101 protein-coding genes, 1 tRNA gene and 1 pseudogene (2 of these 103 only partly in view) are annotated in these 112,652 nt (G+C 66.8%); 67 read left to right on the top strand and 36 right to left on the bottom strand.

Features of this window, described 5'->3' with window-relative positions:
• From sdhA to gltA, 4 genes are all read left to right on the top strand, one after another.
• On the top strand, positions 1 to 984 hold the 3' portion of the coding sequence (gene sdhA, locus ACPTTF_RS27685) for a succinate dehydrogenase flavoprotein subunit (RefSeq protein ID WP_423369027.1). It extends 792 nt beyond the left edge of the window; only the last 984 of its 1,776 coding nucleotides appear in the window; the start codon falls outside the window, past its left edge; the stop codon is at positions 982 to 984.
• 21 nt (positions 985 to 1,005) lie between these two features.
• Positions 1,006 to 1,707 (top strand): succinate dehydrogenase iron-sulfur subunit, encoded by a 702-nt coding sequence (locus ACPTTF_RS27680; protein WP_006479352.1) that lies wholly within the window; start codon positions 1,006 to 1,008, stop codon positions 1,705 to 1,707.
• 7 nt (positions 1,708 to 1,714) lie between these two features.
• Positions 1,715 to 1,987 (top strand): succinate dehydrogenase assembly factor 2, encoded by a 273-nt coding sequence (locus tag ACPTTF_RS27675; protein ID WP_011355742.1) that lies wholly within the window; start codon positions 1,715 to 1,717, stop codon positions 1,985 to 1,987.
• Positions 1,988 to 2,053: 66 nt separating this feature from the next.
• The gene (gene gltA / locus ACPTTF_RS27670) at positions 2,054 to 3,355 is read left to right on the top strand and encodes a citrate synthase (protein WP_069251133.1); all 1,302 of its coding nucleotides are present in this window, start codon (positions 2,054 to 2,056) and stop codon (positions 3,353 to 3,355) included.
• 269 nt (positions 3,356 to 3,624) lie between these two features.
• On the opposite strand, the gene ACPTTF_RS27665 is transcribed toward gltA, so the two are convergent.
• Together ACPTTF_RS27665 and ACPTTF_RS27660 are read right to left on the bottom strand one after the other, a co-directional pair.
• Positions 3,625 to 5,043, bottom strand: coding sequence for an NAD(P)-binding protein (locus ACPTTF_RS27665; RefSeq protein WP_423369026.1), 1,419 nt, complete (start codon positions 5,041 to 5,043; stop codon positions 3,625 to 3,627).
• 23 nt (positions 5,044 to 5,066) lie between these two features.
• Positions 5,067 to 5,486, bottom strand: a complete 420-nt coding sequence (locus tag ACPTTF_RS27660; RefSeq protein ID WP_423391185.1) for a hypothetical protein — start codon at positions 5,484 to 5,486, stop codon at positions 5,067 to 5,069.
• 396 nt (positions 5,487 to 5,882) lie between these two features.
• Between ACPTTF_RS27660 and ACPTTF_RS27655 the strand changes: the two genes are divergently transcribed.
• From ACPTTF_RS27655 to ACPTTF_RS27645, 3 genes are all read left to right on the top strand, one after another.
• Positions 5,883 to 6,641: a dimethylarginine dimethylaminohydrolase family protein gene (locus ACPTTF_RS27655; protein WP_423369024.1), complete on the top strand. Its 759-nt coding sequence runs from the start codon at positions 5,883 to 5,885 to the stop codon at positions 6,639 to 6,641.
• A gap of 98 nt (positions 6,642 to 6,739) precedes the next feature.
• Positions 6,740 to 7,204, top strand: a complete 465-nt coding sequence (locus ACPTTF_RS27650; RefSeq protein ID WP_011355736.1) for an Lrp/AsnC family transcriptional regulator — start codon at positions 6,740 to 6,742, stop codon at positions 7,202 to 7,204.
• A 102-nt stretch (positions 7,205 to 7,306) separates the two neighbouring features.
• On the top strand, positions 7,307 to 8,839 hold the full coding sequence (locus ACPTTF_RS27645) for an amino acid permease (protein WP_423369023.1): 1,533 nt from the start codon (positions 7,307 to 7,309) through the stop codon (positions 8,837 to 8,839).
• A 104-nt stretch (positions 8,840 to 8,943) separates the two neighbouring features.
• Here the strand turns inward: ACPTTF_RS27645 and ACPTTF_RS27640 are convergent, their stop codons facing one another.
• A complete protein-coding gene (locus tag ACPTTF_RS27640) occupies positions 8,944 to 9,858 on the bottom strand; it encodes a LysR family transcriptional regulator (RefSeq protein WP_423369022.1) in 915 nt (304 codons plus the stop codon).
• A 193-nt stretch (positions 9,859 to 10,051) separates the two neighbouring features.
• On the opposite strand from ACPTTF_RS27640, the gene ACPTTF_RS27635 reads away from it, so the two are divergent.
• Positions 10,052 to 11,437 (top strand): MFS transporter, encoded by a 1,386-nt coding sequence (locus ACPTTF_RS27635; protein WP_423369021.1) that lies wholly within the window; start codon positions 10,052 to 10,054, stop codon positions 11,435 to 11,437.
• A 15-nt stretch (positions 11,438 to 11,452) separates the two neighbouring features.
• Positions 11,453 to 11,851 carry a DUF4440 domain-containing protein gene (locus tag ACPTTF_RS27630; protein ID WP_423369020.1) on the top strand — a complete coding sequence of 133 codons (399 nt, stop codon included), beginning with the start codon at positions 11,453 to 11,455 and terminating at the stop codon, positions 11,849 to 11,851.
• Positions 11,852 to 11,901: 50 nt separating this feature from the next.
• Here ACPTTF_RS27630 and ACPTTF_RS27625 read toward each other — a convergent pair whose 3' ends face one another.
• Together ACPTTF_RS27625 and ACPTTF_RS27620 are read right to left on the bottom strand one after the other, a co-directional pair.
• Complete coding sequence (locus tag ACPTTF_RS27625) at positions 11,902 to 12,627, bottom strand: glutathione S-transferase (protein WP_423369019.1); 726 nt, start codon at positions 12,625 to 12,627, stop codon at positions 11,902 to 11,904.
• Positions 12,628 to 12,755: 128 nt separating this feature from the next.
• Positions 12,756 to 13,079, bottom strand: a complete 324-nt coding sequence (locus ACPTTF_RS27620; protein ID WP_423369018.1) for a cupin domain-containing protein — start codon at positions 13,077 to 13,079, stop codon at positions 12,756 to 12,758.
• Between the two features lie 365 nt (positions 13,080 to 13,444).
• Between ACPTTF_RS27620 and ACPTTF_RS27615 the strand changes: the two genes are divergently transcribed.
• From ACPTTF_RS27615 to asd, 7 genes are all read left to right on the top strand, one after another.
• Positions 13,445 to 14,266, top strand: coding sequence for a hypothetical protein (locus ACPTTF_RS27615; RefSeq protein WP_166953685.1), 822 nt, complete (start codon positions 13,445 to 13,447; stop codon positions 14,264 to 14,266).
• Between the two features lie 32 nt (positions 14,267 to 14,298).
• Positions 14,299 to 15,057, top strand: coding sequence for a Tat pathway signal protein (locus ACPTTF_RS27610; RefSeq protein WP_423369017.1), 759 nt, complete (start codon positions 14,299 to 14,301; stop codon positions 15,055 to 15,057).
• Positions 15,058 to 15,291: 234 nt separating this feature from the next.
• The gene (gene leuC, locus ACPTTF_RS27605; RefSeq protein ID WP_166953683.1) at positions 15,292 to 16,701 is read left to right on the top strand and encodes a 3-isopropylmalate dehydratase large subunit; all 1,410 of its coding nucleotides are present in this window, start codon (positions 15,292 to 15,294) and stop codon (positions 16,699 to 16,701) included.
• Positions 16,702 to 16,704: 3 nt separating this feature from the next.
• Entirely contained in the window at positions 16,705 to 16,851 is a 147-nt protein-coding gene (locus tag ACPTTF_RS27600; protein WP_166953681.1) for an entericidin A/B family lipoprotein, read from the top strand.
• A gap of 68 nt (positions 16,852 to 16,919) precedes the next feature.
• Positions 16,920 to 17,570, top strand: a complete 651-nt coding sequence (gene leuD / locus ACPTTF_RS27595) for a 3-isopropylmalate dehydratase small subunit (protein ID WP_166953679.1) — start codon at positions 16,920 to 16,922, stop codon at positions 17,568 to 17,570.
• A 79-nt stretch (positions 17,571 to 17,649) separates the two neighbouring features.
• Positions 17,650 to 18,717, top strand: a complete 1,068-nt coding sequence (gene leuB / locus ACPTTF_RS27590; RefSeq protein ID WP_166953663.1) for a 3-isopropylmalate dehydrogenase — start codon at positions 17,650 to 17,652, stop codon at positions 18,715 to 18,717.
• 298 nt (positions 18,718 to 19,015) lie between these two features.
• Positions 19,016 to 20,137 carry an aspartate-semialdehyde dehydrogenase gene (asd, locus tag ACPTTF_RS27585; protein ID WP_226116299.1) on the top strand — a complete coding sequence of 374 codons (1,122 nt, stop codon included), beginning with the start codon at positions 19,016 to 19,018 and terminating at the stop codon, positions 20,135 to 20,137.
• 105 nt (positions 20,138 to 20,242) lie between these two features.
• Here the strand turns inward: asd and flgE are convergent, their stop codons facing one another.
• Complete coding sequence (gene flgE / locus ACPTTF_RS27580; protein ID WP_423369016.1) at positions 20,243 to 21,487, bottom strand: flagellar hook protein FlgE; 1,245 nt, start codon at positions 21,485 to 21,487, stop codon at positions 20,243 to 20,245.
• Between the two features lie 26 nt (positions 21,488 to 21,513).
• On the opposite strand from flgE, the gene ACPTTF_RS27575 reads away from it, so the two are divergent.
• The 13 genes from ACPTTF_RS27575 to ACPTTF_RS27515 all read left to right on the top strand — a co-directional run bounded on the left by ACPTTF_RS27575 (position 21,514) and on the right by ACPTTF_RS27515 (position 35,732).
• Positions 21,514 to 21,711, top strand: a complete 198-nt coding sequence (locus ACPTTF_RS27575) for a hypothetical protein (protein ID WP_423369015.1) — start codon at positions 21,514 to 21,516, stop codon at positions 21,709 to 21,711.
• Between the two features lie 625 nt (positions 21,712 to 22,336).
• Entirely contained in the window at positions 22,337 to 24,511 is a 2,175-nt protein-coding gene (locus ACPTTF_RS27570) for a FimV/HubP family polar landmark protein (RefSeq protein ID WP_423369014.1), read from the top strand.
• The gene (gene truA, locus ACPTTF_RS27565; protein WP_423369013.1) at positions 24,511 to 25,323 is read left to right on the top strand and encodes a tRNA pseudouridine(38-40) synthase TruA; all 813 of its coding nucleotides are present in this window, start codon (positions 24,511 to 24,513) and stop codon (positions 25,321 to 25,323) included. Before ACPTTF_RS27570 ends, truA begins: the two co-directional genes overlap by 1 nt.
• Positions 25,320 to 26,021 (top strand): phosphoribosylanthranilate isomerase, encoded by a 702-nt coding sequence (locus tag ACPTTF_RS27560; RefSeq protein ID WP_423369892.1) that lies wholly within the window; start codon positions 25,320 to 25,322, stop codon positions 26,019 to 26,021. Before truA ends, ACPTTF_RS27560 begins: the two co-directional genes overlap by 4 nt.
• A 55-nt stretch (positions 26,022 to 26,076) precedes the next feature.
• The gene (trpB, locus tag ACPTTF_RS27555; RefSeq protein WP_166953653.1) at positions 26,077 to 27,270 is read left to right on the top strand and encodes a tryptophan synthase subunit beta; all 1,194 of its coding nucleotides are present in this window, start codon (positions 26,077 to 26,079) and stop codon (positions 27,268 to 27,270) included.
• Positions 27,271 to 27,279: 9 nt separating this feature from the next.
• Positions 27,280 to 28,131: a DNA-methyltransferase gene (locus tag ACPTTF_RS27550; protein ID WP_423369012.1), complete on the top strand. Its 852-nt coding sequence runs from the start codon at positions 27,280 to 27,282 to the stop codon at positions 28,129 to 28,131.
• 40 nt (positions 28,132 to 28,171) lie between these two features.
• On the top strand, positions 28,172 to 28,987 hold the full coding sequence (gene trpA / locus ACPTTF_RS27545; protein WP_423369011.1) for a tryptophan synthase subunit alpha: 816 nt from the start codon (positions 28,172 to 28,174) through the stop codon (positions 28,985 to 28,987).
• A 64-nt stretch (positions 28,988 to 29,051) separates the two neighbouring features.
• The gene (gene accD / locus ACPTTF_RS27540; protein WP_166953647.1) at positions 29,052 to 29,924 is read left to right on the top strand and encodes an acetyl-CoA carboxylase, carboxyltransferase subunit beta; all 873 of its coding nucleotides are present in this window, start codon (positions 29,052 to 29,054) and stop codon (positions 29,922 to 29,924) included.
• Positions 29,925 to 30,024: 100 nt separating this feature from the next.
• Positions 30,025 to 31,335 carry a bifunctional tetrahydrofolate synthase/dihydrofolate synthase gene (gene folC / locus ACPTTF_RS27535; protein ID WP_423369010.1) on the top strand — a complete coding sequence of 437 codons (1,311 nt, stop codon included), beginning with the start codon at positions 30,025 to 30,027 and terminating at the stop codon, positions 31,333 to 31,335.
• Between the two features lie 29 nt (positions 31,336 to 31,364).
• Positions 31,365 to 32,210: an SPOR domain-containing protein gene (locus tag ACPTTF_RS27530; protein WP_166953642.1), complete on the top strand. Its 846-nt coding sequence runs from the start codon at positions 31,365 to 31,367 to the stop codon at positions 32,208 to 32,210.
• Between the two features lie 6 nt (positions 32,211 to 32,216).
• Positions 32,217 to 32,711, top strand: coding sequence for a CvpA family protein (locus ACPTTF_RS27525; RefSeq protein WP_027782633.1), 495 nt, complete (start codon positions 32,217 to 32,219; stop codon positions 32,709 to 32,711).
• A gap of 51 nt (positions 32,712 to 32,762) precedes the next feature.
• Complete coding sequence (gene purF / locus ACPTTF_RS27520; RefSeq protein ID WP_166953638.1) at positions 32,763 to 34,295, top strand: amidophosphoribosyltransferase; 1,533 nt, start codon at positions 32,763 to 32,765, stop codon at positions 34,293 to 34,295.
• 246 nt (positions 34,296 to 34,541) lie between these two features.
• On the top strand, positions 34,542 to 35,732 hold the full coding sequence (locus ACPTTF_RS27515) for an O-succinylhomoserine sulfhydrylase (RefSeq protein WP_175829188.1): 1,191 nt from the start codon (positions 34,542 to 34,544) through the stop codon (positions 35,730 to 35,732).
• 108 nt (positions 35,733 to 35,840) lie between these two features.
• Here the strand turns inward: ACPTTF_RS27515 and ACPTTF_RS27510 are convergent, their stop codons facing one another.
• From ACPTTF_RS27510 to ACPTTF_RS27500, 3 genes are read right to left on the bottom strand one after another with little or no spacing between them, the layout of a single operon-like run.
• Positions 35,841 to 36,812: an NAD-dependent epimerase/dehydratase family protein gene (locus ACPTTF_RS27510; RefSeq protein ID WP_423369009.1), complete on the bottom strand. Its 972-nt coding sequence runs from the start codon at positions 36,810 to 36,812 to the stop codon at positions 35,841 to 35,843.
• Positions 36,799 to 37,845 carry a GDP-mannose 4,6-dehydratase gene (gmd, locus tag ACPTTF_RS27505; RefSeq protein WP_423369008.1) on the bottom strand — a complete coding sequence of 349 codons (1,047 nt, stop codon included), beginning with the start codon at positions 37,843 to 37,845 and terminating at the stop codon, positions 36,799 to 36,801. Before gmd ends, ACPTTF_RS27510 begins: the two co-directional genes overlap by 14 nt.
• A gap of 35 nt (positions 37,846 to 37,880) precedes the next feature.
• Positions 37,881 to 38,945: an acyltransferase family protein gene (locus tag ACPTTF_RS27500; RefSeq protein ID WP_423369007.1), complete on the bottom strand. Its 1,065-nt coding sequence runs from the start codon at positions 38,943 to 38,945 to the stop codon at positions 37,881 to 37,883.
• Positions 38,946 to 39,443: 498 nt separating this feature from the next.
• Between ACPTTF_RS27500 and ACPTTF_RS27495 the strand changes: the two genes are divergently transcribed.
• From ACPTTF_RS27495 to ACPTTF_RS27485, 3 genes are read left to right on the top strand one after another with little or no spacing between them, the layout of a single operon-like run.
• Complete coding sequence (locus ACPTTF_RS27495) at positions 39,444 to 41,636, top strand: hypothetical protein (RefSeq protein WP_423369891.1); 2,193 nt, start codon at positions 39,444 to 39,446, stop codon at positions 41,634 to 41,636.
• Between the two features lie 40 nt (positions 41,637 to 41,676).
• Positions 41,677 to 43,143, top strand: coding sequence for a flippase (locus tag ACPTTF_RS27490; RefSeq protein ID WP_423369006.1), 1,467 nt, complete (start codon positions 41,677 to 41,679; stop codon positions 43,141 to 43,143).
• Positions 43,140 to 45,602 (top strand): glycosyltransferase family 4 protein, encoded by a 2,463-nt coding sequence (locus ACPTTF_RS27485; RefSeq protein ID WP_423369005.1) that lies wholly within the window; start codon positions 43,140 to 43,142, stop codon positions 45,600 to 45,602. The genes ACPTTF_RS27490 and ACPTTF_RS27485 overlap by 4 nt, the downstream gene beginning before the upstream one ends.
• Positions 45,603 to 46,248: 646 nt before the next feature.
• Here the strand turns inward: ACPTTF_RS27485 and ACPTTF_RS27480 are convergent.
• Positions 46,249 to 47,424 (bottom strand): acyltransferase family protein, encoded by a 1,176-nt coding sequence (locus tag ACPTTF_RS27480; RefSeq protein WP_423369004.1) that lies wholly within the window; start codon positions 47,422 to 47,424, stop codon positions 46,249 to 46,251.
• A gap of 217 nt (positions 47,425 to 47,641) precedes the next feature.
• On the opposite strand from ACPTTF_RS27480, the gene ACPTTF_RS27475 reads away from it, so the two are divergent.
• The gene (locus ACPTTF_RS27475; protein WP_006479318.1) at positions 47,642 to 47,785 is read left to right on the top strand and encodes a hypothetical protein; all 144 of its coding nucleotides are present in this window, start codon (positions 47,642 to 47,644) and stop codon (positions 47,783 to 47,785) included.
• 230 nt (positions 47,786 to 48,015) lie between these two features.
• Positions 48,016 to 48,903 carry a UTP--glucose-1-phosphate uridylyltransferase GalU gene (galU, locus tag ACPTTF_RS27470; RefSeq protein ID WP_166953621.1) on the top strand — a complete coding sequence of 296 codons (888 nt, stop codon included), beginning with the start codon at positions 48,016 to 48,018 and terminating at the stop codon, positions 48,901 to 48,903.
• Between the two features lie 394 nt (positions 48,904 to 49,297).
• Here galU and ACPTTF_RS27465 read toward each other — a convergent pair whose 3' ends face one another.
• Entirely contained in the window at positions 49,298 to 50,416 is a 1,119-nt protein-coding gene (locus tag ACPTTF_RS27465; RefSeq protein ID WP_423369003.1) for an acyltransferase family protein, read from the bottom strand.
• 257 nt (positions 50,417 to 50,673) lie between these two features.
• On the opposite strand from ACPTTF_RS27465, the gene ACPTTF_RS27460 reads away from it, so the two are divergent.
• The 3 genes from ACPTTF_RS27460 to ACPTTF_RS27450 are packed head-to-tail and all read left to right on the top strand — an operon-like array spanning position 50,674 to position 52,310.
• Entirely contained in the window at positions 50,674 to 51,123 is a 450-nt protein-coding gene (locus tag ACPTTF_RS27460; protein ID WP_122949246.1) for an HU family DNA-binding protein, read from the top strand.
• Positions 51,124 to 51,147: 24 nt separating this feature from the next.
• Positions 51,148 to 51,522, top strand: a complete 375-nt coding sequence (locus ACPTTF_RS27455; RefSeq protein ID WP_423369002.1) for a hypothetical protein — start codon at positions 51,148 to 51,150, stop codon at positions 51,520 to 51,522.
• Complete coding sequence (locus ACPTTF_RS27450) at positions 51,519 to 52,310, top strand: AadA family aminoglycoside 3''-O-nucleotidyltransferase (protein ID WP_423369001.1); 792 nt, start codon at positions 51,519 to 51,521, stop codon at positions 52,308 to 52,310. The genes ACPTTF_RS27455 and ACPTTF_RS27450 overlap by 4 nt, the downstream gene beginning before the upstream one ends.
• Positions 52,311 to 52,487: 177 nt before the next feature.
• Here the strand turns inward: ACPTTF_RS27450 and ACPTTF_RS27445 are convergent, their stop codons facing one another.
• The 3 genes from ACPTTF_RS27445 to ACPTTF_RS27435 form a co-directional block, all read right to left on the bottom strand.
• The gene (locus tag ACPTTF_RS27445) at positions 52,488 to 52,961 is read right to left on the bottom strand and encodes a VOC family protein (protein ID WP_423369000.1); all 474 of its coding nucleotides are present in this window, start codon (positions 52,959 to 52,961) and stop codon (positions 52,488 to 52,490) included.
• Between the two features lie 391 nt (positions 52,962 to 53,352).
• The gene (locus ACPTTF_RS27440; RefSeq protein WP_166953611.1) at positions 53,353 to 54,516 is read right to left on the bottom strand and encodes a porin; all 1,164 of its coding nucleotides are present in this window, start codon (positions 54,514 to 54,516) and stop codon (positions 53,353 to 53,355) included.
• A gap of 403 nt (positions 54,517 to 54,919) precedes the next feature.
• Positions 54,920 to 55,852 carry a YihY/virulence factor BrkB family protein gene (locus ACPTTF_RS27435; protein WP_423368999.1) on the bottom strand — a complete coding sequence of 311 codons (933 nt, stop codon included), beginning with the start codon at positions 55,850 to 55,852 and terminating at the stop codon, positions 54,920 to 54,922.
• Between the two features lie 143 nt (positions 55,853 to 55,995).
• Here ACPTTF_RS27435 and fdnG point away from each other — a divergent pair, with 143 nt between their 5' ends.
• From fdnG to ACPTTF_RS27400, 7 genes are all read left to right on the top strand, one after another.
• Entirely contained in the window at positions 55,996 to 59,067 is a 3,072-nt protein-coding gene (fdnG, locus tag ACPTTF_RS27430) for a formate dehydrogenase-N subunit alpha (RefSeq protein ID WP_423368998.1), read from the top strand.
• A gap of 10 nt (positions 59,068 to 59,077) precedes the next feature.
• Positions 59,078 to 59,992, top strand: a complete 915-nt coding sequence (gene fdxH, locus ACPTTF_RS27425) for a formate dehydrogenase subunit beta (RefSeq protein ID WP_166953605.1) — start codon at positions 59,078 to 59,080, stop codon at positions 59,990 to 59,992.
• Positions 59,989 to 60,615, top strand: a complete 627-nt coding sequence (locus tag ACPTTF_RS27420) for a formate dehydrogenase subunit gamma (RefSeq protein WP_011355693.1) — start codon at positions 59,989 to 59,991, stop codon at positions 60,613 to 60,615. The genes fdxH and ACPTTF_RS27420 overlap by 4 nt, the downstream gene beginning before the upstream one ends.
• A 109-nt stretch (positions 60,616 to 60,724) precedes the next feature.
• Positions 60,725 to 61,660, top strand: a complete 936-nt coding sequence (gene fdhE / locus ACPTTF_RS27415) for a formate dehydrogenase accessory protein FdhE (protein WP_423368997.1) — start codon at positions 60,725 to 60,727, stop codon at positions 61,658 to 61,660.
• A 75-nt stretch (positions 61,661 to 61,735) separates the two neighbouring features.
• Positions 61,736 to 63,175, top strand: coding sequence for an L-seryl-tRNA(Sec) selenium transferase (selA, locus tag ACPTTF_RS27410; protein WP_166953601.1), 1,440 nt, complete (start codon positions 61,736 to 61,738; stop codon positions 63,173 to 63,175).
• A complete protein-coding gene (selB, locus tag ACPTTF_RS27405) occupies positions 63,172 to 65,097 on the top strand; it encodes a selenocysteine-specific translation elongation factor (protein ID WP_423368996.1) in 1,926 nt (641 codons plus the stop codon). The genes selA and selB overlap by 4 nt, the downstream gene beginning before the upstream one ends.
• A gap of 32 nt (positions 65,098 to 65,129) precedes the next feature.
• Positions 65,130 to 65,225: transfer RNA gene (locus ACPTTF_RS27400), tRNA-Sec, on the top strand.
• A gap of 29 nt (positions 65,226 to 65,254) precedes the next feature.
• On the opposite strand, the gene ACPTTF_RS27395 is transcribed toward ACPTTF_RS27400, so the two are convergent.
• The 6 genes from ACPTTF_RS27395 to ACPTTF_RS27370 all read right to left on the bottom strand — a co-directional run bounded on the left by ACPTTF_RS27395 (position 65,255) and on the right by ACPTTF_RS27370 (position 70,745).
• Positions 65,255 to 66,103, bottom strand: coding sequence for an ABC transporter permease (locus ACPTTF_RS27395; RefSeq protein ID WP_423368995.1), 849 nt, complete (start codon positions 66,101 to 66,103; stop codon positions 65,255 to 65,257).
• The gene (locus tag ACPTTF_RS27390; RefSeq protein ID WP_423368994.1) at positions 66,075 to 67,265 is read right to left on the bottom strand and encodes an ABC transporter substrate-binding protein; all 1,191 of its coding nucleotides are present in this window, start codon (positions 67,263 to 67,265) and stop codon (positions 66,075 to 66,077) included. The genes ACPTTF_RS27395 and ACPTTF_RS27390 overlap by 29 nt, the downstream gene beginning before the upstream one ends.
• A gap of 28 nt (positions 67,266 to 67,293) precedes the next feature.
• On the bottom strand, positions 67,294 to 68,058 hold the full coding sequence (locus ACPTTF_RS27385) for an ABC transporter ATP-binding protein (protein ID WP_423368993.1): 765 nt from the start codon (positions 68,056 to 68,058) through the stop codon (positions 67,294 to 67,296).
• Entirely contained in the window at positions 68,055 to 69,134 is a 1,080-nt protein-coding gene (locus ACPTTF_RS27380; protein ID WP_423368992.1) for an acyl-CoA dehydrogenase family protein, read from the bottom strand. Before ACPTTF_RS27380 ends, ACPTTF_RS27385 begins: the two co-directional genes overlap by 4 nt.
• Complete coding sequence (locus ACPTTF_RS27375) at positions 69,131 to 69,697, bottom strand: carboxymuconolactone decarboxylase family protein (RefSeq protein WP_423368991.1); 567 nt, start codon at positions 69,695 to 69,697, stop codon at positions 69,131 to 69,133. The genes ACPTTF_RS27380 and ACPTTF_RS27375 overlap by 4 nt, the downstream gene beginning before the upstream one ends.
• Before the next feature lie 91 nt (positions 69,698 to 69,788).
• Positions 69,789 to 70,745 (bottom strand): AraC family transcriptional regulator, encoded by a 957-nt coding sequence (locus tag ACPTTF_RS27370; protein ID WP_423391184.1) that lies wholly within the window; start codon positions 70,743 to 70,745, stop codon positions 69,789 to 69,791.
• Positions 70,746 to 71,163: 418 nt separating this feature from the next.
• Between ACPTTF_RS27370 and ACPTTF_RS27365 the strand changes: the two genes are divergently transcribed.
• Complete coding sequence (locus ACPTTF_RS27365; protein WP_423369890.1) at positions 71,164 to 71,376, top strand: hypothetical protein; 213 nt, start codon at positions 71,164 to 71,166, stop codon at positions 71,374 to 71,376.
• Between the two features lie 69 nt (positions 71,377 to 71,445).
• On the opposite strand, the gene ACPTTF_RS27360 is transcribed toward ACPTTF_RS27365, so the two are convergent.
• The gene (locus ACPTTF_RS27360) at positions 71,446 to 71,850 is read right to left on the bottom strand and encodes an NUDIX hydrolase (RefSeq protein WP_423368989.1); all 405 of its coding nucleotides are present in this window, start codon (positions 71,848 to 71,850) and stop codon (positions 71,446 to 71,448) included.
• Positions 71,851 to 72,159: 309 nt separating this feature from the next.
• Here ACPTTF_RS27360 and ACPTTF_RS27355 point away from each other — a divergent pair, with 309 nt between their 5' ends.
• Positions 72,160 to 72,399 carry a hypothetical protein gene (locus tag ACPTTF_RS27355; RefSeq protein WP_423368988.1) on the top strand — a complete coding sequence of 80 codons (240 nt, stop codon included), beginning with the start codon at positions 72,160 to 72,162 and terminating at the stop codon, positions 72,397 to 72,399.
• 91 nt (positions 72,400 to 72,490) lie between these two features.
• Here ACPTTF_RS27355 and ACPTTF_RS27350 read toward each other — a convergent pair whose 3' ends face one another.
• The 3 genes from ACPTTF_RS27350 to ACPTTF_RS27340 form a co-directional block, all read right to left on the bottom strand.
• Positions 72,491 to 72,808 (bottom strand): hypothetical protein, encoded by a 318-nt coding sequence (locus tag ACPTTF_RS27350; RefSeq protein WP_423368987.1) that lies wholly within the window; start codon positions 72,806 to 72,808, stop codon positions 72,491 to 72,493.
• 518 nt (positions 72,809 to 73,326) lie between these two features.
• Complete coding sequence (locus ACPTTF_RS27345) at positions 73,327 to 74,712, bottom strand: nucleobase:cation symporter-2 family protein (RefSeq protein ID WP_423368986.1); 1,386 nt, start codon at positions 74,710 to 74,712, stop codon at positions 73,327 to 73,329.
• Positions 74,713 to 74,863: 151 nt separating this feature from the next.
• Positions 74,864 to 75,820, bottom strand: a complete 957-nt coding sequence (locus tag ACPTTF_RS27340; protein WP_423368985.1) for a LysR substrate-binding domain-containing protein — start codon at positions 75,818 to 75,820, stop codon at positions 74,864 to 74,866.
• Positions 75,821 to 75,923: 103 nt separating this feature from the next.
• Between ACPTTF_RS27340 and ACPTTF_RS27335 the strand changes: the two genes are divergently transcribed.
• On the top strand, positions 75,924 to 76,661 hold the full coding sequence (locus tag ACPTTF_RS27335) for an SDR family oxidoreductase (protein ID WP_423368984.1): 738 nt from the start codon (positions 75,924 to 75,926) through the stop codon (positions 76,659 to 76,661).
• 8 nt (positions 76,662 to 76,669) lie between these two features.
• Here ACPTTF_RS27335 and ACPTTF_RS27330 read toward each other — a convergent pair whose 3' ends face one another.
• Positions 76,670 to 77,656, bottom strand: coding sequence for a LysR family transcriptional regulator (locus ACPTTF_RS27330; RefSeq protein WP_423369889.1), 987 nt, complete (start codon positions 77,654 to 77,656; stop codon positions 76,670 to 76,672).
• Between the two features lie 133 nt (positions 77,657 to 77,789).
• Here ACPTTF_RS27330 and ACPTTF_RS27325 point away from each other — a divergent pair, with 133 nt between their 5' ends.
• The 8 genes from ACPTTF_RS27325 (at position 77,790) to ACPTTF_RS27290 (ending at position 87,103) form a co-directional block, all read left to right on the top strand.
• Positions 77,790 to 78,506 carry an SDR family oxidoreductase gene (locus tag ACPTTF_RS27325; protein WP_423368983.1) on the top strand — a complete coding sequence of 239 codons (717 nt, stop codon included), beginning with the start codon at positions 77,790 to 77,792 and terminating at the stop codon, positions 78,504 to 78,506.
• A gap of 239 nt (positions 78,507 to 78,745) precedes the next feature.
• Positions 78,746 to 80,209, top strand: a complete 1,464-nt coding sequence (locus tag ACPTTF_RS27320; protein ID WP_423368982.1) for an MFS transporter — start codon at positions 78,746 to 78,748, stop codon at positions 80,207 to 80,209.
• On the top strand, positions 80,206 to 81,747 hold the full coding sequence (locus ACPTTF_RS27315; RefSeq protein ID WP_423368981.1) for an FGGY family carbohydrate kinase: 1,542 nt from the start codon (positions 80,206 to 80,208) through the stop codon (positions 81,745 to 81,747). Before ACPTTF_RS27320 ends, ACPTTF_RS27315 begins: the two co-directional genes overlap by 4 nt.
• Positions 81,748 to 81,765: 18 nt before the next feature.
• Positions 81,766 to 83,445 (top strand): FAD-dependent oxidoreductase, encoded by a 1,680-nt coding sequence (locus ACPTTF_RS27310; RefSeq protein ID WP_423368980.1) that lies wholly within the window; start codon positions 81,766 to 81,768, stop codon positions 83,443 to 83,445.
• Positions 83,442 to 85,004, top strand: coding sequence for an FAD-binding oxidoreductase (locus tag ACPTTF_RS27305; RefSeq protein WP_423368979.1), 1,563 nt, complete (start codon positions 83,442 to 83,444; stop codon positions 85,002 to 85,004). Before ACPTTF_RS27310 ends, ACPTTF_RS27305 begins: the two co-directional genes overlap by 4 nt.
• Before the next feature lie 5 nt (positions 85,005 to 85,009).
• Positions 85,010 to 85,585, top strand: a complete 576-nt coding sequence (locus tag ACPTTF_RS27300; protein ID WP_423368978.1) for a glycerol-3-phosphate responsive antiterminator — start codon at positions 85,010 to 85,012, stop codon at positions 85,583 to 85,585.
• Positions 85,586 to 85,613: 28 nt separating this feature from the next.
• On the top strand, positions 85,614 to 85,949 hold the full coding sequence (locus ACPTTF_RS27295) for a putative quinol monooxygenase (protein ID WP_423368977.1): 336 nt from the start codon (positions 85,614 to 85,616) through the stop codon (positions 85,947 to 85,949).
• Entirely contained in the window at positions 85,946 to 87,103 is a 1,158-nt protein-coding gene (locus ACPTTF_RS27290) for an iron-containing alcohol dehydrogenase (protein WP_423368976.1), read from the top strand. Before ACPTTF_RS27295 ends, ACPTTF_RS27290 begins: the two co-directional genes overlap by 4 nt.
• A gap of 37 nt (positions 87,104 to 87,140) precedes the next feature.
• Here ACPTTF_RS27290 and ACPTTF_RS27285 read toward each other — a convergent pair.
• Both ACPTTF_RS27285 and ACPTTF_RS27280 read right to left on the bottom strand, forming a co-directional pair.
• Positions 87,141 to 87,464 (bottom strand): annotated as a pseudogene (locus ACPTTF_RS27285) (MFS transporter); the annotation flags it as partial.
• A 50-nt stretch (positions 87,465 to 87,514) separates the two neighbouring features.
• Positions 87,515 to 89,695 (bottom strand): ornithine decarboxylase, encoded by a 2,181-nt coding sequence (locus ACPTTF_RS27280; protein WP_423368975.1) that lies wholly within the window; start codon positions 89,693 to 89,695, stop codon positions 87,515 to 87,517.
• A gap of 511 nt (positions 89,696 to 90,206) precedes the next feature.
• Here ACPTTF_RS27280 and ACPTTF_RS27275 point away from each other — a divergent pair.
• Positions 90,207 to 92,507, top strand: a complete 2,301-nt coding sequence (locus ACPTTF_RS27275; protein ID WP_423368974.1) for an Orn/Lys/Arg decarboxylase N-terminal domain-containing protein — start codon at positions 90,207 to 90,209, stop codon at positions 92,505 to 92,507.
• Between the two features lie 78 nt (positions 92,508 to 92,585).
• Complete coding sequence (gene potE / locus ACPTTF_RS27270; protein ID WP_166953553.1) at positions 92,586 to 93,971, top strand: putrescine-ornithine antiporter; 1,386 nt, start codon at positions 92,586 to 92,588, stop codon at positions 93,969 to 93,971.
• A gap of 15 nt (positions 93,972 to 93,986) precedes the next feature.
• On the opposite strand, the gene ACPTTF_RS27265 is transcribed toward potE, so the two are convergent.
• On the bottom strand, positions 93,987 to 94,895 hold the full coding sequence (locus ACPTTF_RS27265) for a LysR family transcriptional regulator (RefSeq protein WP_423368973.1): 909 nt from the start codon (positions 94,893 to 94,895) through the stop codon (positions 93,987 to 93,989).
• A gap of 171 nt (positions 94,896 to 95,066) precedes the next feature.
• Here ACPTTF_RS27265 and ACPTTF_RS27260 point away from each other — a divergent pair, with 171 nt between their 5' ends.
• A complete protein-coding gene (locus ACPTTF_RS27260) occupies positions 95,067 to 95,651 on the top strand; it encodes a putative glycolipid-binding domain-containing protein (RefSeq protein WP_423368972.1) in 585 nt (194 codons plus the stop codon).
• A 36-nt stretch (positions 95,652 to 95,687) separates the two neighbouring features.
• Here ACPTTF_RS27260 and ACPTTF_RS27255 read toward each other — a convergent pair whose 3' ends face one another.
• Together ACPTTF_RS27255 and ACPTTF_RS27250 are read right to left on the bottom strand one after the other, a co-directional pair.
• On the bottom strand, positions 95,688 to 96,680 hold the full coding sequence (locus ACPTTF_RS27255) for a sulfonate ABC transporter substrate-binding protein (protein WP_423368971.1): 993 nt from the start codon (positions 96,678 to 96,680) through the stop codon (positions 95,688 to 95,690).
• A gap of 428 nt (positions 96,681 to 97,108) precedes the next feature.
• On the bottom strand, positions 97,109 to 97,516 hold the full coding sequence (locus ACPTTF_RS27250; protein WP_423368970.1) for a DUF427 domain-containing protein: 408 nt from the start codon (positions 97,514 to 97,516) through the stop codon (positions 97,109 to 97,111).
• Positions 97,517 to 97,785: 269 nt separating this feature from the next.
• Here ACPTTF_RS27250 and ACPTTF_RS27245 point away from each other — a divergent pair, with 269 nt between their 5' ends.
• On the top strand, positions 97,786 to 99,447 hold the full coding sequence (locus ACPTTF_RS27245) for an ABC transporter substrate-binding protein (protein ID WP_423368969.1): 1,662 nt from the start codon (positions 97,786 to 97,788) through the stop codon (positions 99,445 to 99,447).
• Positions 99,448 to 99,539: 92 nt separating this feature from the next.
• On the opposite strand, the gene ACPTTF_RS27240 is transcribed toward ACPTTF_RS27245, so the two are convergent.
• From ACPTTF_RS27240 to ACPTTF_RS27215, 6 genes are all read right to left on the bottom strand, one after another.
• Positions 99,540 to 100,487, bottom strand: a complete 948-nt coding sequence (locus ACPTTF_RS27240) for a TauD/TfdA dioxygenase family protein (protein WP_423368968.1) — start codon at positions 100,485 to 100,487, stop codon at positions 99,540 to 99,542.
• Positions 100,488 to 100,653: 166 nt separating this feature from the next.
• Entirely contained in the window at positions 100,654 to 101,607 is a 954-nt protein-coding gene (locus tag ACPTTF_RS27235) for a TauD/TfdA dioxygenase family protein (protein WP_166953539.1), read from the bottom strand.
• Between the two features lie 148 nt (positions 101,608 to 101,755).
• Complete coding sequence (locus ACPTTF_RS27230) at positions 101,756 to 102,601, bottom strand: ABC transporter ATP-binding protein (protein WP_423368967.1); 846 nt, start codon at positions 102,599 to 102,601, stop codon at positions 101,756 to 101,758.
• Between the two features lie 38 nt (positions 102,602 to 102,639).
• Positions 102,640 to 103,458: an ABC transporter permease gene (locus ACPTTF_RS27225; RefSeq protein WP_423368966.1), complete on the bottom strand. Its 819-nt coding sequence runs from the start codon at positions 103,456 to 103,458 to the stop codon at positions 102,640 to 102,642.
• 39 nt (positions 103,459 to 103,497) lie between these two features.
• The gene (locus tag ACPTTF_RS27220; RefSeq protein WP_423368965.1) at positions 103,498 to 104,349 is read right to left on the bottom strand and encodes an ABC transporter permease; all 852 of its coding nucleotides are present in this window, start codon (positions 104,347 to 104,349) and stop codon (positions 103,498 to 103,500) included.
• Positions 104,350 to 104,364: 15 nt separating this feature from the next.
• Complete coding sequence (locus tag ACPTTF_RS27215) at positions 104,365 to 105,432, bottom strand: ABC transporter substrate-binding protein (protein ID WP_423368964.1); 1,068 nt, start codon at positions 105,430 to 105,432, stop codon at positions 104,365 to 104,367.
• A gap of 864 nt (positions 105,433 to 106,296) precedes the next feature.
• Between ACPTTF_RS27215 and ACPTTF_RS27210 the strand changes: the two genes are divergently transcribed.
• The 8 genes from ACPTTF_RS27210 to ACPTTF_RS27175 form a co-directional block, all read left to right on the top strand.
• On the top strand, positions 106,297 to 106,479 hold the full coding sequence (locus tag ACPTTF_RS27210) for a Flp family type IVb pilin (RefSeq protein WP_166953529.1): 183 nt from the start codon (positions 106,297 to 106,299) through the stop codon (positions 106,477 to 106,479).
• A gap of 88 nt (positions 106,480 to 106,567) precedes the next feature.
• Positions 106,568 to 107,041 carry an A24 family peptidase gene (locus ACPTTF_RS27205; RefSeq protein WP_423368963.1) on the top strand — a complete coding sequence of 158 codons (474 nt, stop codon included), beginning with the start codon at positions 106,568 to 106,570 and terminating at the stop codon, positions 107,039 to 107,041.
• A gap of 20 nt (positions 107,042 to 107,061) precedes the next feature.
• The gene (gene cpaB, locus ACPTTF_RS27200; protein WP_423368962.1) at positions 107,062 to 108,093 is read left to right on the top strand and encodes a Flp pilus assembly protein CpaB; all 1,032 of its coding nucleotides are present in this window, start codon (positions 107,062 to 107,064) and stop codon (positions 108,091 to 108,093) included.
• Positions 108,094 to 108,147: 54 nt separating this feature from the next.
• A complete protein-coding gene (locus ACPTTF_RS27195; RefSeq protein WP_423368961.1) occupies positions 108,148 to 109,530 on the top strand; it encodes a type II and III secretion system protein family protein in 1,383 nt (460 codons plus the stop codon).
• Positions 109,531 to 109,545: 15 nt separating this feature from the next.
• Positions 109,546 to 109,926, top strand: coding sequence for a CpaD family pilus assembly lipoprotein (locus ACPTTF_RS27190; RefSeq protein WP_423368960.1), 381 nt, complete (start codon positions 109,546 to 109,548; stop codon positions 109,924 to 109,926).
• Between the two features lie 21 nt (positions 109,927 to 109,947).
• Positions 109,948 to 111,171 carry an AAA family ATPase gene (locus ACPTTF_RS27185; protein ID WP_423368959.1) on the top strand — a complete coding sequence of 408 codons (1,224 nt, stop codon included), beginning with the start codon at positions 109,948 to 109,950 and terminating at the stop codon, positions 111,169 to 111,171.
• Positions 111,168 to 112,613, top strand: coding sequence for a CpaF family protein (locus tag ACPTTF_RS27180; protein WP_423368958.1), 1,446 nt, complete (start codon positions 111,168 to 111,170; stop codon positions 112,611 to 112,613). Before ACPTTF_RS27185 ends, ACPTTF_RS27180 begins: the two co-directional genes overlap by 4 nt.
• Positions 112,610 to 112,652 carry the start of a type II secretion system F family protein gene (locus tag ACPTTF_RS27175; protein ID WP_166953515.1) on the top strand. Its footprint extends 935 nt past the window's final position, so only the first 43 of its 978 coding nucleotides appear in the window; its start codon is at positions 112,610 to 112,612; the stop codon falls past the right edge of the window. Before ACPTTF_RS27180 ends, ACPTTF_RS27175 begins: the two co-directional genes overlap by 4 nt.

The following is a 112,652-nucleotide window of genomic DNA, read 5'->3' as shown; positions in this document are numbered from 1 at the left end:
GAAGGCGGTATCCTGCGCAACGCGAACGGCGAGCGCTTCATGGAACGCTATGCACCGACGCTGAAGGATCTGGCGCCGCGTGACTTCGTGTCGCGTTCGATGGACCAGGAAATCAAGGAAGGCCGTGGCGTGGGTCCGAACAAGGATCACGTGCTGCTCGACCTGTCGCACATCGGCGCCGAGACGATCATGAAGCGTCTGCCGTCGATCCGCGAAATCGCGCTGAAGTTCGCGAACGTCGACGCGATCAAGGAACCGATCCCGGTCGTCCCGACGATCCACTACCAGATGGGCGGCATCCCGACCAACATCCACGGTCAGGTCGTCGGCACGTCGCGCGGTCACAAGGATCCGGTCAACGGCTTCTACGCAGTGGGCGAATGCTCGTGCGTGTCCGTGCACGGCGCGAACCGCCTCGGCACGAACTCGCTGCTGGACCTCGTGGTGTTCGGCCGTGCGGCCGGCAACCACATCGTCGAGCACGTGAAGAACCAGAAGGAACACAAGCCGCTGCCGGCCGATGCAGGCGAATTCTCGCTGGCACGCCTGGCGAAGCTCGACAAGTCGACCTCGGGCGAATACACGCAGGACATCGCGAACGACATCCGCTCGACGATGCAGAAGCACGCAGGCGTGTTCCGCACATCCGAACTGCTGAAGGAAGGCGTCGACCAGATGGCCGGCCTGGCAGCACGCGTGGAAAACATCCACCTGAAGGACAAGTCGAAGGTGTTCAACACCGCGCGCGTCGAAGCGCTCGAGCTGGAGAACCTGATCGAAGTCGCTCGCGCCACGATGGTGTCGGCGGAAGCGCGCAAGGAAAGCCGTGGCGCGCACGCACACAGCGACTACGAACACCGCGACGACGAGAACTGGCTGCGCCACACGCTGTGGTACAGCGAAGGCGATCGCCTCGACTACAAGCCGGTTCAAATGAAGCCGCTGACGGTCGAATCCGTGCCGCCGAAGCCGCGCACGTTCTAAGCCGAGTCAAAGGAATCCGAAATGGCAAAACGCATTTTTGAAGTCTACCGCTACGATCCGGACAAGGACGCAGCGCCGCGCATGCAGACGTACGAGCTCGAGATCCAGCATGAGCGCATGCTGCTCGACGCACTGGTGAAGCTGAAGGCACTGGACGAGACGTTGTCGTTCCGCCGTTCGTGCCGTGAAGGCGTGTGCGGTTCGGACGCGATGAACATCAACGGCAAGAACGGTCTCGCGTGCCTGACGAACCTGAACGACCTGCCGCAGAAGATCGTGCTGCGTCCGCTGCCGGGCCTGCCCGTCGTGCGCGACCTGATCGTCGACATGACGCACTTCTTCAACCAGTACCACTCGATCAAGCCGTACCTGATCAACGACGCGCCGCCGCCGGAGAAGGAACGTCTCCAGTCGCCGGAAGAGCGCGACGAGCTCGACGGCGTGTACGAGTGCATTCTGTGCGCGAGCTGCTCGACGTCGTGCCCGAGCTTCTGGTGGAACCCGGACAAGTTCGTCGGCCCGGCCGGCCTGCTGCAGGCTTACCGCTTCATCGCGGACAGCCGCGACACGGCCACCGGCGAGCGTCTCGACAACCTGGAAGACCCGTACCGTCTGTTCCGTTGCCACACGATCATGAACTGCGTCGACGTTTGCCCGAAGGGCCTGAACCCGACGAAGGCGATCGGCAAGATCAAGGAACTGATGGTTCGCCGCGCGGTTTAAGGTTGAAATGAGCGACGATTCGCATCAATCCGACCCGCACCGCCGCGCGCGCCTTCGCTGGCGCGCGCGGCGGGGTCTGCTGGAAAACGACATCATCTTCGAGCGTTTCTTCAGCAGATACGAGCATGACCTCACCGATGCAGACGTAGGCGCGTTGTCGCGCCTGCTCGATCTGAGCGACAACGACCTGATGGACTTGCTCCTCGCGCGCAAGGAACCAGAAGGCGACCTAGACAGCCCGGATATTCACCGGCTGTTGGAGATGCTGCGCAACGTGTAACGCCAATGTGTAACGCGTTGTGCCCGTTATCGAATCCCGTTTCTTTATTTCGATTGAGGATGTGCCATGACTCCGTCTGATGTTAAAGCCACGCTATCGTTCAGCGACAACTCGCCGAGCGTCGAACTGCCGATTTACAAGGGCACGATGGGCCCGGACGTAATCGACATCCGCAAGCTGTACGGCCAGACCGGCAAGTTCACGTACGACCCGGGCTTCATGTCGACGGCAGCTTGTAATTCGGCGATCACGTACATCGACGGCGACAAGGGCGAGCTGCTGTACCGCGGCTACCCGATCGACAACCTCGCGCAAAACGCCGACTTCCTCGAAAGCTGCTACCTGCTGCTGAAGGGTGAACTGCCGAACGCAGCGCAGAAGAAGGAATTTGTCGACACCGTCACGAAGCACACGATGGTGCACGAGCAGATGCACTTCTTCTTCCGTGGCTTCCGCCGCGACGCGCACCCGATGGCGATCCTGGTCGCCGCAGTCGGCGCGCTGTCGGCGTTCTACCACGACTCGCTCGACATCAACGATCCGCGTCACCGTGATGTGTCGGCGATCCGCATGATCGCGAAGCTGCCGACGCTCGTCGCGATGGCCTACAAGTACAGCATCGGCCAGCCGTTCGTGTATCCGAAGAACTCGCTGTCGTACAGCGCGAACTTCATGCACATGATGTTCTCGAACCCGTGCGAAGAGTACAAGGTCAACGACGTGCTCGTCCGCGCGCTCGACCGTATCCTGATCCTGCACGCCGACCACGAGCAGAACGCATCGACCTCGACCGTCCGCCTGGCCGGCTCGTCGGGCGCGAACCCGTTCGCATGTATCGCCGCTGGTATCGCGTGTCTGTGGGGCCCGGCGCACGGTGGTGCGAACGAAGCCGCGCTGAACATGCTCGAGCAGATCGGTTCGCCGGACAACATCCCCGAATTCATCAAGCAGGTGAAGGACAAGAATTCGGGCGTGAAGCTGATGGGCTTCGGTCACCGCGTGTACAAGAACTACGACCCGCGTGCGAAGCTGATGCGCGAAACGTGCTACGAAGTGCTGAACGAACTGGGCCTGCACGACGACCCGCTGTTCAAGCTCGCGATGCAGCTCGAGAAGATCGCGCTGGAAGACGAATACTTCGTGTCGCGCAAGCTGTACCCGAACGTCGACTTCTACTCGGGCATCGTCCAGCGCGCGCTGGGCATCCCGACGTCGATGTTCACGTGTATCTTCGCGATGGCACGTACGGTCGGCTGGATCGCACAGTGGAACGAAATGATCGGCGATCCGGAGCAGAAGATCGGCCGTCCGCGTCAGCTGTTCATCGGCGATACGCCGCGCGAAGCGAAGCCGCTCAACGCACGTTAAGTCGTGTGCGGCGCGAACGGCCGGCAGGCCGCTCGCGTCGGGCAAAACGCAACGCCACGACACCCCGACGGGTCATCCCGTCGGGGTGTTTTCATTTGCGCGCCGGATCGGCGCGGTGCTCCAGTGAAGGGGGGCGTGTCGAGTGCGGACGTGTCGTCGTCGGGCGCGTGGCCGTGCTTCCGATACGCACCTGACATCGGCCGGGCGCAGATGGAGTTCGGGCTATGACGGGGCGAACGACTGCTTGAAATGTACCGTGCCCTTGTCTCTTATATCCGGTCGTAGAAAAGCGGCAAGGGCAACTGACTCAACGTCGTGCGCGTGGCCAATGCGGCATTCGAAAGTCCGAGCATCTGCTTGACGGCAGTTGTATCCTGGTTGACCCCGTGTCTGACTGAAATCTTGTGGAAGGAACGGCAAATGATCATTTTGCCGGGATTTTCGATGCCGATCTCGTACATGCCTGCCGACTCGGCTGCGTGTTTCACCGTATGTTCGAAATTGACGGAGAACCGCATACGTCCTGCAAACTCGTCCGAGCTGTTTTGGAGCGAGCAGCAAATCAAATGGACAAGGAACCGGTTCAAGAGATAAGCCTTGGTGAAGTGCTTTTCCCGGCAGTACAACTGGACGCTACCGGTGCCCTCCCGCAAGCCTGCCGCAACTGCACGACGTATCGCATATTGCCGGGATAGCGTTTCGGCAACGTGACGGCAGCGAAGATCCAGTCTGGCAAGATAGTCGCCATCGTGTGTCCAGGCGGCCATCATTCTGTTCTGGTGCTCCACCAGCATTAAATACTCGTGTTGCGAAGTGAAGGCCGCGTGCACCACCGGATCGGCATGGAGTGCATCGATAAACTGCAGCGGATGGTCGTAGCGTGTCAATGCCCGGAGAAAATCCTGAAGTGCCCCGTCACCGGCGCCAAAAACCCCGACTTGTTCATCGGCAGTAGTGGTGGCCTTGAGTTGGTCGTCCTTCCAGAACGGCAGGCCTTTCACATCGCCTTCGAGGACGGTTCGTTCGGTTCCCATGCCGGCTGCCAGAATGACGAAGTCGGGGAGGAAGTCCTGTACCGTATGTGCATCGTCAGTCGGCCATGCGTTTCCGGGCAGTGTGAGCGGAAGGGGGCCGCGGTGCGATACGAATTTTTTGACCCAGGTCCGAATCCGGTTTTTATCGACCTTCGTGAGAAAGACCGGGCTGACGAAATGCGCCGTGGGACGCGGGGTGTCCAGCCATTCCTCAAGCCAGCGAGTCAGCCTGTCGGCAAGATCACTGGATTTCAACGGTTCGGCACTTTCCCAACCGATGCTGGTACCGAAAGCCGCCCATGGCAACGCGCGTGCGGGCCAGTCTTTGGGTGGAAAGTCCTGAGGGCGGCAGATATTCGCGGGCCATTCGTACATGTATGGACCGACGTAGCGATGCGAGGTCGCGTGCTGTAGCTCGAAGGGGCGCGGGTTAGTGTCGACGCAGACAACTTCGATACCGACAAGGGCGGCTTCCACTGCTGCGCAGACGCCTGCAATGCCGGCGCCCACGACGAGGATTCTCCGCGGGGAGAGGCCCGAACCGTGCAGATCGCGAATGAGCAGTTTTGCACGCACGATCTGATCGCGAATGCTGACATGGCCCAGTCCGGATGACAGGTCGAAGGTGTTGTGCGCGCACTTGAGCGACAACATGGACAGCGAGTTGTTTATCCGGGTCATTGGAATCTCTCAAGTGCGTTGTCGAGTGCCTGATCGAAGTCATCATCGGAATAGGCGAACAGGATCGGATGGGCCAGCACTTGCCCCAGTCCGTTGCCATCGCCATCGCCATCGCCATCGCCGCCGGCATTGTTGCCGGGCGGCGGCGGGTTCCCGTTTCCCCCCCCAACGCGACCGTCCGGAGAGGGGGCGGCCAGAAGCAGGGAGGAGCCTTCCTCGTCCCGGACGACGATGCCCAGTCCGACAAGTTCGTCGATCATCGTGCGGAGGCGGCGCTTGCGATTCGCGAGAATACGCGCTGACGGCTCGAGCCCGTTTCGCGATCGCACGGGCAGATTCGAATAGGCGAGACTGGCCAGTGTGTCGAACTCGATGGCGGGCGGTGTGTGATAGCGCAATATGCGTAACACGATCATGGTCAGTGTGTCGTGAGTCACAGTAGGTCTCTTTCCCGAAGCGCTGCGGTGATTGGATATTGTGATCGGTATTCTGAATACGAAACGCCGATCGGGCAATCGTACGTTGGAGCGTCGACCGGGCTGGGCGGTGCGGGTGCGTCAGATGGCCGGGCGCGCGATGCAGCGGCTAGACGCGCTGTCGAATCGCGTGTGCGGAGCCCAATCGCAGACCTGGCGCGTGTGCCTGGATGCCTCTTGCCGAATCGGCTGCGGTTTTCGCGCAATTCGACGCAATCGGCTGTCGCCGGAGTCGAAATCGACACGAATTGCGCAATTTGGCTTCCGATAATGGTCCGGACACAACGCCGCTGGCCTTTGCTCCGCAAGGGTGCGGCGCAGACCATGGAGGAGTCGATGCAATTCACGCAAGCGATCGTTCGCCGCCCCGCGCCGTCTTGTAGCGCGGGCCTGACCACCGCCGAACTCGGCGCGCCCGACTACGACAAGACGCTCACCCAGTTCCATGCATACTGCGACGCGCTGCGCACGCTCGGCGTCGAGCTGACCGAACTGCCGCCGCTGGACGCGTTCCCCGATTCGCATTTCGTCGAGGACGTCGCGGTCGTGACGCCCGAGTTCGCGGTGATCACGCGCCCTGGTGCGCCCGCACGGCGCGGCGAGACGGTGCACATCGAAGCGGCGCTCGCCGCGCATCGCGACCTGCTGCCGATGCAGGACGGCCGTCTCGATGGTGGCGACGTGATGCTGGTCGGCAAGCGCTTCTTCATCGGCCTGACGGGCCGCACCGATGCCGAAGGCATTGCCGCGTTCGAATCGCTGGTGTCGCGCTTCGGCTACTCGGTCGTCGCGGTGCCGGTCGGTGCCGGCCTGCACCTGAAGTCGGTCGTCAACGCGCTCGGCGACGACACGCTGCTCGTAACCGAAGCGCTGGCCGCGCATCCGGCGTTCGCCGACTATCGCCGGATCGCGATCTCGGCCGCCGACGAATACGCGGGCAACACGCTGCGTGTGAACGGCACGCTGATCACGCCGGCCGGCTACCCGCGCGTGCACGACGCGATCGCGTCGCTCGGCATGCCGCTGCACGTGATCGATACGAGCGAGTTCCGCAAGATGGACGGCGGCCTGACCTGCCTGTCGCTGCGGTTCTAGCCGATTGGCGCGCGGCCGCTTCGGCCGGATAATGTGGCCCCCGCGCGGACAAGGAGACGTTCCGCGCACCAGCCACGATCCGACCGGAGCGAACGCGGATGACCGACAAGAAGATGCAGCTCGACAAGATCGATCTCCGGATCCTCGATATCCTGCGTACCGACGGGCGGATTTCCTACCGGAAGCTGTCCGAGCTCGTGAACCTCACGCCGCGGCCCTGCCAGGCGCGCGTGGAGCGGCTCGAGGCGCTCGGCGTGATCGAAGGCTACCGCGCGGTGATCAAGGCGCCGCGCGCGACCAAGCCGATCGTCGTGATCGCGCAGATCACGCTGGCCGACCACGGTCGTTCGCAGGCGCCGTTCGAGGACGAGATGCGTGCGAATCCGGCCGTGCTCGATTGCTGGCTCGTCAGCGGCACGTTCGATTTTCTCGTGCGGCTCGCGTGCGAGGATCTCGACGAGTACCGGCGGATCGCGAACGTGTGGCTGGAAAGCCCGCGGTTCCGGATCGAGAAGATCGTGACAACAGCCGAACTGCAGGCGATCAAGCGCAGCGTCGTGTGATGCGGCCGGCCGGGAAGGGCCGGTTTAGAGGCGAATGACCGGGCCGGACAATTTGTATTCCGAATCAAATTGTCCGGCCCGAATCCAATCAGGGTGAACACTATGGATGCTTTGCAAGCGGCAGCGGAGACGGCCGAGCCGTCGGGAACGACGCTGAAGCGCCGTCTGCAGGGCCGCCACATCGCGATGATCGCGATTGGCGGCTCGATCGGCACGGGGCTGTTCGTCGCGTCGGGTGCGTCGGTCGCGCAGGCGGGGCCGGGCGGTGCGATCGCCGCGTATATCGCGATCGGGCTGATGGTGTACTTCGTCGTCACGGGCCTCGGCGAGATGGCCGCACTGATGCCGGTATCGGGTTCGTTTGCGATCTACGGCGAGAAGTACGTGGACGAAGGCTTCGGCGTCGCGCTCGGCTGGACCTACTGGTACAGCTGGGCCGTGACGATCGCGATCGAGCTGGTCGCCGCGCAGATCGTGATGCGCTACTGGTTTCCGACCATACCCGGCATCTGGTGGGGCGCGGGCTTCCTCGTGCTGATCTTCCTGCTGAACACGCTGTCGGTGCGCGGCTTCGGTGAATCGGAATACTGGTTCTCGCTGATCAAGGTCGTCACGGTGGTCGCGTTCATCGCGGCCGGGCTGCTGATCGCCGCCGGCCTGATCGGGAACGGGCATCCGGTCGGCTTGCGCAACTTCACGACGGGCGACGCGCCGTTCGTCGGCGGCGTGCACGCGATGATGAGCGTCGCGCTGATCGCGGGATTCTCGTTTCTCGGTACCGAGCTGGTCGGGATCACGGCCGGCGAATCGGAGAACCCGCGCAAGACGATCCCGCGCGCGGTGAAGCAGATCTTCTGGCGGATCATGCTGTTCTACGTGTTCGCGATCTTCGTGATCGGCCTGCTGGTGCCGTACACCGACCCGAACCTGCTGAAGAGCGACGTGACCGACATTGGCGTAAGCCCGTTCACGCTGGTGTTCAGCCATGCGGGTTTCCGGCTCGCGGCCGGTGCAATGAATCTCGTGATCCTGACGGCCGTGCTGTCGGCCGGTAATTCCGGCACCTACGCGGCGACGCGGATGCTGTACAACCTTGCGGCGGAAGGGCGCGCGCCGGCGATGTTCGCGACGCTGTCGCCGGGCGGCGTGCCGCGCAACGCGCTGTACGCGACGATGGCCGTCGGCGGCCTGTGTTTCCTCACGTCGCTGACCAACAACCAGGGCATCTATCTGTGGCTGCTGAACACGGTCGGCATTACGGGCTTCATCGCGTGGCTCGGCATCGCGGTGTGCCATTACCGGTTCCGCAAGGGGTTCCTGAAGCAGGGCTACCGGCTCGACCAACTGCCGTACCGCGCGAAATGGTTCCCGTTCGGGCCGCTGTTCGCGATCGCGATCTGCATCGTGATCTCGCTCGGGCAGGATTACCAGGCGTTCTTCGCGGCCCATATCGACTGGATGGAAGTGCTGTCGATCTACGTGTGGATTCCGCTGTTCGTCGCGATCTGGTGGGCGTACCGCCGTGCGCGCAAGAGCCGGCTCGTGCGCTACGAGGAGATGGACATCGGGCCGTGGCTGACGCGTTCGGTCGAGGCCGTCGATGCGACGGCCTCGCAGCACGGGCACCCGCACTGATTGCGCGGTGCTGCAAGCGCGGCAACGGAAGCCGGTCGTTTCGTACGACCGTACGGCCGGCTCTGCTGCTGCGGCCTGCGCGCGGCGACACACGCAAACCGCGCTCAGTGCACGTGCTGCAATTGCTCCTTCATGAAGTCCACCCACGCGCGCACTTTCTGCGGCACGTGCCGCGTCGCGACGTACAGCGCGTAGACGCTCTGCTGCGGAAACCGGTAGGCGGGCAGCGCATCGACCAGTGCGCCGCTGTCGAGATCGTCGCGCACGAGCCATTCGGGCAGCAACGCAACGCCGCTGCCCTGGCGCGCGAGTTCACTCAACACCGATGCGTTGTCGACGACGACGCGAGGCTTCGTGGCCGGTCGAAACGCATGTTCGTTGCCCGCGCGATCGGTGAGCGTCCATTCGGCGATCCGCTCGAGCCGGCTGTGGCCGAGCTGCGGCATGCGGGCGAGGTCGTCGGGCGACGCCGGCTGCGGGCGCCCGGCCTTCGCCGGCAGGTCGGGCGCCATCACGGCGAGCACGTCGTAGGTGGCAAGGCAGACGCCGCGATAGGGCAGGTCGCGAAAGTGCTCGTGGCGTCCGAGCCGGATCGCGACGTCGAAGCGGTCGCGCACGAGATCGGCCTGCGACGTATGCGTTTCGAGCCGCACGCGTAACGCGGGATGCTGCGCGGTGAACGCATGCAGCATCGGTGCGAGGACGCGCGCCGCATACTCGACCGTCGACGTCACGCGCAGGATGCCCTGCATCCCGCCGTGCTCGCCGCGCACCTCGTCGATCGCACCTTCGGCTTCTTCGAGCACGCGCAGGCAGCGCTGGTAGAAACGCTCGCCTGCGTCGGTCAGCTCGACACGCCGGGTCGTCCGCGTGAGCAGCGTGACGCCGAGCTCGGTTTCGAGCTGCTTCACGTTGAAACTGACGGCCGCCCGCGCCTGGTTCAGCGCGGTTGCGGCGGCCGTGAACGAACCGGCTTCGACCACGGCACGGAATACGGCGAAACGATCGAGGCTCACCATGGTTGGGGCGTGGGTCCTGTCTATGCGTTGGATCGCTCGAAGGGTACCCGAATGTGCGGCGCGTGCGGCGTCGTAGCGTCGTGGCAGCGCGATCCGATTGTCAAAAAAATTCGACGAGACTCGTCGAATCCGGCCGCTTACCGATGTGCGCGCCCGCTTCTACACTGCGGCGTTTCGTGATGTTCCCGCCGCCATGCCAGACCGTTCCAGAATTGCCGCCGTCTACCTGCTCGGCTTCGCGATCGACCTCGCGAACATGTTCATGCTGAACGCCGCGTATCCGGCGCTGCAGCGCGAACTGCACGCGTCGGTCGCGCAGCTTGCGTGGGTCGGGAACATGTATGTGCTCGGCCTGACCGTCGTGATTCCGTTCGGCACGTGGCTCGCGCGCCGCTGCGGCGAGCGGCGCGTGTTCGCCGTATCGTTGCTGCTGTTCGGGATCGGCAGTGCCGGCGTCGGCGCGTCGCCGTCGATCGAGGCGCTGCTCGCGTGGCGGCTGGTCCAGGGGCTCGGCGGCGGGCTGCTGATTCCGGTCGGGCAGACGATGGCCTATCGCGCGTATCCGCCGCAAGCGCGGGCGCGGCTCACGTCGGTCGTGATGATGGTCGCGCTGCTCGTGCCCGCGGTTTCACCTGCGATCGGCGGGGCAATCGTCGATCGCGGGTCGTGGCGCGCGATCTTCTTCGCGATGTTGCCGATCGCGGCCGCGACCTGCGCGCTCGCGTTCGCCTGGCTGCCGCGCGACGGCGCGCGCGACCGGCCGCCGCGGCTCGACTGGCCGGGGCTCGGCCTGAGTGCGGCAACACTCGTCGCGCTGTTGCTCGGGCTGACCGCCGCGGGGCAGCCCGGCGGCGCGGGTTTCCCGCTCGCGATGCTGGCCGTCGCGGTCGCGGCAGGCGCCGGCTATGTGGCGCATGCGCGTCGTGCGATGTCGCCGGTCGTCGACCTGCGCCTGCTCGCCCAGCCGCTGCTGCGGACCGGTGTGGTGGTCTATCTGTGCGTGCCGGGCATCTTTACGGGCGTTAACCTCGTCGCGTCGCTCTATCTGCAGAACGCGCTCGGATTGAGCGCGGCGCATGTCGGCGCGCTGATGCTGCCGTGGGCGATCGCGGCGTTCTTCGCGATCGCGACCACGCGCCGCTGCTTTCCGCGCCACGGCGCGAAGCCTTTGTTCGCGTGCGGCATCGCGATCGATTGCGTCGGCATCGCACTGCTCGCGACGCCGTGGGCCGGCGTCGAGGCTGTGCGCATCGCGGCATTCGCGGCGATGGGGTTCGGTGCGAGCCTGTGCACGAGCACGTCGCAAAGCGCGGCGTTCGTCGATGTGCCGGCCGACCGGATGGGCGACGCGAGCGCGCTGTGGAACATCAACCGCCAGTTGAGTTTTTGCGTCGGCGTGGCCGTGCTCGGCAGCGCGCTCAATGCGTTGCTGGCGTTCGACGCCGGCGGCCCGTCGCTCGCGCCGTACCGTTGGTGCTTCGGGCTGGCGGTCGTGCTGACCTTGCTGCTGCTCGGCCTGATCGCACGGCTTCCCGCACACCATGCGCCGGTCGCGCAACCCGTTTCATCCCACTCGTGAGAACCTGAGAGCCTTATGAATGTACCGAATCCGTATTTCAAGGAAGTCGTCGATACCGTTGCCGACATCGCGTGCTGGTTGTCCGGTCGTGCCGGCCCCGAGCGGCTCGCGACGCTGATGGCGCGTTTCTCGCCGGGATTTTCGATGATCACGATGTCGGGCACGGTGCTCGATTACGCGGGCGTCGATGCGCTGTTTTCAGACGGGCACGGCGCGCGTCCCGGGCTGGTGATCGACATCGACGAGTTGCGCGGGCTTGCGGTGTGGGCCGACGGCGCGACGATCGGCTATCGCGAGACGCAGACCGACGCGCAAGGGCGGCGCACGGTGCGGCGCTCGACGGTCGTGTTCCGGCGCGAGGCGGATGGGCTGATCGTGTGGCGTCATTTGCACGAGACGCCGGTCGCCGCGTGAGCGGGGGCATCCGTCGTCGTGCATGAAGCGGCGCGGATGCCGTGCCGGCATTACTTGTCCAGCTCCGGATAGTGCCGGAAGATGCCCATGTCGTTGAACGGGATGCGGCGTTCCGACGCGAGATAGCGCGCGACCGGCGGATGCTCTGCGACGCGGTCGTGCAGCGCGACCAGCGCAGGGATTTTCCGTTCCGCGCGCTTCATTGCTTTCGGAAACGCGTAACGCAGCCCCTCGATCAACTGGAACATCGACAGGTCCGCATAGCTGAGTGCGTTGCCGGCAAGGTAGCCGCTCTTGTGCGGATTCTGGTCGAGTACGCGCTCGAAGTAGCCGAGGAATTTCGGCAGCCGGTTTTCGAGGAAGTCGGCCGCGCGCTCGGCGGCTTCCGCCTGCTGGTCCTCGTAGTAGAGGCCGCTTGCGATCGGATGGTGCGTGTCGTGGATCTCGACGACGAAATCGGCCACGGTCAACTGAAGCTGGTGCACCCACAGCCGGCCGGCTTCGTCGTCCGGCGCGAGCTCGAGCCGCGCGCCGAGGAACAGCAGGATGTTCGCGGTCTGCCCGACCACCAGGTCGCCGGCTTTCAGGAACGGCGGCGCAAACGGCACGCATTCCGCCTTCGTGCCGTCCATCATGCGCATCATCGCCGGCACACCCATGCCGCGCCCCGATTCGCGCGCGACGTCGACATAGTCGGCTTCCGCCGCTTCGAGCGCGAGCCGCACATACTCGCCTCGGCCCTGGATCTCGGGCCAGTAATAGAGTTCGTATCGCATGCTGTTTTCCCGTTCGTTGAACCGGCTGCCACCGGCATCGTGACGACCGGGCGGCCGCGCGTCGCGTGCCGCCCGCTGCGAATAGACAGTCTAGGCGATCGCACGAAAAGTGCCGCGCGCATCGCCCGCTACGCGCTGCGCTCGCCGCCTTCGGGGCCGTAGAAGAACACCCAGGTCGAGAAGTCGTCGGAGAAGCCGATGAAGCGGTGTTCGGCGTGTGCCGGGACGAACAGCACGTCACTGGCCGCGACCTCGCATTCGCGTCCGTCGACGACGAAGCGCGACGTGCCGGTGGCGATCACGTAGACCTCGTCGCGTGTGTGCGGCTTCTGCGTGTCCTCGATGCGTGGCCGGTACAGCTCGATGTCGAGCGTGCCGTGCCGAAACAATGTCGTGAACAGCGTGCCTTCGTCGTCGAGACGGGCGAGCGATGCGTTCAGGCCGAGTTTCATCGTGGTGGGCTCCGAGTCTGGATCGTGGGGGCGTGTATTGCGCCATCGTAGCGCGGGTGTCGATACGTCGAAACCCCGTACCTGTCGCGAGCGCGCCACCGGCGAAACAAGCATGCGATTCGCTCACCGCATGTGAAACAAAATCGTCCGTCGGCGAAACGGCGCGGCGATCGAGCGGATTCGGCCGGTGTTTTCACCGCAATTTAACCAACGCCGCCTAGGATCGCGCTTCGTCGATCGGTGGTGCGCCGCGATTCCGGTTCGCGCGAACTCGCCCGATTGCCTTTCCCCTTGACCCTGCGAATTCCATTGACCCTGCCTGTCGCCAGGTGCGGTCGTCATTCGCATCATTGCGTATCGTGCTCATGAGTCAGCATTCCCCGGCTTCGTCCCGAAGAAAATTCCTCGCCGCCGCGCCAGCCGTCGCGGCGTCTTCACTGCTGAGCGCATGCGGTGGCGACGACGTCACGTCGGCACCGATCACCGACAGCGCGCTCGCCGCGCAGATGTCCGCGAAACTGAACGCGCAGCTCGGAGATGCGGCGGTCGTCAACGCGATCGTCCCGGCGATGACCGACGTCGGCTTCACGTGGGACCTGCCGACAGTGCCGGCCGCGCAGATCGGCGCGATCGTCGCGTACAGCTTCGGCAACCGTCCGAATGCGGCGAGCGGCAACACGTCGAGCACCGGCGGCAACCAGTCGGCGCTGCCCGATCCGGGGCCCGTGAACGAAGCGCTCGCGGACGCCGTGTACCGCATCCGTCAGCTGAAGCCCGTCAAGGTCTATGCGCAGTGGGAAATCGCGCGTTTCCTCGTGTCGAAATATGGAATGGGCGCCGACGTGCTGTCGTCGGTCGAACCGGTGATCGCGAACGACGGCTCGATCGTGTATCTGAGCACCGCAGGCGTCGCGGCCGTGGCCGTGTCGCGTGCGGGTGGGGCGGCGGCGATGGGCACCGTCGCGGTGGTTGGCCACCGAGATCACGCGAAGCGCTGCATCCAGACGTCACAGCAGGCGGGCATGAAGGCGGCTGCCGTCGCCGAGGTCGCGTTGCCGACGACATACGACCCGCAGTCGGGCCAGCCGTGGACGCGCAACCGCAGCCTCTACCTCGTGCACGACATGTATGCGCAGATGCTGACGCGCGCGGTGACCGCGACGATGCAGGCGTTCCCGAAGGGCTGACGCCTTCCGCTTCCCATACGACTCTCATGACCATGAATACCCGTCGCCATTTCCTGGCTTCCACCTCCGTCCTCGCGGCATCGTGCGCGGCCGCCACGCCCGTGTTCGCGAGCGACGCGCCTGCCGACGATGCAGAACTGCAGCGCCAGATGCTCGGCAAGCTGACGAACGAACTGAACGATCGCGCGACCGCCACCGACGAAACCGGCTATCTGCTCGACACGTTTTTCTCGTGGACGCCGCCGACCGTCGCCGCGGCTTCCATCAATACGATCGCCGCGTTCAGTTTCGGCAACCGCGCCGGGGCATCGGCCGCTGCACCCGTACCGGGCCCCGTCAACGAGGCGATTGCCGACGCCGTGTTCCAGCTTCGGCAGAAGGTCACGGCGCCGATCTTCGCGCAGCAGGACATCGCCAGCGTGCTCGCGTCGAAATACGGCCTGACGGCCGGCGTGACGTCGATTGCGACACCTGCCCTGGCGGCCGGCAGCCCGATACCGACCCCCGATGGCGTCGCCGCCGCAATCGTCAAGCAGGCCGGCTCGGCCGCAGCGCTCGGCAAGGTCGGTGTCGTCACGCATCTGGATCAGGCGTCGCTCGCTGTGCGCGTGTCGAATGTGGCGGGGATGCAGGCGGCGGTGCCGGCCGGCTTCACGCTGCCGTCGCTCTACGACACGTCCGCGCAGATGGCGGCCATGCGGCGGCGCGACCTCTACCTGCTGAACAACGCCGGCATGCAGCTCGCGATGCTGCGGCTCGACCTGATCAACCGCGAGTACCCGAACGGCTGACACCGTCGGCCGCGGGGCACGGCGTGAGATCCGGGCGACGCGTCTGCGCGATCGTCATCCGCCGGATCGTGCGTGCCCCGTTTTGCCGGGTAATGCCGATACAGGTATTGGCACTACCAGCCAAACCACTGTTTTTAATGGGTTTTTTCGCATCCGGCCTGCGCCGTGATGCGTTCTGCGTGGCATAATCGACCGCATCCGCAAGGCTTGTAGTCACAACGACCCCGCATACCCATGGCACAGACTCTCTACGACAAACTGTGGAACACCCACGTGGTCCACACCGAGGAAGACGGCACGACTCTGCTCTACATCGACCGTCAGCTGCTGCATGAAGTCACGAGCCCGCAGGCATTCGAAGGGCTGAAGATCGCGCAGCGTCCGGTGTGGCGCATCAGCGCGAACCTGGCCGTGTCGGACCACAACGTGCCGACCACCGATCGCAGCCACGGCATCGCCGATCCCGTCTCGAAGCTGCAGGTCGACACGCTCGACGCGAACTGCGATGCGTTCGGCATCACGCAGTTCAAGATGAACGACGTGCGCCAGGGCATCGTCCACATCATCGGGCCGGAGCAGGGCGCGACGCTGCCGGGCATGACGATCGTGTGCGGCGATTCGCATACGTCGACGCACGGTGCGTTCGGCGCGCTCGCGCACGGCATCGGCACGTCGGAAGTCGAGCACGTGCTCGCCACGCAAACCCTGCTGCAGAAAAAGAGCAAGAACATGCTCGTGAAGGTCGAGGGCACGCTGCCGCGCGGCTGTACCGCGAAGGACATCGTGCTCGCGATCATCGGCAAGATCGGCACGGCCGGCGGCACGGGCTACGCGATCGAATTCGGCGGCTCGACCATTCGCGCGCTGACGATGGAAGGCCGCATGACCGTCTGCAACATGGCGATCGAAGCCGGCGCGCGCGCGGGCATGGTCGCGGTGGACGACACGACGATCGATTACCTGAAGGGCCGTCCGTTCGTGCCGACCGGCGCGGAATGGGATCAGGCCGTCGAATACTGGCGCCAGTTCAAGTCGGACGAAGGCGCGCAGTTCGATCGCGTGGTCGAGCTGAACGCAGCCGAGATCGTGCCGCAGGTCACGTGGGGTACGTCGCCGGAAATGGTCACGTCGATCGACGGTCGCGTACCCGATCCCGAGCGCGAGAAGGATCCGGTCAAGCGTGACGCGATGGAGCGTGCGCTGGCCTACATGGCGCTCGAGCCGAACACGCCGATCGAATCGATCAAGGTCGACAAGATCTTCATCGGTTCGTGCACGAACGCGCGAATCGAGGACATCCGCGCAGCCGCGTACGTCGTGAAGAAGCTGAACCGTCGTGTCGCGTCGAACGTGCGGCTCGCGATGGTCGTGCCGGGCTCGGGCCTCGTGAAGGCGCAGGCCGAGCGCGAAGGGCTCGACAAGGTGTTCACGGATGCCGGCTTCGAATGGCGCGAGCCGGGCTGCTCGATGTGCCTCGCGATGAATGCCGACCGGCTGGATCCGGGCGAGCGCTGCGCGTCGACGTCGAACCGCAACTTCGAAGGCCGGCAGGGCGCGGGCGGTCGCACGCACCTCGTGAGCCCCGCGATGGCGGCAGCCGCGGCCATCGAAGGTCACTTCGTCGACATTCGCCAGCTGGGGTAACGCGTGACGGCATCGAAGGTCATTGCGCGGCTGGTTGCCGCGCTGGCGCTGGCGGGGCTGGGTTTCGGCCTCGCGGGCTGCAACACCGTCCAGGGCTTCGGGCAGGACGTCAACGCCGCCGGCAGCGCGATCAAGCGCGCCGCGGAATGACGCGGCCCGACGAGGATTTGTCGATGTGCGCCGGCTGAACGCCGGCCCTTCAACCGGATAGACGGATCATGGAAAAATTCACTGTGCATACCGGCGTCGTGGCGCCGCTCGATCGCGAGAACGTCGACACTGACGCGATCATCCCGAAGCAGTTCCTGAAGTCGATCAAGCGCACGGGCTTCGGTCCGAACGCGTTCGACGAATGGCGTTACCTCGATCACGGCGAGCCGGGCCAGGACAACTCGAATCGTCCGCTGAATCCCGACTTCGTGCTGAACCAGCCGCGCTACCAGGGCGCATCCGTGCTGCTCGCGCGCAAGAACTTCGGCTGCGGCAGCTCGCGCGAGCACGCACCGTGGGCGCTGCAGCAGTACGGCTTCCGCGCGATCATCGCGCCGAGCTTCGCGGACATCTTCTTCAACAACTGCTACAAGAACGGCCTGCTGCCGATCGTGCTGACCGAGCAGCAGGTCGATCACCTGTTCAACGAGACGGTTGCGTTCAACGGTTTTCAACTGACGATCGACCTCGACGCGCAGGTCGTGCGCGCGGGCGACGGCCGCGAGTATCCGTTCGAGATCACCGCGTTCCGCAAGTACTGCCTGCTGAACGGCTTCGACGACATCGGCCTCACGCTGCGCCATGCGGACAAGATTCGCCAGTTCGAAGCGGAGCGCCTCGTGAAGCAGCCGTGGCTCAACACCAAGCTGGTCGGCTGATCGTGCCTTTCGGGCGGGCGCGCCGGCGGCGCGTTCGCCGGCCTGCCTCCATAAAAACCTACCCAGTCAGGAATTTCGCATGAAGATTGCAGTGCTGCCCGGCGACGGCATCGGTCCGGAAATCGTCAATGAAGCCGTGAAGGTGCTGAACGCACTCGGCGAGACGTTCGAACTCGAACAGGCGCCGGTTGGCGGCGCGGGCTACGAGGCAAGCGGTCATCCGCTGCCGGACGCGACGCTTGCGCTCGCGAAGGAAGCCGACGCGATCCTGTTCGGCGCCGTGGGCGACTGGAAGTACGACTCGCTCGAGCGCGCGCTGCGCCCCGAGCAGGCGATCCTCGGGCTGCGCAAGCATCTCGAGCTGTTCGCGAACTTCCGCCCGGCGATCTGCTATCCGCAGCTCGTCGATGCATCGCCGCTGAAGCCCGAGCTGGTCGCGGGCCTCGACATCCTGATCGTGCGCGAACTGAACGGCGACATCTACTTCGGCCAGCCGCGCGGTGTGCGCGCTGCACCGGACGGCCCGTTCGCGGGCGAACGCGAAGGCTTCGACACGATGCGCTATTCGGAACCGGAAGTGCGCCGCATCGCGCACGTCGCGTTCCAGGCTGCGCAAAAGCGCGCGAAGAAGCTGCTGTCGGTCGACAAGGCGAACGTGCTCGAAACGTCGCAGTTCTGGCGCGACGTCATGATCGACGTGTCGAAGGAGTACGCGGACGTCGAGCTGTCGCACATGTACGTCGACAACGCGGCGATGCAGCTCGCGAAGGCGCCGAAGCAGTTCGACGTCGTCGTCACCGGCAACATGTTCGGCGACATCCTGTCGGATGAAGCGTCGATGCTGACGGGCTCGATCGGCATGCTGCCGTCGGCGTCGCTCGACAAGAACAACAAGGGCCTGTACGAACCGTCGCACGGTTCGGCGCCGGACATCGCGGGCAAGGGTATCGCGAACCCGCTCGCGACGATCCTGTCGGCCGCGATGATGCTGCGTTACTCGCTGAATCGTGCGGAGCAGGCCGATCGCATCGAGCGCGCGGTGAAAACGGTGCTCGAACAGGGCTACCGTACGGGCGACATCGCGACGCCGGGTTGCCAGCGCGTCGGCACGACGGCGATGGGCGACGCGGTGGTCGCGGCGCTGTAACGCAATCATGTAGAAAGGGCGCGAACGGGCCGCGAATTCGGCCGGTTCGCGTGTGGTTGGCCGTTGTGCGGGCAACCGGCTTTGTGTAGACTCGAACGATGGCGCTTATTTCCCTGATCTCCCCGGTCTTGAAACTCCACGGCAACACAGCCCGTGTGGGTGCGCGCGCCATCGTCATCACGAAAACCATTACCACGAAAACGATCATTAAACGCTGATCGTCCGTCGTGCCCGCCTATTTCCCCGCGCGGTCACACCGGGGACGGAATGGCGGGGAAGCTCCATCAAAGGGTTAGTCATGAACGTAGGTCTCGTAGGTTGGCGCGGCATGGTCGGCAGCGTCCTGATGCAGCGCATGCAGGAAGAGGGCGATTTCGACCTGATCGAACCGGTGTTTTTCAGCACCAGCAACACGGGCGGCAAAGCGCCGTCGTTCGCGAAAAACGAGACTACGCTCAAGGACGCCACCAACGTCGACGAGCTGAAGAAGTGCGACGTGATCATCACGTGCCAGGGCGGCGACTACACGAACGACGTGTTCCCGAAGCTGCGCGCGGCCGGCTGGAACGGCTACTGGATCGACGCGGCATCGTCGCTGCGGATGAAGGACGATGCGGTCATCATCCTCGATCCGGTCAACCTCGACGTGATCAAGGACGCGCTCGTCAAGGGCACGAAGAACTTCATCGGCGGTAACTGCACGGTCAGCCTGATGCTGATGGCACTCGGCGGCCTGTTCCGCGAGAACCTCGTCGACTGGATGACGGCGATGACCTACCAGGCCGCATCGGGTGCGGGCGCGCAGAACATGCGCGAACTGCTCGCGCAGATGGGCACGCTGAACGGTGCGGTTCAGGCGCAGCTCGCCGATCCGGCTTCCGCGATCCTCGACATCGACCGCCGCGTGCTGGCCGCGATGAACAGCGACGCGATGCCGACCAGCAACTTCGGCGTGCCGCTCGCCGGCTCGTTGATCCCGTGGATCGACAAGGATCTCGGCAACGGGATGTCGAAGGAAGAGTGGAAGGGCGGCGCGGAAACCAACAAGATCCTTGGCAAGCCGGCCATGGGCGAGCCGGGTTCGATCCCGGTCGACGGCCTGTGCGTGCGGATCGGCGCAATGCGCTGCCACTCGCAGGCGCTGACGATCAAGCTGAACAAGGACGTGCCGCTCGACGAGATCAACGGCATCCTCGCATCGGCGAACGACTGGGTGAAGGTTGTGCCGAACGAGCGTGAAGCGTCGATGCGCGACCTGTCGCCGGCGAACGTCACCGGCACGCTGACGGTGCCGGTTGGCCGCCTGCGCAAGCTCGCGATGGGTGGCGAATACCTGTCGGCATTCACGGTCGGCGACCAGCTGCTGTGGGGTGCGGCCGAGCCGCTGCGCCGCATGCTGCGCATCCTGCTCGACAAGTAAGCTTGGGTGTCCGGCCCGCGATACGCGGGCCGCGTTGCACAAGATGGCGCGCCGCGTCGGCCTTGACGATATCAAGGCTGGCGCGGCGCGTTTTTCATGGCTGGATCAGCGCAGGTTCAGCAGCGTCTGGTCGACGGTCTGCTGGGTCTTGATCGTCTGCGCGTTGGCCTGGTAATTGCGCTGCGCGGTGATCAGGTTCACGAGCTCGGTCGTCAGGTTGACGTTCGAGTTCTCCAGCGCGCTACCTTGCAGCGTACCGTGGTTCGTACTGCCCGGCGCGGAGATCTGCGGCACGCCCGACGCGGCGGACTCCGCATACTGGTTGCCGCCGATGTTCACGAGCCCGTTCGGGTTGTTGAAGTTCGCGAGTGCGATCAGGCCGAGCACCGCGCTCTGGCCGTTCGAGTAGTTGCCGGACAGCTTGCCGTCGGCGCCGATCGAGAATGTCGTCAGCGTGCCGCTCGCGAAGCCGTCCTGCGCGAGGTTGGTCACGCCGTCCTTCCCGCCGAACTGCGTCGTGCCGCCCAGGTCGAGCGTCAGGTTCTGCGGATTGGCGCCGCCCGTCGTGTTGGGGATCGAGAACGCGAACTGACCGAGGCTCGGCGTCGGCTGGCCGGTTGCGGCCGACGTCGTCGAGCTGATCCGGCCCGATGTGTCGAACGTGACGGTGCCGAGATTCGTCGGCGTCTGGCCCTGCACGCCCGCGTAGGCTTGCCACGTGCCGGCTGCGCTCTTCGCGAAATACATCGTGACCTGTTGCGAGCCACCGAGCGTGTCGTAGACCTGGACCGACGAATTGTAGTTGTACGTCGTGTTGTCGCTCGCATTGAACGGCGTCTTGGCCGGAACCTTGTCCTGCGAGTTCAGGTTGAACTGGCCGGTGATCTTGTTCGTGGCCCGCGGCGCGAAGTTGTTGGTCGGCGCCTGCAGCGGCACGGTCGACGCGGTGTTGATCGCGCCGTCTGCGCCTGCCGCATAACCCATCAGGTTGCGGCCTTGCGAGTCGATGATGGCGCCGTTCTTGTCGCGGTGGAACGTGCCGTCACGCGAGTATGTCGTCACGCCGTTACTCGACATCTGGAAGAAGCCGTTGCCATTGATCGCGACGTCGAGCGACGACTTCGTCGTATTGATGCCCCCCTGGCTGAAATTCTGCTGCACCGACGCGAGCCGCGTGCCGATGCCGATCTGTGTATTGACCGACGTCGCGACCGAATTCGCGTACATGTCGGCGAAGTTCGCGCGACCCTCCTTGAACCCGGTCGTGTTTGCGTTCGCGATGTTGTTACCGATCACGTCGAGATTGTTCGACGCGCCGGCCAACCCGCTCAAACCCTGTTGATAGCCCATGTTCGATCCCCGTAACGAGCTGGTGAGTGAATGCAGTCGTGCGACTGCGCGATGCCTCCCTGGCACCTCGCGACGTCAGCCCGGCCGACCGCGTGCCCGCCTTTCCGGCAGGTGCGAGCGCGATGGTCGAATTGCGCCGATTCTTGTTTGAAGACGATCGTAGCGACAGCAGTTATTCGATCTGTGTAATTTTGTGTAATGTAATTGAATTACTGGCGAAATGATTGATTTCGTATGAGCAATGAGGCGGGGTTGAGGGCGTAGAGCCTTGTGTGGCGGGGGTTTCGGGGTGTAAATGTTCAATTCGACGATAAGAGAGGGGGATTGGCCTCTTATCGATCAATTGAAATTTATTTGAATGGGATTGGTGGCGGGCGGGATTTATTTTGATTGGCGGTTGCTAATCCATTAACGGCAGGCAGCGCGAATTATTAAGCAAATGTGCCCGATTCTCCGGTCGTGACGCGGCATCGAGCCCCGGCTTGTGCAGACCGCCTGGCGAGCGGGCAAAGGCCGCGTCGCTCGTTCGGGATGCGATGCGGCCGGGCGGTTTTTTCAGCTGAGGGCGGTGTGCTTCCGATCGATCGGGAGCGCTGGTCGCACCGTGTACGCCCGGGCATCGGCGCGGCCCGGGTGCCGGCCGCGCCGACGCGCGAACGCGACCGGTTGCACCCATCGGCGACGAATTCGGCCCGAACCTGATCGCGTGAAGTAAACTACGCGGTTACGACGCACAGACCCGCCGAAAGCGTCGCGTTCCACGCGACGCTTTTGCATTTCTGCGGCAATTTTATTGACGCTTTCAACCGCGAATCCGAGCCGCGCCCGCGCGCGGCGATAGAGCCAACGATGTCCCGAATTTCCTTGTTTCCGCGTCAGTCCCGTCTGTCGCGCGCCGTGCGTGGCGCGCTGGCGATCCTGGCGCTCGGCGCAACCGCATCGGCCTGGGCGGCCGGCACCGGCGAACTGCCGGCGTCCGCTGCCGGCGGCGCAGTGCCGCTTACCGTGACGGTCCAGCCCGGCCAGTCGCTGAACGACATCGCGAAAGCGGCCACGCAGTCGCGCGATCCCGGTGTGCTCGCGCGCGCCGGCCGCGCGCTGTTCGACGCCAATCCGCAGGCGTTCATGAAGCACGACGCGAGCCGCCTGAAAGTCGGCGCGACGCTGAACGTGCCGGCGCTCGACGCGACAGGCGCGGCACTCGTGCCGGCCGGCGCATCGGGCGCATCGGGTGCGGCGGCAGCGTCCGCGCCCGCCGCGGCGTCCAGCGGCACGCCGGTCGCGCAGCATGGTGCGTCCGCGCCGCATCCGGGGTCGACTCCCGGGGCAACCGTGCCATCCGCGCCGGTGGCGCCGGCCGTGCATGCGGCTCCGGTGAGCGGCGCGAGCGTCGCGACAGCCACCGGCGCATCGGCATCGATCGGCGCTTCGGCTGCGCACGGTGCATCGGCTGTCGACAGCACGCAGACGGCAGCGCCCGTTGCCGGTGCAAGCGGTCCCCACGTGTGGAGCGGCACGATCCAGTCAGTGCCGTCGTCAGCGAGCGGTGTCGCGCTCCCGCCTGCAGCAGGCAGCCAGGTTTCGGGCATGAACGAACCGGCCGGGGCGGCGCCTGTCACGGGCGCGTCGCAGCCGCAGCCGCGGCCGTCGAGCCTGCAGCAACTGCTGGCGTTGAAGAACCGTGTGCTGATGGAATTGCAGAAGCACGGCATCGGCAAGCCGGCCACGACGAACGCGGTCGCGCCGGCTCCGGCGCCCGTCGCGCTGCGTCCGGCCGCGAACGATGCGGCCGCGTCCTCTGCCGCGCCGACGGCAGGCGAAACCGCGTCCGGCGTCGCCGCCAGCGCGGTGCAGCCGGCATCGGTATCGGCGCCCACACAACCGGCCGCGCCGGTGGCGGTTCCTGCACGCCGTACCGAGCAGATGGACTGGCGTCCGGTCGCGGTGGCCGGTGCGGCCGTGATTGTCCTTGCGGCAGGTTTCGCGTGGCGCAAGCGCCGGAACGGCCGACGCAAGGAAGAAACGGGTGATGCGGGTACGGGCGCGACGGCTGCCGCGGGTACGGATGCGACGGCTGCTGCGGCCGCAGCGGGCGGTACCGCGGCTGCGACGACAGAAGTCGAAGCCGCGCCGTCTTTCGAACCGGAACTGCCGATCCGGCCCGAGATGCCGGTTGCACGCGACGCGGCTTCCGACTTGAGCCTTGCCGCGGCGACTGCTGCAGCGGCGGAGACGGTCGATACGGTCGAGACGCCGGATACGGATGAGACGCCGGCACCGGAAGAGGCGAAGCTGCATGACGAGCAACCCGAATTGCCGGTCGCGCATGCCGTAGTGCCGCCCGCGAGCGAGGTGGCTCCGGTTCCGGTTCAGCACGATGCCGAGCCGGTAGAGGCGGTCGCTGCCGAAAAGCCGGGGGAAAAGCTTGCCGAGGCGCCGATCGCACCCGCGGCCGCCGACGTGCAGCACGCGGCGCTGATGCAGAACGCGATCAGCGCGCTCAACAGCCTCGACATGCCGCTGCCGCCGCGCATGCCGGACGAGTCGTCGCTGACGGCGGACGAGTCGGCCGCGCGGGCAGGGCAGTCCGACACCGAGATAACTGCAACTAACGGTCAAGTCGATCCGCGCCAGCCGATTGGCGCGATCGATCCTGCCGTGCACCACCCGGCCGACCAGGACGACGAGTTCGATTGGGAGCCGGACATGGCGACGCCTGCCGGCCAGGCGGGCGGCCCGTTCGCGACGTCGTCGCTGCCGCCGCTCGGCGGCGCGCAGTTCGGCGCGCTGAAGCTCGACTTCGATCTCGACTTGCCGCCCACGCCGGGAGCCGCTTTACCGGCGCTGACGCCGGACGAGCTCGCCCGCATCGCGCGCAACAAGCTCGACCTCGCGGCCGAATACGTGGAGCTGGGTGACCTGTCCGGCGCGCGGACGCTGCTGCAGGAAGTGGTCGACGCGAACGACACCGCGACGCGCGACGACGCACGTGCGCTGCTCGCGAAGCTGGCGGACGAGGCGTGATGCGGATCGCGCTCGGCGTTCAGTATGACGGCACGGCGTTCTGCGGCTGGCAGGCGCAGCCGCACGGCAAGACCGTGCAGGATCGGCTCGAGCGTGCGCTGGCCGAGTTCGCGCGCGTGCCGCTGCATACGACGGTGGCTGGGCGGACCGATACAGGCGTGCACGGGCTCGGGCAGGTCGTGCACTTCGATACCGACCTGGATCGCGAGGTTTTCTCGTGGGTGCGCGGCACCAACGCGTTCCTGCCGCCGACCGTGGCGGTGCAGTGGGCGAAGCCGATGCCGGAGACGTTCCACGCGCGTTTCTCGGCGTTCGAGCGCACCTATTACTACGCGCTGTACGTGCATCCCGTGCGCTCGCCGATGCTGGCGGGGCGCGCGGGCTGGATCCATACGCCGCTCGACGACGACGCGATGCGCGCCGCCGCCGCGCACCTGATCGGCGAGCACGACTTCTCGTCGTTCCGGTCGTCGGAATGCCAGTCGAAGACGCCGGTCAAACACCTGTACCAGATCGACGTGCGGCGCGTGGGCCATTTCATTCATTTCCGGTTCCGCGCCAACGCGTTCCTGCACCACATGGTGCGCAACCTGATGGGCTGCCTCGTCGCGGTCGGTCGCGGCCGCTATCCGGCCGACTGGCTTGCCGGCGTGCTGGCCGGGCGCGACCGCAACCTTGCGGCCCCCACGTTCATGGCCGACGGGCTGTATCTCGCCCACGTCGGCTACCCGGCGGAATTCGCCGTCCCGCCCGCGCAGCTCGGCAGCGTGCCGTGGAGCAGCGTCTGGGCCGATCTGGACCCTCAATCATGATGGATCACGCCGTGTCTCCTTCGACCCCCGCCGCGGCCGGCCTGCCGCCGCGCACGCGCATCAAGCTATGCGGGCTGTCGCGTCCCGAGGACGTGCTGCACGCGGCGGCGCTCGGCGCCGATGCGATCGGCCTCGTGTTCTATCCGAAGAGCCCGCGCGCGGTGACGATCGCGCAGGCGGCGGAGCTGGCGCGCCTCGCGCCGCCGTTCGTGTCGGTGGTCGGGCTGTTCGTGAATGCGACCGAAGCCGAGATCGAGGCCGTCGTGCGCGACGTACCGCTCACGCTGCTGCAGTTCCATGGCGACGAGACGCCCGAGCAGTGTGACGCACTCGGCCGCGCGGCACGCCTGCCGTGGTTGCGCGCGGTGCGCGTCGGCCCCTCGACGCAATCGGCCGATTTGGTAGAATCGGGTCTTCATTATTCGAAAGCGCGCGGCCTCCTGTTCGACACCCTGGTGCCGGATTACGGCGGTAGCGGCAAGGTCTTCGATTGGTCTCTTATTCCCGCAGAGCTCGCGCATCGGGCCGTTTTGAGTGGTGGCTTGAGCGCGCAAAACGTCGGTGATGCGATTCGCCAGTTGCGCCCGTTTGCTGTCGATGTCTCGAGTGGCATCGAAGTGGAGGGCGCGAAGGGCGTGAAGGATCACGCCCGGATGGCGGCGTTCGTACGCGCGGTGCGCGAAGCGGACGCCGGGTGATGCAAGCCGGTGCGGCCCCGAAAGCGGGGCGCACCGACCGATCGAGAGAGACACCATGTACAACCTTCCTGATGATCGCGGCCACTTCGGCCCGTATGGCGGCGTGTTCGTCGCCGAGACGCTGATTCACGCGCTGGACGAACTGCGCGCGGCGTATGAAAAATTCCAGAACGAGCCCGGTTTCGTCGCCGAATTCGAGCGCGAGCTGAAGCATTTCGTCGGCCGCCCGTCGCCGATCTATCACGCGCAGCGCTGGAGCGAGACGCTCGGCGGCGCGCAGATCTACCTGAAGCGCGAAGACCTGAACCACACGGGTGCGCACAAGATCAACAACGTGATCGGCCAGGCGCTGCTCGCGAAGCGCATGGGCAAGAAGCGCGTGATCGCCGAGACGGGCGCCGGCCAGCACGGCGTCGCGACCGCGACGATCTGCGCCCGCTTCGGGATGGAGTGCGTCGTCTACATGGGTTCGGAAGACGTGCGCCGTCAGGCTGCGAACGTCTACCGGATGAAGCTGCTTGGCGCGACCGTCGTGCCGGTCGAATCGGGTTCGCGTACGCTGAAGGACGCGCTGAACGAAGCGATGCGCGACTGGGTCACGAACATCGAGAACACGTTCTACATCATCGGCACGGTCGCGGGCCCGCACCCGTACCCGATGATGGTGCGCGACTTCCAGCGCGTGATCGGTGACGAGTGCAAGGTGCAGATGCCCGAACTCGCGGGCCGGCAGCCGGACGCGGTAATCGCCTGCGTCGGCGGCGGCTCGAACGCGATGGGCATCTTCTATCCGTACATCGACGACACCTCGGTGCAGCTGATCGGCGTCGAAGCGGCCGGCGACGGCCTCGACACGGGCCATCACGCGGCGTCGCTGATCGCCGGTAGCCCGGGCGTGCTGCACGGCAACCGCACCTACCTGCTGCAGGACGACGACGGCCAGATCATCGAGACGCATTCGGTGTCGGCGGGCCTCGACTATCCGGGCGTCGGCCCCGAGCACGCGTGGCTGAAGGACAGCGGCCGGGCGCAGTACGTCGGCATTACCGACGAGGAAGCGCTGAAGGCGTTCCACGACTGCTGCCGGATCGAGGGGATCATTCCCGCGCTCGAGTCGAGCCACGCGATCGCGTATGGCGTGAAGCTCGCGCCGACGTTGCCGAAGGACAAGATCCTGCTCGTCAACCTGTCGGGCCGCGGCGACAAGGACATGCATACGGTCGCCGAGCGATCGGGCATCGAGCTCTGACCCCGACCGATGCGTGACCTGATCGAAGAACCGGGCGGCGGTGCCGCGAGCGAGGCGGGGGCGGTTCAGCCCGCCGCTGCCGTGCCGCGCGCGCTGCCGTCCGGGATTGAACTGCATAACCGCGATTTCCTGACCGATGCCGCGCACCTGCCGGACGCGTCGATCGACCTGATCGTCGCCGATCCGCCGTACGGGCTCGGCAAGGACTACGGCAACGACTCGGACAAGCGCTCGGGCGACGATTTTCTCGCGTGGACACGCGAGTGGCTCGAGATCGCGATTCCGAAGCTGAAGCCGAGCGGCTCGATGTACATCTTCTGCACGTGGCAGTACGCGCCGGAAATCTTCAGTTTCCTGAAGACGCAACTCACGATGGTCAACGAGATCATCTGGGACCGGCGCGTGCCGAGCATGGGCGGCACGACGCGCCGTTTCACGTCGGTGCACGACAACATCGGCTTTTTCGCGGTTTCCAAGGCGTATTACTTCGATCTCGATCCGGTCCGCATCCCGTACGACGCCGACACGAAGAAGGCCCGCTCGCGCAAGCTGTTCGAAGGCAGCAAGTGGCTGGAGATGGGCTACAACCCGAAGGACGTCTGGTCGGTCTCGCGCCTGCACCGGCAGCACGCGGAGCGCGTCGATCACCCGACCCAGAAGCCGCTGGAAATCATCGAGCGGATGGTGCTCGCAAGCTGCCCGCCGGGCGGCCGCGTGCTCGATCCGTTCATGGGCAGCGGCACGACCGCGGTGGCCTGCGCACGGCAGGGGCGCGACTTCGTCGGCTACGAGATCAACGAAAGCTATTGTGCGATCGCGCACGAGCGCGTGAACGCGCTCGCTGCGCCGGCGTGCGCGTGAATCGCGCAGCCGCGTCGCCGAAGCATTGAGGAAAATTGCCATGTCCCGTATTCAGCAAACCTTCGCCGCACTCGCCGAACAAGGCCGTAAGGGCCTGATCCCGTTCATCACGGCCGGCGACCCGGATCCCGCCAAAACCGTCGAATTCATGCACGCGCTCGCCGAAGGCGGCGCGGACGTGATCGAACTCGGCGTGCCGTTCTCGGACCCGATGGCCGACGGCCCCGTGATCCAGCGCTCGTCGGAACGCGCGCTCGCGCGCGGCGTCACGCTCAAGAGCGTGCTCGCCGACGTGAAGCGCTTTCGCGAAATCGACCCCAAAACGCCCGTGGTGCTGATGGGCTATGCGAACCCGATCGAGCGGATGGGCGTCGACACGTTCGCTGCCGAAGCGCAGGCGGCCGGTGTCGACGGCGTGCTCGTTGTCGACTATCCGCCGGAAGAGGCGGGCGTGTTCGCCGAGAAAATGCGCGCCGCGCAGATCGATCCGATCTTCCTGCTCGCGCCCACGTCGACCGACGAACGTATCGCCGACGTCGGCAAGATCGCGAGCGGCTACGTGTATTACGTGTCGCTCAAGGGCGTGACCGGCGCAGGAAATCTGGATGTTTCGAGCATTGCGGGTAAAATCCCGGCCATCAAGTCGCGTGTGCCGGTTCCGGTCGGCGTCGGCTTCGGTATCCGCGACGCCGAAACGGCGCGCGCGGTGGCCGAAGTGTCGGACGCGGTCGTGATCGGCAGCCGCCTCGTGCAGCTGCTCGAAAGCGCTGCGCCGGAGGGTGCCGCCGCCGCGCTGAAGACTTTCATTGCCGAGCTGCGCGCCGCCCTGGACGGCGCGGGCAAGACGGCGCGATAAACACAACACAGGAAGCGGGAACGGGCCATGCGGCCCGGCCCGCCACGGAACAGGAAACCATACGATGAGCTGGCTCGACAAACTGTTGCCGCCGAAGATCAAGCAGACCGACCCGAAAAGCCGCAAGGGTATTCCGGAAGGCCTGTGGGTCAAGTGCCCGTCCTGCGAGGCCGTGCTGTACCGCAACGACGTGGACGCGAACCTGCACGTGTGCCCGAAGTGCGATCACCACATGCGCATCGGCGCGCGTGAGCGCCTCGACGGGCTGCTCGATCCGGAAGGCCGCTACGAGATCGGCCAGGAAATCGTGCCGGTCGATACGCTGAAGTTCAAGGACAGCCGCAAGTACCCCGATCGTCTGAAGGAAGCGATGGACGACACGGGCGAAACCGACGCGATGGTCGTGATGGGCGGTGCGATCCACACGCTGCCGGTGGTCGCGGCCTGCTTCGAGTTCTCGTTCATGGGCGGCTCGATGGGCTCGGTGGTCGGCGAGCGCTTCGCACGCGGCGCGCAGAACGCGCTCGAACAGCAGGTGCCGTTCATCTGCTTCACCGCTTCGGGCGGTGCACGGATGCAGGAAAGCCTGCTGTCGCTGATGCAGATGGCGAAAACCACCGCGATGCTGACCAAGCTGGCCGAAGCGAAGCTGCCGTTCATCTCGGTGCTGACCGACCCGACGATGGGTGGCGTGTCGGCGAGCTTTGCATTCCTCGGCGACGTCGTGATCGCCGAACCGAAGGCGCTGATCGGCTTCGCCGGCCCGCGCGTGATCGAGCAGACGGTCCGCGAGAAGCTGCCGGAAGGCTTCCAGCGCGCTGAATTCCTGCTGACGACGGGCGCGATCGACATGATCGTCGACCGCCGCAAGATGCGCGACGAGATCGCGCAGTTGCTCGCGCTGCTGCAGCGACAGCCGGCCGACGCGCTGGCTTGACCGGCGCAAGGTTGTGAACTCTGCGCGTCGCCTGGCTTCAGCGTCAGGCGGCGCGCTTCGTTTTTTGGCGTAGTGGCGGTACCGATCCAGATTTGATCCGATGAGCACTTTTCCCACTCTCGACGCGTGGCTTTCGCATCTCGAACGCGCGCACCCGGTCGGCATCGACATGGGCCTGACCCGTATCGGGCAGGTCAAGGCGGCGCTGCAGCTCGAATTCGCGTGCCCCGTCATCACCGTTGGCGGCACGAACGGCAAGGGCTCGACCTGCGCGTTCCTCGAGACGATCCTCGTGCGCGCGGGCTACAAGGTCGGCTGCCACACGTCGCCGCACCTGCTCGACTTCAACGAGCGCGCGCGCGTGAACGGGCAGAACGTTACCGATGACGAACTGCTGCCGCACTTCGAGGCCGTCGAAGCCGCGCGTACGTCGCTGCCCGAGCCCGTGTCGCTCACGTACTTCGAATTCACGACGCTCGCGATCCTGCACCTGTTCGCGTCGCGCGGGCTCGACGCGGTGATCCTCGAAGTCGGCCTCGGCGGGCGGCTCGATGCGGTGAACATCATCGATACCGATTGCGCGATCGTGACGAGCATCGACATCGACCACACCGAATACCTCGGCGACACGCGCGAGAAGATCGCGTTCGAGAAGGCCGGGATCTTCCGTGCCGGCAAGCCGGCGATCTGCGGCGATCCGGCCGCGCCGCAAACGCTGATCGACCACGCCGAAGCGATCGGCGCCGACCTGTGGCTCGTCGGCCGCGATTTCCGCTACGAGGCGCAGGCAGGCGCGGAGCGCCAGCAGTGGAGCTACCTCGGCCGCGAGAAGCGCTATCCGTCGCTGGCGTATCCGGCGCTGCGCGGCGCGAATCAGCTGATCAATGCATCGGCCGCGCTCGCCGCGCTCGAAGCGCTGCGCCCGGTGCTGCCGGTGTCGGCGCAGGACATCCGGCTCGGCCTCGCGAACGTCGAGCTGCCGGGGCGCTTCCAGGTGCTGCCCGGCAAGCCCGCGATCGTGCTCGACGTCGCGCACAACCCGCATGCATCGGCCGTGCTCGAGCAGAACCTCGGCAACATGGGTTTCTTCCCGTACACGTACGCGGTGTTCGGCGCGATGCACGACAAGGACATCGACGGCGTGCTGCAGCACCTGAAGGGCGAGATCGACCACTGGTGCGTGACCGACCTGCCGCTGCCGCGCGCGGCTTCCGCGGAGCAGCTCGAAGCCGCGCTGCGCAAGGCCGGCGTGGAGGAGGGGCCCGATTCGAGCGTCACGCGTTACACGTCGCCCGCCGAAGCGTTTCGCGATGCACTAAAAAGAGCATCCGAGAATGATAGAATCGTGGTTTTCGGCAGTTTCCATACGGTTGCCGGCGTGCTGGCCTACCGTAAATCGCAGCAACACTGACTGACGGGCAGTTTCGGACTCAGCCATTCATGGGAATTTTCTCGTTCGGTAAAAAAGACGACGACGCGCCCCCGCGGCGCGGCGGTCGCACCGGGGCCTCCCGGAACGTGCGCACGGAGCGCACCACTGAACGCGTCGAGCGTCGCTCGCGCCGCACCGAGCGTCCGGAATCGGACGCGCTGCTCCTCGATCCGACCCTTCCAGAAAAGCAACGCGCACGCCGTCGCCTCGTCGGTGCGATCGCGCTCGTCGTGGCAGCCGTGATCGTGCTGCCGATGGTGCTCGATTCGCACCCGAAGCCGGTGACGGACGACATCGCAATCGACATTCCGAACCGGCCTGCGCACCAGGCGGTCGCGCCGCGCGACGATGACGCATCCGATGTGCAAGCGGGCGTCGCGCACGACGAACCGCCGGCATCCGATGTCGCCGTTGCGGCGGCGCCGGCCCCCGTGCCGAAGGACGCCGACAAGCCGGCCGCGAAACCCGATAACACGACCACGGCGAGCGTGACGCCGCCGAAGCCTGCGCCGAAACCGGCTGCCCCGGTGGCGAAGCCGGCTGCGCCGAAGCCCGCACCCGCGCCTGCGGCCGTCGCGAATGCCGACGCCGCGAGCCCGGACAGCGGCGACGCGTCGTCGCCGGCATCGCCGGCCGGTGCGCGCTTCGCGGTGCAGCTCGGCTCGTTCAAGGACGACGCGACGGCCCGTTCGTGGGCCACCAAGTTGAAATCGGCGGGCGTGCCCGCATATGTCGAGCATCGCAAGCAGTCGGACGGCAGCACGGCTACACTGTTGCGTGCCGGCCCGTTCGCGGATCGCGCGGCGGCTTCCGCCGCGATCGCGAAGGTGCGCGAAGCCGGCCTGACGCAGTAACGCACGATGCTGACGGCTTTCGACTACGCTGTATTGGCGGTGATCGTGTTGTCGGCGCTGCGCGGTGCGTGGCGCGGCTTCGTGTCGGAGATATTCGGGCTGATCGGCTGGATTGCGGCGATCGTGATCGCGGGCCGCTACGTCGGGCTGGTCGTGCCATACATCCCGGCGAACTGGCCGGGCGGCGCGCTGACGCAGTGGGTGATCGCTTTCGCGTTGCTCGTGATCGGCGTGGTGCTGGTCGCCGGCGTCGCCAACGCGCTGCTGTCGCGGATCGCGCAGGCAAGTGGCCTGGGCGGCGTCGACCGCTCGCTGGGCATGATGTTCGGGCTCGTCCGCGGCTGTGTGCTGGTGGTGCTGCTGGTCGCGGCGGCCGGGCTGACCGAACTGCCCAAACAGGATTTCTGGCGCAATGCGCTATTGCGTCCTTTCGCCGAACAGGGCGTGCACGAGCTGAAGCAGCTCCTGCCCGACGGCATGGCCCAGTACGTACGCGTGTGACGACGCGGCCGGGCAGGACGGAACCGATTTTGTCATTCTGAAGGACATGCCATGTGCGGCATCGTAGGCGTTATCTCCCAATCCCCGGTCAATCAGCTGATCTATGACAGCCTGCTGCTGTTGCAGCATCGCGGTCAGGACGCGGCGGGCATCGCGACGGTGGACGGCAGCAATTTCCACATGTACAAGGCGAACGGCATGGTGCGCGACGTGTTCCGCACGCGCAACATGCGCAGCCTGCCCGGCACCTACGGCATCGGCCAGGTGCGCTACCCGACGGCCGGTTCGGCGTCGAGCGAGGCCGAAGCGCAGCCGTTCTACGTGAACGCGCCGTTCGGGATCATCCTCGCGCACAACGGCAACCTGACGAACTGGCAGCAACTGAAGGACGAGATGTTCCGGATCGATCGCCGGCACATCAACACCAATTCCGACAGCGAAGTGCTGCTCAACGTGTTCGCGCACGAGCTGCAACTGTCGACCACGGGCCTCGAGCTCGATCCGGCGTCGGTGTTCAAGGCGGTCTCGGGCGTGCATCGTCGCCTGCAGGGTTCGTATGCGATCGTGTCGCTGATCGCCGGCTACGGCCTGCTCGCATTCCGCGACCCGTTCGGCATCCGTCCGCTGTGCATCGGCAAGCTCGAGACCGAGCACGGCACCGAATGGATGGTCGCGTCGGAGTCGGTGGCCGTCGAAGGCATCGGTTTCGAGTTCGTGCGCGACGTGCAGCCGGGCGAGGCGATCTTCATCGATCCGGCCGGCAACTTCCACAGCCAGCAGTGCGCGGAGCAGCCGACGCTGAATCCGTGCATGTTCGAATACGTGTACCTCGCGCGTCCGGATTCGTGCCTCGACGGCGTGCCGGTCTACAACGTGCGCCTGCGCATGGGCGACTATCTCGCCGAGAAGATCAAGCGCGAACTGCCGAACGTGCCGATCGACGTCGTGATGCCGATTCCCGATTCGTCGCGCCCGGCCGCGATGCAGGTTGCCGCGAAGCTCGGCGTCGAGTATCGCGAAGGCTTCTTCAAGAACCGCTACGTCGGCCGTACGTTCATCATGCCGGGGCAGGCCGTGCGCAAGAAGTCGGTGCGCCAGAAGCTCAACGCGATGAGCATCGAGTTCAAGGACAAGAACGTACTGATCGTCGACGATTCGATCGTGCGCGGCACGACCTCGCATGAAATCGTGCAGATGGCGCGCGATGCGGGCGCGAAGTCGGTGATCTTCGCGTCGGCGGCGCCGCCCGTGAAGTTCCCGAACGTGTACGGCATCGACATGCCGACGCGCGGCGAGCTCGTCGCACACGGCCGCACCGACGAAGAAGTCGCGAAGATGATCGGCGCCGACCACCTGATCTATCAGGACGTCGACGACCTGCGCCGCGCGGTGCGCGACATCAACCCGAAGCTCGAACGCTTCGAGGCATCGTGCTTCGACGGCAACTACATCACCGGCGACGTGACGCCGGAGTATCTCGATGCGATCGAGCGCGCGCGTCTCGCGCCGGCATCGCAGGCCGATCGCGATACGGCCGGCGACACCGAGCGTTCGCAGATGAACCTGCAATTGTCGGTCGAGTGACACCGGCGCGCGCTTTTGACGAAGCGTGATAGGATGTGGCCTTGCGTCGATTTGATATCAGCTTGCGGACGCGGGGCGACTTCCCAAAACAGCTAAAGCGAAGGCCGGTGACAACCGGCCCGAGTCGATCGCTGTCGTACCGCACCGAAGCCCGCTGATGCCGACGCATAGCGGGCTTTTTGTTTTGGCCTGGTCTTGACTGGGTTCGCGCGACCAGCGCGGCCATCGAATACGGAAAAACGGAACATGGACGACTCCCTCAACTTCGACACGCTTGCCGTGCGCGCGGGCACGCTGCGCAGCGACTTCAACGAGCACTCGGAAGCGCTGTTCCTCACGTCGAGCTTCTGCTTCCAGAGCGCGGCCGACGCGGCCGAGCGCTTCGCGAATTCGGAAGACTACTTCACCTATTCGCGCTTTACGAACCCGACCGTCACCATGTTCCAGGACCGTCTCGCGGCGCTCGAGGGCGGCGAGGCGTGCATCGCGACGGCATCGGGCATGGCCGCGATCATGTCGGTCGTGATGGCCGCGCTGCAGGCCGGCGACCACCTCGTCAGCTCGCGCAGCCTGTTCGGCTCGACGCTCGGGATGTTCTCGCAGATCTTCAGCAAGTTCGGGATCACGACGACCTTCGTCGACCCGACCGACCTGAACGCATGGAAGGAAGCTGTGCGTCCGGAAACGAAGATGTTCTTCCTCGAGACGCCGTCGAATCCGCTGACCGAACTCGCCGACATCGAGGCGATCGGCAAGATCGCGAAGGCATCGAACGCGCTGTTCGTCGTCGACAACTGTTTCTGCAGCCCGGTGCTGCAGCAGCCGCTGAAGCTCGGCGCGGACGTCGTGATGCACTCGGCGACGAAATTCCTCGATGGCCAGGGCCGCGTGCTCGGCGGCGCGCTGGTCGGCTCGAAGGAATTCATCATGGGCAAGGTGTTCCCGTTCGTGCGCAGTGCGGGCCCGACGCTGTCGGCGTTCAACGCATGGGTGCTGCTGAAGGGGATGGAGACGCTGTCGCTGCGCGTCGAGAAGCAATCGGCGAACGCGCTGGAAATCGCGCGCTGGCTCGATTCGCATCCGGCCGTCGCCCGCGTGTTTCATCCGGGCCTCGAATCGCACCCGCAGCACGAACTCGCGAAACGTCAGCAGAAAGCGGGCGGGGCGATCCTGTCGTTCGAGCTGAAGGGCGACACGCCCGAACAGCAGCGCGCGAATGCCTGGCGCGTGATCGACAACACGAAGCTGATCTCGATCACCGGCAACCTCGGCGACACGCGTACGACCATTACGCATCCGGCGACCACCACGCACGGCCGTATCACGCCGGAAGCGCGCGCGGCAGCGGGGATCAGCGAAGGGCTGATCCGCTTGTCGGTCGGCCTGGAAGATGCGGGCGACCTGCGCAAGGATCTCGCGCGTGGGCTCGAAGGCTGAGCGCGGCACGTCATGCATGTCGTGACGTGATTTGACGTGACGATGGACAAAGGGCCGTTCGCTTGCGCGAACGGCCCTTTGTTTTTTGTGTCGACGAAGTCGCGCGGCTCAGCCGGTGCGATGTCCGTCCGCGCGCGCGTCGTTGCGCATCGCTTCCACCATCCATCGCAGCGTGTCGTCGAGCGGCGTGACGGGCAGCTCGCCCACCGCGCGCCGCAGCTTGTCGCGCGACCCGGAGAGGCTTTTCACCTCGTTGTGCCGCACGAAACGCGGATCGATCGTCACGTCGATCACGTAGCCGGCGATGCGCGACAGCATCGCCAGCACTTCCTTCAGCGAATACGCGCGCTCCGAGCAGACGTTGAACGTCTCGCCGGCCGGCGCGGCTTCGACCAGCTTCAGGTACGCGGCCGTCACGTCGCGCACGTCGGAGAAATCGCGGCTCACGTCGAGGTTGCCGAGCGAGATCCGTGGTTCGTTGCGCGCATAGTGCGCGACGAGCTTCGGCAGCAGGTACGCATCGCTCTGGCCGACACCCGTGTAGTTGAACGGCCGCGCGATCACGATCGGCAGTCGGTCGGCCCACAGCTTCGCCGCATATTCCATCGCGAGCTTGCTGACCGCGTAGTCGTTCGCCGGGGCGGGGGCGGCGGTTTCGTCGAGCACGCCGGCCGTCGAATTGCCGTAGATGTTCGCGCTGCTGGCGAGCAGCACGGCCGACGGGCGGCGATCGAGGCCCGCAAGCGCAGCCAGCAGGTTGCGGGTGCCGACGATGTTGACCGCGTAAGTTTGCGACGGCTCGTCCTGCGCGACATGCGCGCGCGCGGCGAGATGGACGACCGCATCGGGCCGGGCGTCGGCGGCCGCCGCGCGCACCGCTTGCGCGTCGAGCAGGTCGACGGGCAGCAGCGTGCAGTGCGCGAACGCCGGATCGTCGGGCTGCGCCATGCCAGGCGCGACCGTGCCCCAGACGTCATAGCCTGCCGCCTGCAGGCGCTCGGCCATGTAGCGGCCCGTGAAGCCCGTCAGGCCCGTGACGAACGCACGGCGTGACGGGCGTCCGGCTTCAGAACGTGTCATGGTGTTGATTCCGCGTCAAATCCGCTTCGACCATCATCTGGCAAAGTTGTTCGAGCGTCGTCTTCGGTTCCCAGCCGAGCTTCGATTTGGCCTTGTCGGCGCAGCCGATCAGCAGGTCGACCTCGGCAGGGCGGTAGAACTTCGTGTTCACTTCCACGAGCACGTTGCCGTTCGATGCGTCGAGGCCGCGTTCCTGTTCGCCCTTGCCGGTCCATTCGATCTGGTAGCCGGCTGCCGCGAACGCCATCCGCACGAAATCGCGCACGGTCTCGGTGCGGTTGGTCGCGAGCACGTAGGTGTCGGGCTCGTTGGCCTGCAGCATGCGCCACATGCCTTCGACGTACTCGAGCGCGAAGCCCCAGTCGCGCTTCGCGTCGAGGTTGCCCAGCTCGAGGCGGGTCGCCTTGCCGAGCTTGATCTTCGCGATGGTGTCGGTGATCTTGCGCGTGACGAACTCGCGGCCACGCAGCGGCGATTCGTGGTTGAACAGGATGCCGCTGCTGCCGAACAGGCCGTACGACTCGCGGTAGTTCACCGTCATCCAGTGTGCGTACAGTTTCGCGACGCCGTACGGGCTGCGCGGATAGAACGAGGTCGCCTCCGTCTGCGGAATCGACTGCACCTTGCCGAACATCTCGGATGTCGAGGCCTGATAGAAGCGCGTTTTCGGGCTCACGACGCGGATCGCCTCGAGCAGGTTCAACGGCCCGAGGCCCGTCACTTCGGCGGTCGTCGCCGGCTGGTCGAACGACACGCCGACGAAGCTCTGCGCGGCGAGGTTGTACAGCTCGTCGGGCTGCGTGCGTTCGAGCAGGCGCAGGCTCGAGCCGGCGTCGGTCAGGTCGTGTTCGACGAGCGTGAGGTTCGGGTGCGTGTCGACGCCGAGCTCGGCGATGCGCCAGAAATTCACCGAGCTGGTGCGGCGGTAGGTGCCGGTGACTTCGTAGCCCTTGTCGAGCAGCAGCTTGGTCAGGTAGGCGCCGTCTTGCCCCGAGATCCCGGTAATGATGGCCTTCTTGCGAGTTTGGCTCATGACGTTGTCCTGGTAGAAACGATGGAGGGTGGAATTCAGGCGGTCGTGCCGGCGGCGGCCGGCAGCGCGCGGCGTGCGGGGCCGCGTGTCAGGCGCCGTTCGAAGCCGTACCAGCTCAGGGTCGCGTAAGCGAGCGTGATCGCCAGCGCGAGCGCGGCCGTGACGAAGCGGTTCAGGTGCAGCGGCCACAGCGCGTACAGCACGCTGAGGTGGATCAGGTACACGGTGTAGCTGACGGTACCTACGTAGACGAGCAGCGGGTTCGTCAGCACGCGCTGCACGAGGCCGCGGCCGCGCAGCGCGATCACGACGATCGACGTGCACAGCAGCAGGGAGATGCTGTAGAGCGCCGCATTCGACAGCGGCGTGTTCGCGGCGCGAAAGCGCGGGAACGACAGGTGCAGCCAGCCGAGGATTGCGAGCGACACGAGCGCGCCGACGATCGCGAGCGGATAGAACGGCTCCAGCGCGCGCCGGTCGCGGCGCAGCACGATCGCGAGCAGCGCGCCGGCCGCGAGCAGGTCCATCCGGAACGGCGTCAGGTAGTAGATCGGCCAGAACGAGTCGAACCACGGCGTCGCGATCGCGCGCAGCACGGGGGCCGCGACGATCAGCGCGGCGGCGACCCACAGCAGCGCGCGCTCCGAGCACCACAGCACGACGAACGGCCAGAAGATATAGAACTGCTCCTCGACCGCGAGCGACCACAGCACGTTCAGGCTGTCGTGGCCGATGCTGCCGAGCGACAGCCCGATGTTGGTCGAGAAGAACGCGAACCACGGCCAGTGCGGCAGCCAGCTCGCGCCGAACAGGATCGTCGACACCACCAGCAGCAACACGTACGGCGGCAGGATGCGGCGCACGCGGCGTGCGTAGAAGTGGCTGAAGTACGACTGCCCGCGTGCCTTGCGATCGAGCAGGATGCCGGTGATCAGCAGGCCGCTCAGCACGAAGAACAGGTCGACGCCCATCCAGAGCGGCGCCTTCAGCGCGTGCTGCAGGAACACGGCGCCCACCGCGATCGCGCGCAGCCCGTCGAGCTGCACGATGCGGCCATGTTGCGGCGGGGCCAGGTCGGCGGATCGCGAGATGCCCGTCATCGCGCCGCTCCTTCGCGACACGCGGCGTGAGCCGGGGCGTGTCGCACATCCGATGCGTAAACGTGAACGTAATGCATGCCATTAAATGAAATATCGAATCGAAATCGATTCTAGGGAAAAGAAATCGGCAAAAAAACGCGCGTCATTTATCTGAAGACAAATATTCAAATGCCGATTATTTCGGTCGCGGGATGAGAGGTCGCCGCCCGGAAGGCCCCGGCAGGCGGCGCGAGGCGGCATTTTCTACGCACCGAAAAGCGAAAGACGGTCGTTATTGCCGCTTTCGGGTGCCTTTGCACATCTGTTCCGGTTCGATATTTCAGGCGGAAACATCCCCAAATATTTCCAAATTTCTTGTGATTATTTTTGCTTGTAACCTGCATCGCGACGTTTGAAACCTATTTAGCGACAGGGTGTGTCGGCGGCAGTCCGCGGCGGTGCCGGTCGCTGTTGCATCAAGTCTGGAGAAGCGCATTGCGACGTCTGATTCTGGTAGGCATGACGGTATGCGCGACGCTGCTGACGAGCGCCGCGCCGGCCGAAACGGTGTTGCCCGCGACGACGTCGTGGATCGGCAATACATTCGGCTATGGCGACGGCAGCTGGACGCAGATCGACATCCGCGCGATCGCGGTGACGCCTGAAGGCAAGGTGTATACGAATGCGCCGTGGGACGAGAGCGGGGCCGAGGCGAGTGTCTACCAGGACGGGAAGATGCTCGGCTTCGCCGGCGGTACGCACGGCTGGGGCAACCTCGGCGGCAGCGCGATCGCCGTGAACAGCAAGTACGCGTACGTCGCGATCGGTGTCGGCAACGAGCGCGGCCACCTGCAGTCGCCCGGCATCTGGCCGGACAAGGGCAAGCAGTGGTTCGGCATCTCGCGCCGCACGATCGGCGACATGAAGCAGCCCGCACCGTTCCGCGCGGCGCCGCAGGCGGCACCTGGCGGGCGTGCCGATGCCGGCCGCGCGCGGATGGCCGCGAGCTTCATGATGATGAACGAGGTGCCGGCTCCCGCGCGCTCGGAAGTGGGCGAGCAGAAGGCGGAAGTCGGCGGCCTCGCGGCCGACGACAAGCTGCTGTTCGCGACGAACCCGTCGCGCGACGCGGTGGACGTGTACGACGCGGAGACGATGCAGCAGAAGGGCACGTGGAGCGTGCACGAGCCGGGCCGCATCGCGCTCGCGGGCGACGGCACGCTGTGGCTGCTCACGGACACGATCAAGGGGCCCGCGCACCTGGTGCACGTGCGCGCCGACGGCCGCAAGCTCGACGACGTGCCCGCGCTGCCGGAAGGCACCGACGCGGTGGACGTGGCAGTCGACGCGAAAGGGCGCGTGCTCGTCGCGGACAACGGCCCGCGCCAGCAGATCCTGATCTTCTCGAAAGGCGGCAAGGGCTATGCGCAGTCGGGCACGCTCGGCGAGCGCGGCGGCATCTTCGCGGGCCCGGTGCCGGGCCGGCCCGGGCCGCAGCGTTTCAACGGGCTGACGGGTGTCGGCGTCGACCGCGCGGGCAACATCTATGTGTCGATGAACGGCATCGGGCCGCGTCACGACACGATCGGCGCGGGGCTCGGCGCGGTGCTCGAAAGCTACACGCCGGAGGGCAAGCTGCGCTGGCAGGTGCAGGGGCTGCTGTTCGTCGACGGCGCGTGGCTCGACCCCGCGCGGCCGAACAGCGTGTACACGGGCAACAAGCGCTTCGAGCTCGACCTGTCGAAGCCGCCGGGCCAGGACTGGAAATACGTCGGCTTCCTCTCGAACCGCTTCAAGTATCCGGACGATCCCGTGTTCCATACGGACCAGTGGCCGGGCATGCCGATCGCGCGTCGCCTGGACGGCCGCACGTTCCTGTACCTGACCGACATGTACGCCGATCACCTGAAGATCTACCGCTTCGACGCGAAGCGCGACGGCGAAGTCGCGATTCCGTCCGGTCTGATCGCGGGCCGCGCGCGGCCGGTCGACAACGTGCCGAACAAGCCGCCGGGCGGCGACTGGCTGTGGCGCGACGCGAACGGCAACGGCCGGCTCGACGCCGACGAGTTCACGCTCAATACGACCGGCAAGGCGAAGGCCGGCGGCTGGGGCTGGTGGGTCGACACGAAGGGCGACATCTGGCGCACCAGCGACGTGCGCGGCATCCACCGCTTCCAGTACGGCGGCGTCGACAAGGCCGGCAACCCGATCTACTCGTACGACAAGGTCACGACCTATCCGATGCCGCAGCCGTTCACGCAGCTGCGCCGCTCGATCTACGACGCGCAGACGGACACGCTGTACGTGACCGGTTACACGGCCGATGCACCGCCGCAGCCGGGTATCAACAAGGAAGTGGGCCGCGTGCTGATCCGCTTCGACAAGTGGTCGACGGGCTCGCCGGTCGTGCGCTACCAGGTCGCGCTGCCGTGGCAGCTCGATGCGAAGCCGATCTTCGACCTGATCGGGATCACGGTCGAGGGCCGCTACCTCTTCGGGGTGGAGCCGGTCGGCAAGATCCACGTGTACGACAAGGACACCGGCAAGGAAGTGGGCGTGATGAGCCCGGGCACCGAGGTCGGCAAGGCATCCGGCTGGGTCGACGTGCCGTTCGGCATCAGTGCGTTCCGGCGCGAGAACGGCGAATACCTCGTGTTCGTCGAGGAAGACGCGCGCGGCAAGGTGCTGATGTATCGCTGGAAACCGTGACGGGCGGCGCGCCGTCGTCGCTGTCACTCAAGGCATAAGCATGGACAAAGGCATACTCAAGAACGTTTCGATCAACTTCGTCGGGCTGATCCTGCCGACCTTCGTGTCGCTGGTGACGGTGCCCGCGTATATCCACGCGCTCGGCGTCGAACGCTATGGCGTCGTCAGCCTCGTGTGGACGCTGATCGGCTATTTCGGGATCCTCGATCTCGGGATGAGCATGGCCGCGCAGAACCACATCTCGAAGGCGCTCGCGAGCGGCAACGCCGACGAAAGCGCACGCGTGTTCTGGAGCGCGTTCTGGCTGAATCTCGGCACCGGCATCGTGGGCGGGCTGCTGATCTATTTCGGCGCGTTCATCTACACCGCGTATTTCACGAAGGTATCGGCGGCGATGCAGCACGAGGTGTATCTCGCGCTGCCGTGGCTCGCGCTCGCAATTCCGCTGGCGAACGTGTCGTGGGTGTTTGCCGGCGCGATCAACGGTGCCGAACGTTTCGGCGTGTTCAACACGAACCAGACGATCGGCACGTTCCTGTTCCAGCTGCTGCCGCTCGGCGCCGCGTGGTGGATCGCGCCGAACCTGCAGACGGTGCTGGCGGCGGCGGTCGTCGCGCGCCTGATCGCGGCGGTGATGCTCGGCCAGGCCAGCATCAAGGTGCTCGGGATCCGGCGCATCGATCCGCCGCAGTGGGGCACCGCGAAAGGGCTGTTCAATTTCGGCGGCTGGATGCTGATCGCGAGCACGACGAGCATGATCGCCGACACGCTCGACCGCGTGATGCTCGGCGCCGGCATGGGCGCGAAGTTCGTCACTTACTACACGGTGCCGCAGAACCTCGTCACGCGGCTGAACATGCTGCCGAACGCGCTCGTGCGCACGCTGTTCCCGCGCCTGTCGGCGGTCGGCCGCGATCATGCGGACACGCTCGCGCGCCAGTCGCTCGAATTCCTGAACGGCGTGTTCACGCCGGTCGGTATCGTCGCGATCTTTGCGCTCGCACCGTTCCTCACGCTGTGGGTCGGCGCGGATCTCGCCGCGCATTCGGCGCCCGTCGGCCGCGTGCTGGTGATCAGCGTGTGGCTCGTCGGCCAGGCGAGTGTGACGCGGATCCTGATCCAGTCGCAGGTCAATCCGTCCCGCGCGGCATTTGCCGGGCTGGTCCAGATGCCGTTCTTCGTCGGTGGCCTGTGGTTCGGCATCCATCACTTCGGACTGGTCGGTGCGGCGGTGGTCGTCGCGGTGCGCGCGTTCGTCGACTACGGCGTGCTGCTTTACCTGTCGGCGATCCGGATGCGCGCGATCGTGCTCGACATGCTCGCGCACCTCGCGTTCCTGCTGGCGAGCCTGTTCCTGGCGCAAGCATGGCCGGGGCTCGGCGAATCGATCGGCATGTGCGCGGTCGTGCTGCTGTTGAACGTCGCGTGGTCGCTCACGATGACGCCGGGGCTGCGCGCGCTCGTGCGCGACCTGTTTGTCCGTCTCAATGCGAGGAAAACCGTATGAATCGCGATCTGGCGGAACACGCCGTATTGAATCTCTCCACCGCCGATGCGGCCGTGGCCGAAGCGGGCGACGCCGCCGCGCTGCGCCGGGTGCTGCCGGCCGAACGGGCCAGCGCGCGCCACCCGGCGCGCACGCTGCGCGTGGCGATCGTCCACGACTGGCTCGTCACCTATGCGGGCGCCGAGCGCGTGCTCGAACAGATCGTCGCGTGTTTTCCCGACGCCGACCTGTTCAGCCTCGTCGATTTCCTCGACGACCGCGCGTTCGTGCGCGGCAAGCCGGTGACGACGTCGTTCATCCAGAAGCTGCCGTTCGCGCGCACCAAGTACCGCAGCTACCTGCCGTTGATGCCGCTCGCGATCGAGCAGCTCGACGTGTCGGAGTACGACCTCGTGATCTCGAGCAGCCACGCGGTCGCGAAGGGCGTGCTGACGGGGCCGGACCAGGTGCACATCAGCTACGTGCATTCGCCGATCCGCTACGCATGGGACCTGCAGCACCAGTACCTGGAACAGTCGAACCTCACGCACGGGCCGAAATCGCTGCTCGCGCGGATGATCCTGCACTACATCCGCAACTGGGACACGCGCACCGCGAACGCGGTGGACGGCTTCGTCGCGAACTCCGCGTTCATCGCGCGGCGCATCAGGAAGGTCTACCACCGCGACGCGGCGGTGATCTTCCCGCCGGTCGACGTCGACGCGTTTTCGCTGAACGCGGAGAAGGACGATTTCTACCTGACCGCGTCGCGGATGGTGCCTTACAAGAAGATCGACCTGATCGTCGAGGCGTTCTCGAAGACGCCCGAGCGCAAGCTCGTCGTGATCGGCGACGGCCCCGAGATGCAGAAGATCCGCGCGAAAGCAGGCCCGAACGTCGAGATCATGGGCTACCAGCCGTTCGCGGTGCTGCACGACCGGATGCGGCGCGCGAAGGCGTTCGTGTTCGCGGCCGAGGAGGATTTCGGGATCTCGGTTGTCGAGGCGCAGGCGTGCGGCACGCCCGTGATCGCGTACGGCAAGGGCGGCGCGCTCGAAACCGTGCTCGACCCGCAATCGAACCTGAATCCGACGGGACTCTTTTTCGACGAACAGACGCCGCACGCGATCGTCGCGGCAGTCGACGATTTCGAGCGGTCGCCGCAGCGCTTCACGCCGAATGCATGCCGCGCGAACGCGGCGCGGTTTTCCGCCGATACGTTCCGGCGGCGCTTTCTCGACTACGTGGAAGCCGCGCTGCCCGGCTCGACCGCGCAGCGCGGTACGGCGATCGCACGGATGCCGGCCGCGCGCGGCCCGGCGACGCTCGTGCTCGACCAGAGCGGCGTGCTCGGCGGCGCCGAGCTGTCGCTGCTCGAGATCATGAAGCACATGCGCGCGAACGCCGACGTGCTGCTGTTCGACGACGGCCCGTTCCGTGCGGCGCTCGACGAGATCGGCGCGCGCGTCGACGTGGTCGACCAGGGTGCGCTCGCGGGCGTGCGCAAGCAGGGCGGCGTGTCGGTCGGCGCGTTGAAGCAGCTCATCCGGCTCGTGCGCGATGTGGCGCGGCGCGCGCGCCGCGCCGAGGTGATCTACGCGAACACGCAGCGCGCGATGGTGGTCGCCGCGCTGGCCGGGCGGCTCGCGCGCAAGCCGGTGGTGTGGCACCTGCGCGATATCGTCAGTACCGACCATTTCGGCAGCAAGCAGCTGCTGGCGATCAAGTACTGCGCGCGGCTCGGCGTCACGCGCGTGATCGCGAACTCCGACGCGTCCGCGCAGGCGTTCCGAGCGCTGACGGGCTTCACGCCGCAGCACGTCGACGTCGTGTTCAACGGCATTTCGGCCGAGCCGTTCGATGCGCTGGAAGGCGTCAGCCAGGCCTCGCTGCGCGCGCGGCTGGGGTTGCCCGAGCAGGCGTGGCTCGTCGGCTCGTTCAGCCGCCTCGCGCGCTGGAAGGGGCAGCACGTGCTGCTGGAGGCCGCCGCGCGGCATCCCGACATGCACGTGGTGCTGGTTGGCGCGCCGCTGTTCGGCGAGGACGAATACGCCGCGCAGCTGCACGAATACGTCGCCCGGCACGGGATGGGCGAGCGCGTGCATTTTCTCGGGTTCCAGCGCGACGTGGCCGCGTGCATGACGGCGGTCGACGTCGTCGCGCACACGTCGATCACGCCGGAGCCGTTCGGGCGGGTGATCGTCGAGGGGATGCTCGCGCGCCGGCCGGTCGTCGCGGCGCGTGCGGGCGGCGTCGTCGAGATCATCGAGGACGGCGACAACGGGCTACTCTGCGCGCCGGGCGATGCGACCGCGCTGGCCGATGCGCTGGAGACGCTGAAGCGCGACGGCGCGCTGCGCGAGCGGCTCGTTGCGAGCGGGCGGGCGACGGCGGTGCGCCGGTTTGGAACCGAAACCTATGTGGAGCGCGTCGAGAAGATCCTCTCGGATACGGCGAAGGCCGCGAAGGCGAAGAAGTAGTAGCCGGCGCGAGCCGCTCCGGAAGCTGGCCCCCATGCGGCGATGCGCTGCGTGGGGGCTTTGTTTTTCAGCGCGGGGCTTGGTCGTGCGCGTGGTCGGCAGGTTGTTGCGTGGCCTGGCGGGCGCGTGCTTGAACGATCGCCGATTGGGGGGGGGCGGCGGGCGATGCGAGAAGGCAGCGCGAGAGGGCAGCGCGAGAGGGCAACGCGAGTAGGCAACGCGAGTAGGCAACGCGAGTAGGCAACGCGAGTAGGCAGCGCGAGTAGGCAGCGCAAGCAGGCAGCGCAAGCAGGCAGCGCAAGCAGGCAGCGCAAGAAGGCAACGCAAGAAGGCAACGCAAGAAGGCAACGCAAGAAGGCAACGCAAGAAGGCAACGCAAGAAGGCAACGCAAGAAGGCAACGCAAGAAGGCAACGCAAGAAGGCAACGCAAGAAGGCAACGCGAAAAAGGCAACGCGAAAAAGGCAACGCCCAGGCAGTCCGCGTGGCGAAAGCCCGTCGAGGACGGCCCATGCGGGTCGTGGCGCGGCCCGACGCCGGGGGCCAGCCCCTCCACGTCAACCCGGCGTGCCGGCGCGCTCAGGCCATGAAAAAGCCCCCGCTCGGCGGGGCGCCGCGCGGGGGCTCGGGAAACCGGGCCAGCCGGATCAGGCGGCCTGTTCGGGCGCAGGCGCGACGACGCGGGCGGGGCGGGTCGGCTTGAAGCTGGCCGACCACGTCATCGCGGGCCGTTCGAACATCCGGTAGAACAGGTACGCGACCGGGATCGCGGCGGCCATGAACGCGAATGACGGCCAGATCGACAACTGCAGCTCGGAATGGAACAGCACCGAGCCGAGGCAGACGAACAGCGGCAGGTGGATCAGGTACAGCGAATAGCTGAAGTCGCCGAACCAGCCCAGCACGCGCAGCGGCGGCGTCGCGCGTGGCGGTCGGGCGAGCGCGCGGTACAGGAAGCACGCGAAGCCGGCCGACCAGAGCTGGAACGCGCCGTACTGGCCGAAATGGAACGCGCCGCAGCCGGCAGCCAGCAGCACGGCAGCCGCGCCGTACCACGCGCGCGACGGCACGGCTGCCGCTCCGCGCGGCTGCTGTGCACGGACGTCGGCGATCCACGCGCCGATCGTCCAGGACAGCCAGTACGACGTGAAGAACTGCAGGTCGTGCCGTTCGAGCAGCCACGCCGATGCGACGTTGACGAGCGCGACCGCGGCCACGACCGCCGGCATGCCGATGCGTCGGCGTACCGCGAACAGCAGCGGGTAGATCGCGTAGAACTGCACTTCCAGCGACAGCGTCCACAGCGCGCCGTTCGACCCGTACGTGTAGCCGGCGACGCCCTGCAGCGAGAACAGGTTCACGAGGAACGCGACGAGGCCGACGTCACGGATCTTGTGGCTGACGGGCTCGATCTGCAGGCTGACCGAGTCGAGCGCGAGCGTGAACAGCAGCGCGGCGAGCAGTACCGGGTAGATGCGTGCGAACCGGCGCACCCAGAAGTTCGGCGCGTCGAGCCGGTACGCGGGATCGGCCGCGAGCTTGAGCGCCGCGTTGCGGTGGATGCAGTAGCCGCTGATCACGAAGAAGATCGGCACGCCGGCAGAACCCCACGCGAACGGGAAGGTCAGGTAGCCGGCGATCGCGCTCGGGTTGAGCGCATGGCCGTAAGCGTGATGGAAGCTCTGCATGCCGACCCAGACGACCTGGCGGCAGTGGAAATACGCGACGAGCAGCGCCGCGAAGCCGCGCATCGCGTCGATCACGTGTTCCTTGTGGTCGGCAACGGGCGGCGCGGCCAGAGACGATCCGCTGAAAGCTTGCATGCGATTCGATTCCTTGCGACGGATGGACGGGAAGTTTCATCCAATCGTAATGCGCAAGAATTCGATCAATGAATAAAAAAATATCGCCGGGAAATATCGGTATTCCACATCATGGTTTTATCGAGTTTCGAAAGCGGTTCCACGAGGCGGGTCAATTATTTACCGATTTTTTTCTGATAGTTTGAAGCTCCAGTTGATTGATGCAAGGAGCGGCAAGATGGACATGCATTGGATCGCGAGCGCTGCAGTACTGCTGGTCATGGCCGTGCTGTCGGCGTACCGCGAGGCGCTGAAGAACGAACCGATTCGCCCGGGTCTCGAACGGGGCGGCGTGCCCTATATCGAGGAATTCGAATCGTAAGAATTTGTATCTGGAAAATCGGTAATTTGTTTCTGCTTCGGCACTCGGTCCGGCAATATCGACCGGGTTGAAAGGATTATATTTTTTCCGGAATCATTGGGCAATCAGTCCATATCGATAATGAACGGAGTCGAATTGGCAGTACCGTCGATTCTCGATATGCCGTTCGGAACACAATCGCGTCGGGTCGCTGGTCGACGCGGCGCAGTCAACGCAATCAGGATGCGAACATGTTGAAAGTCACCAGGGCCGTGTTCCCCGTTGCCGGTCTCGGCACGCGGTTCCTCCCGGCAACGAAGGCGAGCCCGAAGGAAATGTTGCCCGTCGTCGACAAGCCGCTGATCCAGTACGCGGTCGAGGAAGCGATCAACGCCGGTATTACCGAGATGATCTTCGTCACCGGGCGCAGCAAGCGGGCGATCGAGGATCACTTCGACAAGTCGTACGAGATCGAGGCCGAACTCGAGGCGCGCGGCAAGGAAAAGCTGCTCGAGCTCGTGCGCGGCATCAAGCCGAGCCACGTCAACTGCTTCTACGTGCGCCAGCCGGAAGCGCTCGGCCTTGGCCACGCGGTGCTGTGCGCGGAGAAGCTGGTGCACGGCGAGCCGTTCGCGGTGATCCTCGCCGACGACTTGCTGCACGGCGAACAGCCGGTGCTGAAGCAGCTCGTCGACGTGTTTGACCACTATCACAGCTCGGTGATCGGGGTCGAGACGATCGCGCGCGACGACAGCCGTTCGTACGGGGTCGTCGAAGGCCGCGAATGGGAAGAGGACATCATCAAGCTGTCGGGCATCATCGAGAAGCCCGCGCCCGAGGATGCGCCGTCGAATCTCGGCGTGGTCGGCCGCTACGTGTTCATGCCGACGATCTTCGATCACCTGCGCAAGCTCAAGCCGGGCGCTGGCGGCGAGCTGCAGCTGACCGATGCGGTCCAGTCGCTGCTCGCGAACGAGCAGGTGCTCGCGTATCGCTACTTCGGCACGCGCTTCGACTGCGGCAGCAAGATCGGCTATCTCAAGGCCACCGTCGAGCTCGCACTCCAGCATCCGGAAGTGAGCCGCGAATTCGAGGCCTACCTGCGTACCTGTTTGCCCGCGCTGGCTGCTGTCGCATAAGCAACTGCGCGCTCCGTTGTTTCAGGTGGTGGTTGTTCCGTTGGCCCCGGCCGCTCGCGCGCCGGGGCTTTTTTGCGTTTGCGGGTGCGCGGATGCGTGATCGTGGTGCGCGTCGTCGGCGTCTGTGCCGTGGCGGGTTTGCTTCGCGAGCGGTGCCGCGGGTGGAGCGGGGCGCGCTGGCAAGAATGGACGTCACGCCTGAAACCGGTGCCGAAGCGGCCGACCGGGCGGCCGCCGCAGCGGTTCGGTTGCGCAATGCACATCGACGCTCGTGACCGCACCGGTGCTGCCGGCGCCGGTCGATGACGCGACACCACGCGGGTCGAGTGTCAGCGTCCCGGTGTGGCTTGAATCGCGGTTTCCAGGTTCGATCGTATCCGCATCCGTGTGGTGTTCAACGTGCCGACGTGCTCGGCCGTGCGACGAAACGCCGGGCCAGCATCGCGGCGACCGGTTTCTTGAAGTCGAGCAGCCGTTTTTCGAGATAGCGCCACGACAAGTGCGCGAGCAGCACGGCGAGCGCGAACTGCAGCATCTCGGGTAGCGTTTCGCGGACGATTTCCGGTATGGCCACGTGCGCGAAGTGTGCGGGCAGCACGCCGAAGCGCGTCGGAATCAGGTTGTGGAACAGGTAGAAGCCGTAGCTGATCGTGCCGAGATAGACGAGCGGCGCCCAGTCGAGCAGTGCCACGACCGGATGCTCGGGTTCGCTGACGATCCACAGCAGCAGCGCGCCGAGCGATGCGGACAGGCCGAGATCCGCGAGCCCCGCGATCGCGTCCGGCAATGCCGTGCATGCGGGCAGCACGAGGAAGAACACGACACCTGCCGCGCCGAGCCAACCGGGCGGAACGAGGCGCACGGCGGCTGTGCCGCGCCCGGCGAGCGCCATCGCGCCGACGCCGCCGAGCGCGATCAACGCGAAATTCCACGGAGAAAACGCGTAGATCAGCACCGGCGATGCGTCGCACAGGTAGAGCGCGAGATGCGCGAGCGCACACAGCACGACGGCCGCGACGCCGAGCGCGACGTGTCGCGCGGCGGGCACTGCGAGCAGTGCGAGCGGCGCGATCAGATAGAACTGCTGTTCAACCGCGAGGCTCCAGAAGTGCGACGTGGAGCCGGGCCAGCCGTCCTTCACGACGCCGATCCAGTAATTCGACAGGAACACCGCGTGCCACGCGAGCCCGAGATTGACGCCGCGCTGGTAGAACAGCGCGTGCGCGATCGCGAGCGCGGCGAGCAGCAGGTAATACACGGGAAAGATCCGCAGCGCGCGCTTCGCGAGGAACAGCGCGAGCGCATGGCGGCGTGTCATGGTGCCGCACTCGACCGCCTGGCGGTTGCGATGCAACTCGCCGACGATCAGGAATCCGCTGATGAGGAAAAACGTCCACACGCCAAGCTTGCCGACGTCGACGGCAAGGACATGGCCCTTGTGGGACAGGAAAACGAGGATGACGGCTAGGGCTCGCAGGCCGTCGAGTCCTTTGACGTATCTGGCTTCGCGCATGGAGGCATCCGGGCATAGAGCGAGCCCAGTATAGGTGCGCAAATATCGAACGTAATTCGCGTTCGGGTGCCTACGTGAAGGCGTTTTTTGATGCTGGAGCGTCGATGAAATCGGTCGCATGCAAAAAAACCTGCGGGAAACCCCGCGAAAACGCATAAAAGTACTGCACGAAGCGTCACGGCGCTTGTAGAATCCGGCGTTGAAGCGCGCGCGTTGCACGCTTCGTGTATCCAACGACCACACCTGGTAGGAGAAACATGGCGACTTCCGCAAAAAAGGTGGCCAAGAAGGCTGCCGCACCGGTCACCAAGAAAGTGGCTGCAAAAAAGGCTGCGCCCGCGAAGAAAGTAGTGGCCAAGAAGGTTGTCGCGAAGGCGGCACCGGCCGCTCCGACGCCGCTGAAGGACAAGTTCACGAAGGCATCGCTCGCAACGCACATCGCTGAGCGCGCAGCTGTCGAAGTGAAGGCGGTCAAGGCAGTGCTCGTCGCACTCGAGAACGTCGTGCTCGGCTCGGTCCACAAGAAGGGCGCGGGCGAGTTCACGCTGCCGGGTCTGCTGAAGATCACGGCACAAGTCGTTCCGGCGAAGAAGAAGCGCTTCGGCAAGGATCCGTTCACGGGCGAAGAGCGTTGGTTCCCGGCGAAGCCGGCCAGCGTGCGCGTGAAGGCACGTGCGCTGAAGAAGCTGAAGGACGCGGCAGCGTAATGCCGCGCAGCGGTTGCCGATTGCATGTCGGCAGCCGTTGCGAAGTCCGACGATCCCCGTACGCGAAAGCGTGCGGGGATTTTTATTGCGCTGCGCAAATCGCGCGGCAGCGAAGAAGCGAAGAAGCGAAGAAGCGAAGAAGCGAAGAAGCGAAGAAGCGAAGAAGCGAAGAAGCGAAGAAGCGAAGAAGCGAAGAAGCGAATTGGCGGAAGGTCCGCCTCGACGCGTGACGCACGCTGGATGACGTGTCGAGCCCGCACGACGACGAACGGCAATCGTCACCCGTGCGCGCGGTCGATCCGCCGCGGCCCGTCGCGCGCGCTGCGCCCGCTGCGCCCGCTGCGCGCGCTGCGCCCGCTGCGCCCGCTGCGTGCGCATCGCGAGACACACGCATCGTGACTGAACACATTCCCGACGAAATCACCGCCCAGGTTGCCGCCGCGTGCGATGCGATCGAGCGGCATGCCGGCGCGACGCTGAAGGCGATCCACCTGTTCGGCTCGGCGCTCGACGGCGGGCTGAAACCGCGCAGCGACATCGACCTGCTGGCGACAGTGTCGGCCCGGCCCGACGAGCCGGCGCGGCGTGCGCTGATGCTCGACCTGCTCGCGGTGTCGGCGCCGCCCGGCCGCTCAGGCGGCATGCGCGCACTGGAAGTGACCGTCGTCGCGCACGACGAAATCGTGCCATGGCGTCATCCGGCGCGGCGCGAACTGCAGTTCGGCGAGTGGCTGCGTCGCGACCTCGAAGCCGGCATCGTCGAGCCCGCGCTCGTCGATCACGATCTGGCGATCCTGTTGACGAAGGTGCGACAGCACAGTGTCGTGCTGGCCGGCGCGCCGGCGGCTGCGCTGTTCGAGCCGGTGCCCGCGCGGGATTTCGTCGCCGCGCTGCTGGCGACCGCCGCGCAGTGGAATGCCGAACCGGATTGGCGCGGCGACGCGTGCAACGTGGTGCTCGCGCTTGCGCGCATCTGGTACAGCGCCGCGACCGGCAGGATCGCGCCCAAGGAGGTCGCCGCGACATGGGTGCTGGAGCGTCTGCCGGAGACGTACCGGCCCGTCGTAGCGGCGGCGCGCACCGCCTATCTCGGCGGCGCGGAAGGTGCGGCGATCCTGTCGGGCGAACCCGTCGCCGCGTATATCGGCTATACGCGGCGGATCGTCGAATCGATGCTGGCGAGGTAGCGAGGTAGCGAGGTAGCGACGTGGCGGCGGATGCGGCGAACGTAACCTGTCTGCGAGCTCGCATCTCGATGGCCGCGCGCAAGTTCGCGGTAGCCGCATACGCATGCCGCCGAGCGGGACGCCTGTCGGCACACCGGCGCGCGATCGCGCAGGCGTGGCGTGACGCGCCGCGTTTCGTCAGCCCGCCGTACCCGCAAAGGCGGCCTTCAGCACGGCATCGTCGAGCTTGGTCATCTGCATCATCGCGGCGGCCACGCGCGCGGCCTTGACGGTGTCGCGGTCGGACACCATCGGGATCAGCGCTTCCGGAACGATCTGCCACGACACGCCGTAGCGGTCTCTCAGCCAGCCGCAGGCGTCGGCCGAACCGCCGTTGTCGAGCAGCGCGTTCCAGTAGCGGTCGAGTTCCGCCTGGTCGGCGCAGCTGACCAGCAGCGAGATCGCGTGGTTGAACGTGTCGGTGCGCGGGTGGCTCATCGCGAAGAACGGCTGCCCGAACAGCTCGAACTCGACCATCCGCGTGCCGTTGGTGCCGGGCACCGCCGTGACGCGCACGACGCGCGAATCCGGAAAGATGCCTGCATAGAAGGTTGCGGCTTCTTCGGCTTCCGCCGCGTACCAGAGGAACGGCGTGATCTTCTGAATCGTCATGGCGAATCTCCTGTCTGTATGGGCCGGGGCGCAAATCGCGTGCCGACCTCGATACGACGGATGAAGGCCGTCGAAATCGACACGCCGGGGCGAACGCCCGTCGCTCCGGAACCGTGGCATCGACAGTGCGGATGGTAGTCGTCCGGCGCACACACAGCGAGAGAGCCTGGCATCGGGAACCCGCGTTTCCGGCGCATTGCAGCCCTCAGGCGCCGCTGCCGGACGGGTGACGCGCATCGGGTGCTTCGGGCATCGGCCGGCGGCTGGTGCAGCCCGTGCCGGCCTGCCAGCGACGGACGAAAAAAAAGCCAGCCACGGCCGAAACCGATGACTGGCTTTCCAGTTCGGCGGCAAGGCGTCGGAGACGCCATGCACGCCGGGTACGTCGTTTTTAGAACTTGTGGCGCAGGCCGAGTGCGACCAGCTCTTGCGAGCTCTTGCCAGCAATACCGTACGAGCCGATCGACGCTTGCGCATCGCTGCCGTCGGCATTCTTGCCGCTTGCGTGCTGGTACGCGCCAACCAGGTAGACGTCCGTGCGCTTCGACAGCGAGTAGTCTGCGCCGAGCGAAACTTGGTGGTACTTCCCGTTGTTGTCGCCGTTACCCTTCGTGTAGATGTAGCCGAGACCCAGCAACAGCGGAGCCGACGCCTGGTACGTCACGAATGCACGACCCGTGTTGTACTTCTGGTTCGTGCCGAACGCCGAGCTACCGTCCGACTTGTACTGTGCGTTGCTGTAGCCCGCGCCGACCGTCACCGGGCCGAATGCGTACTGGCCGGCCACTTGCGCGATGCCGATCGACGACGACGTCGTGAATGCGTTGTTGATGAAGGTCGTGCCCGTATCGCCGTCGAAGATTGCGTCGGACGAGCCGGCCCAGCCGCTGCGCGTGCCGACTGCGGTGATCGGCGCCGAGTTGTTTGCGTGGAAGTAGCCAGCTGCCAGGCCGAGCGGGCCGTTGTTGTAGGCTGCTGCCGCTGCCCACGTCTGGCCGCTGCCGGTTGCGCCGGCAACGCCGCCGAATGCGTACATCGCTTCGACTTGCAGGCCAGCCCAGACCGGCGACGTGTACTTCACTGCGTTGCTGACGCGCAGGCTGTTGTCGTTGTTGTCGACGTCACCCGGCGTGGCGAACACGCTGCCGAAATAGTTGTCTGCCGTGACTGCCTGGACCATGTCGACGAGCGGGTCATACTGGCGGCCGAGCGTAACCGTACCGTACTGGTCGCTTTGCAGGCCGACGAATGCCTGGCGGCCGAACATGCGGCCACCCTGGCCCAGTGCGCCCGATGCCGAGTTGAAGCCGTTTTCCAACTGGAAGATCGCCTTCAGGCCGCCACCGAGGTCTTCGGAACCCTTCAGGCCGAAACGGCTGCCTTGCAGGTTGCCGCTACCCATCGACCACGAATTGTTGCCTTGACCTGCGTTACCGTGAACATAGGTGATCGACGTGTCGATCACACCGTACAGCGTCACGCTCGACTGAGCCTGAGCAGCGCCAGCGGCGCCCAGCAGGGCGAGCGAGAGGGTCGAGAGAGCAAGTTTCTTCATCGTTGAGTTTCTCCACGCAAGTGATTCATCGTTATTTGTTGCGGATTGGAGAATAGCTCAGTGCCATAGACGCAAGAAAGCTTAAAAAATAAAGTGTCTCGAAAAGGTAACAGCGTGAAAAAGCCCATATATATCAAGCACATCTGCGACCGTTCCTGTTTTTGAAATAGTTGACAGTTGCTGCGGCGCGATTGTTTCGATAGCTGATGCGCATTGCAGCAGGCAGCCCGTTTCGGCCTGTCGGCGGACGGAAACGGGAGCATGCAAACGTTTGCGGTTGCGGCAACGAACGCGCGGCATGCAACGAACGTATCAACGTCACGCGAATGCGCGGCGGACTGCGTGGTTGCAAGAGGGCGGACGGGTGTGCGGGGTCGAGCCGCGACGTTGTGAGCAGCGTGAATCAGTCGTTGCGCATGCGATCGGCGAGCCGATCGGCTTGAGCAGCCGCGGCCGGTGCGGTACCGGCGAGACGATGCGCGTTGCCGCGGGCCGCCGCGAATTCCGCGCCGAGCAGCAGCACGATCGCGGAGAAGTACAGCCACATCAGCAGGACCGCGAACGATCCGGCCGCGCCGAATGCACTGGCGGTGCCCGCGTGCGCGAGGTACAGCGCGAACAGTTTCTTGCCGCCGGAGAACAGGATCGCGGACACGATGCCGCCGATCGCGGCGTCGCGCCACGCGACGCGCGCATCGGGCAGGAACTTCATCAGCGACGCGAACGCAGCCGCGAGCACTGCGATGCCGACGAAGAACTGCACGAGGTTCGTGACGATCACATACGGCGAATTGCCCAGCAGCCAGGTGCCGACGAACGTGATCGCAGTGTCGAGCACGAGCGACACGATCAGCAGGAACGCGACGCCGAGCACGAGCCCGAACGAAATCAGCCGCACGCGCACGAGCCCGAGCATGCTCGACCAGCGGCTTTCGGTGGCCGGCCAGATCACGCTGAGCGCGGCGCTGAGCGACGCGAAGGTGGCCGACGCGCCGATGGCGAGCGCGGCAAACGAGATCAAGGTTGCCAGGCCGCCGCGCTCGCCCGCGCGGTGCGCGTTCTGCACGATCGTCTGGATGCTGGCCGCCGCATCGTTGCCGATCAGCTGGTGCGCCTGTTCGAACACCTGGCCGCGCGCGGCATCGTCGCCGTAGAACCAGCCGGCCACGGCGATCACCATCACGAGCATCGGCGCGAGCGAGAACGCAGAGAAGAACGCGATGCCCGCGGCCATCGCGGAGCAGCGGTCGGACGAGAAGCGCTTGAACGCGGTGAGGGCCCAGTTGGCCTGCTGCTGGGCGAGGCGGGTGGCTTCGGAGGTGATCTGTCGTTTCATGAAATAGCGGTCGAGATGCCGTGCGGCGGTCACCATCGGTAATCGGACAATTCAGAATTGATCCGAAGAATCGAACATAGTTGCGCGGACTGTCTATAATTCCTTTCAGTTTCCCCACCCCCACAATAACGCCGAGACCAGCCATGCTACAAATGTCCCGGCGCCAGTTCCTGAAGGTGACGGCTACGTCGCTTGCCGGATCGAGTCTAGCCCTGATGGGCTTTTCTCCATCCGAAGCGCTCGCCGAAGTCCGACAGTACAAGCTGGCGCGCACCGTCGAAACGCGCAACACCTGTCCTTACTGTTCAGTGGGTTGCGGCATCCTGATGTACAGCCTCGGAGACGGCGCGAAGAACGCGCAGCCGAGCATCATCCACATCGAGGGCGATCCCGACCACCCGGTCAATCGCGGCACGCTGTGCCCGAAGGGCGCGAGCCTGATCGACTTCATCCACAGCCCGAACCGCCTGACGCACCCCGAGTATCGCGCGCCCGGCTCGGACAAGTGGGAACCGATCTCGTGGAATGACGCGCTCGACCGCATCGCGAAGCTGATGAAGGCCGACCGCGACGCGAACTTCGTCGAGACGGCGGACGACGGTGCGAAGGTCAACCGCTGGCTGACGACCGGCATGCTGGCCGCGTCGGCGGGCAGCAACGAAGTCGGTTACCTGACGCACAAGACTGTCCGCAGTCTCGGGATGCTCGCATTCGACAATCAGGCGCGTGTCTGACATGGCCCGACGGTGGCAGGTCTTGCCCCGACGTTTGGCCGTGGAGCGATGACGAACCATTGGGTCGACATCAAGAACGCGGACGTGATTCTCGTGATGGGCGGCAATGCAGCCGAGGCCCATCCGTGCGGTTTCAAGTGGGTAACGGAGGCGAAGGCGCACCGCAAGGCGCGGCTGATCGTCGTCGACCCGCGCTTTACGCGTACGGCCTCGGTGGCCGATTACTACGCGCCGATCCGCACCGGCACCGACATCGTCTTCCTGGGCGGCGTCATCAACTATCTGCTGACGAACGACAAGATCCAGCATGAGTACGTGAAGAACTACACGGACTTCTCGTTCATCGTGCGCGAGGATTTCGCGTTCAACGACGGCATCTATTCCGGTTATGACGCGGAAAAGCACGCGTACCCGGACAAATCGAGCTGGGACTACGAGCGCGGCGACGACGGCTTCGTGAAGGTCGACCCGACGCTGCAGCATCCGCGTTGCGTGTACAACCTGCTGAAGCAGCACTACGCGCGCTATACGCCGGACATGGTCCAGCAGACCTGCGGCACGCCGAAGGAGAAGTTCCTGAAGGTGTGCGAGATGCTCGCGACCACCGCCGTTCCCGGCCGCGCCGGCACAATCCTGTACGCGCTCGGCTGGACGCACCACTCGATCGGCGCGCAGATGATCCGCACCGGCGCGATGGTGCAGCTGCTGCTCGGCAACATCGGCATCGCCGGCGGCGGGATGAACGCGCTGCGCGGCCACTCGAACATCCAGGGGTTGACCGACCTCGGGCTGATGTCGAACCTGCTGCCGGGCTACATGACGCTGCCGATGCAGTCCGAGCAGGATTTCGACGGCTACATCGCGAAGCGCGTGCAGCAGCCGCTGCGGCCGAACCAGTTGAGCTACTGGAAGAACTACAAGGCCTTCCACGTCAGCTTCATGAAGTCGTGGTGGGGCGATGCGGCGACCGCCGAGAACAACTGGGGCTACGACTACCTGCCGAAGCTGGACAAGCAGTACGACCTGCTGCAGGTGCTCGAGCTGATGAATGCCGGCAAGATGAACGGCTACATCTGCCAGGGCTTCAACCCGCTCGCGGCGGCACCGTCGAAGGTGAAGACGGCGGCGGGCCTCGCGAAGCTGAAGTGGCTGGTGATCATGGATCCGCTCGCGACCGAAACGTCCGAGTTCTGGAAGCATCACGGCGACTACAACGACGTCGATGCGTCGAAGATCCAGACCGAGGTGTTCCGTCTGCCGACCACGTGCTTTGCGGAGGAAAACGGTTCGCTCGTGAGTTCGAGCCGCGTGCTGCAATGGCACTGGAAGGGCGCGGAGCCGCCGGGCGAGGCGCGTAGCGACCTCGAGATCATGTCGGGGTTGTTCCTGCGCATGCGCAAGATGTACCAGACGGACGGCGGCAAGTATCCGGACCCGATCGTCAACCTGACCTGGCCGTACGCGAACCCGGAAAGCCCGACGCCCGAAGAGCTCGCGATGGAGTTCAACGGAAAGGCGCTCGCCGACCTGCCCGATCCGAAGGATCCGGCCAAGACGCTCGTGAAGAAGGGCGAGCAGCTGGCCGCGTTCGCGCAACTGAAGGACGACGGCACGACGTCGAGCGGCTGCTGGATCTTCTGCGGCGCATGGACCCAGGCCGGCAACCAGATGGGGCGGCGCGACAACTCGGATCCGACCGGCATCGGCCAGACGCTGAACTGGGCGTGGGCCTGGCCGGCGAACCGGCGGATCCTGTACAACCGCGCATCGTGCGACGTCGCCGGCAAGCCGTTCGACCCGACCCGCAAGCTGATCGGCTGGAACGGCAGCGCGTGGAAGGGCCCCGACATCCCCGACTTCAAGGCGGACGAACCGCCCGAGAACGGGATGGGGCCGTTCATCATGAATCCGGAAGGTGTCGCGCGCTTCTTCGCACGTGCGGGGATGAACGAAGGCCCGTTCCCCGAGCACTACGAACCGTTCGAAACGCCGATCGGCACGAACCCGCTGCACCCGAACAACCCGCTGGCGCTGAACAACCCGGCCGCCCGCGTGTTCCCGGACGACCGCGCGTCGTTCGGTCAGGCGCCGGAGTTCCCGCACGCCGCGACTACGTACCGGCTGACCGAGCATTTCCACTACTGGACCAAGCATGCGCGGCTGAACTCGATCATCCAGCCCGAGCAATTCGTCGAGATCGGCGAAGACCTCGCGAAGGAAGTCGGCGTTGCGCATGGCGAGCGTGTGAAGGTGTCGTCCAAGCGCGGCTACATCATCGCGGTTGCCCTCGTCACGAAGCGGATCAAGCCGCTGATGGTCGACGGCAAGAAGGTCCAGACGGTCGGCGTCCCGTTGCACTGGGGCTTCAAGGGACTGACGAAGCCCGGCTATCTCGCCAATACCCTGACTCCGTCCGTGGGCGACGGCAACTCCTATACACCGGAATTCAAGTCGTTCCTGGTGAAGGTCGAAAAGGCGTAAGGGGAAAGAGATGGCATTGCAATCGCTGGATATCAAGCGCGTCTCGGCCACCACGACGCCACCGCCCACGGTGCGCGAACCGGTGACCGGGAGCGTCGCGAAGCTGATCGACGTATCGAAGTGCATCGGCTGCAAGGCATGCCAGACGGCATGCATGGAGTGGAACGACCTGCGTGACGAGGTCGGCACCAACGTCGGCGTGTACGACAACCCGGCCGACCTGACCGAGCATTCGTGGACGGTCATGCGGTTCTCCGAATACGAGAACCCGGAAGGCGACCTCGAGTGGCTGATCCGCAAGGACGGCTGCATGCATTGCGAGGATCCGGGCTGCCTGAAGGCGTGCCCGTCGCCGGGCGCGATCGTGCAGTACAACAACGGGATCGTCGATTTCCACGAGGAGAACTGCATCGGTTGCGGCTATTGCGTGACCGGCTGCCCGTTCAACGTTCCGCGGATCTCGAAGAAGGATCATCGCGCATACAAGTGCACGCTCTGTTCCGACCGCGTCGCGGTCGGCCAGGAACCGGCCTGCGTGAAGACCTGCCCGACGGGCGCGATCGTGTTCGGCACCAAGGAGGACATGAAGCAGCACGCGGCCGAGCGGATCGAGGACCTGAAGGAGCGCGGCTTCGAGCATGCGGGGCTGTACGACCCGCAGGGTGTCGGCGGCACGCACGTGATGTACGTGCTGCACCACGCCGACAAACCCTCGCTGTACCACGGGCTGCCCGACAATCCGTCGATCAGCCCGATGGTGAAGCTGTGGAAGGGCATCGCGAAACCGCTCGCGGTCGCCGGCATCGCGCTGACTGCGCTCGCCGGGTTCTTCCACTATGTCCGGGTTGGCCCGAACGAGGTGAGCGACGAAGAGGAATCGGCCGCGCGCGACGAGGCGCGACGCATCAAGGAGGACGCGAAATGAACCACGACGACCCCAACCTGATCGTCCGCTACTCGGCGAACGAGCGCACGAACCACTGGATCACCGCGATCACGTTCGTGCTGCTCGCGCTGTCCGGGCTCGCGCTGTTCCACCCGTCGATGTTCTGGCTGACCGCGCTGTTTGGCGGCGGCCAGTGGACGCGGATCCTGCATCCGTTCGTCGGCCTCGTGATGTTCGTGTCGTTCGCGATCCTCGTGGTGCGCTTCTGGCATCACAACGCGCTCGACGCGGACGATCGCCAGTGGCTGAAGCAGATCGGCGACGTACTGACCAACCAGGAAGACAAGCTGCCGCCTGTCGGGCGCTATAACGCCGGGCAGAAGCTGCTATTCTTTACGCTGGTGGCGTGCCTGCTGCTGCTCCTGCTGTCGGGAGTCGTGATCTGGCGGCGCTACTTCTCGTTCTACTTCCCGATCGGGGTGATCCGCGCGGCCGCTGTCGTGCATGCCGTGGCGGCCTTCGTGCTGATCGCGAGCATCATCGTGCACATTTACGCGGCGTTGTGGGTGAAGGGCTCGATCGGCGCGATGGTGCGCGGCACCGTCACGCTGGGCTGGGCTCGCAAGCATCACCCGAAGTGGTTCCGTGAAAGCGTGAAATAACGCACCGGAGCGGGGCGGTTCGCCGATCGCGGCGGGGCGTTCCGTTCCTTCGCTGGAACTGCCCGAAAGCGCCGATGCGTCGGCGCTTGTTTATTTGGAAGACATTTCTGTGACACAACGCATCCTCGAACCGACCGAGATCTCGGCACTCGATCATTCGGCCATCCCGCGCTTTCGCCTGCCGGAGCGCGCCACTGCGTTCTCGGCGCGCGCCGCGCGGCTGCGCAAGCTGGCCGACCTGAACCCGATCAGCGGCTACCTGCGGCTGATGGCCACCGTCGCCGATGCGCAGCACGCGACACTGCAAACGCTCGAACTGCCGCTGCCGTCGAAGGAAGCGATCGCGCTTGCGCAGCAGCATTCGATGCCGCTCGTGCCGGCGCTCGACGGCGAGCGCAACCCGCAATGGCGTGCCGTGCTGTACGAGCTGATCGATCGCGTCGAAGGCGCCGGGCTCGTCAACCCGCAGCTCGCGAAGCTGCTCGACCGGCTGCGGCTGATGGCGCCCGCTGAACTCGACGCGCAGGCCGACGCGATCCTCGCGCTGCGCTTCGCCGAAGTCGACCCGGCCACCGCGCCGTTCCTGATGGCCGCGCTGCAGGTCGTCTGGACGGATCTCGCAAGCTGCGTGGCGCCGGCCGACGTCCCGTATCTCGACCAGCCGGGGCTGTGCCCCGTGTGCGGCACGCATCCGGTCGCGAGCATCGTGCGGGTCGGCGGCCAGTTCCAGGGCTACCGTTTCCTGCAGTGCGGGCTGTGCACGACCGAGTGGCACATGGTGCGCACGAAGTGCTCGCACTGCGATTCGACGAAGGGCATCGCCTATCACGGGATCGAAGGCGGCAGCGAAGCCGTCAAGGCCGAATCGTGTGACGAGTGCAAGACCTATCGCAAGATCGGCTATCAGGAGAAGGACTACGAGTTCGAGCCGCTCGCGGACGATCTCGCGAGCCTCACGCTCGACCTGCTGATGAACGAGGCCGGCTACCAGCGCAGTTCGCCGAACCCGCTGCTGTGGCCGGACGTCGCGCGGGAAGCGGACTGACGGCACGAGGCCGGGGGCGGTGCGTGAGCGCCGGCGCCGGCCGACTGCGAAGCATGAGACTGGAGCCACAACTACGTGACCGAACCGGGTGTAAATGAATTGAATGCGGTGCTGGCGCGCGTGCCGTCCGTCGAGCGCGTGCTGTCGTCGGCGCCGTTGCAACCGCTCGTCGCAGACTATGGCCGCACGCGCGTGCTCAATGCCGTGCGCGCCGAACTGGAGCGCTGGCGTACCGCCGCGCAGCACGATCCGGCGGGGGCCGAACCGCTCGATGAACCGGGCATCGCCGCAGCCGTCGCGCGTACGCTGGCCGCGCAGAGCGCGGGCGCGGTGCGCACCGTGTTCAACCTGACCGGCACCGTGCTGCACACGAACCTCGGGCGCGCGCTGTTGCCCGACGACGCGGTGCGCGCGGTGGTCGATGCGCTCACGCGCCCCGTCAACCTCGAATTCGACCTCGCCACGGGCCGTCGCGGCGATCGCGACGACCTGATCGACGATCTGCTGTGCGAACTGACGGGCGCGGAAGCCGCGACCGTCGTCAACAACAACGCGGCGGCCGTGCTGCTGGCGCTGTCGGCGCTTGCGACGAAAAAGGAAGTCGTCGTGTCGCGCGGCGAGCTGGTCGAGATCGGCGGCGCATTCCGCATCCCCGACATCATGAGCCGCGCGGGCGCAAAGCTGCGCGAAGTCGGCACGACCAACCGCACCCATTTGCGCGACTACGCGGACGCAATCGGCCCGCGCACCGCGCTGCTGATGAAGGTGCACTGCAGCAATTATGCGATCAGCGGCTTCACGAAGGAGGCGACGCTCGCCGAACTCGCGCCGCTCGCGCGCGAGCACGGGCTGCCGGTCGCCGTCGATCTCGGCAGCGGCACGCTCGCCGACCTGTCGCAATGGGGCCTGCCGCACGAGACGACCGTGCAGGAAACCGTTGCCGCCGGCGCAAACGTTGTCACGTTCAGCGGCGACAAGCTGCTTGGCGGGCCGCAGGCCGGCCTGATCGTCGGCGATCGCGCGCTGATCGCGAAGATCAAGAAACATCCGCTCAAGCGCGCGCTGCGCGTCGGCAAGCTGACGCTCGCGGCGCTCGAACCCGTGCTGCGCCTCTACCAGTCCCCCGAATTCCTGCGCGACCGGCTCACGACACTGCGCCTGCTGACGCGCCCGCACGGCGAGATCGCCGAGGCCGCCGAACGCGTGCGTCCGGCACTGCAGGCCGCGCTCGGCAGCGGTTTCGACGTGACGGTCGAACCGATGTTCAGCCAGATCGGCAGCGGCGCGCTGCCGGTCGACCAGCTACCGAGCGCCGGGCTCGTGGTGCGCACGGCGGACGGCAAGCGCGGCGGCCGCGCGCTTGCGCAGCTCGAGAAGCGGCTGCGCGAATGGCCGCGTCCGGTGATCGGCCGCGTGGCCGACAATGCACTGCGGCTCGACCTGCGCTGCCTCGAAGCTGCCGACGAGGCGACGTTCGTCGCGCAATGCGTGCCGCTCGCGGGGCCTGCTGCATGATCGTCGGTACCGCCGGACACATCGATCACGGCAAGACGACGCTGGCGCGCGCGCTGACGGGCGTCGATACCGACCGCCTGAAGGAAGAGAAAGCGCGCGGCATCTCGATCGAACTCGGTTACGCATATACGCCGCTCGACAACGGCGACGTGCTCGGCCTGATCGACGTGCCGGGCCACGAGAAACTGATTCATACGATGGCGGCCGGCGCGTGCGGGATCGACTTCGCGCTGCTCGTGATTGCCGCCGACGACGGCGTGATGCCGCAGACGCGCGAGCATCTCGCGATCCTGCAACTGCTTGGCGTCACACATGGTGCTGTCGCGCTGACGAAGTGCGATCGCGTCGACGCCGCGCGCGTGGCCGAGGTGCGCGACGAGATCGCCGCGTGGCTGACCGATTCGACGCTGGCCGGTGTGCCGATCTTCGAAACGCGGGCAACGGCCGTGGACGATCCGGGCGTTGCCGCGTTGAAGCGTTACCTGGCCGACGCCGCGATCGCGTGGCGCGGCCGCCGCGACGACGGGCTGTTCCGGCTCGCGGTCGATCGCGTGTTTACACTCGCGGGGCAGGGCACCGTCGTGACGGGCACCGCGTTCGCGGGGCGCGTCGCGAACGGCGACACGCTCGCGATCGTGCGCACGGGCGGCGCGGCGCGCGTGCGCAGCATCCATGCGCAGAACCGGCCGGTCGAGGCCGGCCGCGCGGGCGAGCGTTGCGCACTGAATCTGGCCGGGGTCGACAAGGCCGATGTCGAGCGCGGCGATACCGTGGCCGATGCGCGGCTCGTCGCGACGTCGCCACGTCTCGACGTCGATCTGACGCTGCTCGCGGAGGCGGGGCTGACGCTGACGCACTGGGCACCGCTGCACGTGCATCTCGGCACGCTGCATCGCGTCGCGCATGTCGCGCTGCTCGACGGCGATACGCTGGCGGCCGGCCAGCGGATGCGCGTGCAACTGGTATTCGACGAGCCGGTGTTCGCGCTGCCGGGCGACCGGTTCATCGTCCGCAATCCGCAGGCGACGCGCACCGTCGGCGGCGGCCGCGTGCTCGACCCGTTCGGGCCGGCGCGCAAGCGTCGTACGCCCGAGCGCCGTGCGTGGCTCGACGCGCTGGCCGAATGGCTCGACGATGGGCATCTCGATGCGCTGCTCGCGCAGGCGCCGCTCGGCATCCCGCGCGCGATGCTCACGCATCTGACGGGTTTCGCGCCGAACGCGCTGGCATTGCCGGATGACGCGCTGGCGATTGGGCAGCGCGATGCCGCGTCGAATGACGGCGCGGTGATTGCGCATGCGCACTGGCGTGCGCTGCAGACGCGGGCGATCGACACGCTGCGCGCGTATCACGAGCGCATGCCCGACGAGCAGGGGCTCGACGCCGCGCGCCTGCGGCGGATGGCCGCGCCGCTCGTCGGCGATGCGCTGTGGCGCGCGCTCGTCGATGCGCTGGTGGCCGGCGGCGACGTGGCGCGAAGCGGGCCGTGGCTGCATCTGCCGTCTCATGCCGTGAGCTTCGATTCGCGCGAGGAAGCGCTGGCGCAGCAACTGCTGCCGCTGATTCATGCGGGGCGCTTCGATCCGCCGTGGGTGCGCGACCTGGCCCGCGACACGGGGGCGGCCGAGGAAGCGGTACGGACCTTGCTGCGCAAGCTGGCGCGGCGCGGTGACGTGCACCAGGTCGTGCGCGACCTGTTCTATCACGCGGACGTGGTGCGCGAGCTCGCGGAACTGGTGGCGCATCTCGCGCCGTCGCGCGACGGCGGGCTCGATGCCGCGACGTTCCGCGACGCGACGGGGCTCGGCCGCAAGCGTGCGATCCAGATTCTCGAGTTCTTCGATCGGGTTGGGTATACTCGCTTCCACCGCGAACGTCACTTCCTGCGGCCTGACAGCGGTTGGGTGGGTATTCAGGCGTAGGCGCTCGTTGTTCTTTTGGTTCTTTTCGCCACGGAAGGCATTCGTATCCGGTGGTACGGCTGGACTTCAAATCCAGTTGGGGGTGTCAGACACTCCCGGGTAGGTTCGACTCCTGCTGCCTTCCGCCACTCAAGGCTTCCCCCCGCATTCCGGACTTCTACCGATCGCCCCCCGACATATCGCTCGACAACCGGGCCGCGACCGCGCGCGCGGCCAGATCGAGCAGGAAACCGAGCACGCCGATCACGAGGATCACGGCCGTCAGCTCCGAATACGCGAGCCGGTCGCGCGTGTCGAGAATCAGATAGCCGAGCCCCGCGCTCACACCGAGCATTTCCGCCGGGACCAGCACGATCCACAAGATGCCGATCGCGAGGCGCACGCCCGTAAGCACATGCGCGGCGATACCCGGCACGTAGATGTGCCAGAGCATTTCCGCGCGCGTGGCGGCAAGGCTTTCGCCAAGCTGGATCCAGCGCCGGTCGAGATGCGCGACGCCCGATGCGGTGCTCATCACCAACGGCCAGACCGCGGCGAACGCGAGCAGGAAATACACCGCGCGATCGCCGACGCCGAGTGACATCACCGCCAGCGGCATCCACGACAGCGGCGAGATCATGCGGAGAAACTGCAGCGTCGGCGAGAGCGTCTGTTCGAGCCAGCGCAGACGGCCGATCGCGAATCCCAACGGTACGCCGACCACCAGCGCCCACGCCAGCCCGACGGCGATGCGCTTGAGGCTGGTCGCCACATGCACGAGCAGCTGATCCTCGGCGACGAGCGACGACAGCGCTTCGAACGCACGCTGCGGTGCGAACTGCGCGGCCATCGCATTGTGGCCCGCGAGCAGCGTGACGGCGAGCCACCACAGCGCCAGGGCGGCCGCCAGTCCGGCACCGCCCAGCACGATGCTGCGCCAATGCGTGGACGCGGGCACCGGACGCCGCGACGATGACGACGTTTCCCGTACAAGCAAGCTAGACAACGATCGTCTCCTTGCGTGCATAGCCGCCATCCTGGCCGAACGCCGACATGCCGCCCAGCGCTTCGATGCTCTTCCTCACGAACCGGTCGTCGACCAGATCGCCGGCGACCCGTTTCGGATCGAGCGACGCGAGGAACTGGCTCGCGCCTTCCACCTGGGTCGTTTTCAACCGGCGCACGAGTTCTTCCGTATAGCTCGGATACGGATACGGCTGGAAGTCGATGCGCTTCACGCCCCAGTTCGCGTGCTGGATCGCGCGATCGCCGAGATAGCGCCCCTGATCGGCCGCTTGCGGCGCGAGCACGCGTGCGAGCAGTTGCGACGCGTGCGGCGTGTAGCGGTTCGGGCCTTCCTTCGACAGCAGTTTGGCCGCCTCTTGCGGATGGGTGCGCGTCCACAATTGCGCGTTGACGATCGCATCGACGACCTTCTGCGACCACGCCGCGCGTTGCGTCAGGTCCTGCTCGTGCATGAATATCACGCAGCACGCGTGGTTGCGCCACACGTCGCCCGTAAAGCGGAGAATCTTGCCGATGTTCAATTGCTCGGCCGCCGCATTGAACGGCTCGGCGACGATGTATCCCGCGATCTTGTTCGACGCGAGCGCGGGCGGCATGTCGGACGGCGCCATCACGACCAGGTTGACTTCCTTCGGCCCCGGCTGCCCCGACTGCTTGAGCACGGGCGCGAGACCCTGCGCGCGCAGCATGTCCTGCAGCACGACGTTGTGCACGGAATACCAGAACGGCACGGCAACCGTCTTGCCGCCGAGGTCCGCCACGGTGTTCACGTCGTGCGCAACCGTCAGCGCCGAGCCGTTCACGTGATTCCATGCGACGACCTTCGCGGGTGCCTTGCTGCCGTAGCGCGCCCACACGGTCATCGGCGACAGCAGATGCACGACGTTGACCTGTCCCGACAGAAAGGCCTCGACCAGCTGCGCCCAGCTTCGCAGCAGCGTCGGCTTCTCCGCCTGGATGCCGGCCGCGTCGAAGTAGCCGTTGTTATGTGCGACGAGCAGCGGCGCCGCATCGGTGATCGGCAGATAGCCGATGCGCACGGGCGCATTCGGATCGGCTGCCGCGCGCGCATCGGATGCTTTCAACAGCGGCGCCGCGCCCGCGACGGTAAAGAGCGACGCGAGCTTCAGCCATTCGCGTCGTGACATCGGTACGTTGCACATGAGGATTCCCCGCTGGTATCGGCCGGATTCAGGCTGCTGCTGATATCGAGTTCTGCAGCGCTTGAAGAATGGAGATGCGCAGCTCGCCGAGCGAGCGCACCTGCGTGTGCCGCGGCTGCGGCAGTTCGACGGCCCAGCGTCCGACCAGCGTGCCGCGCTTGCCGAGCAGCACGATCCGATCGGCGACGAGCAGCGCTTCGTCGATATCGTGCGTGACGAGAAGCGCCGACGCACCGGTGTTTCTCACCGCGGCAATCAGGAGCTGCTGCATGTCGGCGCGGGTCACTTCGTCGAGCGCGCCGAACGGTTCGTCGAGCAGCAGCGCGCGCGGCGCCCGCGCCAGGCAGCGCGCCAGCGCCGCGCGCTGGGCCATGCCGCCTGACAGCTGCGACGGCAGCGCGTGCCGCGCATGGTCGAGCCCGACGGCGGCCAGTGCGTTCGTCACGCGTTCCTTGCGGTTCGCGCGTGTCAGGTGCGGCTGACGCGCGAAGGTCAGCCCGAACCCCACGTTGCGCTCGACCGTGAGCCACGGCAGCAGGCACGGATCCTGAAACGCGAGGGCGACCTCGGGGCGCGGGCCGTCGACCGGCTCGCCATCGACGTGAATCGTGCCGGATGCGGTTCGCGTCAGGCCGGCGATGGCCCGCAACAGCGACGACTTCCCGCATCCGCTCGGCCCGAGCAGCGCAACGAGTTCGCCGGGCGCGACCGACAGGTCGACGCCGTTCAGCACGTTGCGCGATCCATACCGCAACGTGACGCCGCTCGCGACGAGATGCGCGCCTTGCGTCATGCTGCCGCCGCCCGTCGATGCCGCGCGAGTTGCGATTTCAGCTGCACGAGGCTCGGCGTCACGATCGGGATGAACGACGCTTCGCGCACGCGCCGCGCGCTGCCGCTCTGGCCGTGCAGATAACCGCGCCCACCGGTGGCCTGCACTTCGAGCGAGACGGCCTGCGAAACGGTATCGACGAGCGCGATGCGCAGTTCGAACATCGCCGCAGGTGCGTCGAAGAAGGTGCCGTCAAGCACGCCTTGCTTCAGTTGCGCGGCCTGATCGGCGAGCGTCGTTTCGAGTTCGCGAATTTCCGCGCCGATCGACGCGCGCGACGGCTCGCTTGCATCCAGCGTGGCCAGCAACGCGCGCCGCGCGAGCCCGATCGACATCCCGCATTGCAGGCCGAGAAACGCCGGGCGCACGCGTGCGAGCCAGGCCGGTGCGTCGGCCGCGAGGCGGTACGTTTCGTCGAGGACAGTATCGCTCACACGCAGCGCAGCCGTATTGCTCGCGCGCAGGCCGATCAGGTCGAGATCGTCGCTGCGCTCGACGCCGCGCGCGTCGTGCGGAATCGCGAAGACGGACGGCGGTGTGCCGTCGTCGTGATCGAACGCGGCCGCGGCGATGAAACCTTCGCGCCGCAGGTTCGTGATCCACGGCAGGCTGCCGTTCAGCACGAACGCATTGCCGTTGCGGGCCGCATGCATCTGCAACGGCTCGATGTCGGACAGATACTTCATCGCGTTCGAAAGCCCCGTGGCGCCCGCAACTTCGCCGTCGAGCAGCGGCGCCAGCCAGCGCGCACGCAACGCGTCGTTGTCGCTCTGCAGTACGTATTCGATGAAGGTGCGATGTCCCCACAGCACGAACGCGGCCGTCAATGACCGTTGCGCGACGGCGGCCACCGTGTCGATCGCGTTCGCGATCGTGCCGCCCATCCCGCCCATTGCCTCCGGCACACCGACGGCGACCGTGCGCGAGCGCACCAACTGCGGCAGGATCTCTGCCGCGCGCGACGGGTCGGCGTCGAGCGCGTCGGCATTCGCTTCGAGCCATGCGTCGAGCGCATCGAAGCTCGCCGGCGCGGTCATGCGGCGCGCGCCGCAGGCTCCCAGCGATACGCTTCGAGCTGCGGATTCAGTTCGTTGCGCGCCAGGTTGTTCGCGAAGTTGCAAAGCGTCGCTAGGCTCACGCCAAGTATCACTTCGAGCGCGCCGGCATCACTGTAGCCGGCGGCCTTGAACGCTTCGAGTGCTTCGTCGGACACGGCGCCGCGCGTCGCGATCACGTCGCGCGTGAACGTGGCGACCGCGTTCAGGCGCGCGTCGGACAGCGTGTGCTGGGCGCGGATTTCGTCGACGAGCGCAGCGGGCAATTGCGCCTTCTTCAGCGCGACGGCCGTATGGCCGGCCACGCAAAAGCCGCAGCCATGAATGGCGGCGGCGGTGATCTGCACGACTTCGCGCTCGGCCAGCGTAAGGCCGCTGCGCGAATTGATTTCGCCGACGGTCAGGTACGTTTCGAGCGCAACCGGTGCATTGGCGAGCGCGGCGACGAGATTCGGCAGGAAGCCGTTGGCGGCCTGCGACTTCTGGAGAAACGGGCGGCTGGCTTCGGGCGCGCTTTCGACGGTTTGGAGGGGCAGGCGGCTCATGGCATCCTCGATCGGAAAGCCATCATTGTTGGCGGCGCCGGTCGAGCCGGCAATGCGCGGCCGTCTCTGTTTCATGCGCGTTTGTCTCGCGTCAATGCACGGGCGGCGCGCCGGTGCGCTCCGGGGCGCGGCGGCAGGTGCCGGGCGGCAGGCCGGTGACGCGCTTGAATGCCTGCGCAAAGGCGGATTCCGACTGATAGCCGACGTGCTCGGCCGTGCTGAGCGTCGATGCCCCGTGCCGCAACATCTCGGCCGCGACCTTCATGCGCAGCAGCGCAAGGAACTGCGCAGGCGGCTGCCCGCATGCCTGCGCGAACTGCTTGCAGAAGCGCGCGCGGGACATGTGGCAAAACGCGGCCATCGTGTGCGTGGTCCAGTCGTCGCCGGGTTTCTCGATGATCGCGCCGACGAGCGGCGTAAATTCGGCGCGCCGCATGACCGACCACAGGCCCGGCGCAAAATCGTCACTGCTCGCGACGGCACGCAATGCATAGAGGAACAGCGCATCCGTCAGACGATTGACGAGTGGCGACGGTGCGTCCTGCGCACGCGCCGCTTCGGTGCGGATCAGGTCGAACAGCGTGCGCGCGCCCGCCAGCTTCGCGTCGTCGTGACGCGCCAGGAGGTGATCGGGCAGAAGGCCGGCGATCGCGTCGCCGAGATCGGAACGGAACTCGAAGAAACCGCATGCCAGTGCGACGCCGTCCTGTGACGACGCGGGCGCGGCGAGCGGCGTCATTGCGCCGATCCGTACCGTGTATTCGTCATCGGACGGCGCAATCGCGTCGGGCGTCAGGCAATGCGTCATGTCGTGCATCAGGAAGACCGCGTCGCCGGCGACGAGGCGCGTGCTTTGGGCGGCACGGCCGTTCCAGGCGGGCAGGTGCAGCCAGCATGCGCCTTCGAGCACGAGGTGAAAGCTCGCGCGCTGATGGCCGGCCGTCGATGCGCGATAGACGCCGCAATACCGGCCCACGTGAAACAGCGTGCTGCGCAGTTCGAGTCCGGAGAGCAGCCAGTCGGCGGCCTGTTCGGCGGAGTTCGGCATGGTGGGCGAAGGCGGCGAAGCCATTGGGAAGTCGACGGCGGATGCCGAGCTTAGCGCCGCGGCGTTGCGCGGTAAAACAAGCGATCGTGGAAAGCATATGGGTGTGCGGCATATGCGTTCTTCGGTGGCCGGCGTCGGCTCGGCCGAGCGGGATTGCCGAATCATTCCGGCCGCTCGCGGATGGGTATGCCGACGTCGGCGATACCGGGCGCGTCCCCTTGGACACCGATACTGCAATCCGGAGCGGCATCGCCCCTTTCACGAAAGCCGGCCCGCCCGGCGGCCGTAATCCATAAAACTTGATCGGTAGAAGCACTAAAACTTCAATGATTTTTTCCGGGCTATAGTGGAACGACTGAAGGTAGACGCGGCGCCTTTCGCCGATACCGATCAGGTCATGACTGTAGACGGGTGCTGTATGAAAAAAATAACCGAAAGAACCACCGGACCGATCTGGGGCGTGGCCGCAGGATTGCTTCTTGCCGCTACGGGATTGAGTCTCGGCATCTTCCCGACGTCCTTGCACAGCTCGGGAAGCGCAAACGACTTCATGGCGTCCGGTGCCACGATGCTGGGCATTTTCCTCGTCGTCTATTCCGCGCGCGAATTACGAAGACAGCGCGCGCACTGAGCGTTCGCGCATCCACGACAACCGACATGAGCGGGCCGATGGCGCGCGAGTACGCTCGTGCGCGGCGCGCTACGCGTGGCGGATTTCGTGGTTATAGACGAGCTCGACGATTCGCTTCGTCGGGATGCTCGCGCGCAACGCGTCGACACCGTCGACGGGAAACCACCTGCATTGCTCGATCTCGTTGTTCGCCTGCGGTATCTGGTCGGGGCCGACTTCCGCGAAGAACACGTAATGAGCCTTCGCGAGCCCGGTGAATTGCATCGAGTAGACGAGATGCAGGCCGGTCATCCCGGTTTCTTCGCACAACTCGCGATGCGCGGCTTCGAGCGGCGCTTCCCCGCGCTTGATCGTGCCGCCGGGAAGGGCCCAGCGTGACGACGCGCGCGCGACGAGCAGCACCTGGCCGTCGCGGTAGCAGACGATCGTCGCCCGTTCTTTGATGGGTACTTCGGTCGATTGTGGGGAACTCATGGGATCACGGGCGTGGATACTGGCGAGATTCTAGCCAGTGCGGACCCCGGTGCCAAGGCGACATCGGCCGGAACCGCCCGATCATGCGAAAGCGGGTGAGGTCCACGGTGACGCAGGCGCACATCATGAACTGTCGGGAATGAATGCAAAGCCGGTTCGCGCGATCGCCCTGCAAGGGCGCCGATAAGTCAAAGTTGTTCGCAGCGTCCGAATTACCCGCGAATCGGCTGGAAATGGACCGTTTTCAGGCGGATTCGCTCGGCTGTCGGGGCGCATGCTGGAGGCCCCGATATGAGACCGGACACAGCGATGACTACCTTGAGCATGCAAACGGTCATTTACGGCAAGACCATACAGGTAGCTCTGCTGACCGATACCGGAACGGCGCGTATTTTCGTGATGGACAATGACGACGGTTCCCGTCAGCCCCAGGTCATGAAGGTTCGTCAGACCCTCGATGCGGGCATGACGGATGAGGACGTCGTTCGCCATGTGCTGAATACCGTGGTGGCCTCGATCGAGCGGCGTGGCCAGTCATGGGCGCACTGAGCACCTTCCGGGCGGTCGTCTGCTCGACGTCTGAAGGCACGACAGGACGCCCCCGAGATCGGCAGGGTCGAGCTCCGGGGCCGGACGCGCACTACCGTCGGGCGTGCTTCATCTCCTCGGCTTCCATGGCCGCGTTTCGTTCCTCACTGGCGGAAACCGGGTCCATGGAGTCGTCGATCGAGGCCAATGCGTACTCGCAGGCCAGTTTCGTTTCTTCGACGTCGGTGTCAGGCTCCTCATCGTCGATGACGGGAGGATCGAGCATGTCCTTGAGCATCGTCTCCAGCTCCGGCGTGTCCCACGGTTCGCCGCGTTGTTCCTTTTTCCTGATGTAGTGGCGGATTTCCGCGTCCTGTTCGGGCGTCAGGGGAAGGTGCCGAAAGGTGCTGTTGGGGTTGGCATCAATCATGATGTTGCTCCTGAGTCCGGCAGGGCCCCGGTTTGGCGGCTTCCCGGAGCACCCACATGCCGGAAAAACGATATGGATGACGTATCGATGCCGGCTTCGTCGTCATGGGGACGGCCCTGCTGCGCAGGCACATGGCGCAAACGAGCGGGCCATCTTCGAATCCACGAGGGCGATGCACGCGCATCATGTGCTTCCGAACGTATGGTCGCGACGAATCGCTGGACGAGTGCTTCCGGCCTGTATCGCCAGTGTGTGGCGCGACGGGGTAGAGCGAAAGGCATAACGCTGCGTGCGAAAGCGGGCACGATGCAGCAAGAGGAAGAGGGCAGGCGGGCAGTCGATCGGCTCACGAACGCCCGGACGAGTTCATCATACGCGCGTCGTCCTTCAGGTGCCGATCTTATTTCGGGGGATGCGGATGGCCACCGACAGGAGGCGCTGCGCGACCCGGTCGAACCGGCGCGCGGGGCGACCGGCGCGGTGCCCGAAACACCGCGCGGTCGCCCCATATTCCGTGCTTACTTCTTTTCCGGCAGGAACCAGTTCATCACGAGCGCGCAGATGCCGCCCGTCGCCACACCCGATTCCAGCACGTTCTTCAGTGCGTGCGGCAGGCTGTTGAGGATGTCCGGCACCTGCGACACGCCGAGGCCGAGCGCGAGCGACACCGCGATGATCAGCAGCGCGCGACGGTCGAGCTGGACGCCCGCGAGAATGTTGATGCCCGATGCGGCCACCGCGCCGAACATCACCATCGCCGCGCCGCCGAGCACGGGTTCCGGCACGGCCTGCAGCACGCCGGCGACGACCGGGAACAGGCCCAGCACCACGAGCATCCCTGCGATCCAGATGCCGACATGGCGGCTGGCGACGCCGGTGATCTGGATCACGCCGTTGTTCTGCGCGAACACCGAGCTCGGGAACGTATTGAACACGCCGGCCAGCAGCGAGTTCGCGCCGTTGACGAGCACGCCGCCCTTGATCCGTTGCATCCACACCGGGCCTTCGACCGGCTCGTTCGAGATCTTGCTGGTGGCCGTGACGTCGCCGATCGCTTCGAGCGACGTGACGAGGTAGATGATCAGCATCGGCACGAACAGCGACCACGAGAAGCCGATGCCGAAGTGCAGCGGCGTCGGGACCTGGAACACCGCGGCCTGATGCATGCCGGTGAAGTCGAGGCGGCCGAGGAACGCGGCCGCGAGATAGCCGATCACGAGCGCGATGACGAGCGCGGTGCTGCGCACCCACACGATCGGCACGCGATTCAGCAGGATGATGGTGCCGAGCACGAGGCCCGACAGTGTCAGGTTCTCCGCGCTCGCGAACGTGCCGTTGGCCATCGCGCCGAAGCCGCCGCCCATGCTGATGAGGCCGACCTTGATCAGCGTGAGGCCGATCAGCAGCACGACGATGCCGGTGACGAGCGGCGTGATCAGGCGCTTCACGAACGGCAGGATGCGCGACACGCCCATTTCGACGAACGACCCGCCAATCACGACGCCGAAGATCGCGGCCATCACGGTTTCGACCGGCGTGCCTTGCTTGACCATCAGGCTGCCGCCGGCGATCAACGGGCCGACGAAGTTGAAGCTCGTGCCCTGGACGATCAGCAGGCCGGCGCCCAGCGGGCCGAAGCGCTTGCACTGGACGAAGGTGGCGATGCCGGAAATCACCAGCGACATCGACACGATCAGGGTCGTATCGCGGCTGGACACGCCGAGCGCCTGGCAGATCAGCAGGCCGGGCGTGACGATCGGCACGATGATCGCCAGCAGGTGCTGAAGCGCGGCGACGAAAGCGACCATCGGCGCCGGCCGGTCGTTCGGGCCGTAGACGAGGTCGCGGGCCGGATCGGCGGCGGCGCCGTGGGCGGCGGGTTGGGCGGAGGAGGCGGGTTGCATGGCGAGCGGGCCGGACAAGGTGGAAAGTGCGGCATTTTAGCCGAACGGCCCGCCGCCGCCGCCGGGGGCGCCGCAATAGCGGGGATTCGACGGATCGGGAAAACGGTGGCGGATCGGCGCCCGGGCCGGCCGTGACCGCGACGCCCGCCGGTCAGCGGGGCTGTCGCGATGCGGGCGCGGTCGGAGTGGCGGTCGCGGTGGTCGTCGCATGGAACCCGGGCAGCTCGGGAATCCGCCGCTCCATGAACTGCAGGAAAGTGCGGGTCCGGAGCGGCAGGTACCGGCGCGACGCATACACGAGGTGCAGCGCATGCGGGGGCACCATGTCCCATTTCGGCAGCAACCGGACGAGCTGCCCGCTGTCGATCAGGTCCTGAACGAGCCACGCCGGCCCGCTGCCCACCGCGTTCCCGGCCAGGAAGCATTCCCGCAGCGCCATCGAGCTGTTCACGCGATACCGGCCGTGCACCGGAACGGCGACCTGCGCGTCGCCGCGGGCGAAGGCCAGTTCGTTGCCGATGTCCGCGCGTGCATAGCCGACATACTCGTGCCGCGTCAGGTCTTCCGGACGACGGAGCCTCGGCGCCTGCGCGACGTACCCCGGCGTGGCGACCAGCAGGCGCGGCGACGACGCAATGTGGCGCGCCACGGCATCCGGCGGCAGCAGGTGGCCGAGGCGAATGGCGACATCGACGCCTTCTTCGACCAGGTCGATCACGCGGTCGGTCAATTGCAGTTCGACCTCGATCTCCGGCCATGCGGCGAGGAATTCGAGCACGAGCGCGTTCAGCCTCAGCTCGCCCAGCCCCAGCGGCGCATTGACGACCAGCTTGCCGACCGGCCGAACCGTTTGCCCGCGCACCTCGGCCACCGCGCTCGCGTATTCGTCGATCACGCGCTTGCAGCGATCGTAGAACCGGCGGCCTTCGTCGGTGGGCGCGAGGCTCGTGGTCGAGCGTTCGAGCAGGCGAACGCCCAGTTCCTTTTCGAACGCGGCGACGATCTTGCTGATCGTCGGCTGGCCGGTGCCTTCCTCGCGCGCGACCGCCGAGAAATTGCCGAGCTCGATGGCGCGGACGAACACGCGCATGGATCGCAGTGAATCCATCTTATTCCCTTATGGCATGAACCTTATTCGAGTTTCCCACGTTCCTGCGCAAGTGAGAATGACCTAACGTTCGCGAACCTTCAATCCCTGATGAGGAGTCGACATGAACGAGGCAACGCAATCTTCGGCACTGGACGGTGCGCACGTCGTGGTATTCGGCGGGAGCTCCGGAATCGGCCTAGAGGCCGCGGCCGCCGCGAAGGCGAAAGGCGCCAGCGTCACGTTGGTCGGCCGGACCCGCGCGAAGCTCGAGTCCGCCGCGCAAGCGATCGGCGGCGCGCGCGTCGCGGTGGCCGACATCGCGGACCGGCATGCGGTGCAGGCCGTCTTCGACACGCTCACGCGCGTCGATCACCTGGTCGTCACGGCCGGCCAATTCATTGCAGGCAAGCTGAACGAGACCGATCCCGATCACCTGCTCGCCGCGCTGCAGGAGCGTATCGCCGGGCCGGTCTACGCGATCCGGGCCGCGTTGCCGCTGATGCCCGCGAGCGGCTCGATCGTGCTGACCGGCGGGCAACTGTCGGATCGTCCGGCCGCGCAGGGCACGTCCGTCATTGCCGCCGCCGTGCGCGGCGTCGAGGCGCTGGCGCAGTCGCTCGCGCTGGAACTGAAGCCGATTCGCGTGAACGTCGTCGCGCCCGGCTTCGTCGAGACGCCGCTATACGACGCGTTCGGCCCGGACGCGCGCGACACGATCCTCGCGGGCGCGGCTGCGGTACTGCCTGGCGGCCGTGTCGGGCGCGCCGACGAAGTGGGGGAGGCGATCGCGTTCCTGCTGGGCAACGGCTTCATGAACGGCGAGATCCTGCACATCGACGGCGGCGGCCGGCTGGTCTGAGCCGCGCGTCAGCCTGCGGCGCGCGGGCCGGTGCGGCGCGCCGGTGTGCGCTGTGTGTGCGGTGTGCGGGCATCCGGATACGCTCGCTGGCAGACGGCGATGACCGCATCGCGCAGGCGGCGATGCACGGGGTCGCCGTGCATGCGTGGATGCCACAGCGCGGAAACGAGGATCTCGGGCAGGCGCACCGGGATCTCGAAGCTGCGCAGCCCGAGGGCGTCCGTGAGCCCTGGCGAGAATGCGTTGCCGAGGCTGGAGCGCGGCACGAGCGCGATCAGGTCGGTGCTGGCCGCGACACGCATCGCATCGGGGTAGCCCGGTACGACGACGCGCACGGCGTGGCCCGAGCCGGCCTCGCCGGTCGAATCGTCGGCCGGCCCGCCGAAATCGCCGAGCTGCGACGCGATCACGTGGCCGCAGGCCGCATAGCGTGCGGGCGTGATCCTGCCCGATGCGAACAGCGGATGCCCGGCGCGTGCCACCGCGACGTGCCAGTCGTGAAACAGCATGCGCGTGTGCAGTTCGGGGGCATCGTCGCCGCGTTTGCCGATTTCCAGATCGACGGCGCCGTCGCGCAGCGCCTGCGGATCGCGGTCGGGCTTGGGGACGAAACGGATGCGCACCTGCGGCGCGACTTCGCCGAGTGCGGCGACCACCGGGCCGGACAGCATTTCCATGAACGATGCGGCCGCGCGGAGGGTGAACGTGGACGCATGCGTCGCCATGTCCACGTCGGCTGTCGCCGGGCGCAGCACCGCGCGGGCATCGCTTGCGATGACGTGCACGCGGTCGCGCAATGCGGCTGCGTGCGGCGTCGGCACGAGCTTGCGCCCGGCGCGCACGAGCAGCTGATCGCCGGTGGACATCCGCAGCCGCGTCAGCGTGCGGCTCATCGCGGACGTGCTCAGGCCAAGCCGGCGCGCGGCGCCGGTCACGCTGCCTTCCGACAGCAGCACGTCGAGCGCGGTGACGAGGTTCAGGTCGATGTCTTCCATGGCGACAGGATACGCCTCCGGACGATATGACATGGCGTTCGATGCAACTATAGGTTGAATCCGGTGCGTCTGGCGCCTGTCGTGATGCGCACCTATAGTGGCGGCATGACGACACCCGGCAAAGGCGGAAACCATGCAATCGACTGTATCGAGTAAAAACGCACCCACGATCCTGCTCGTCGCGGCCTCGCGCGGCCTCGGGCTCGCGATGGCCGAGCAATTCCTGAACCAGGGCTGGAACGTCACGGGCACCGTGCGGGAAGGATCGGGGCGCACGAAGCTGCACGATCTCGCCGAGCGCTTCACCGGCCGCCTCGACATCGAGACGCTCGACATCTGCGAGCCGGCGCAACTGGCCGCGCTGCGCGAGCGGCTGTCGGGCCGGCGCTTCGACATGCTGTTCGTGAATGCGGGAACGACGAACGAGCCGACCGAAACGATCGGCGAAGTGACGACCGACGAGTTCGTGCGCGTGATGATCACGAATGCGCTGGCGCCGATGCGCGTGATCGAGACGCTGCAGGATTGCGTGACCGCGGACGGCCTGATCGGCGCGATGTCGTCGGGACAGGGCAGCGTCGCGAACAACGTCAGCGGGATGCGCGAGGTCTATCGCGGCAGCAAGGCCGCGCTGAACCAGTTCATGCGCAGCTTCGCGGCGCGCCAGGCCGAGACGCGGCGTGCGATGGTGCTGATGGCGCCCGGGTGGGTCCGCACCGAGCTGGGCGGGCCCGATGCGCGCCTGACGATCGAGGAAAGCGTGCCGAGCCTCGTCGACGTGCTGATCGCCAAGCGGGCGCGCCCGGGGCTCGAGTATCTCGACTATCTGGGCAGGACGGTGCCGTGGTGAGCCCGCGTCGAAAGGGTTTGCCGTGTCCGTGACATACGTTGTGTACACAACCATCTGGCGGAGCGGCCACACGCCGCTCGCTGCATCGCACAACCGGTCGCGCTTGACACAGGCGCGCTGCCCGCCGTAAATTGCGCAGGCAGATCTAGATAAGAGACTATCTGTAAGATGGTCTCTCCATGCGTCGATCGCATCTGCATTGTCGAGCCTCTTACAGAACAAATATACGGAGGCCGATTGTGCGAACGATCGCGGTCAAGCTTCATGGCATTGAAGACGTCATCTCCTTTCTCGACTCTCGCCCCGGCATCGCGGGCAGGGCGGGGCTCGTCTGGTGGCTGTCGCTCGGCGGGCTGTTTCTCGACGCATTTTCCAACTCGGCATTGAGCGCCGGCCTCGGGCCGATGACGCGCGAATTGCATCTGTCGGCCGCGCAGGTCGCGTGGATGACGTCGTTCGCGTCGTGGGTCGCGATCGCGTTCAACCCGATCGGCGGCTGGATGGCCGACCGCTGGGGGCGCGTGCGGCCGCTGATCGCGGCGAAACTGCTGTCGGTGATCGGCGCGCTGCTGGTCGTGTTCGCGCCGGATTTCAATACGATTCTCGCCGGCCGCTTTTTCGTCGGGATGGCATACGGAATCGACTTCGCGATCGCGATGGCGATGCTCGCGGAGTTCACGCCGGGCCGCCTGAAGAGCCGGCTCAATACCTGGCAGGGCATGTGGTACACGGCCGTCTGCCTGAACCTGCTGCTCGCGCTGCTGTTTCATGCGTGGCAGGTCGGCGATTCGATCTGGCGCTACTCGGTGGCGGCTACCGCCGTGTTCGGCGTCGCGATCCTCGCGCTGCAATGCGCGTTCCTCGTCGAAAGCCCGATCTGGCTCGCACGCAAGGAGCGTCTCGACGACGCGGCGCGCGCGATGACGCGCATCTACGGGCAGGTATTCGCCGCCGCGCCCGCGCATGAGCGCACACCCGTCGTCAATCCGGCCACGCGCGGCCTCGCGAACGTGTTGCTGATCTTTCGCGGCGTCTACCGGCCGCGCACGATCCTTGCCGCGACCGTGCAGATCGGCCAGTCGATCGAATACTTCGCGATCGGCTGGTATCTGCCGCTGATCAGCGCTGCGCTGTTCGGTACGGACTTCGTCTACGCGACGCTCGGCGCGCTCGTGTTCAACCTGTTCGGGATCGTCGGCGGTTTCTCGTCGTCGACGGTCGGCCGCCGTGTGGGCCTGCGCCGCGCATCGGCGATCGGCTTCGCGGCGGTCTGCGCGATGCTGGTCGTGCTCGGGCTGTTTCATGCGCGCATGCCGCTGTGGCTGTCGGTTGTCGTGCCGTCGCTGTTCATCCTGTTCCACTCGGCCGGCCCCGGCGCGAACGGCAAGAGCCTGTCGTCGCTGTCGTTTCGCGGCGAGTTGCGCGCGGGCGCGAACGGCATCGTCGGCGCGCTCGGCTCGATCGGCGCGGCGCTGGGCCTGCTGGTCTTTCCGCTGTTTCGCGCGCGCTACGGCCTCGAACATACGTTCCTGATCCTCGCGGTCGTGCCGTGCATTGCAAGCGCGATCTGCTTCGCGATCCGCTGGGACCCGACGCGCACGACGATCAATCCCGACAACGAACCCGACGCGCCGCACTTCGGCGACGACGCGCGCACCGCATCGGCCTTCATGAACCCCGCCATCGAGAAAACGCAGCGATGACCGATTCCCGAAACGCCATTCTTGCCATCGACGAAGGCACCTCCGGCACGCGTGCCGCGATCGTCGACGCGAGCGGGCACGTATCGTGCCTCGAATACTTGCCGCTGTCGGTCGAGAGCCCGCAGCCGGGCGTCGTCGAACAGGACGCGAACGCGATCCTCGACAAGACGCTCGCGGTCTGCCGCGCGACGCTTGCGCAGGCTCGTGAACAGCGTGTACGCATCGTCGCGCTGGCGCTCGCGACGCAGCGCGCGACCGCCGTGCTGTGGGACACGCGGACCGGGCGCGCGCTCGTGCCCGCGATGGTCTGGCAGGACACACGGCATGCAGCCGAGCTCGATCGTCTCGCCGCCGACTGGGATCGCGTGCTCGTGCCGCAGGTCGGCCGGCCGGCGGGCGTGCGCTCGCCGTACTTGTGGGCCGTGCACCAGATGCGCACGTCGCAGGCGGTCGCCGACGCCCATCGTGCAGGATGCCTCGCGTTCGGCACGATCGACACGTGGCTGATGTGGCATCTGTCCGACGCGCGCGAATGCGTGACGACACCGACCCACGCGACCTCGGCGAGCGCGTATCTGCTCGGCGAGCATCGCTATTTCGAGCCCTGGCTCGACGCGCTCGGCTTTCCGCGCGAACTGTTGCCCGCGCTGCGCGAAGACGCCGACGCGTTCGGCCGCACGCGCCGGGACGTGCTCGGCATCGACGTGCCGATCCTCGCGTGTGCGGGCGACCAGTTCGCGGGTGCGGTCGGGCTCGGCTGCGTCGAGCGCGGCCAGGCGATGTGCGTGCACGGCACCGGCAGCTTCGTCGACCTGCTGACCGGGACGGCGCGTCCGGACACCGGAGCGCACGCGCAGCCCGGTCACGCGCACGACGGCACGCTCGCGATGACCGCGCGGCGGCACGGCGGCGTGTCGCATTACTCGCTCGAAACCTTCGTTGCGACGACGGGTTCGGCATTGCGCTGGGTCTGCGAAAAGCTGCGCTGGTTCGACGATCCCGCGCAGGTCAGCGCGCTGGCGGGCACCGTGCAGTCGTCGCGCGGCGTGACCTTCGTACCGGCGCTCACCGGCCTGCGCGTGCCGAGGATGGAGCCGAACGCGCGCGCGTTGCTGTCGGGCATTTCGATCGCGACGACGCAGGCCGACGTCGCGTACGCGGTGCTCGAAGGCATCGCGCATTCGGTCGCATCGTGCATGGAGGCCAACCAGGCTGTCGCGCGGGCCGACGTGTCGGAGCTGATCGTCGGCGGCGGGCTGGCGGGCAGCGACACGCTGCTGCAGATCCAGGCCGACGTGAGCGGCGTGCCGGTGCGCCGGATGCGCGAAGGCGATTGCGCGAGCCTGCGCGGCGCGGCGTTTCTCGCGGGCGCATCGGGGCTGCTGTGGGATTCGCTCGACGCGGCCTGCGCGACGCTCGTCACCGACGCCGTATTCGAACCCTCGATCGACGTGGACCGCCGGCAGCGCCGGCGCGCGGCATGGCACGCGCGGATCGCGTCCGAGCTCGCGCACGCGGCCGATTTCGCTCACGCGTAAGCACGGAGAACGACCAGCATGATGTTTTTGCCATCCAGAAAACCGAAGACGGACCGCGCGGGCATGACCGGCACCGAGCCGTTGCGCGTGAATCGCGACGAGCACCTGGCGCGACTCGAGACGGATACGTTCGACGTACTGATCGTCGGCGGCGGCGTGACGGGCGCGTACGCGGCGTTCGACGCGAGCCTGCGCGGGCTGCGCGTCGCGCTCGTCGAGAAGAGCGATTTCGCGTCGGGCACGTCGTCGAAATCGTCGAAGATGGTGCACGGCGGGCTGCGCTATATCGAGCAGGGCAATCTCGGGCTCGTGCGCCATTCGCTGCTCGAACGGCAGCGGTTGCGGCGCAACGCGCGCCATCTCGTGCAGCGGTTGCCGTTCCTGTTCCCGGTCATGGAGCGCGAAGGCGTGTTCGACAAGCGTCTCGCGAAAGCCTTCGAAAGCCTGCTGTGGACCTACGACATCGCCGGCGGCTGGCGCGAGGGGATCCTGCATCAGAAGCTGACGAAGGCCGAAGTGCTGTCGCATTGCCCGACCTTCAACGAAACGTACCTGACGGGCGGCTTCCTGTATTTCGACGCGCGCGTCGACGATGCGCGCCTGACGCTGAACCTCGTGCGCACGGCCGCGTTCCATGGCGCGGCGGTGGCGAACCACGCGCGCGTGGTCGAGCTGACGCGCGACGGCCACGGCAAGGTCGACGGCGCGATCGTGCATGCCGACGGCCGCGAACGGCGCGTGCGTGCGCGCGTGGTCGTGATGGCGACGGGGGTATGGCTGCGCGACTGGACCGGCGCCCGCAAGGGCGACACGTCCGCGCTGCAGGTGCGGCCCGCGAAGGGCGTGCACGTCGCGATCCCGTGGCTGAAGATCCGCAACGACTGCACGGTGACGATCCCCGTGCCGGGCCGCAACCGCCGCGCGACGATCACGCGCTGGGGCAACGTGTCGTATCTCGGCACGACCGACGAGGACTACGACGGCGATCTCGACGACGTGCACTGCACGCGCAAGGAACTCGATTTCCTGCTCGACGGCGCGCGCTCCGCGCTGAAGGCCGACCTGAGCGCGGACGACGTGGTCGGCAGCATCGCCGGATGCCGGCCGCTCGTCGGGCCGCCGGGCGGCAAGACGATCGAGATGAAGCGCAATCACGAGATCCATGTCGCGCCGGACGGGCTCGTGACGATCGTCGGCGGCAAGCTGACGACGTCGCGGCACATGGCCGAGCAGACGATCGATACGGTCGGCAGGCTGCTCGGCCGCCGCACGCGCTGCCAAACCAAATCGGCATACCTGCTCGGCGCGGCCGGCTACGACCCGCAGGCGATCGTCGCGTCGGGCGGGCTCGCCGCGCATCTCGGCGAACGCTACGGCACCGAGGCGCGTTTCGTCGGCGATCTCGCCGACGAAACGCCGTCGCTGCTCGCGCCGATCGTCGAAGGGCTGCCGTACAGCGAAGCGGAAGTGCTCTATGCGGTCCGTCACGAATTCGCGCGCAGCGTCGACGACGTGCTGTCGCGCCGCACGCGCGCCCGGTTGATGGCGCGCGACGCATCGGCGCGCGCGGCACCGCGCGTCGGCGCCATCCTCAAGGCGGAGCTCGGCTTGTCCGATGCGGCCGTCGCCAGCCAGGTGCGCGACTACGTCGCCGCCGTCGCACTCGAAAAAGCCATCCTCATGGGAGAAAACGGATGATCAGCAAGGAAGCCATCAAGCGCGGCTACAACCGCGGCAACTACGTCGTCGGCGCGCATACGCCGCCGCCTTATTCGCTGAACCTGCCGGCGGCAGGCAGCGCGTCCGCCGAAGCGGGCATGCAGCGCGCGCCGGTCGCGGTGTCTGCGCAGCAGGTCGACGCGTTGCGCGCGGTGGCCGATGAAGTGCTCACGCAGCCGGCCGACGTCGTCGCATGGACGCGCGACTGGTGGGCCGCATCGATGGTCGCCGAGACGGGCGGTCGGCCCGCGACGCCGCATGCGGTCGTCGTGCGCGTGTCGACGGTCGAGCAGGTGCAGGCCGTGATGCGCATCGCGCACGCGGCGACGATTCCGGTGACGGCGTCGGCCGGCCGCAGCAACGTGACGGGCGCGGCGCTGCCCGTGCGCGGCGGCATCGTGCTCGACGTGTGCGGGTTGAACCGGCTGATCGGCGTCGATACCGAAAGCCAGATCGTCGACGTCGAAGCCGGGATGTTCGGCGACGTGTTCGAGGAAACGCTGCAGCGCGAGCACGGGCTGACGATGGGGCACTGGCCGTCGTCGTTCGGGATCAGCACGGTGGGCGGCTGGATCGCCTGCCGCGGCGCGGGGCAACTGTCGACGCGCTACGGCAAGATCGAGGACATGGTGTTCGGGATCGACGTGGTGCTCGCGGACGGCAGCCTGGTGACGCTCGGCGGTTATTCGCGCGCGGCGGTCGGCCCCGATCTGCAGCAACTGTTCATCGGCAGCGAAGGGACGCTCGGCATCATCGTGCGCGCGCGCCTGAAGCTGCACCGGCTGCCCGACTACGGCCGCGCGATCGCATACGGTTTCGACACGTTCGCGGCCGGCCTCGACGCGTGCCGCGAAATCCTGCAGCGCGGCGCGAACCCGGCGGCCCTGCGGCTCTACGACGAACTCGAAAGTGGCGTGCAGTTCGGTCTGCCCGACACGAACGTGCTGCTGATCGCCGACGAAGGCGCGCGCGAGATGGTCGACGCGGTGATGGCGATCAGCGCACGCGTCGGCGAGGAAGGCGGGCGCAAGCTCGATGGCGACGCGATCTTCGAGAAGTGGCTCGACACGCGCTACCTGACCGGCAAGAGTGCGGAAGGCTTCAAGCGCAGCCCGGGCTTCGTCGCCGATACGCTGGAGATGTGCGGCCGCTGGCGCGATCTCGCGGCGATCTACCGCGACGTGGTGGCCGCGCTGCAGGCCGTGCCGGGCACGCTGGCCGGCTCGGCGCACCAGTCGCATGCGTACGCCGACGGCGCGTGCCTGTATTTCTCGCTGCGCGGCGACGTGGCGGTGGCCGAACGGGCCGCGTGGTACCGCGCCGCCTGGGACGCAGCGAACGCGGTGCTGATCCAATACAATGCGACGTTGAGTCATCACCACGGCGTCGGGCTGCTGCGTTCGCCGTACATGCGCGATTCGCTGGGCTCGGCGTTCCCGGTGCTGCAGATGGTGAAGCGCGCGCTCGATCCGAAGCACATCCTCAACCCCGGCAAGCTCGGCCTCGGCGACGAGACGGGCCCGCTCGTCGACCGGTAAACGTCATGGACAAGTCGCTGGGCGCGCGTCTCGCCCGTCATCCCGTCATCGCGACGCTGTACGGCGCCGAGCAGGCCGACAGTTTCGTCGACAGCGCGGCCGAGGTCGGCATCGTCGCGAACGTCGACCTGCGCCGGCTGCAGGCGGCGGTCACGGCGCTCGCCCGGGCCGGCAAGTTCGTGATCGTCAACATCGACAGCTGCGATGGGCTGTCGCAGGACAAGGGCGGCGTCGAATATCTGGCCGATATCGGCGTCGCAAGCGTCGTGTCGACGCGCGTCGCGACGATCCAGCGCGCGAACCGCGCGGGGCTCATCACGATGCAGAAGGTGTTCGTGACCGACCGTTCGACGTGGCCGCGCAGCATGAAGGCGATCGAGCAGAGCGATCCGAACCTCGTGCAACTGATGCCCGCGCCGATGCTCGCGCACCTGAGCGAAGCCGACCGGCAGGCGTTGCCGCCGATCGTTGCGTCCGGCTTCGTCGGCAACGCCGACGACGTGCGCAGCGCGAGGCGGCACGGCGCGCTCGCGGTATCGACGAGCGACAGCGCATGGTGGAATTTCGACCCGTCGTCGTGACGGATTCCTGTTGAACATGGAGCGCAACATGAATGAACCCTACCTGCAGGTCATCGCGCATTTCTTCGCGAAACCCGGCAACGGCGACCGCGTGATCGAACTGCTCGCCGAGCTCGCGCCGGCGACGCGCACCGAGCCGCAGAATCTCGACTACGCATATTTCCGGTCGGCGGAGGACCCCGATCACATCGTGATCCTCGAACGCTACCGCTACGCGGACGGCCTCGACGTGCATCGGGACACGCCGCATTTCCAGCGGATCGGTGTCGGCGCGATCTTTCCGTTGCTCGAGCGCCGCGACGTGTCGCGCTACATGGTACAGCCGGACACCGGCACGGCGACGCCACCGGGAGGCACCCGATGAATCCGTTTCAATTCCGTACCGTTCCGACGCAGGTCGTCGAATTCGGCGCCGCGCGCCGGCTCGGCGCGTTGTTGCGCGAACGCTTTCCGGCGCTCGTGCGGTTGTGCGTCGTCACCGATGCGTTCCTGCATCGCAGCGGCGTGCTTGCGCCCGCGCTGGAGAGCCTCGCCGCGCATGGCTGGCAGGTCACCGTGATCGACGACGTGATCGCCGATCCGCCCGAGCACGTGGTGCTGGACGCGACCGAGCGGGCCGTCGCGGCCGATGCCGAGCTTGTGCTCGGCCTGGGCGGCGGATCGTCGATGGACGTCGCGAAGCTGATCGCGGTGCTCGTGCCGGGGCAGCAGGCGCTGGCCGACATGTATGGCGTCGACAAGGTCACGAGCGCGCGGCTGCCGCTCGTGCAGATGCCGACGACAGCCGGCACCGGCTCAGAAGTGACGGCCGTGTCGATCGTCACCGTGGGCGAGGCGCGCAAGATGGGGGTCGTGTCGCCGCACCTGTTCGCGGATGTCGCGATCCTCGACGCCGAACTGACGCTCGGCCTGCCGCGCGCGGCCACGGCCGCGACGGGCATCGACGCGATGGTGCATGCGATCGAGGCCTACACGTCCGCGCGGCTGAAGAACCCGGTGTCCGACATGCTGGCCGTGCACGCGCTGACGCTGCTGTCGCGCAACCTGCTCACGGCGTGCGACGACGGCCACGACCGCCACGCGCGCGAGGCGATGCTGGTCGGCGCGATGTTCGCGGGGCAGGCGTTCGCGAATGCGCCGGTCGCGGCCGTGCACGCGCTGGCCTATCCGGTCGGCGGGATCTTCCATGTGCCGCACGGGCTGTCGAATGCGCTCGTGCTGCCGCACGTGCTGCGTTTCAACGCGCCGGCCGCCGCGCCGCTGTATGCGGAACTCGCAGCGATCGTCGCACCGGCGGCGACGGGCAGCGACGAAGCGCGTACGCACGCGCTGATCGGCGAGATCGACCGCCTGATCGCCGCGACGGGCATTCCGCGCACGCTGCGCGAGGTCGGCGTCGGGGAGGGCGACCTGCCGAGGATGGCGTCGGACGCGATGCTGCAGACGCGCCTGCTCGTGAACAATCCGCGCGAGGTGACGGAGGCCGACGCGCTGGAGATTTACCGGCAGGCGTGGTGATGCAGCGGGCGTGCGCGTCGCGCCGCCCGTCCTGCATTCACGATGCGCTCGCCGCCTGCCGAGCGGGCCGTGCCGCGGCGCATGCGCACGCGAGCGCAACGGCCACGAGCCCGCATCCGGCCCACGGCGTGACGCGCAGCGCGTCGCGTTCGACGAGTACGCCGCCGAGCGCCGAACCGAGTGTGACACCCGCATGCATGGCCGACACGTTGATGCCGACGCTCGCATCGGCCAGCGATGGCGCGGTGTGGATCGGGTAGTTCTGCACGATCGGCGAGATCGACCCGCTGATACCGCCCCACAGCATCATCGCGGGCACGAACGCGAGCGGCGCCGCGCCGGCCGCCGCGACGGCCCGAGCCCGCTGCACGGCAGTCTCGCAGCAGGGCAGCGCGCTGCTGCCCTGCGGGCTTACGATCGCGACGCGTCGGCGCCGGCTGCCACCACGTACGCCGATGCCTGCTTCGTGCCGTCCGGCTGCGTCTGCAGATAGACGCCCTGGATCTCCGGCTCGAAACCCGGCAGCGCGTTGATCCCGGCTTCGAGCGCGCGGAAGTAGTCGAGCGCCGGGCCGCCCCATACTTCGCCGGGCACCACGCAGAAGATGCCGGGCGGATAGGGCAGCGCGCCCTCCGTCGCAACCCGGCCTTCGATGCGATCGAGCGTGACGAGTTCGACGTTGTTGCGGATCAGCTCGGCGTTTGCGGCCTGCGGCAGCATCGCCTGCTTCGGGAACTGCGCACGGCGGAACATCAGCTTCTGCAGATGCTTCATGTCGTGGCTGCGGTAGAAGTCGTGCATCCGCTGGCACAGTTGCCGCAGGCGCATATTGCCGTACAGCTCCGGATACGCTTCGCACAGCGACGGAATCGCTTCGCGCAGCGGCGTGTCCTGGTCGAGATGGCGTTCGAACTGCGCGAGGTGCGCGACCAGGTGCTGCAGCTTGCCGAAGCTCTCAGACGGCGTGAGCAGGAACAGGATCGTGTACAGGTCGGCCTTCTCGGGCACGACGCCGTGTTCGCGCAGGTAGCGCGCCAGGATCGGCGCCGGCGCGCCGAACGGCGCGTACTCGTGCGTATCGCGATCGATGCCGGGTGTCGTCAGCAGCAGCTTGCACGGGTCGACGAAGTACTGGTCGTCCGCATAGCCTTCGAAGCCGTGCCAGGTGTCGGACGGATGGAAGCGGAAGAAGCGCAGGTCGTCGACGATCTGCTCGGTCGGGTAGTCCGCCCACGGGCGGCCGTCGACGTGCTGCGGAACGAACGGACGGATCTGGCGGCAGGTCTTCATCAGCAACTTGCGCGCGTCGACGCCGTGCGCGACGCAGTCGCGCCACAGGCGCTTGCCGGCCGGGCCCGCGTGCATCTGCGCGTTGACGTCGAGCGCCGCGAACATCGGGTAGAACGGGCTCGTCGACGCATGGATCATGTACGCGTTGTTGAAGCGCCGGTGATCGCAGAAGCGCTTCTGGCCTTCGATGTGGCTGTCCTTCTTGTGGATCTGCGACGTCTGCGAGAAGCCGGCCTGCTGCTTGTGCACCGACTGCGTGACGAAGATGCCGGGATCGTCGGGGCCGAGCGTGAGCATCAGCGGCGAGCAGTCCTGCATCATCGGGATGAACTGCTCGTAGCCGACCCATGCCGAATCGAACAGGATGTAGTCGCACAGATGCCCGATCCGGTCGACGACCTCGCGCGCGTTGTAGATCGTGCCGTCGTAGGTGCCGAGCTGGATCACCGCGAGCCGGAACGGGCGCGGCCGGTCGGCACGCTCCGGCGCGACGTCGCGGATCGCGTCGCGAATGCGCGCTTCGTCGAGCGCCGCGCTGTCGACGCCGCCGATGAGGCCCCACGCGTTGCGCGCGGTTTCGAGGTAGACCGGCCGTGCGCCCGACAGCACGAGCGCGCCGAGGTGCACCGACTTGTGGTTGTTGCGGTCGAACAGCACGAGATCGTCGGGCGCGAGCAGCGCGCTCGTGACGACCTTGTTCGATGTCGACGTGCCGTTCAGCACGAAATACGTCTTGTCCGCGTTGTAGATCCGCGCGGCATTGCGCTGCGCTTCCAGTGCGGGGCCTTCGTGGATCAGCAGGTCGCCGAGCCGGACGTCCGCGTTGCAGAGGTCGGCGCGAAAGATCGTCTCGCCGAAGAAGTCGAAGAACATTCGGCCGAGCGGGTGATTCGAGAAGAACTGGCCGCCCTGGTGGCCGGGGCAGTCGAACTCCACGTAACCGCGCTGCACGTATTCGCGCATCACCTTGAAGAACGGCGGCAGCAGGTTCTCGCTGTAGATGTCGGCGGCGGCGGAGATCTGCCGGCCGTAGTAGTGGCGGCCGCCATGGCGGAGCTGGATCACGCCGCTCGCGCTCGGCAGGATCGACGGCGGCACTTCCTGGCCGGGTTCGACCGCGACGAAGAACGGAATCGCGAACCCGGTTCTTTCGACGGTTTTCAGCACCTGTTGCGCCGAATCGATTCCGACGACGATTGCCGCGATATTCGTGAAATCGGTCTGAAATACGTCGACCTGTTCGTGCGTGGTGAGGAAGGCGCCAATCAGCGCCGGCTCGACTGCGATTTTCAACAGGCTCACGCGAACTCTCCCGTAAATGTGCTGAAACGGGAGCCGCATTCGCACGGGCGCGTAATCCGCGTAATCCGACACGCGCCGCAGCCGATTGAAATTGCTCCCGCGAATGCTGAATGCCGAATGGCGCGCCGCACGAAAGAAGCCTTGCGCGGCGAGGCCCAGCCGCCGCCGGTCAAGGCACGGCGCAGCCGATCGTAGCAACAAAACAGGGCAAATTCAATCGGCCGGAATCGACAATCCCGCTGCCGGGTGAGATCGATCAAATAATCGGGAATTGGCGTGCTGCAATGCACATCAAAATGAACCGGTCGTGAAATGCGATTTGAAAACGACCGACCGTTTCACCGAATCGTCTGCTTTTCTTCAAAAGGCATCTATGGCATAGTCGGCTCCGAATTGGATGGCGAATCAAACCGGATTTGCGAGCGTCTCACACCGCCGACCGTGGCCTGCTGTCCGCGTGCTCGTGAGACGCATCACCCCAACGAAGCATCGGAACAACGAGGGCAACAACATGAATACGTCCGTCGGTGGCATTCGTCGTCTCGGCATGCGTGCGCTTCTGGTCGACGACGAGATCGCGCAGGAAACGGCGACCGGGCGCGCAGTCCGCACGCTGAGCGCGGAGCTCGCGCAGCGCGACATCGACGTGCTCACGGCAACCACGGCCGACGATGCGATCATGCTGATCCGTTCCGATCCGTCGATCCAGTGCGTGCTGCTCGACTGGGATCTCGGCGTGGACGGCCACGGGCCCTCCGAGGCCGTGATCGACGCGATCCGCCATCGCAACGGCAACGTGCCGATCTTCCTGCTGGCCGACCGCAGCGTCGCGTCGACAGTGCCGTCCGCGGTGATGGGCCAGGTCGACGATTTCGTGTGGCTGCTCGAAGATACGGCCGACTTCATCAGCGGGCGCATCCATGCGGCGATCGAACGCTATCGCGCAACCGTGCTGCCGCCGATGTTCGGCGCGCTCGCGAAATTCTCGCGCGTCTACGAATACTCGTGGCATACGCCCGGCCACACGGGCGGCACGGGCTTCCTGAAATCGCCGGTCGGCCGCGCGTTCTTCGAATACTTCGGCGAAGCGCTGTTCCGTTCCGACCTGTCGATCTCGGTCGGTGAGCTTGGCTCGCTGCTCGACCACTCGGGGCCGATCGGCGAGAGCGAGCGCTACGCGGCACGCGTGTTCGGCGCGCATCGCACGTATCACGTGACGAACGGCTCATCGACGTCGAACCGCATCATCCTGATGGCAAGCGTGAGCCGCGACCAGATCGCGCTGTGCGACCGCAACTGTCACAAGTCGGCCGAACACGCGATGACGATGTCGGGCGCGATCCCGACCTACCTCGTGCCGACGCGCAACCGCTACGGGATCATCGGGCCGATCGCGTCCGAGCGTCTCACGCAGGCGGCGATCCGCGAGGCGATCGCGTCGAACCCGCTCACGGCCGGGCTCGCCGATCGCCAGCCGAAGCATGCGATCGTCACCAATTCGACGTACGACGGGCTGTGCTACAACGTCGCGCGCGTCGAGGAGCTGCTCGGCGCGAGCGTCGATCGATTGCATTTCGACGAGGCCTGGTACGGCTACGCACGTTTCAATCCGATCTACCGCGATCGCCACGCGATGCACGGCGACCCGCGCGACCATCGTGCGGACCGCCCGACGGTGTTCGCGACGCAGTCGACGCACAAGCTACTGACCGCGTTGTCGCAGGCGTCGTACATCCACGTGCGCGACGGCCGCAACCCGATTCCGCATGGTCAGTTTAACGAAACATTCATGATGCACGCGTCGACCTCGCCGAACTACGCGATCATCGCGTCGAACGACGTCGCGGCCGCGATGATGGACGGCCCCGGCGGCGCGGCGCTCACGCACGAGTCGATCGAGGAGGCCGTCGCGTTCCGGCAGATGATCGCGCGGATGAACAGCGAGTTCGGCGCGAAAGGCGACTGGTTCTTCGAATGCTGGCAGCCCGACACCGTGCTCGAGACGCGCACGGGCCGCACGCTCCCGTTCCACGATGCGCCGCCCGAGCTGCTGGCGAGCGACCCGTCGTGCTGGGTGCTGCGGCCCGGCGCGCAATGGCACGGCTTCGGCAATATCGAAGACGGCTACTGCATGCTCGATCCGATCAAGGTGTCGATCGTCACGCCGGGTGTCGCGCCGGCCGGCGGCCTGATGCCGGTCGGCATTCCGGCGAGCGTCGTGACCGCGTATCTCGATGCACGCGGGATCGTCGTCGAGAAGACGACCGACTTCACGATCCTGTTCCTGTTCTCGATCGGCATCACGAAAGGCAAGTGGGGCTCGCTCGTCAGCGCGCTGTGCGACTTCAAGCGCGACTACGACGCGAACCTGCCGCTCGACATGGCGATTCCGTCACTCGCGAAGGAGCATGGCTCGCGCTATGCGGGCATGGGGCTGAAGGACCTGGCCGACACGATGTTCGCGGCGATGGAGCAGCTCGGCACGACGCGGTTGATGTCGGAGGCTTTCTCGATCCTGCCGAAGCCGGAGATGAGCCCGGTGCGGGCGTACGAGCATCTGGTGCAGGGCCGCGTGGAGCAGGTCACGCTCGAGGAACTGGCCGGGCGCACGGTCGCCACCGGCGTCGTGCCGTATCCGCCGGGCATTCCGCTGCTGATGCCCGGCGAGAACGCGGGGCCGGCCGACGGCCCGGTGCTCGGTTACCTGTTGGCGCTCGAAGCGTATGACCGGCGTTTCCCGGGCTTCGCGCACGACACGCACGGCGTGGAAGTCGAGGACGGCACGTATCGCGTGTACTGCCTGACGGCCTGAGCATCCGGCCGGACGAACGGGCAAACAGGCGAACAGGCGACCGGCCGCGCCGCGGCCTCACATCGAAGGATCGACATCATGGAAAACGCAGCGCGCATGACCGACGCGGCCCCGGCGGCCGCGCCGAAGAACCGGATGAACGTCTGGCAGCTGACCATCCTCACGGCGGTCAACATGATGGGCTCCGGCATCATCCTGCTGCCGTCGAAGCTCGCGCAGGTCGGCACGGTCTCGCTGCTGTCGTGGATCGTCACGGCCGGCGGTTCGCTCGCGCTCGCCTACGCGTTCGCGCGCTGCGGGATGCTGAGCCGCAAGCCGGGCGGGATGGGCGGCTACGCGGAATACGCGTTCGGCAAGGCCGGCAACTACATGGCGAACTACACGTACGGGCTGTCGCTCGTGATCGCCAACGTCGCGATCGGCGTGACGGCGGTCGGCTACGGCACCGTGCTGTTCGACGCGACGCTGTCGCCGCTGCAAACCGGCCTCTGGACGATCTTCCTGCTGGTGGTGACGACGGTCGCGAACTTCGGCGGCTCGCGCATCACCGGCCGGATCGGCGCGGTGACGGTGTGGGGCGTGATCATTCCGGTCGTCGTCGTGTCGCTGATCGGCTGGTTCTGGTTCAGCGGCGCGACCTGGGGCGCCGCGTGGAATCCGCACAACCTGCCGTTCGGGCCGGCGGTCGGCAGCTCGATCGCGGTGACGCTGTGGGCGTTCCTCGGGCTCGAATCGGCGTGCGCGAACTCGGACGCCGTCGAGAATCCGGAGCGCAACGTGCCGATCGCTGTGCTCGGCGGTACGATCGCATCGGCGATCTTCTACATCGTATCGACCAACGTGATCGCGGGGATCGTGCCGAACGCGATCCTCGCGGCGTCGAACGCGCCGTTCGGCATCGCGTTCGCGACGATGTTCACGCCGACCGTCGGCACGATCGTCACCGCGCTGATGGTGATCGCGTGCATCGGCTCGCTGCTCGGCTGGCAGTTCACGGTCGCGCAGGTGTTCAAGAGCTCGGCGGACGTCGGCTACTTCCTGCCGGTGTTCGCGAAGGCGACGCGCACCGGCACGCCGATCGTCGGGATGGTGATCCTGCTCGTCGCGCAGGTCGCGCTGGCGCTGATGACGATCAGCCCGGAACTGAGCAGCCAGTTCCAGAAGATCGTCGACCTGGCGGTCGTCACAAACCTCGTGCCTTACGTGATGTCGATGGCCGCGCTGATCACGATCCAGAAGGTCGCCAAGGTGCCGCCGGCCAAGGCGCTGCTGACGAACGTGATCGCGATGGTGGCCACCGCGTACAGCTTCTATGCGCTGTTCAGCTCGGGCGAGCAGGCGCTGATGCTCGGCGGCCTGTGCGTGTTCCTGGGCTGGACGCTGTTCGGCTTCGTCAGCGCACGCTTCTACCAGATGGAAGTCGACGCGCACGTGAAGGAGCCGGGGAAGTCGCTGCAGGCTTGACGGCGGCCGCCGCCGTTACCGGGCAGGGCGGGCCAGCAGCGGCGGGATGTCCTGCTTCAGCAGGTCGACGACGGCCCGCACACGCGGCGGCAGCGGCCGCTGCGCGTGCACGAGCACGTTGAGCGCGAAGTCGGGAATCGCGTACCGCGGCAGGAGCTCGACGAGCGTGCCGGCCGCGAGCGCGTCGGCGCAGGCCGGCTGCTGGACCACGCCGATGCCGCCGCCGGCCGCGATCGTGTCGAACATCGGGCGCCAGTGGCTCGTCGTCATGATCGTGCGGATGCGCGCGTATTCGAGCGCGCTGCCGTCGCGCTGCAGGGGCAGCCGTTCGCTGGCGAACACGCCCTTTACGCGGATGAACGGATGGTTCGCCAGATCGGCCGCCGTGTCGATCGGGCCGCACCGGTCGAGATACGACGGTGCGGCAACGAGCCGGCGGCCGACTGCGCCGACCGGGTGCGCGACGAACCCGCCGTCGCCGAGCTGTCCGACGCGGATCGAGATGTCGACGCCTTCCGTGACCGGATCGACGATGTCGTCGTTCAGCACCAGATCGATGTGCAGGCCCGGATACGCGGTGCGGACATGCATCAGCACGCCCGGCAGCACGACCTCGCCGAAGCATTGCGGTGCTGCGAGCCGGATCGTGCCGTCGAGCGCGTTTTCCGTCTTCGAGACCGAGGCGACCGCATCGTCGGCCGCTTCGAGCAGCTCCTTGCTGCGTTCGTAGAAGATCCGGCCTTCTTCCGTGCAGGCGAGGGTGCGCGCGCTGCGCATCAGGAGCCGGGTGCCGAGATGCTTCTCGAGCCGTTCGATGCGCTCGCTGACGGCCGGCTGGCCCATGTCCAGATCGCGCGCCGCGCCGGACATCGTGCCGCGCTCGACGACCCTGACGTAGATGCGCATCGTCGCCAGCAAATCCATGAAGTCGCGCCCCTTGTCCGGTTCCGGTTGATGCCGATCGACGGATGGTACCAAAGCAACGCTGCCTGAAGGTGCGCAGCGAGCCGATACTGACCATCGGTTGCGCAAGCCGCGTGTGTTCGCCGGAGCGATGGGCGACAATCGGCTTCCGTGCGATCGACTGGAGGCGACATGACGCAACAGGATGATGCGGTGCGCACGCGCTGCGTCGCATGGCAGATCGTGCAGACCTGGCAGGCGGCCGAATGGTGCAGGCTCGCCGAGTCGCGAACGGGCATCGACGTGACGGGGTCGGTGTCGGGCGCGATCGACGGCTCGCCGTTTCGTATCGATTACGCGATCGAGTGCGACGCGGGCTGGCTCACGCGCTCGGCGCGCATCACGCAGTGGGGCGGCACGCAGCCGCCGCGGCAGCGGGATATCGCGTGCGACGCAGGGCGATGGACGATCGACGGTGTCGAGGTGCCGGCGCTCGCGGGCGCGACTGACCTCGATCTCGGCTTCAGCCCGTCGACGAACACGTTGCCGATCCGGCGGCTCGGGCTGGCCGTCGGCGACGCGGCCGTGATCCATACCGCGTGGCTGCGCTTTCCGGAATTCGCGTTCGTGCGCGGCGAGCAGCGCTATACCCGTACGGCGGAGCACGTGTACCGCTACGAAAGCGGCACGTATGCGGCCGATATCGCGGTCGACGAAGCGGGCCTCGTCACCGACTACGACGAATGGCGGCGCATCGGCGCGGCCCCTGCGCGCTGACGCACGTGTACCGCGCCGTGCGTCGTTGGCGGTGCGTCAGCGTGCGCTTGCCACCGACAGCTTGCCGGGAATCAGCTTCAGCGTGGTGAACGCGTCGGCGATGTTCTGCTGATACGCGAGCGTCGCGTCGCTGATCGGTTGCACGCCGTAGCCGGCGCGCTTGAGCGCGAGTTCGAGTGTCGGCGCGTCGAGGCCGACGAGCGGCGACAGTTGCGTGGCGACTTCCGTCACATGGTCGCGCGCCCAGCGGTCGACCGCGTCCACCTCGTCGAGCAGCGCGCGCAGCACCTGCGGGTGAGCGGCCGCGTATTTTCGCGCGGCGAGGTAGTACTGCGTGTTGCGCACGAGCCCTTCGCCGTTCGCGATCACGCGCGCGCCGATCTGCCGCTCGGCGGCGGCCAGGTACGGATCCCAGATCACCCACGCATCGACGTTGCGCTGCACGAACGCGGCGCGTGCGTCGGCGGGCGTCAGGTAGATCGGCTGGATGTCGGCATACGTCAGGCCCGCGTGTTCGAGGGCCTTCACGAGCAGGTAGTGGACGTTCGAACCCTTGTTGAACGCGACTTTCTTGCCGCGCAGCTGCGCGACGTTGCGGATCGGCGAATCGGGCAGTACGACGATCGCCTCGCCCTGCGGCGCGGGCGGCTCGTTGCCGATGTAGACGAAATCGACGCCGCCCGCCTGCGCGAAGATCGGCGGCGTCTCGCCGACCGTGCCGACGTCGATCGCGCCGGCATTCAGGCCCTCGAGCAATTGCGGGCCGGCCGGGAATTCGAGCCATTGCACCGTGACGCCCTGGCTCGCGAGCCGTTTCTCCAGCGTGCCGCGCGCCTTGAGGACGACGAAGTTGCCGTATTTCTGGAAACCGACGCGCAGCCGCGTGTCGCTGCCTTGCGCGTGCGCGGGCAGGCCCGCGAGCGGGCCGAGCGCGAGCCCGGCCAGGCCGGCGGCCGCGCCTTGCAGCCACTGGCGGCGATGCGGGTTCGCCGGTGTCGGTTCAACGTCTGCGTGCGGTGTGTCGTTCATCGAGGCGTCCTGCGTGCGAATGAGCGGGCCGCGCGCGAAAGGCGACGCGGTCGGCGCAGGGCGGGGCCGGATGCGGGCGCTGCACGCCACGGGCCGGCCCGCGCCGGACTCGTGACGATACGTCCGCCTATGCCGGCGGCCAACCAACGAATGCGCATATGCAAATCAGCGGCGGGCTCGTTGTCGGGGTTCGAGCCGGTGATCGGCGCAAGAGCCAGCCGGAACCAGACGGAACCAGACGGAACCAGACGGAACCAGTCGGAACCAGACGGAACCAGTCGGAACCAGTCGGAACCAGTCGGAACCAGTCGGAACCAGTCGGCACCAGACGGCACCAGACGGAGCGAGCCGGCACGGCGGGCCGCATCGGCGAAATCGCCGCCGCACACGCGCAGCCGCCCGCGTTGGGCGAACAGCTGCCGCGATGCTCAATCGGAGCCGGCCGGGCTTTCCTCGATCGAATCGACGCGATCCGGATAGAACGCGAGGTGCCCGCGGATCGCCTCGACGGCCGGATAGGGTGCCTCGTAGGTCCAGACGGCATTGACCGCGCGCTCGCCGCCGACCGGGATCGAGTAGTACGCGCAGTCGCCCTTGTACGGGCAGTACGTCGCGTGATCGGTGCGTAGCAGCAGCGTCAGGTCGGCGTCCTCGCGCGGGATGTAGAGCACGGCCGGGTAAGCGGCTTCGCGCAGCGCCAGCGCGCGGCGCGTATCCGCGACGACCCGGCCGGCCGCCTTGACCACGACGCGCCGCGGGTGCGGTTCGACCGTGATCGGGTGATCGGGGCCCGGCGTCTTCACGGGGCGAGCGGGCGTATCGGGGCTGACAGGCATCGTGTGTCCTCCTGGAATCGGCGGCGCGGCGGGATGCGCGCCGGCGTTGGCCAGCCGATACGATGCGCCCATTTCGGCGAACCTGCAGGGGGCCGGAAGAGACGGCGCGAATCGCGCGCCCGACGCTCGCGCGGACATCCCCGTGCCGCGGCGACGGGATGCCGATCCAGCGATAAGCAACGCGAAATTTATTGGTAAGCGATCGGCGAGCGAAGCGCGAAGATCGGCCGTCGTCATTTGCATGACAGCCCACCCTGATCTCCGCCACCATGAAGAACGCTTTCGTATCGTCAGCTGCGCGTCGAGCGCGTGGCATCCCTCATGCCGCTGCCGCGCTGCGTTGCATCGCGGCGTCGCTGCTGCTCGCCGGCGCGGCCACGCAGGCGCTCGCCGCGCCGGCCGGCAAGACGCTCGTGTATTGCACCGAAGGCAGCCCGGCCGGCTTCGATCCGGGCCAGCATACGACGAGTACCGATTTCGAAGCGAGCACGCTCACGGTCTACAACGAGCTCGTGCAGTTCAGGCGCGGCACGCTCGATCTCGAGCCGGCGCTCGCGACGAGCTGGGACGTGTCGCCCGACCAGCGCACGATCACGTTCCACTTGCGGCGCGGCGTGAAGTTCCAGACGACCGCGTGGTTCAAGCCGACGCGGCCGTTCCAGGCCGACGATGTCGTCTTCACGTTCCGCCGGATGCTCGATCCGGACGATCCGTTCCGCAAGGCCTACCCGGTCAGCTTCCCGTATTTCAGCGACCTCGGGTTCGACCGCAACGTCGAGCGCATCGACAAGGTCGACGACTACACGGTGCGCTTCGTGCTGAAGGCGCCCGACGTCGTGTTCGTGCGCAATCTCGCGATGGCGTTCGCGTCGATCCTGTCGGCCGAGTATGCGTCCCAGCTCGCGGCACGCCACCGCGAGGCCGACATCAACCAGTTCCCGGTCGGCACCGGCCCGTTCCTGCTGCGCACGTACCAGAAGGACGCGGTGATCCGCTACGACGCGAACCCCGATTACTGGAAACCGGACGACGTGAAACTCGCCCATCTCGTGTACGCGATCACGCCCGATCCGGCCGCGCGCCTGCAGAAGCTGGTGGCAGGCGAGTGCCAGGTATCGGTGTTCCCGCGCCCGGCCGACCTCGACACGGTGCGGCGCGACCCGAAGCTGACGTTGTTCTCGGGGATGGGCTTCAACGTCGGCTTCGTCGCGTACAACACGCAGCATCCGCCGCTCGATCGCGTCGACGTGCGGCGTGCGCTCGACATCGCGATCGACAAGTCGGCGATCATCAAGACGGTGTTCAACGGCGACGCGAAGATCGCGACGAACCCGATGCCGCCCGCGCAATGGTCGTACAACCCGCGCCTGAAGGATGCGCCGCGCGATCCGGCGGCCGCCAAGCGGCTGCTCGCGCAGGCCGGTTTCCCGAACGGCTTCGACCTGACACTGTGGGCGATGCCCGTGCAGCGCCCGTACAACCCGAATGCGCAGCTGATGGCTCAGCTGATCCAGCAGGACTGGGCAAAGATCGGCGTGCGCGCGAAGATCGTCAGCTACGAATGGGGCGAATACAACCGCCGCGCGAAGCACGACGGGCAGCACGACGCGATCCTGTACGGCTGGTCGGGCGACAACGGAGACCCCGACAACTGGCTCGGTACGCTGCTCGGTTGCGACGCGGTGCACGGCAGCAATCTCGCGAAATGGTGCAATCAGGATTTCGAACGACTGGTGGACGCCGCGCGCTCCAGTCCTGACGTCGCGAAGCGCACGGCGCTGTACGAACAGGCGCAGGTCGTGTTCAAGGATCAGGTGCCGTTCACGCCGATCGCGACGTCGATCGTGTCGCTGCCCGTGTCCAAGCGCGTGCACGGGCTGACGTTCTCGCCGCTCGGCGGGCACCGTTTCGACGGGGTCTGGCTGGATTGACGCACGGGCCGCGCGCACGCGCGGCCTGCGCTTCGTTCCGCGTGGCGTGACGGGAAAGACCGGCGCACCGCGGTGCGCCGGCTGCCGCCGGTTCAGTTGAGCGCGACCGCCGCCGCGGCTTCGACCGGCGAGCCTTCGAGCGCGACCGATGGCCGGCCGTCGGGGCCGACCGGCACATCGCCGGTGAGCGTCGTGCGATAGAGCTGGCGGTCGAAGTCGAGATCGAAGATGTCGACGGGCGCGAGATGCGCGGTCGCGCGGTTGTCCCAGAACGCGATGCTGCGCGGCTCCCACTTGAAGCGGATCGTGAATTCCGGTCGCGTCACGTGTTCCCACAGCAGTTCGAGCAGTGCCTGACTCTCGCGCGGCGTCAGCCCGACGATCGATTTCAGGAAGCTCGGGCTCACGTACAGCGCGCGTTCACCGGTCTCCGGATGCACGCGCACGAGCGGATGCTCGGTCACGAGCGGGCGGCGTTCGACCGCGTCGTCGAACGCATCGGTTGCGCGCGCGCCGGCCGGCGGCGTGAAGCGATGAATGCCGCGCAGGCCGTCGACGAAGCCGCGCAGCGGCGCGGACAGCGTTTCGTACGCCCGCACGAGGTTCGTCCAGTGCGTGTCGCCGCCGTACGACGGGATCGTCACGCCGCGCAGGATCGACGCCCACGGCGGGTTCACGGCGGCCGTCACGTCGGTGTGCCAGCCGGTCCACGGCCGGCGCACCGGTTCGCCTTCGAAGCGGGTTGCCTTGCGATGCTTCGCGACCGAATAGACGGCGGGATGCCCGTCGACGTGCCCGAACACCGGGTGGCCGACCGTCGGCTCGCCGAACTGCGCGGAGAACGCGACGTGCTGCTCGTGCGTGAGGAATTGCTCGCGGAAGAAGACGACGCGCCATGTCAGCAGCGCGGCGCGAATCGCCGAGATCTGCGGCGTGGTCAACGGTTGCGTGAGATCGACGCCGCGTATTTCCGCACCGATATGGGCGGACAGCGGGATCACGTCGACCGGCTGGGCGGCGGGTTCGAGTAGGGCGCTCATGCGACGCTCCTGGCGGAAGTGAAGGGGGCGCAGGGCCGACATCGTTGCGCGTGCATGCGTCGGTCCGATGGCGGGAACTGCATGGTCGGGTGTCCTGTGGCGGATAGCGGATAGCAGGGCAGGCGCGGCGGCGCGCACGGAACGGCGCCGCCGCGGGACGCTGGCGTTACTGCAGCGTCGCGCCCGGCCCCTTCAGCACGACGCTCTGGCGGCCGTCGATGCCGACCGGCACGTCGCCGTGCACGGTCGCTCGGCGCACGACGCGGCGCGCATCGCCGTAGTCGTTGATCGCGTAGTGCTGCGTCGCGCGGTTGTCCCAGATCGCGACGTCGCCTTCCTGCCAGTTCCAGCGCACGGTGTTCTCGAGGCGCGTCACATGTTCGTGGAACACCTGCAGCAGGTGTGCAGAATCCTGCGCCGACAGCCCCTTGAGCCGCTGCACGAAATGGCCGAGCACGAGCGTGCGCTCGCCGGTTTGCGGATGGACGCGCACGACCGGGTGCTCGGTTTCGTAGACGGTCGACGTGAACACTTCGCGGTAGCGCTTCAGTTGCGTATCGTCGGCGTGCACGTGCGTCGACGCGTAGTCGTACGCGTTGGTATGCAGCGCCCACAGCGTGTCGGCGAGCGCGCGCAGCGGGTCGGGCAGGTTCGTGTAGGCGGCGGCCGTGTTGGCCCACACGGTATCGCCGCCGAACGGCGGAATCACGACCGCGCGCAGGATCGAGATCTTCGGGTACGCATCGACGAACGTCACGTCGGTGTGCCACGAATTGGCGCGTGCGCCGTGTGCGGAATCGAGTTCGAGCAGGTGCGCGCTGCCGTCGACGGACGGCACGGTCGGGTGGGCGACGGTATCGCCGAAGCGGCGTGCGAACGCTTCCTGCGCGGTGTCGTCGAGATGGTGCTGGCCACGGAAGAACAGCACCTTGTGGCGCAGCAGCGCGGCCTGGATCGCGTCGAACGTCGCGTCGTCGAGCGTGCCCGACAGCCGCACACCGGCGATCTCGGCGCCGATCCGGCCGGCGACCTGGCGAAGCTGGAGCGGGGCGGCGGCCGTGCGCGGCGCGGCGTGCGAAGCATGCGAAGACGGTTGAGCGGCGTGCTGGACTTCGGACATCGGGAGTCTCCTGGAGTCGGGTCGGTCGAGTCTCCATTCAAGCAGGGACCGTGCGCAACCGGAACCGATGAATCGTCACAACCTTAGCGTGCGCGCAGCGACGATCGATATGCATCGTCATGCTGAGCAAATCGGCGCGCCACGCGTGCTACCACGCGAGCCGCCATTCGCCGATCCGGTGCGGGCGCGGCGGGTCGATGCGCTTGCCGCCCGGGCGATCGTCGTCCGGTGGTTCGCTGTCGTCGAAACCGGCGAGCACGGTGTCGCGCAACCGCGCGAATTCCGGCGAATCGCGCCGGCGCGGGCGCGGCAACGCGACATCGACGATGCGCTCGATGCGGCCCGGACGCGGCGCCATCGTCACGACGCGGTCGCCGAGATACACGGCTTCGTCGACGTCGTGCGTGACGAGGATCATCGTGATGCGCTCCTGCTCCCAGATACGCAGCAGTTCGTTCTGCATCCGCGCGCGCGTCTGCGCGTCGAGCGCGCCGAACGGCTCGTCGAGCAGCAGCACGCGCGGGCGGTTCACGAGGCCGCGTGCGATCGCGACGCGCTGCGCCATCCCGCCCGACAGCTGGTTCGGATACGCATGCTCGAAGCCGTTCAACCCGACGAGTGCGATGTGATCCGCGACCGCGCGGCGCTTCGCGGCCGCGTCGAGCGGTGCGTTGCGCAGTGCGGCCTCGATGTTCTGCGCGACGGTCAGCCAAGGGAACAGCCGATGATCCTGGAACACGATCCCGCGCTGCAGCGACGTGTCGCGCACGCGTTCGGCGCCGGTACGGATCTCGCCCGCGTAATCGGTGTCGAGCCCGGCGATCAGCCGCAATAGCGTCGACTTGCCGCAGCCGCTCGCGCCGACGATCGTGACGAATTCGCCGGCGCGCACGTGCAGCGACACGTCGTCGAGCACGGCGAGCACGGTGCCGCGTTGCGCGTAGTGCTTGCTCACGTGGAGGATGTCGAGCGAATCGGAGGCGAGGGTCGTCATGGCGGTGCGAGGATGGAGGTGGGGGAAGGAAAGGGCGATCAGTGCCGCAGGTCGCCGCGCCGGGCCAGCACCTTGCGCTCGATCGCACGCGCGATCGCGTTCAGCGCCCAGCCGGTCACGCCGACGACGATGATGCCGAACAGCACGAGATCCATCCGGAACTGCTCGCTGCCGTCGATCAGCGTGTTGCCGATCCCGCTGCCGGCGACCAGCAGGTATTCGGCGCCGAGCGTCGCGAGCCACGAATAGATCAGGCCGAGATACAGCCCGGTGAAGATCGACGGCAGCGCGGCCGGCAGGATCACGTAGCGGACGAGCTGGAGCCGCGAGTAGCGCAGCGCGCGGGCGACGTCGACATACGCGCGCGGCACCGCATGAATGCCGTCGCAGGTATGCGCGGCGACGGGCAGCAGCGCGGCGAGCGACAGGAACACGACCTTGGCGACGTCGCCGAGGCCGAACCACACGGAAATCAGCGGAATCCACGCGAACAGCGAGATCTGCTTGAACGTGTCGAAGCTCGGGCCGACCATCCGCGCCGCGATGCGCGACAGCCCGAGCGCGGCGCCGAGCAGCAGCCCGCCCGCCGCGCCGATCGCGAAACCGCAGGCTTCGCGCGCGAGCGACGCGGACAGCGCGCGGCCGAGCGCGCCGCTCGTGGCTTGCGCCCATGCGGTGCGCAACACGTCGGCCGGGCCGACGAGCAGCCCGCTGTTCACGAGGTGCGCGGACGCGATGGCCCACCACAGCGCGAACGCGACGAGCGGCAGGACGAAGCCGCGCCAGTCGGGCGCATGCAGGCGGCGGGCGGCCGTGGCGGCCGGCGGTGTAGCGTCCGGCGAGGCGGAATGCGTCACGGGAGAATCTCCTTCGGTTGCGCGGTCTGGGCGAACGGTTCAGCCGCGGAACGCGGACGGCACGCCGCGGCGCAGGCGCGCCTCGAGTGCGTCGAGCAGCCGGTTGATCAGCAGGCCGACCGCGCCGACGACGATCACGGCGGCCATCACGAGATCGAGCTGGAACAGTTGCCGCCCGTACACGATCAGGTAGCCGAGCCCTTCGGATGACGCGACGAGCTCGACGACGACGAGCGCGAGCCACGACTTCGTGAATGCGAGCCGCACGCCGGTCGCGAGCGTCGGGATCGCGGCGGGCAGCACGACGTGCACGATGCGTTGCCGGCGCGTGTAGCCGAAGACGCGCGCGACTTCGTCGAGCGCGGGTGGTGTCTGGCGAAACCCTTGCAACGTGCTCAGCGTGACGGGGACGAGCGCCGCATGCGCGATCAGCAGGTACTTGAGCGGTTCGCCGACGCCGACGAGCAGCAGCAGGAACGGCAGCCAGCCGAGCACCGGAATCTGCACGAGCGCGTTGAAGCTCGGCAGCACGTAGGCTTCCAGCGTGCGCGACAGGCCGAGCGCGACGCCGGTCGAAAAGCCGAGCAGCGTGCCGGCGGCAAACCCGACCAGCACGCGCTGCAGGCTGACCAGCGTGTGGCGTACGAGATCGCCGCTCGTCGCGAGATCCGCGAGTGCGTCGAACACGCGCGCGGGCGGCGGCAGGATCTGCGGCGCGATCCAGCCGCGCGCGCTGCCGATGCTCCACAGCGCGAACAGCAGCGCGGGCAGCAGCCACGGCGCGAGCCGCCACGACCACCGTTTCACGTTCGCCGCCCGGTGCGGCGGCGCGGCAAGCGCGGCGAGCGTACGAGGCTCGGAGGACGGGACGGAAAACGCGGTGTCGCTCATCGGGGCGGGTCCGGGTCAGGAAAGGGGCTTGCCGGCCGCGTCGTAGCGTTGCCAGTAGCTTTCGAGCTTCAGCGTGCGCAGCGCGTTGTCGAGATACTTCGGCTCGAACCAGCCGTCGACGTCGACCGGCTGGCGGATCAGCTTCAGCGCGAGCGCATCCTGCGCGACGGACTTGTAGCGCGCGACGACGAACGGATCGATCAGCGGCGACAAGCGGTCCTTCAGGCGCTGGTTCGCATAGTCGGCCTGCCACGACGAAACCGGCACGCCGCTCTTCGCCCACAGCTTGAACAGCGCATCGCGGTTCGCCTCGTCGGACGACCATTGCGCGCCTTTCACGAGCGCGGTGACGACGCGCTGCACGATGTCCGGATGCGCGCGCTCGAAATCGTCGAGCACGAGCAGGTGGGTCTGGCGCGTGAGCTGCGGGCCGTCGTTCTGCGATTCGTAGATGATCTTCGCGAGCCCCGCGTCGCGCAGCTTGTACAGCTGGTAGTCACCCACCGACGCGTCGATGCCTTTCGACGCGAGTGCGGCGAGCGAGCTCGCGGCGTCGAGGTTGATCACGCGCAGGTCGCGTTCGCCGAGGCCGTTTTTCGCGAGTGCGTTGTCGGCGACGAGCTGCAGGTTCGTGCCGCGGAAGATCGACACGCGTCGGTCCTTCAGGTCCTTGATCGAGCGGATGGTGGAGTCGGGCGGTACCGCGATCTTGACGCCCGAGCGCACGCTCGTGGCGAGCAGCAGGTGCGTCTTGATCCCGTTCGCACGCGCGAGCACGGCGGGCAGGTCGCCCTGGTACGCGAAGTCGAGCGCCTTGTTGGCGATCGCCTCGTTGACGGCCGGCCCCGCGCCCTTGAAGAACAGCCACTGCACCTTGATGCCGTCCGCCGCGAACTCCTTTTCGACGAGCTGCTGCAACTGCGCGGTGGCGGCGCTCGATCCGCCGAACGTCGGCGGATCGCCGGCGCCTTGCTGGGCGACGCCGATGCGGATGGTGGCGGGTTTGTCGGCGTGCGCGGCGGCGGCCGGCAACGCAATGAGGGACGCGATGAACAGCGATCGCAGCAGGCGCAGTGGAAGCATGAATCGATGGATCCGGAACGTTGGGGAGCGAGGCCGGGCCGCAGCCCGTCGGGGCATTCTCGATGACGTGCCGGGGGCGGACAAGAAACGATTTGAACTATGCTTATCGGCGCTTTGCGGGTTGCCGCGCCGGGCGTTGCGTGCTTTGCGGACGAGAACCGCATTCACATGCATTGGACATTCATTCAGGATTCCAATCATGTCGATTGAAACCGGATGCTGAATCAGGCAATTGCCGATTGGAAAAACGATTTGGACGAGCGTGGATTCGCGTGCGGATCGCTTGCCGAATCAGGGCGGAAAGACGGGAGGCGAGTAATCGGGGGAATGTGATGCGAACCCGTTATTTTTGCCGGAATGGCATGCTGGACGTGGCGAGACGTGCGCATGCGGATCGGCGCGGCATGCCCATAAATCGAATGGAAACGGTTCGATTTCCGGTCGCTAAATCATGCGCGGCAACAGTAGCAACACCTGTGCCGATATGCGAACCATGCGCAATGCCGCGAGGAAAAATGACCGTAAATGAACGATAAGGCTTTCATCGTTGCAGGGTGAAATCCATAAATGCATTCCGACGCCAAATAATTTGAATTCACCTGAAAAATTGTCTATACCCTAGACGAATCAGCGCGGTTGCATCGTGCGGGGAAGACCGCACCGAGGATGCAGGCACGCAACGGTCGAAGTCATCGTTGCACGCCGCGTATGGTAGGGATCGAGAGAATTCCGGGGGATGCGAACGACCCAGTGCCAGGGTCGCCCGCATGCATCGCAATGGGCGAATGTCCTGCGCAAACACCGGAGCAACGGAGCGTCTTTGCGTTCAACGGTCGGTCACCGACCCGTTACACGGAGGTTGCCATGCTGCAATACGTCAAGTCCCTGCTGCGTGACGAACGCGGCGTCAGCTCGCTCGAATACGCCGTGCTGGCCGGTATCGTCGTGGTCGCGCTGGCGGCGGTCGGCGTGATCCTCAGCAGCACCAGCGGCGGCTTGCCGAGCGTGTTCTCGTCGCTGATCAGCAAGGTGACGAGCCTGATCTGATCCCCTGAACCCGCGCGCCGCCGACGAACACAGGGATCCGCAGCGGTAGAACGTATCCGGCCGGGGCGTGTCGACGGACGGCTCTCCCATGCTCATTCTCGTGCAGTCGGTGGCCACGGTCTTGCTGGCCTCGCTCGCCGCGCAGGATCTGCGCGTCCGGCGCCTGTCCAATCGCGCGGTGCTGGTGTTCGCGGTGCTGTATTTCGTCGCGGCGGCGCTCGCGCGCGACGGGCTCGCGCCGCTGGCCGCGCATGTCGCGACCGGCGCGGCGATGCTGCTGCTGTTCGGCGGCATGCGCCACGCGGGCTGGATCGGCGGAGGCGACGTCAAGCTGGCGGCGGCGGTATGCCTGTGGGCCGGCCCGGCACTGGTGTTTCCGGTGCTGACGAGTGTCGGCGCGGGCGGTGCCCTGTGCGGCGTCGCGTGGCTGGCGTTGCGGCCGCGGCGCGCCGCGCCGGTCCGCACGGTCGCTGCTCGCGGCGTGCCGTACGGCGTTGCGCTCGCGCTCGGCGGTACGCTGGCCGTCTGGGCGTCGTTTCCATACACGGTTTCACTGACCTAGCCGGGGGGACGCACGCCGCCATGCCCAAACCGCTGAGACTGGCCGTGCTCGTCGTTGCCGCCGGCATCGGTGCGTTCATGCTGCGCGAACTGTACGTCGCCGCGTCGACGCCGTCGGTGCACGCCGAAACGGATCAGGCGCGCGTGCGGGTCGCCGCCGCCGATCTGCCGGAAGGGCTGCTGCTGCGCGACAACGATCTGGCGTGGCAACGCATGCCGCGCGCTCAGGTGCCGGCCGGCGCGTTCGTCGAGTCGCAGCCGGGCGCGGACCTGAAGGGCGCGCTGCTGCGCAGCCACGTCGGCGCGGGCGCACCGATTCGCGTCGAGAACGTGATCCCGGCCGGCGCGCCGGATTTTCTCGCGGCCGCGCTGCAACCGGGCATGCGCGCGATCTCGGTGCCGGTCGACGACGTGTCGGGCAACGCGGGGCTGATCCAGCCGGGCGACTTCGTCGACGTGTTGCTGACGCAGCAGATCGGCGGCTCGGCGACGTCGCCGGGCACGTTCGAAGCGGAGACGGTGGTGCGGCGCGCGCGCGTGCTCGCGGTCGGTTCGGAATTCCAGCGCGCGAAGGCGGCCGCGAGCGCACCGGACGCGACGGCGCGTGCGCGCACGGTCACGCTCGAGGTCGCGCCGCGCACCGCGCAGGTCGTGCTGGTGGCGACCCGCCTCGGCTCGCTGTCGCTCGCGCTGCGCAGTTTCGCGACCAGCGACCGGCGGCAACCGGCAGGGGGCGACGCGCAGGAGTCCGATTCAGAGCCCGATACGCAACCCGTATGGGCCGGCGACGTGTCGCGCGCGGCCCGCGAGGCCGCACGCGAGCCGTCCGCCGGGGCGGATACGGGCGCGCGGCCGGCGTGGCGCAACAACGCGGTCGTGATCTATCGCGGTTCGTCGGTCGACGACGGATCGCGTGGCGGCGGGACCGGCACGCCGGGCCTGCCGCCGCTGCCGACCGGGCTGCCGTCCTGGCCGGCGATGCCCGCGACACCGGGCGGTGCCAATGTCGCGGCGGAGACGACTGCGCCGCCGCCGGGCGCGACGGCGCAGTGACGGTTTGACGATTCGGGCCGGCCGCCCGGCGGCCGGCATTTGACGGGAACACGCATGGTGCGCATGGTTCGTTGGATCGCTTTCCTGGGCCTGGCCTGCGGCATCGCGTCCGGGGGCGCCGCCGCGCAGGTCGCGCGGGCGCCGGACGTGGGCGCGGCGCTGTCGATCGCGACCGGCAAGGGGGAACTGCTGTCGCTGCCCGAGCCCGCGACCGCGATGTTCGTCGCCGATCCGGCCATCGCGGACATCCAGGTGCCGTCGCCGCGTACCGTGTTCGTGTTCGGCAAGAAGGCGGGCACGACCACGCTGATCGCGCTCGGCGCGAACCATCGCCCGATCCTGCGCAAGACGGTGATCGTGCAGGTCGACACGGCGTCGCTGCAGGGTGTGCTCGACAGCCGCTTTCCGCAACTGAAGCTGGCGGTGTCCGGTGCACCGGGCTCGCTGATGGTGTCGGGCAAGGTGCCGAGCGCGGCCGACGCGGACGCCGTGATGCAGTCGCTCACGCCGTACCTGCACGACAAGGAAAAGATCGTCAACCGGCTCACGCTGTCGCGCCCGATCCAGGTGAACCTGCGCGTGCGGGTGACCGAGGTGAGCCGCAACATCACGCAGCAGCTCGGCATCAACTGGAGCGCGCTGGGCGGCGCCGGCAACTTCGTCGGCGGCCTGTTCAACGGGCGCACGCTGTTCGATCCGACGACCAGCCTGTTCAACCTGTCGCCGACGGGCGCGTTCTCGGTGCTCGGCGGATTCCGCGCGGGGCGCTGGTCGATCGACGTGGTGCTCGACGCACTCGACCAGGAGGGCCTGATCACGATGCTCGCCGAACCGAACCTCACCGCGATGTCCGGCGAGACCGCGAGCTTCCTCGCGGGCGGCGAGATTCCGATCCCGGTTGCGCAGGCCGGCTCGTCGACCGGCGCGATCACGGTCGAGTTCAAGCCGTTCGGCGTGTCGCTCGATTTCACGCCGACCGTGCTCGCCGACAACCGGATCAGCCTGAAGGTGCGGCCCGAAGTGAGCGAGATCGATACGACCAACAGCGTGACGACCGGCGGCGTCAAGGTGCCGGGGCTCACGGTGCGGCGCGTCGAGACGACGGTCGAGCTGTCGAGCGGGCAGAGCTTCGCGATCGGCGGGCTCCTGCAGAGCCAGACGGCCGACACCGTGTCGCAGATCCCGGGGCTCGGCCGGCTGCCGATCATCGGCCGGCTGTTTTCGTCGAAGAACTTCCAGGACAACAAGACCGAGGTGGTCGTCATCGTCACGCCGTACATCGTGCAGCCGGCCGGGCCCGGCCAGCTCGAGCAGGCGATCGACACGGTCGCGCGGCCGAGCAGCGACCTGGAGTTCGCGGTGCAGCGCAACCTGGGGCTCGACCTGCTGTCGGGCGATACGCCGCGCCTCGTCGGCGCCGCGGGCTTCGTGTACTGAACCGGAGGTGCGCGCATGCGAACCCGACCGACCGTTGCCGTACTGCTGCCGCTGGTGCTTGCGGGCTGCCTGTCGGCGCCGCCGCCGGTCAACCTGCCCGATGCGCGGTCGATCGGCTTCGACGGCGCGCACGCGGTGGCGCCCGATTGCGCGAAGCTCATGCAGCCTTCGCATCTCGTCGACGCGGGGTTCGCGCGGCCCGGCGTGCCGTTCGGCTGCGCGACCTACTCGAACCTCGCGGCGATGCTCGCGCGGCCGGAGGATCTCGTCGCGCCCGTGCCGTACGGCGGCGCGGACGCGCAGACCGCGGCCGACGCGGTGCGCCGCTACGTCGAGGATCGCGTGAAGGAGCCGACGCCCGGCAAGGCGCTGACGACCGGCTCGCCCAGCCATTGAACGCACCCGGATGCCATCACGATGCCGCCCATGAACCTCCTCGATCGTCAGAGCGCCCGGCGCGCCGCGTCCACGGGCGCGGCCGATCTCGTCGCGGTCGTCGCCGATTCGGGCAGCGAGGACGTGATACGCCGCGTCACGCAGGAGCTGTCGATCACGCGTACCCACTTGCAGCCAGGCACGTGCGACGATGCGATCCGGCTGCTGCAGCAGTACGAGCGTTCGCCGCGCCAGCTCGTCATCGACGTGTCGGATTCGGTGCTGCCGGTGTCGGACCTGATGCGGCTCGCCGACGTGTGCGATCCGTCGGTGCGTGTCATCGCGATCGGTACGCAGAACGACGTCGGGCTGTTCCGCAACCTGCTCGGCATCGGCGTGCAGGACTACATCGTCAAGCCGCTGACCGTCGAGCTGATGCGGCGTGCGCTGACGGCGACGGAATCGGTCGTGCAGGCGCGCACCGGCAAGGTCGTCAGCTTCGTCGGCGCCCGCGGCGGCGTCGGCGCGACCACGATCACGGTGAGCCTCGCGCGCTTCCTGGCGGGCGAGAAGCGCCGCCGGGTGGCCTACGTCGACCTGAACCTGCATGGCGGCGGCGCGAACTCGATGTTCGGGCTGTCCAGCAACAACGGGCTGATCGAATTGCTGAACATGGCGCAGCGCCCCGACGACGCGTTGTTCGAGCGCATGTTCGTCACGAAGGGCGACCGGCTGCACGTCCTGTCCGCCGAGCTGGCGTACGGTGCCGACGTGCCGCTGGCCGACGAGGCCGTCGCGCGCCTGGTCGACATGCTGAAGGACCGCTTCCACTACGTGCTGTTCGATGTCGGGAGCAGCGCGGGCAAGCTGCTCGAGGACGCGCTCGTCGCGTCCGATCTCGTCCACGTCGTGGTCGACCGCTCGGTGCACGCCGCATACGAGGCCGCGCGGCTCGTGCGCTTCGTGCGGGAACTGCCCGGCGAGCGGCTGCTGTCGATGGTGCTGAACAACCCGCTCGCGCCTGTCGCCGGCCGCGTCGAGCCGGTCGATTTCGAGGAGGCGTTCGGTGGCGCGACGCTGCACGAACTGCCGCACGAGCCGCAGACGCTCGCGGTTGCCGAGAACCTCGGCGAGCCGATCGAAGGCGCGAAGCGGCATGGCTTCGTGGACCAGATCCGGCAGCTCGCGAACGGCATCACCGGCGAGCCGATGGCCGTCGCCGAGCCGTGGTTTGCGCGGCTCGCCAAGTGGAGGAAGCGATCGTGACGTTCGGGACCCGCAACCGGCCGCCGGCGGACCCCGTGCCGGCCGCGACGCCCGCCGTGGCGCACGAGGAGCCCGCAGCGGCCCCGGCTCCGACATCGACCACGGTAGATGCACCGGCACCCGCACCCGCGCCCGCGCCAACGTCGGCCCGCGCACCCGTGGCGGCCGATACCCACGAGGCGCTGATCCGGTCGAGCAAGTTCGACGCGATCCGCCACGCGGTGTTCACGTCGATGAACATGTCGGCGGCGTTGATGAAGACGCGCGACGAGGTGCGCGCGGGCATCGAACAAGTGGCCGCGCACACGGTCGATCGCGAGCGCCTGAAGATCACGGCCGGCGAGCAGGTGCTGATCGTCGATGCAATCCTGAACGACATGTTCGGCGTCGGGCCGATCGAGCCGCTGCTTGCCGACGACACGGTCACCGATATCCTCGTCAACGGGCCCGACCAGGTGTACGTCGAGCGTGCGGGCCGGCTCGAGCTCACGTCGCTGAAGTTCCGCGACGACGCGCACGTGGCGAGCGTCGCGCAGCGGATCGCGGCGGCGGTGGGGCGGCGCGTCGACGAGAGCAGCCCGATGGTCGATGCGCGACTCGCCGACGGCAGCCGCGTGAACGTCGTGCTGCCGCCGATCGCGATGCGCGGCCCGTCGATCTCGATCCGCAAGTTCGCGAAGCGCGACATCACGCTCGCGCGGATGGCGCAGCAGGGCAACATCTCGCCGCCGATGCTGCAGGTGCTGAAGGTCGCGTGTGCGTGCCGGCTGAACATCGTGATCTCGGGCGGCACCGGCTCGGGCAAGACGACGCTGCTCAACGCGCTGTCGCAGCACATCGAGCAGCACGAACGGATCGTGACGATCGAGGATGCGGCCGAGCTGCAGCTGCTGCAGCCGCACGTCGTCAGCCTCGAAACCCGCCCGGAAAATACCGAGGGGCTCGGCGGGATCTCGCAACGCGATCTCGTGCGCAACGCACTGCGGATGCGGCCCGACCGCATCATCCTCGGCGAGATTCGCGGCCCCGAGGCATTCGACGTGCTGCAGGCGATGAACACGGGGCACGACGGCTCGATGACGACGATTCACGCGAATTCGCCGCGCGATGCGATCAGCCGGCTCGAGAGCATGGTCATGATGGCGAACGCGAACCTGCAGCTGCTGTCGATCCGGCGCCAGATCGCGAGCGCCGTGCACCTGTTCGTGCAGATCGAGCGGATGCGCGACGGCGTGCGGCGCGTCACGCGGATTACCGAGATCGTCGGGATGGAAGGCGAGGTGGTCATCACGCAGGACCTGTTCGCGTTCCGCCAGGAAGGCGACACGACGCGCGACTCGGTGAAGGGGGTGTTCGACGCATCGCCGTTGCGGCCGGGATTCACAGCGCGCGCCGCGTATTACGGCGTCGAGGATGCGCTTGCCGAGGTATTCCGGCAATGAGGGCGGCCGACCTGTTCGCGGCGGGCGCGTTCGTGATGA

Source organism: Burkholderia crassaminum, assembly GCF_964265005.1.
Lineage (GTDB): Bacteria > Pseudomonadota > Gammaproteobacteria > Burkholderiales > Burkholderiaceae > Burkholderia.
Note: the sequence above shows the minus strand (reverse complement) of the source record. Positions and strands in the feature narration are given on the sequence as shown.

What these genes read in the sequence shown, in the direction of transcription:
- ACPTTF_RS27440 (WP_166953611.1), bottom strand. Translation starts at nt 54,516, where the DNA reads ATGAAGAAACTTGCTCTCTCGACCCTCTCGCTCGCCCTGCTGGGCGCC.
- ACPTTF_RS27660 (WP_423391185.1), bottom strand. Translation starts at nt 5,486, where the DNA reads ATGATCGTGTTACGCATATTGCGCTATCACACACCGCCCGCCATCGAG.
- purF (WP_166953638.1), top strand. Translation starts at nt 32,763, where the DNA reads ATGTGCGGCATCGTAGGCGTTATCTCCCAATCCCCGGTCAATCAGCTG.
- ACPTTF_RS27460 (WP_122949246.1), top strand. Translation starts at nt 50,674, where the DNA reads ATGGCGACTTCCGCAAAAAAGGTGGCCAAGAAGGCTGCCGCACCGGTC.
- ACPTTF_RS27305 (WP_423368979.1), top strand. Translation starts at nt 83,442, where the DNA reads ATGATCAGCAAGGAAGCCATCAAGCGCGGCTACAACCGCGGCAACTAC.
- ACPTTF_RS27195 (WP_423368961.1), top strand. Translation starts at nt 108,148, where the DNA reads ATGGTGCGCATGGTTCGTTGGATCGCTTTCCTGGGCCTGGCCTGCGGC.
- ACPTTF_RS27655 (WP_423369024.1), top strand. Translation starts at nt 5,883, where the DNA reads ATGCAATTCACGCAAGCGATCGTTCGCCGCCCCGCGCCGTCTTGTAGC.
- ACPTTF_RS27385 (WP_423368993.1), bottom strand. Translation starts at nt 68,058, where the DNA reads ATGACGCAAGGCGCGCATCTCGTCGCGAGCGGCGTCACGTTGCGGTAT.
- folC (WP_423369010.1), top strand. Translation starts at nt 30,025, where the DNA reads ATGAGCACTTTTCCCACTCTCGACGCGTGGCTTTCGCATCTCGAACGC.
- ACPTTF_RS27635 (WP_423369021.1), top strand. Translation starts at nt 10,052, where the DNA reads ATGCCAGACCGTTCCAGAATTGCCGCCGTCTACCTGCTCGGCTTCGCG.
- ACPTTF_RS27490 (WP_423369006.1), top strand. Translation starts at nt 41,677, where the DNA reads ATGGACAAAGGCATACTCAAGAACGTTTCGATCAACTTCGTCGGGCTG.
- flgE (WP_423369016.1), bottom strand. Translation starts at nt 21,487, where the DNA reads ATGGGCTATCAACAGGGTTTGAGCGGGTTGGCCGGCGCGTCGAACAAT.
- asd (WP_226116299.1), top strand. Translation starts at nt 19,016, where the DNA reads ATGAACGTAGGTCTCGTAGGTTGGCGCGGCATGGTCGGCAGCGTCCTG.
- ACPTTF_RS27230 (WP_423368967.1), bottom strand. Translation starts at nt 102,601, where the DNA reads ATGACGACCCTCGCCTCCGATTCGCTCGACATCCTCCACGTGAGCAAG.
- ACPTTF_RS27235 (WP_166953539.1), bottom strand. Translation starts at nt 101,607, where the DNA reads ATGTCCGAAGTCCAGCACGCCGCTCAACCGTCTTCGCATGCTTCGCAC.
- ACPTTF_RS27380 (WP_423368992.1), bottom strand. Translation starts at nt 69,134, where the DNA reads ATGACCGCGCCGGCGAGCTTCGATGCGCTCGACGCATGGCTCGAAGCG.
- ACPTTF_RS27680 (WP_006479352.1), top strand. Translation starts at nt 1,006, where the DNA reads ATGGCAAAACGCATTTTTGAAGTCTACCGCTACGATCCGGACAAGGAC.
- ACPTTF_RS27395 (WP_423368995.1), bottom strand. Translation starts at nt 66,103, where the DNA reads ATGCACGCAAGGAGACGATCGTTGTCTAGCTTGCTTGTACGGGAAACG.
- ACPTTF_RS27190 (WP_423368960.1), top strand. Translation starts at nt 109,546, where the DNA reads ATGCGAACCCGACCGACCGTTGCCGTACTGCTGCCGCTGGTGCTTGCG.
- ACPTTF_RS27370 (WP_423391184.1), bottom strand. Translation starts at nt 70,745, where the DNA reads ATGCCGAACTCCGCCGAACAGGCCGCCGACTGGCTGCTCTCCGGACTC.
- ACPTTF_RS27570 (WP_423369014.1), top strand. Translation starts at nt 22,337, where the DNA reads ATGTCCCGAATTTCCTTGTTTCCGCGTCAGTCCCGTCTGTCGCGCGCC.
- ACPTTF_RS27665 (WP_423369026.1), bottom strand. Translation starts at nt 5,043, where the DNA reads ATGTTGTCGCTCAAGTGCGCGCACAACACCTTCGACCTGTCATCCGGA.
- ACPTTF_RS27465 (WP_423369003.1), bottom strand. Translation starts at nt 50,416, where the DNA reads ATGCGCGAAGCCAGATACGTCAAAGGACTCGACGGCCTGCGAGCCCTA.
- ACPTTF_RS27675 (WP_011355742.1), top strand. Translation starts at nt 1,715, where the DNA reads ATGAGCGACGATTCGCATCAATCCGACCCGCACCGCCGCGCGCGCCTT.
- ACPTTF_RS27360 (WP_423368989.1), bottom strand. Translation starts at nt 71,850, where the DNA reads ATGAGTTCCCCACAATCGACCGAAGTACCCATCAAAGAACGGGCGACG.
- cpaB (WP_423368962.1), top strand. Translation starts at nt 107,062, where the DNA reads ATGCCCAAACCGCTGAGACTGGCCGTGCTCGTCGTTGCCGCCGGCATC.
- ACPTTF_RS27420 (WP_011355693.1), top strand. Translation starts at nt 59,989, where the DNA reads ATGAACCACGACGACCCCAACCTGATCGTCCGCTACTCGGCGAACGAG.
- ACPTTF_RS27240 (WP_423368968.1), bottom strand. Translation starts at nt 100,487, where the DNA reads ATGAGCGCCCTACTCGAACCCGCCGCCCAGCCGGTCGACGTGATCCCG.
- ACPTTF_RS27325 (WP_423368983.1), top strand. Translation starts at nt 77,790, where the DNA reads ATGCAATCGACTGTATCGAGTAAAAACGCACCCACGATCCTGCTCGTC.
- ACPTTF_RS27615 (WP_166953685.1), top strand. Translation starts at nt 13,445, where the DNA reads ATGAGTCAGCATTCCCCGGCTTCGTCCCGAAGAAAATTCCTCGCCGCC.
- ACPTTF_RS27220 (WP_423368965.1), bottom strand. Translation starts at nt 104,349, where the DNA reads ATGAGCGACACCGCGTTTTCCGTCCCGTCCTCCGAGCCTCGTACGCTC.
- gltA (WP_069251133.1), top strand. Translation starts at nt 2,054, where the DNA reads ATGACTCCGTCTGATGTTAAAGCCACGCTATCGTTCAGCGACAACTCG.
- ACPTTF_RS27435 (WP_423368999.1), bottom strand. Translation starts at nt 55,852, where the DNA reads ATGAAACGACAGATCACCTCCGAAGCCACCCGCCTCGCCCAGCAGCAG.
- ACPTTF_RS27350 (WP_423368987.1), bottom strand. Translation starts at nt 72,808, where the DNA reads ATGATTGATGCCAACCCCAACAGCACCTTTCGGCACCTTCCCCTGACG.
- ACPTTF_RS27265 (WP_423368973.1), bottom strand. Translation starts at nt 94,895, where the DNA reads ATGGATTTGCTGGCGACGATGCGCATCTACGTCAGGGTCGTCGAGCGC.
- ACPTTF_RS27525 (WP_027782633.1), top strand. Translation starts at nt 32,217, where the DNA reads ATGCTGACGGCTTTCGACTACGCTGTATTGGCGGTGATCGTGTTGTCG.
- ACPTTF_RS27620 (WP_423369018.1), bottom strand. Translation starts at nt 13,079, where the DNA reads ATGAAACTCGGCCTGAACGCATCGCTCGCCCGTCTCGACGACGAAGGC.
- trpA (WP_423369011.1), top strand. Translation starts at nt 28,172, where the DNA reads ATGTCCCGTATTCAGCAAACCTTCGCCGCACTCGCCGAACAAGGCCGT.
- ACPTTF_RS27355 (WP_423368988.1), top strand. Translation starts at nt 72,160, where the DNA reads ATGACTACCTTGAGCATGCAAACGGTCATTTACGGCAAGACCATACAG.
- ACPTTF_RS27455 (WP_423369002.1), top strand. Translation starts at nt 51,148, where the DNA reads ATGTCGGCAGCCGTTGCGAAGTCCGACGATCCCCGTACGCGAAAGCGT.
- ACPTTF_RS27330 (WP_423369889.1), bottom strand. Translation starts at nt 77,656, where the DNA reads ATGGAAGACATCGACCTGAACCTCGTCACCGCGCTCGACGTGCTGCTG.
- ACPTTF_RS27650 (WP_011355736.1), top strand. Translation starts at nt 6,740, where the DNA reads ATGACCGACAAGAAGATGCAGCTCGACAAGATCGATCTCCGGATCCTC.
- gmd (WP_423369008.1), bottom strand. Translation starts at nt 37,845, where the DNA reads ATGAGCCAAACTCGCAAGAAGGCCATCATTACCGGGATCTCGGGGCAA.
- ACPTTF_RS27445 (WP_423369000.1), bottom strand. Translation starts at nt 52,961, where the DNA reads ATGACGATTCAGAAGATCACGCCGTTCCTCTGGTACGCGGCGGAAGCC.
- ACPTTF_RS27310 (WP_423368980.1), top strand. Translation starts at nt 81,766, where the DNA reads ATGATGTTTTTGCCATCCAGAAAACCGAAGACGGACCGCGCGGGCATG.
- ACPTTF_RS27315 (WP_423368981.1), top strand. Translation starts at nt 80,206, where the DNA reads ATGACCGATTCCCGAAACGCCATTCTTGCCATCGACGAAGGCACCTCC.
- ACPTTF_RS27340 (WP_423368985.1), bottom strand. Translation starts at nt 75,820, where the DNA reads ATGGATTCACTGCGATCCATGCGCGTGTTCGTCCGCGCCATCGAGCTC.
- ACPTTF_RS27530 (WP_166953642.1), top strand. Translation starts at nt 31,365, where the DNA reads ATGGGAATTTTCTCGTTCGGTAAAAAAGACGACGACGCGCCCCCGCGG.
- leuC (WP_166953683.1), top strand. Translation starts at nt 15,292, where the DNA reads ATGGCACAGACTCTCTACGACAAACTGTGGAACACCCACGTGGTCCAC.
- ACPTTF_RS27480 (WP_423369004.1), bottom strand. Translation starts at nt 47,424, where the DNA reads ATGCAAGCTTTCAGCGGATCGTCTCTGGCCGCGCCGCCCGTTGCCGAC.
- ACPTTF_RS27625 (WP_423369019.1), bottom strand. Translation starts at nt 12,627, where the DNA reads ATGCGATACGAACTCTATTACTGGCCCGAGATCCAGGGCCGAGGCGAG.
- ACPTTF_RS27300 (WP_423368978.1), top strand. Translation starts at nt 85,010, where the DNA reads ATGGACAAGTCGCTGGGCGCGCGTCTCGCCCGTCATCCCGTCATCGCG.
- ACPTTF_RS27640 (WP_423369022.1), bottom strand. Translation starts at nt 9,858, where the DNA reads ATGGTGAGCCTCGATCGTTTCGCCGTATTCCGTGCCGTGGTCGAAGCC.
- selB (WP_423368996.1), top strand. Translation starts at nt 63,172, where the DNA reads ATGATCGTCGGTACCGCCGGACACATCGATCACGGCAAGACGACGCTG.
- ACPTTF_RS27245 (WP_423368969.1), top strand. Translation starts at nt 97,786, where the DNA reads ATGAAGAACGCTTTCGTATCGTCAGCTGCGCGTCGAGCGCGTGGCATC.
- ACPTTF_RS27335 (WP_423368984.1), top strand. Translation starts at nt 75,924, where the DNA reads ATGAACGAGGCAACGCAATCTTCGGCACTGGACGGTGCGCACGTCGTG.
- truA (WP_423369013.1), top strand. Translation starts at nt 24,511, where the DNA reads ATGCGGATCGCGCTCGGCGTTCAGTATGACGGCACGGCGTTCTGCGGC.
- ACPTTF_RS27645 (WP_423369023.1), top strand. Translation starts at nt 7,307, where the DNA reads ATGGATGCTTTGCAAGCGGCAGCGGAGACGGCCGAGCCGTCGGGAACG.
- accD (WP_166953647.1), top strand. Translation starts at nt 29,052, where the DNA reads ATGAGCTGGCTCGACAAACTGTTGCCGCCGAAGATCAAGCAGACCGAC.
- ACPTTF_RS27260 (WP_423368972.1), top strand. Translation starts at nt 95,067, where the DNA reads ATGACGCAACAGGATGATGCGGTGCGCACGCGCTGCGTCGCATGGCAG.
- ACPTTF_RS27375 (WP_423368991.1), bottom strand. Translation starts at nt 69,697, where the DNA reads ATGAGCCGCCTGCCCCTCCAAACCGTCGAAAGCGCGCCCGAAGCCAGC.
- ACPTTF_RS27630 (WP_423369020.1), top strand. Translation starts at nt 11,453, where the DNA reads ATGAATGTACCGAATCCGTATTTCAAGGAAGTCGTCGATACCGTTGCC.
- leuB (WP_166953663.1), top strand. Translation starts at nt 17,650, where the DNA reads ATGAAGATTGCAGTGCTGCCCGGCGACGGCATCGGTCCGGAAATCGTC.
- ACPTTF_RS27610 (WP_423369017.1), top strand. Translation starts at nt 14,299, where the DNA reads ATGAATACCCGTCGCCATTTCCTGGCTTCCACCTCCGTCCTCGCGGCA.
- fdxH (WP_166953605.1), top strand. Translation starts at nt 59,078, where the DNA reads ATGGCATTGCAATCGCTGGATATCAAGCGCGTCTCGGCCACCACGACG.
- ACPTTF_RS27255 (WP_423368971.1), bottom strand. Translation starts at nt 96,680, where the DNA reads ATGAACGACACACCGCACGCAGACGTTGAACCGACACCGGCGAACCCG.
- trpB (WP_166953653.1), top strand. Translation starts at nt 26,077, where the DNA reads ATGTACAACCTTCCTGATGATCGCGGCCACTTCGGCCCGTATGGCGGC.
- ACPTTF_RS27500 (WP_423369007.1), bottom strand. Translation starts at nt 38,945, where the DNA reads ATGACGGGCATCTCGCGATCCGCCGACCTGGCCCCGCCGCAACATGGC.
- ACPTTF_RS27345 (WP_423368986.1), bottom strand. Translation starts at nt 74,712, where the DNA reads ATGCAACCCGCCTCCTCCGCCCAACCCGCCGCCCACGGCGCCGCCGCC.
- ACPTTF_RS27390 (WP_423368994.1), bottom strand. Translation starts at nt 67,265, where the DNA reads ATGTGCAACGTACCGATGTCACGACGCGAATGGCTGAAGCTCGCGTCG.
- ACPTTF_RS27250 (WP_423368970.1), bottom strand. Translation starts at nt 97,516, where the DNA reads ATGCCTGTCAGCCCCGATACGCCCGCTCGCCCCGTGAAGACGCCGGGC.
- ACPTTF_RS27210 (WP_166953529.1), top strand. Translation starts at nt 106,297, where the DNA reads ATGCTGCAATACGTCAAGTCCCTGCTGCGTGACGAACGCGGCGTCAGC.
- ACPTTF_RS27205 (WP_423368963.1), top strand. Translation starts at nt 106,568, where the DNA reads ATGCTCATTCTCGTGCAGTCGGTGGCCACGGTCTTGCTGGCCTCGCTC.
- ACPTTF_RS27495 (WP_423369891.1), top strand. Translation starts at nt 39,444, where the DNA reads ATGACGGTATGCGCGACGCTGCTGACGAGCGCCGCGCCGGCCGAAACG.
- ACPTTF_RS27365 (WP_423369890.1), top strand. Translation starts at nt 71,164, where the DNA reads ATGAAAAAAATAACCGAAAGAACCACCGGACCGATCTGGGGCGTGGCC.
- leuD (WP_166953679.1), top strand. Translation starts at nt 16,920, where the DNA reads ATGGAAAAATTCACTGTGCATACCGGCGTCGTGGCGCCGCTCGATCGC.
- galU (WP_166953621.1), top strand. Translation starts at nt 48,016, where the DNA reads ATGTTGAAAGTCACCAGGGCCGTGTTCCCCGTTGCCGGTCTCGGCACG.
- ACPTTF_RS27275 (WP_423368974.1), top strand. Translation starts at nt 90,207, where the DNA reads ATGAATACGTCCGTCGGTGGCATTCGTCGTCTCGGCATGCGTGCGCTT.
- ACPTTF_RS27560 (WP_423369892.1), top strand. Translation starts at nt 25,320, where the DNA reads ATGATGGATCACGCCGTGTCTCCTTCGACCCCCGCCGCGGCCGGCCTG.
- ACPTTF_RS27215 (WP_423368964.1), bottom strand. Translation starts at nt 105,432, where the DNA reads ATGCTTCCACTGCGCCTGCTGCGATCGCTGTTCATCGCGTCCCTCATT.
- ACPTTF_RS27185 (WP_423368959.1), top strand. Translation starts at nt 109,948, where the DNA reads ATGCCGCCCATGAACCTCCTCGATCGTCAGAGCGCCCGGCGCGCCGCG.
- ACPTTF_RS27510 (WP_423369009.1), bottom strand. Translation starts at nt 36,812, where the DNA reads ATGACACGTTCTGAAGCCGGACGCCCGTCACGCCGTGCGTTCGTCACG.
- ACPTTF_RS27290 (WP_423368976.1), top strand. Translation starts at nt 85,946, where the DNA reads ATGAATCCGTTTCAATTCCGTACCGTTCCGACGCAGGTCGTCGAATTC.
- ACPTTF_RS27550 (WP_423369012.1), top strand. Translation starts at nt 27,280, where the DNA reads ATGCGTGACCTGATCGAAGAACCGGGCGGCGGTGCCGCGAGCGAGGCG.
- ACPTTF_RS27485 (WP_423369005.1), top strand. Translation starts at nt 43,140, where the DNA reads ATGAATCGCGATCTGGCGGAACACGCCGTATTGAATCTCTCCACCGCC.
- ACPTTF_RS27515 (WP_175829188.1), top strand. Translation starts at nt 34,542, where the DNA reads ATGGACGACTCCCTCAACTTCGACACGCTTGCCGTGCGCGCGGGCACG.
- potE (WP_166953553.1), top strand. Translation starts at nt 92,586, where the DNA reads ATGGAAAACGCAGCGCGCATGACCGACGCGGCCCCGGCGGCCGCGCCG.
- ACPTTF_RS27295 (WP_423368977.1), top strand. Translation starts at nt 85,614, where the DNA reads ATGAATGAACCCTACCTGCAGGTCATCGCGCATTTCTTCGCGAAACCC.
- ACPTTF_RS27475 (WP_006479318.1), top strand. Translation starts at nt 47,642, where the DNA reads ATGGACATGCATTGGATCGCGAGCGCTGCAGTACTGCTGGTCATGGCC.